The following is a 103,185-nucleotide window of genomic DNA, read 5'->3' on the forward strand; positions in this document are numbered from 1 at the left end:
CGATGTCGGCCAGCGCCTGGGAAAGAATCAGCCCCATGCCGGCACGTGTGCCGAGCTGGCGGTCGAGCGTGATCATGGCGGCCGATGCGGGCAACACGCTCAGGCGATCCCACTGAGTGGCATGCACGAGCGTACCCACCGGCAGCGGATTGCCGCCGACGCCGAACAGGTCGTAGACGCTGCCGTGCGCCCCGCCCTCCACGCCGATGTAGCCCGAAAGCGACGCGTGCGGATCCATGTCGATCAGCAGCGTGCGTTTGCCGGACGCGGCGAGCAGGCTCCCGAGCGCGACGGCCGTCGTCGTCTTGCCGACGCCGCCCTTCTGGTTGGAGATCGCCCAGATGCGCATCAGTGCGCTCCCTCGGCGACGCGGTCGGCGTCGCTGTAGAACCGGGCCGGCGCCGCCTTGTCGCTCATCACCACGATCAGCACACGGCGATTACGATTGCGCCCCTCGTCCGTGTCGTTGTTGGTGGTGGGACGGAACTCGCCCCAGCCGATGATGCCGACGCGGTGCGGATCCACGCCCGTCGTCGTGATCAGTCGCGCGACCGTGGCCGCACGCGCGGCCGACAACTCCCAGTTCGACGGGAACAGCGTCGTGGCGATCGGCGTGTTGTCCGTGTAGCCCTCGATACGCATCGCGTTCGGGAACGGCGCGAGAATCCCCGCGAGCTTGCGCAGCACGTCTTCCGCCGCGGGCTGGAGTTTCGCCACGCCTACGGGGAAGAGGATATCGGTGCGCACTTCGATCTCGAGCCAGTCCTGCGTCTGCCGCACACTGACCATGCTCTTGTCGATGAGCGGCTTCATCGCCCGCTTCACTTCGTCGGAGATCTGACTGAGGCTGGCACTTTCCGTCTTGCCTACCGTCGTGTTGGCGGCGGTGGCGGTGTTGATGCTGGCGGCTTCCTGGCGTTCCGTGGCCGCCCCTTCGTGGCCGGGCAGCGGCAGATTGCGCGGCGGGATCGGAACGTCGATCTTCGCGATCGGCGCGGCCGTCGGGGCGCGCGACTGGTTCGGAAGCGGCACCTGCGCCGCCGGCGTGGCGTCGCGGATTGGCTCGATCACCTTGCCCGTACCGTTGAAGGCCTCATTGATCGACTGGGCCATCACGCGGAACTTCGTTTCGTTCACGGCGGACACGGCGTACATCACCACGAACAGAGCGAGCAGCAACGTGATCAGATCGCCGTAGGGAATCGCCCAGCGCTCGTGATTGATGTGTTCTTCGTGGTGACGGCGCTTCACGAGAGGAACCCCTGGAGCTTGCTCTCGATGTGTCGCGGGTTGTCGCCCTGCGCGATGGAGACGAGTCCCTCGACGAGGATTTCGCGCATCTGCGAACGCCGGCGCGCGAGGCCCTTGAGGCGCGAGGCCATCGGTAGCGCGAGCAGATTCGCCAGCCCGATGCCGTAGATCGTGGCGACGAACGCCGCCGCGATGCCGTGGCCGAGCTTGCTCGGCTCGGCGAGGTTCTGCATGACGGACATCAGGCCCATGACGGCACCGATGATGCCCATCGTCGGCGAGTACGCGCCAGCGTTTTCGAAGACCTTGGCGGCCTCGATGTCCGTGTGCTCCCGCGCGAAAACTTCGACCTCGAGCACCGATCGCATCGCGTCGGGCTCCGTGCCGTCGACGAGCAGCTGCAGCCCTTTGCGGATGAAGGGATCGGCTTCGCGCTCGATGGCCGGTTCGAGACCGAGCAGGCCGGTACGCCGGGAAATTTCGCTCCAGCCGACGATGCGGCTGACGAGGTTCTCGGATTCGATGTCCGGTGGGCGATAGACCCACGGCAGCATGCTCCACGCGCGCTTGAGCACGGCGCCGGGCGTCTGCACGAGCAGGGCCGCGAACGTACCGAGGAAGACGATCACGAACGCGGCCGGGTTCCAGAGGGCATCGAGGCTCGAGCCCTTGAGGATGGTGCCGACGATGATGACCACGAAGGCCAGGATCGTCCCGACGACGCTCACGATATCCATATCAGACAGCCATCCTCAGTGTCGGCAGCACCTGGCCGCCGTCGTCGGCCAGGCCGGCGAGATCGAGTACGAGCGCGATGCGTCCGTCGCCCGTGATGGTGGCACCCGCGATGCCCGGCACGTCCTTGAGGAAAGGGCCGAGCGGCTTGGCCATGACGTCTTCGCGGCCGATCACCTCGTCGACGAGACAGCCGAGCGTCTGGTGCCCGATCTGCACCACCACGACGTGCCCGCCCCTGCCTGCCCCGCCCGCCCAGCGACCGAGGTCGGCGAGCGGCAGCGCACGCTGGCGATGGGCCGCGACGGTGCGTCCGTCGAGCTCCTGGATCTGGCCCGGCACGAGTTCGAACACTTCGGCCACGTTCGACATGGGCAGTGAAAGCAGACGCGAGCCGACGCGCACCATCAGCACGCGGAGGATCGCGAGGGTCAGCGGCACCGAGAGACGGACGGTGCTTCCATGTCCCACGCGCGAATCGATCGACAGTGTGCCGCCAAGCTCGACGATCTTGGTCTTGACCACGTCCATGCCGACGCCACGACCGGAAATGTCGGAGACCTGGCTGGCCGTGGAGAAGCCCGGACGGAACACGATCTCGTAGCACTCGCGCTCGTCGAGGCGAGCGGCCTGCTCTTCATCGAGCAAGCCCTTTTCCACGGCCTTGCGACGCAGGACCTCGGGGTCCATCCCCTTGCCGTCGTCGGTGACGGTAATGACGATGCGGTCGCCGAACTGTCCGGCCGCGAGGCGAACGGTGCCGTTACGCGATTTGCCTGCGCGCTCCCGCGCCTCGGGCATCTCGATGCCGTGGTCGACCGCGTTGCGCAGCAGGTGCACGAGCGGATCGGCCAGCGCCTCCACCACCGTGCGGTCGATGTCGGTGTCCTCGCCCTCGGTGACGAGCTCGATTTCCTTGCCCAGCTGCCGCGCGAGGTCGCGCACGATGCGCGGGAATCGCGAGAACAGCTTGCCGACGGGCTGCATGCGCATGCGCAGCACGGCGTTCTGGAGGTCTTCCGCCACGCGCTCGAGTTCGCCGATCGCGCGTTCCATCGGATCGTTGGTGCCGCGCGGCGCGAGGTTGGCGAGACGGTTACGGACGAGCACGAGCTCGCCCGCGGCGTCGACCAGTCCATCCAGGCGGTGGGTGTCGACGCGGACCGTGGTGTCGGCTGCGGCGGTGGCGCGCTTTTCGGTGGGTTTGGCGGGTTTCGGCGCAGACGCCGCTTCGGCGTGCGGGACCGGGACGACCGGCGTCGCAGCCAGGTCCCCTCCTGCGGGCGCGCCCGCAGCCGGCACGGCGGCCGCGATAGAAGCCGGTGCGACGGCGCCGGGGGCGGCCGTGCCGTGGAGGCTGTCGAGCAGCGCTTCGAATTCGTCGTCGCTGATCGCGTTCGGATCGGCGGGAGGCGGCGGCGCGCTCACTACCACTGCAGGCGCGATGTCCGCCGCTTCGGTGCCGGGCGCGCCGGTGCCGTAGAGCGAATCGAGAAGGGCTTCGAATTCGTCGTCGGAGATGGTGCCCGACGATGCGGGCGCCGGCGCGCGATCGCTGCGCGCCGCGTCGAGCATCGCTTCGAACTCGTCCTCGATCGGATCGTGCGGTGCCGCCGACGGCTGCGCGGGCGCGGTGACGGGGACCGCCAGCGCGACGGGCGCGGCGGAGGCCGCGCGACCCGGAATCAGCAGACGGTCGAGCAGCGAGCGCGGCGCCGGCTCGATCGGGACGGCGCCGTCCGCGGCGCGCATCATGTCGTTGAGCAGGTCGAGCGACTCCAGCAGCGCGTCCATGAAGCCGGCATCGAGCACGATCGCACCGTTGCGGGCCTCGTTGAGGAGGTCCTCGGCGCGATGGCACAGCTCGACCATCGGGTTCAGGCCAAGAAAGCCCGCCCCGCCCTTGACGGTATGGAACGCACGGAAGACCGCGTTCAGCAGCTCGACGTCGCCCGGCGACGACTCGAGGTCCACGAGCTGTTCGCCCAGGCTCTCGAGCAGTTCGCGCGCTTCGATCAGGAAGACGTTGAGAAGCTCGTTGTCCAGCTCGACGCTCACGGTGCTCAGAAGCCGAATTCGCTGAGCAGGCGATCCACTTCGTCCTGGCTCACCTTGTCGGCCGCCGGTGCCGCGCCGCCGGCGAGCGAGCCCGTCAGCCGCACCAGTTCGACCAGGGACGATTCCACCTTGGCCATGAACGCCTCCACCTGCGCGACGCGCTGGCCCGAGAGGTCCTGCCACGACTGCGCCTCGACCATTTCGCCGAAGCCGATGTCGCAGCTCTGCGCGAAGTCGCCGACGCGCACGGCGAGCGACGTCGCGTGGGTCGCGAACGCGGGGTCGGCATGATCGAGCACCAGCACCTCGTCGGCCTGGCGCGCGAGCGCCTGCGCCTGCGGGCGCAGCTTTTCGCTGAAATCGAGCGTGCGATGCGCGGCCTGCGAGCTCATTTCGAGCACGTCGCGGAGGTGCTTGCGCGCGTCGCTCATGTTGCCCGGCACGCCATCGGTGGAAATGTCGGCGGCCAGGCGGCGGGCGGACTCGTGCAGGTCGCGCGCGAGGTGGCCGAGCGCCATGAACAGGTGCTGTTCGCGCGTGCGCAGCAGGTTGTCGAGCGCCTTCTCGAAGGCGACGCTGTCGTCGGCGTCGAGCAACTCGCGCAGTTCGGGAGCCACGTCGTGGCCGCTGGAGAGCATCGTGTTCATCGTCATCCTTAGCCGGCAGCCGCGGCGAGCCGCTCGAAGATCTTGTCCAGTTTTTCCTTCAGCGTGACTGCCGTGAACGGCTTGACCACGTAGCCGTTCACGCCACTCTGCGCGGCGGCGATGATCTGGTCGCGGTTGTTCTCGGCCGTGACCATCAGCACCGGCATCGACTTCAGACCGGCGTCGGCGCGGATGGCGCGCAGCAGGTCGATGCCCGTCATGTTGGGCATGTTCCAGTCGGTGACCACGAGGTCGAAGGGTTGCGCACGCAGCATCGCGAGCGCCGCGTTGCCGTCTTCCGCCTCCTGGATCAGGGTGTTGGTGAAGCCGAGCTCCACCAGCAGGTTCCTGACGATGCGTCGCATGGTGGAGAAATCGTCCACCACGAGGATCTTCATGTTCTTGTCCAAAACTCGTCTCCGCCTTGCTGCAGCGTTTATTGCTTTTCTTTCCAACCCGACATGCGTGCGCGGAGGCGGATCAGGGCCTGGCCGTGGATCTGGCACACCCGCGATTCGCTCACACCCAGCACCGCACCGATTTCCTTCAGGTTGAGCTCTTCATCGTAGTACAGCGACATGACCAGCTTCTCGCGCTCGGGCAGTCCGTCGATGGACTGCGCCAGCGCGTCGCGCAGGCCCGCCTGTTCGAACAGGCCTTCCGGACCCGCGGCGTCCGGGTCGACCACGTCGATCGCCGAACCCTCGTCGCCTTCCGGCGCCGTCAGGCTCAGCAACCGCGCGCTCGCCGCGTCGGCCAGGATCTGGTTGTATTCCATCGCGTCGATACCGAGCCGCTTCATCACTTCCATGGCATCGGCGTCGCCGCCCGTTTCGTTCTCGATCTGCCTCGTTACCTCCGCCACCTCGCGCAACTTCCGGTGGACGGAGCGCGGGGTCCAGTCCGTCTTGCGCAGTTCGTCCAGCATGGCGCCACGAATGCGGATGCCCGCATAGGTCTCGAAGCTGGCCGCGCGAGTCGGCGAGTAATTTCTTGCGGCCTCCAGCAAGCCGATCATCCCGGCCTGCATGAGGTCGTTCGCATCCACGCTCGGCGGCAGCCTGCCCATCAGGTGATAGGCGATGCGGCGCACCAGCGGCGCGTGTGTTCGTACCAGTTGATCCGGAGGAATCCGTGTGATCTCAAGGTATTCGGTCGCGACGCTCACAGTGGCAGCCCTCCCCCCATGTGGGACCGCTCGGCGAAAAAGCCGATGCGGCCCTGTACCCGGGGCTCGGGTTCACCCCATGTATCGACCGACCTGGCCAGATTCTTGAATCCGACCGCGGATCGGCTGCTCGGCCACGCGTCGACCACCGCCGACTGGCGGCGAATGGCCTGGCGCAGGTATTCGTCGTGCGGGACCATGCCCATGAAATCGAGCGACACGTCGAGGAAGCGGTTGGTCACCCGCGACAGCTTCTCGAACAGCTGCCGGCCTTCCTGTGCGTGGCGCACCATGTTGGCGACGATGCGGAAGCGGTTGACCCCGAACTCGCGGCTCATCACCTTGATCAGCGCGTAGGCGTCCGTCAGCGAGGCCGGTTCGTCGCAGACCACCACGACGACTTCGTCGGACGCGGCGGCGAACATCGAGACGCTGTCCGAGATGCCGGCCGCGGTGTCGACGATGAGGTATTCCGGCGGCAGCGTGTATTCGTCGAACGCGCGGATGACCGCCGCGTGCTCGATGTTGGGCAGCTGCGCCATGCGGCGTGCACCCGAGGTGGCCGGGATGACCTTCAGGCCGTGAGCGGCCGAGAGGACCAGGTCTTCGATCGCGCACTCGCCCTCGAGCATGTGGCCGAGGTGGCGGGTGGGCTGGAGGCCGAGCAGTACGTCGATGTTCGCCATGGCGAGGTCGGCGTCGAGCAGCAGGACGTCGCGTCCGCCCATGGCGAGCGCCATGCCGAGATTCACCGCCACCGTGGTCTTGCCCACGCCGCCCTTGCCGCCCGCGATGGCGATGCTGCGGGTGGGCCGACGGTCGGCGAGCCAGTTGAGTCCGGCGGCCTGGGTGGTATCGACGTGTGTGCTCATGGAGGAAGTCACTGCCGTAAGAGGGGTCTGGTTCGTGTGGAGGGAAGGCGCGTTCACGCCAGGACCGGCGTGGCGATGCCGAAGCGCTCGGCGAGGATGGCGTCGTCGGGCTCCTCGGTGCGCTGCTTCAGCAGCTGCGCCGCGAGGCAGACCAGCTTGCGGGCGTCGGCCGAGGCGATGTCCTCGGGAACGCGCTGGCCGTCCGTGGTGTAGTCGAGCGGCAGGCCGTGGCGGATGACCGCCGAGAGCGCGCCGCCGATCAGCGGCGCCTCGTCCAGCTTGGTGAGGATCGCGCTCTGCGGCGCCAGGGGTGCGTAGGCGCGGATGGCGTTGTCGATCGCCTGCGACTGCGCGTTGGCGGCGAGCACAAGACAGACGCGGACGTCGGAGGTCGCGCGCAAGGTCTCGAACTGCTCCTGCAGTTTCGGGTCGTTGCCGGCCAGCCCCGCGGTGTCGACGAGCACCGTGTGGCGGCCGCGCAGCTGCAGCAGCACGTTGCGCAGGCTGACGGCGTCGTGCGCGTTGAACACGCGCACGCCGAGGAGGCGGCCGTAGTGCTCCAGCTGCGCGCCGGCGCCGATGCGGTACTGGTCGGCGCTGATCAGCGCGACGTTGGACGCCCCGTGCCGAAGGACCGCGCGCGCGGCGAGCTTGGCGATGGTGGTGGTCTTGCCCACGCCCGTCGTGCCGACGAGCGCGGTGACGCCGCCACCGACGGTGTCGAAGTTGCGACCGCTGGTGCGGATGTTGCGCGACAGGATGCCCAGCGGCAGGTAGCGCGCCTGTTCGGCCGTCATGCCGGGCGGCAGCTCGGCGCACAGCGCGCGGGCCACGTCGCCGTCGATGCCCAGACGGGTCATCTCGCGCAGCACGCGGGCGCGCAGCGGCTGGTCGCGGTCCATCTGGTTCCAGGCCAGTGTCGAGAGCTGCACTTCCAGCATCTCGCGCAGGTTGTTGATCTCGGCACGCACGCCGTTCACGGCGGCGTCGTTGTTCGGCGACACGGTCGCTGCGCGGACCACGTCGGCGACGCTCGCGGCGAGCGCGGCGCTGGACTGGCGCTGCGGCGCGGCGGTCGCCGGAGGGGCGGTCTTCGCCGCGCGCTCCACGGCGGCGGCCGTGGCGGCGCGGGCCTGATCGATGCGCGCGGCACGCTCGAGGTCGTCGCGCTGGGCACGGATCGGCGCGTCTTCGCGGCGGGCCGGCGCTTCGACGCCGAAGCCGGCTTCGCGCACCAGGGCTTCGTCGTAATCGAGGGCGGCGATGATTTCGATGCCGTCGTCCATGCGACGCGTCGACAGGATCACCGCGTCGGGACCCTGCTCGTCACGGACCTGGCGCATCGCCTGGCGCATGTCGGGAGCAACGAATCGTTTGATTTTCATGCCTTCGATCCTGTCTTCGTCCGGGCGCCCTCTTCCGGGACACCACCATGTTCGTCCGGTCCGACGCCCGATTCTCCGGGCGGCGTCTCACTCTTATCGTCCGAGGGCCGTCACCAGCTTGACGCGCCGGTTGTCCGGAACCTCGTTGTAGGCGAGTACATGCAGGTTCTGGGCCACATGGCGCACGAAGCGCGAAAGCCATGGGCGAAGCGCCGGGGAAACCAGCAGCACGGCCGGTTCGCCCGCCGCTTCCTGCCGCCGTGCGGCCTCGGCCACCGACTGTTGCAGCCGGTCGGCGAGACCCGGCTCCACGGCCGCGCCCGCCGGACCACCGCCCTGCAGCGACTGCAGGAGGATCTGCTCGAGATCCGGCGCCAAAGTAATGACAGGGACCTCGCTGCCGAGGCCCGCGATCTCCTGCACGATCTGGCGACCGAGCGTGACGCGCACGGCGGCGGCGAGGACGCCCGGGTCCTGGCTCTGGCCCGCGTGCTCCGCCAGCGATTCGACGATGCCGCGGAAATTGCGGATGGGCACGCGCTCGGCGAGCAGGTTCTGCAGCACCTTGACCACCGCGCCCAGCGACAGGCGCTTCGGCACGAGGTCTTCCACGAGCTTCGGCGTCTGCTGCGCGAGACGGTCCAGCAGCTGCTGCACGTCCTGATGGCCGATGAGTTCGTGCGCGTGGTTCTGCAGGATGTGGGAGAGGTGCGTGGCGATCACGGTCGCCGGATCGACGACGGTGTACCCGAGCGTCTGCGCATGCTCGCGCAGGCCGGGCTCGATCCAGACCGCGTCGAGCCCGAAGGCCGGGTCGCGCGTGGCGATGCCGTTGATCGTGCCGTGCACGCGGCCCGGGTCGATCGCGAGCATGCGCTCGGTATGGATTTCCGCCTCGCCCATCGGCACGCCCATCAGCGAGATGCGGTAGCCGTGCGGCACCAGATCGAGGTTGTCGCGGATGTGCACCGAGGGCACCAGGAAGCCGAGCTCCTGCGACAGCTTGCGGCGCACCGACTTGATGCGCGCCATCAGCTCGCCGCCCTGCGCCTTGTCCACGAGCGGGATCAGGCGGTAGCCGACTTCGAGGCCGATGGTGTCGACCTGCGCGACGTCTTCCCACGACAGCTCGAGGCGTTCGGCCGGCGGCGCCGACTCCAGCGCGAGCTCGGTGCCGGGCGCGCCCGCCCCCGCCCCGGTGGCGATGCCGGCGGCGTCGTCGAGCTGCTTGCGATGCAGCTTCCACGCGCCGAAGCCCGTGATGCCGGCGAGGATCAGGAACGGGAGGTTCGGCATGCCCGGGATGAGGCCCATGGTGCCGAGCACGGCCGCCGCGACGCCGAGCGCCTTGGGCTGGCCGAACAGCTGACCCATGACGTGCTTGCCCATCTCCTGCGACTTCGACACGCGCGTGACGATCACGGCGGTGGCGATGGAAAGCATCAGGCCCGGCACCTGGGCGACCAGGCCGTCGCCGATGGTCAACAGCGTGTAGGTGCGCGCGGCTTCGCCGGCCGACAGACCGTGCTGCAGCATGCCGATGAAGAAGCCGCCGATGATGTTGATCGCCAGGATCAGGATGCCGGCCGTGGCGTCGCCGCGGACGAACTTCGACGCACCGTCCATCGAGCCGTAGAAGTCGGCTTCCTCGCGGACTTCCTGGCGACGCTCACGCGCCTGCTCCTGTGTCAACAAACCGGCGTTGAGATCGGCGTCGATCGCCATCTGCTTGCCGGGCATGGCGTCGAGGGTGAACCGGGCCGTGACCTCCGAGACGCGCGTGGCGCCCTTGGTCACCACCACGAAGTTGATGATGGTGAGGATCGCGAAGACGACGAAGCCGACGGCGAAGTTGCCGCCGATGACGAACTCGCCGAACGCCTCGATCACCTTGCCGGCCGCGCCCGGGCCGTTGTGGCCGTGCAGCAGGACGACGCGGGTCGACGCGATGTTCAGCGCCAGGCGCAGCAACGTGGCGAACAGCACCACCGTCGGGAACGACGCCAGCTCAAGCGGCCGCATCACGTACATCGTGGCCAGCAGGATCACCAGCGACAGCGCGATGTTGAAGGTGAACAGCAGGTCGAGCATGAACGGCGGCAGGGGCAGCATCATCATGCCGAGCATGATCAGCATCGCCACCGGCGCCGCGACGCCGCGGCGGCCGATCTGGCGGAACGTGCCCATGAAGCTGGTGGAGGCTGCCATCGTCAGTTATCCATTCTGTAGGGACCCATGAGGTCCGGGTCGATCTCCTGCCGCGGCAGGTCGGGCGGCAGGTCGCCCATGGCGATCGCCTGCTTCAGCCGGAACACGTAGGCCAGGATCTGGGCCACCGCGACGTACAACGCCGAGGGGATTTCGCGTCCGATTTCCGTCGTGTGATACAAGGCGCGTGCCAACGGAGCCGATTCCACGACGGGAACCTTCGCGCCACCCGCCACATCGCGGATCTGCTGGGCGATCACGTCCATGCCCTTGGCCACCACGCGGGGCGCTCCCATGCGGTTCTCGTCGTATTTCAGGGCCACGGCGAAGTGGGTCGGATTGGTCACGATCACGTCGGCCGTCGGCACGTCTTCCATCATCCGGCGGCGGGCCATCTGGTGCTGCATCTGACGAATTTTTGACTTCAGCTCGGGACTGCCCTCGTTTTCCTTGTGCTCGTCCTTCACCTCCTGCTTCGACATCTTCATCTTCTTGGTGAAGCTGAATTTCTGCCACGGCGCGTCGACCAGGGCGATGGCCCCGAGGGCGCAGGCGAAGATCATCGAGGCATGGCCGAAGATGCCGAACGCCTTGGCGATACCGTCGCTGACCGGGCCGGTACCCACCGTGTACATCTCCCGGGTGGATCGCATCAGGAACCACGCGAGGGCGCCCCCGATCAACAGCAGCTTGAGCACCGACTTGCCGAGTTCGACGAGCCCGTTGACCGACACGAGGCGCGAGAAACCCTTGATGGGATCGAGCCGGTCGAACTTGGGAATCAGCGCCTGGCCGGAGAAGTTCAGGCCACCCATGAGCGCCGGCGCGGCGATGGCGGCCACCATGGTCGCGGCGAACACGGGGCCGAGCAGCTTCAGGCCTTCGAGCGCGGCCGTCATCAGCGCGCGATAGATGCCGTTCGCGGCGAACAGGTCGTCGCGCCCGTAGTGCAGGCCCACGCGCATGATGTTCGCCGCGTGCACGGCCATCTGGTCGCGCGACGCGATCAGGGCGAAGACGCCGGAGAGCACGACGATGGCGGTCGACAGATCGCGCGAGCGCGGAAGGTCGCCCTTCTCGCGCGCTTCGCGAAGGCGTTTTTCACTAGGGGCTTCGGTCTTGTCTTCCTTATCGGTCTCGCTCATGGCGGCTACCTCCCGATAAGCTGACGCATGGTGTTCCACGCGTCGGTCTGCAGCGAATCGAACGCGCCCGGGAGGGCGCGCAGCGCGAGCCAGACGGCCAGCAGGCCGAGGCAGATCGTGATGGGAAAGCCCACCGCGAACAGGTTCATGGAGGGTGCCGAGCGACTGATCGCGCCGAAGCCAAGGTTGACCACGAGCGTGGCCGTCAGTGCGGGCAGCGCCACGCGGACGGCACCGGCGAACAGGTGGCCGGCGAATTCGAGCACGCCCCATACGCCGTTGGCGCCGATGCCCTGCTGTCCCACCGGCAACGTCCGGAAGCTGTCGGCGAGCAGCGAAATCAGCTGCAGATGGCCGTTCATCACGAGGAACAGCAAGGTCACCAGCATCATGTAGAACTGGCTGAGCACGGACACCGTGCCGCCGATGCCCGGGTTGATCGTCTCGGCGAAACCGAGGCTCATCGCCTGCGACACGATCTGACCGCCGAACGACACCGCCTCGAACACCAGCTTGAGGACGAAGCCGAGGGCCGCGCCCACGAGCACCTGCTGCGCGAGCGTGCCGATACCCTGCGCCGACAGCGGGCGGATATCGAGGGGCGCCAGCGGCGCGAGCGCCATCGTCAGAAGCAGCGCCAGGCCCACGCGGATGCGTGCGGGGATCGTCGTCGCTCCCAGCACGGGCGCGACGAGAAGCAGGCCGGAGATGCGGGCCAGTGCCCAGCACGCGCCACCGACCCACCCTTCGAGCTGGGCGAGGTCGATCGGCATCAACGGACCGCCTGGGGCAGGTTCTCGATCAGCGTGCGGGTGAACTGCACCAGCGTGCGCAGCATCCACGGGCCGGCGATGATCATCACCAGCGCCATGGAGATGAGCTTCGGGATGAAGCTCAGCGTCTGCTCGTTGATCTGCGTCGCCGCCTGGATCATGCCGATGAGCAAGCCGACCGCGAGCGCGGTGAGCAGCAGCGGCGCGCCGATCAGCATCGCGATATGCAGTGCCTGCTGGCCGAAGCCGATGACCGACTCGGGCGTCACTGGAAGAAACTCCCCGCGAGCGTGCCCAGCAGGAGCGTCCACCCGTCCACGAGCACGAAGAGCATGATCTTGAACGGCAGCGAGATGATCATCGGCGAGACCATCATCATGCCCATCGACATCAGGACGGACGCGACGACGAGGTCGATGATGAGGAACGGGATGAAGAGCAGGAAGCCCATCTGGAACGCGGTCTTCAGCTCGCTCGTGACGAAGGCGGGCAAGGCCACGCGGTACGGCACGGCGTCCTTGTTGGCATAGGGCTGCTCGCCGGCCAGCTTCGTGAAGAGCTGCAGGTCCGGCTCGCGCGTCTGTTCCAGCATGAAATGGCGGAACGGGCCGGCGGCCAGCGGCAGGGCGTCCTGCACGCTCATCTGGCCGTCCATGTACGGCTTGATGCCGGCGTCGTACGCCTTGTTCATCACCGGCGTCATGACGAACAGCGTCAGGAAGAGCGAGAGGCCGAGGATCACCTGGTTGGGCGGCGTGCTGTTGGTGCCGAGCGCCTGGCGCAGGAAACCGAGCACGATGATGATGCGCGTGAACGAGGTCATCATCAGCAGGATGGCCGGCAGCGCGGTCAGCGCCGTCATCAGCGCCAGCATCTGGATCGACAGCGACCACGTCTGGCCGCCGTTGGCGGCCGGCTGCACATTGAGCAGCTGGATGCCCGGCGGATCGGCCGCGAAGGCCGGGAACGGCACGAGCAGGAGCATCAGGACGACGAGCCAGGGCCAGCGCTTCATGGGCGCTTCCACTGGGAGAGCACGTCGCGGAAGCCACGAGCGACGGGCGCGGTGGCCGAAGGCGCCGCGTCGTCCTGCACGGGCGTTTCCAGCACGTGCAGCGTACGCAGGCCGCCGGTCGGCGAGGCGCCGACGAGGATCTGCGTACCGCCGACTTCGAGCAGCATGACCTTTTCCTTGATGCCCACGGGCATCGATTCGACGACGCGGATCTTTCGGCCGCCCGGACGCACACGCGCCTGGGCACGGCGGCTGATCCAGCCGACGAAGAAGATAAGCGCCACGACACCGGCCAGGCTGATCGTGACGCGGAGGAGTTCCGCGCCCGAATCGACCGCCGGGGCGGCGGCCGGAGCCGCCATCAGGGCGCAGGGAAGGAAGCCGCCGGCGAGGGCGGCGACGGCACGACGCACGCGGCTCACCGCAGCTTGCGGACGCGCTCGGCCGGACTGATCACGTCGGTCAGCCGGATGCCGAACTTCTCGTTGATGACGACGACTTCGCCGTGGGCGACGAGCGTGCCGTTCACGAACACATCGAGCGGCTCGCCGGCCGCGCGGTCGAGTTCGACCACCGAACCCTGGTTGAGCTGGAGCAGGTTGCGGATGCTGATCTTCGTACGACCGACTTCCATCGCCATGGTGACCGGGACGTCGAGGATGACGTCGAGGTTCACTTCGTTGCCGAGGCCGATGGACGAGGCCAGCGAGGCATCGCTGGTGTCGATATCTTCGAGGGTGGTGGGTTCGTTCATGTCCGTTCCAGTGAGAGACGTTGCCGGGTGCAGGCTATGTGAAGCAAGCGGCGTGCCACGGGAACCGGGGGTCGAACGGAGGGCGAAAATGGCGTCGCGTCGGGCTTGCGGAACTGAGGAAGGCGTCGCATAAGGCATGTGACGCAGTGCGACAGTCAGAAACCTGACGCTCGACGGCAGTTAGTCACCAAGACGGGCAATTGACAGTCGAGCATTCCCACTGTCCGGTCAAAACAAAGGTGGGAGCCAGCCTGCTGGCGATGGGTGCTTGCGGCAAGCACCCATCGCCAGCAGGCTGGCTCCCACCAGAGCGAACTTCAGACCGGCTCGGCGAGCGGCTGGATGGCCGGGGCGGCCTGGCGCGGCGCACTGCGCCGGAGCAGCGAATCGAACTGAACGGCCTTGTTGCCGTTGAAGTTCGCCATGCGCCCGCGGAAGATGGGCACGTCTTCGGCAAAGATCGTCGCCGTCTCCGGCAGGCTGATCGGAATGACATCGCCCTTGCGCAGGTGCAGGAAGTCGCCGATGGTCAGGCGGGCTTCCGCGAGCATCGAGGTGATCTCGACCTCGGCGTCGAGGATTTCCTCGTGCAGGTTCTGGATCCAGCGATCGTCGCGCTCGGCGCGGTCGCTCTGCACGCCCGCGTCGAGCAGTTCGCGGATGGGCTCGACCATCGAGTACGGCAGGGTCAGGTGCACTTCGCCGCCACCGCCGTCCAGCTCGATGTGGAAGCGCGACACCACGACGGTTTCCGTCGGACTGACGATGTTCGCGAACTGCGGATTGATCTCCGAATTCATGAACTCGAACTGCATCCGGAGCACCGGGGCCCAGGCTTCGGCCATCGCCGTGAAGGCTTCCTGCAGCACGATCTGGATGACGCGGTTCTCGGTCGGCGTGAAGTCGCGGCCCTCGATACGCGCGTGGTACCGGCCGTCGCCCCCGAAGAAGTTGTCGATGACGGTGAAGACCAGACGCGGCTCGAACACCATCAGGGCGGTGCCGCGCAGCGGCTTGATGCGAATGAGGTTGAGGTTGCTCGGCACGGCCAGCGAGTGGACGTACTCGTTGAACTTGGTCATCTTCACGCCGAGGACCGACACCTCGCACGACTTGCGCAACACGTTGAACAGGTTGGCGCGGAAATAGCGCGCGAAACGGTCGTTGACCATTTCCAGCGTCGGCAGACGGCCGCGAACGATGCGGTCCTGCTGGGTGAAGTCGTAATCCTGGATGCCACCGGGCGGCGGCAGCTCGAGTTCGGTCTCGACCGCGCCACCTTCCACGCCGGCGAGCAGCGCGTCGATCTCTTCCTGGGTGAGGATGTCGCTCATGGCCGGAGGTGTCCCGTCACTGCATGATGAAGCTGGTGAAGTAGACCGCGTCGACACCGGGCCGACCGATCTTTTCCTTCAGCACGCGCTGGATCTCCGCCAGCGCGGCGGCCTGGAGCTTCTGCTTACCCTTGACGTCGGACAGGCTCTTCACGTCCTGCGCCGAGAACAGCATCAGCAGGGCGTTGCGGATTTCGGGATCGGCTTCCTTCGCCGCGACGATCGCTTCCGGATCGTGCGACATGACGTTCACGCCCACCTGGAGGAACCGCAGCGCGGTATCGTCCTGGAAGTTGACGACGAACGCCGGGTCCAGCTGGAGGTAGACGGCAGGCTTGGACTTCGTGGCCTCGGCGGCATTCTCGCCCGGCTTGTGGCCGCCTTTCATCATGAACCAGCCACCCGCGCCGCCTGCCGCGAGGACCACGAGCGCGCCGATCAGGAGCAGTTTGCCCTTCTTCTTTTTCGGTGCGCCTTCGACGGCTTCTTTCGGTGCTGCGGCCATGCGTGGAAAACCTCGTGATCTGATGCGTTGGGTACGTTGGCCGGAAGGCCTTGCACCATAGTGTGCAATCGGCGTGCCAGTCGCGCTAACGCTTTAAACGCCTGAATTCGTGGGTCTGAACGGGAATGCGACTAGTCGAAATATCGTCACCCGTCGAAACCTTGACGCCGTGAATCCCTTTGCAGGAGCGTCAGGCGACTTCGTCGACCAGACCGCGCGGCGAAACCCGCGTCGTCGCGACGACGTCTTGCGGGTCGCCCGGCGATCCACTGTCATGACTCCCCGCCGGCCCCTGCCCCGTACCACCCTGCCCGGCCTGGCCCTGTCCGACATCCGCCTGCCCGAGCGAAAGCCCGTGGTGGGCGAGCATCGTGTCCAGATGCGACAGCGTCTGCTGCACGGCGTGCACGGCCGCGGGATGCTGCGCGATGATCGCCACGTTCACCTTGCCGCCGTCGAGGTTCACGCGCACGTCCATGCTGCCGAGCTCCTCGGGATGCAGCTTGATGCGCGCTTCCTTGATCTGTCCGGCGCCCATCCACGCGATCTGGTCGCCCAGTTCCTGCGCGAACTGCGGCGACATGGCCGCCTGGGTCGCCTGCACCTGCACGAGGGTCTCGACGCCATGCGTCGGAGCCTGACCGTGGGCGAGCGGCATCGGACTCGTGCTTGCGGGATCCAGCGACGCGGTGGCGTCGTCCTTCGCCGGCGTGGCCTGACCGGCCTGCGCCGAAAGCAAGGCGCTGAAGGGAACGTTCGCCACGGCCATCGCCGGAGTGGCCGCAGCTGCCGGATCGCCCGACACCGCCGACGACGGCACGAGCGTCGCTTCCCCGGGCTTCGTGGCGCCACCCGGCAGCAGGCTCGCAAGTGCGGATCCCACGTTCGCCACACCGGCGAGGGGCGCCGTCGCAGCCTCCTTCGCCGCGCCCAGCACCCGGGTGGCGGCCTCGGTCACTTTCGGCGGCACGCCGATCAGCGAGAGCATCGTAGCGGCGATCAATGCGTCGTCGGCGTCCGTCGCGTCGTCCTTCTTCTCCGCGCCCTTCGCGTCGCCTGTCGCTTGCTTCGCCGCCGGCGCTTTCGCGGGCGCCGAAGACTTGTCCGCGGCGGCCGTGTTCGACGACGTCCGTTGGGGCTGGCGCGCGTCGGCATGCGCGGCATCCAGGGCCGCGTCGAAACGCTTCGCCGGTGAAGCGTCGTCCTGCGGGCGCGGGGACGCCTGCGTCGGCGATGCGGCGGCGCGGGCGGTCTGGAGAGCGAGCGTGGCGTTGTTCATGCGGGTGATCCGGTCGTTTCGTTCGGTGTCGGACGGAGGCTCGTCAGCCCTCGCCCCTCGGCGCGCGGCGATACTGCGAGCGCTCGTCGGCCTGTTCCTGTTCGCGGCGGTCCTGCGACTTGCGTTCCTGGTCGCGGTATTTCGTGGTGACGGAGTCGAGCGCCTTCGCGCGGCCGCGCGCGGCCGTCCAGTCCTGCCGGGCGCGCTCCAGCGCCTGTTCGCGACGCTGCACTTCGCTCATCTGCTGCACGATCGCCATGTCGATCTTCTGCAGGAACTGCTGGCGATTCAGCAACGCGGCGACGCCGATGCCATTCGGCATCGACGCGTATTCATTGCGATAGCGTCGCAGCTCGGACAACTGATGTTCGCCCTCCGCCAGTGCGCGCTGGTGATTCGCGAGGGCGAGAGTCGCCTTCTCGGCGCGCTCGGCGGCGAGGTCGACGACGGGCTGAAGCCGGTCGGCGCGCGACGACATCAGACGGCCTGCGCCGCTTCGACGAGCCCGGCTTCGGCATCGGCGAGGTTCACGGGCGTGTCGGTTTCCTGCTGGAGGAAGGCCGAGAGGCGCGGATAGAGCGCGATGGCCTCGTCGGTGCGCGGATCGCTGCCCTTCTGGTACGCGCCGACGGCGATCAGGTCGCGCTGCTGGCGATACGCGGAGTACACCTGGCGGAAACGCTGCGCCGAGCGCATGTGGTCTTTCGTCACCACCGCCGGCATGACGCGGCTGATGGACGCCTCGATGTCGATCGCCGGGTAGTGGCCCGCTTCGGCCATGTCGCGCGACAGCACGATGTGGCCGTCGAGAATCGCGCGCGCCGAGTCGGCGATCGGGTCATGACGGTAATCGTCGCCTTCGGTCAGCACGGTGTAGAACGCCGTGATCGAGCCACGGCCTTCGGCATCGTTGCCCGCGCGCTCGACCAGCGCGGGCAGCATCGCGAACACGGACGGTGGATAGCCCTTGGTCGCCGGGGGCTCGCCGATCGCGAGCGCGATCTCGCGCTGCGCCTGCGCGTAACGGGTGAGCGAATCCATGAGCAGCAGCACGCGCTTGCCCTGGTCGCGAAAATGTTCGGCGACGGCCGTCGCGACCTGCGCACCGCGCAGCCGCGACAGCGGCGGCGCATCGGCGGGCGCGGCGATGACAACCGCGCGACGACGGCCTTCCTCGCCCAGCGTATGGTCGACGAATTCCTTCACTTCGCGACCGCGCTCGCCGATCAGCCCGACCACGACGACGTCCGCGTCGGTGAACCGGGTCATCATGCCCATCAGCGTGGATTTGCCCACGCCGGAACCGGCGAACAGGCCGATACGCTGGCCGCGCCCGACGGTGAGCAGCGCATTGATCGCGCGCACGCCAGTGTCGAGCGGCGTGTCGATCGGCTGGCGCAGCATCGGGTTGATGGGATCGCGACGCAGCGGGACGCGTTCCCGCGCGAGCAGCGGTCCCTGACCGTCGAGCGGCGCGCCGTCGGGACCGATCACGCGGCCGAGCAGCGAATCGCCGACGGGAATGCCGGAGACCGCGGCGACGGGCGTGACGCGCGCATTGGGCAGCACGCCGTGCATTTCGCCGGTCGGCATCAGCAGCAGGCGTCCATCGGAAAATCCGACGACCTCGGTCTCCAACTGTTTGCCGTCCGCGCCGGCCACCATGCAGCGCGCGCCGACGGGCGCCTCGCAGCCAACGGCTTCGAGCGTCAGGCCGACGACGCGGCGGAGCTTGCCTTCCGCCTGCAGCGGGCGAACGTGCTCGGCGCCGGCGCGCTGCGCGGCGAGGGCCTCGCGCCAGCGCGCGTTGCGCTCGGCGACGTGCCGCTCGGCGCTCACGGTGTGCCGGCCTCGCCGGCGTCGGACTCGCCCTGACCCTGGAGCACGCTGTCGATCACGGCGTTCAGCCGTGTGCGCACGCGCGCGTCGAGACGGGAATGCTCGCTCTCCAGCCGCACGTCGCCACGCTCGAGCGCGGCGTCGTCGACGATGGTGCCTTCGTGATCGACCGACGACCGGTGCTCGCGAACGAGCGCAGCGTCGGCCGGATGCATGTGAATTTTCAGGTGACGGGAACCGGCAGGCAGCACGTCGACCGCCTGGCGCACCACTTCGACCATCATCTCGGGACGCGTCGCGATGTCGTAGCCAAGCACCCGCTCGGCGATCACGGTCGCCAGCTGTGCGAGGTCGCCCGCGACATCGTCGTCGAGTGCCGCGAACGGACGCTCGACGGCGGCGATCAGCGCATCGAGACGCGCGACCTGCGCCGCGAGTTCGCGCTTCGCCATCGCCCTGCCTTCGGCCAGCCCCGCGTTGAAGCCTTCTTCGCGCGCCTGTCGCTCGATGGCCTCGATCTCGGCCACCGTCGGCCGATGCGGACCCTCGTCCTGAGCGCCACCGACGTCCGGCGCGTCGACCGCGCCCACGACCGGCAGCTCCCAGCGTTCGAACTGCGCGACGCTTTCGCGGGAAAGGATCGAGGTGAGGCTCATCAGACGAATTCTTCCCCGCCACCGGCGAGATTGATCTGGCCCGCGTCAGCGAGACGACGCGCGGTCGCCAGGACTTCCTTCTGCGCCGCATCCACCTCGGAGAGACGGACGGGACCCTTGACCTCGAGGTCGTCGCGCAGCATGTCGGCCGCGCGCTTCGACATGTTCGAGAAGATCTTCTCGCGAATGGCGACCTCCGCACCCTTGAGCGCGGTGATGAGTCGTGCCGACGGCACCTCCCGCAGCAGCGTCTGCATGCTGCGGTCGTCGAGTTCGGCGAGATCGTCGAACACGAACATCAGTTCCTCGATGCGCTCGCCCAGACTCGAGTCGATGCCACGGATCGATGCCATGAGCTCGGCTTCGCGCGCCGTCTCCATCGCATTGAGGATGTCCGCGGCGGCCTTCAGGCCACCGACGCTCGCCGACTTCAGCTTGTTGGAATTGCCGGAGAACTGGCGCTCCATGATTTCGTCGAGCTCGTTGAGCGCGTGCGGCTGCACGCCGTCGAGCGTCGCGATGCGCATCACCACGTCGCTGCGCGTGCGCGCCGGCAGGTAGCCGATCACTTCCGCGGCCTGGTCGGATTCGAGGTGCGCCATCACCAGCGCGATGATCTGCGGATGTTCCTGCCCGATCATCTCGGCGATCGCGCGGCTCTCCATCCACTTCAGCGATTCCAGGCCCTTGCTGCTGCGGCCGAGGAGAATGCGGTCGATGAGACCACCGGCCTTGTTCTCGCCCAGCGCGTTGACCAGGATGCGGCGGATGTAGTCCTCGGTGCCGACGCCGATGGAGGTGTGCTGCCCCACGTCTTCCTGCAGGCGCGTCAGTACGACGTCGACCTGCTCCTTGGTGACGTTCTTCAGCGCGGCCATCGCCGTACCCACGGCCTGCACGTCGCGTGCGCCGAGGTGCTTCAGGATCGATGCCGCGTCTTCCTCACCGAGCGTGAGGAGAAGGATCGCGGCCCGCTGCGCGCCCGTCAGGGCCTCTTTCTGCTCAGCCGCCATCGTCGGACACCCAGCTCTTCACCACCTGCGCCACCTGCTTCGGGTTTTCGGCGGCCATGCGCTTGGCGAGGCCCACCTTCTGTTCGTAGGCCAGCAGCGCGGGCGAACCGAGCTGTGCCTGGGACGTGGTACTGACGCGATCGGGCGTCATGTCGTCGTCGTCGACCATCACCGACACGGTGGGCATCGGGCCGGCCAGCGCGACGTTGTTCATCGCCAGCGGCGCCGGCTTCAGCAAGCCCTTCAGGATGGGACGCAGCACGAAGAAGCCGACGATCAGCGCGATCATTACGCCGAGGCCCTGCTTGATCAGATCCAGCATGCCCGGGCGCTCCCAGAACGGCATGCTCTGCGGCGCCTCCTCGGCGACGTTGCCGTGGAACGGCTCGTTGATGACGCTGACGCTGTCGCCACGCTCGGCGCTGAAACCGACGGCGTTCTTGGTCAGTTCCGTCAGGCGCGTCAGTTCTTCCGGCGTGAACGGCACGCTCTTCGTCTTGCCGTCCTTGTCCGGCATCTGCTTGTTGTCGACGACCACGGCCACCGAGAGCCGCGCGACCTTGCCGGCCGGATCGGTCACGTGACTGACCGTGCGGTCGAGCTCGTAATTGCGCGTGGCGCTCTGGGTCTGCTGCGTCGGCGTCTGCGCGGTCTGCGTGCTCGCGGCCTGCGCGCCCGGCTTGGCCCCGGCGGCGGGATTCGCGGCAGTGGCGTTGGCGCCGGTGTTCGGCGGCTGGTTGCTCAGGGCTCCCGGCACGCCGCCGTTGGTCGCGGGTTCGGTGCGGGTGTCGCTGTTGGTCTGCTCGCTGCGAAGCGCAGGGTTGTCGTGGTTGAAGGTCTCGCTCGCCTTTTCGGTCTGCGAGAAGTCGAGATCGGCGAACACCTGGGCGCGCACCTTGCCGGCGCCGACGAGGGGAGTAAGAAGATCTTCGACGCGCTGCGTGTAGGTGGCTTCGATGCGATTCGAAAGGCGCAGGCGGCTGTCGCCGATCGCGGAGGCACTGTCGGGATCGCTCACGGTCAGGAGGTTGCCACCCTGGTCGATCACCGACACCTGACGCGTGTCGAGATCCGGCACGCTGGCCGCCACGAGATGCACGATCGCGGCGACCTGACCCTGATCGAGCTGGCGCCCCGGGTAGAGCGTGACGACGACCGACGCGCTCGCCGGCTTGTTGTCGCGGATGAAGGCCGACGGCTTGGGCAGTGCCAGATGCACACGCGCGGCGCGCACGGATTGCAGGCCCGCGATGGTGCCCGAAAGGTCGTTCTCGAGCATCGACTGATAGTGCGTACGCTCGGCCATGTCGCTCATGCCGAACGGCGAATCCGTCGCCGCGACGGCACTCGCGGCACTGCCCTGCGGCAGACCCTGCCCGGCGAGCTTCAGGCGGACGCCGGCGACGTCGGCGGCGGGCACGAAGATCGAGCTGCCGTCGGAGCTGAGCGTATAGGGGGTGTTGCCGGCCTGCAGCGCCTGCGTGACCGCGGCGGCGTCCTTCTGCTCGAGGCCGCCGTAGAGCAGACCGTAATTCGGCGCGCGCGACCAGAGCACGGCGGCGATACCGATCGCGACGGCGCCAGCGATGCCGGCCAGCATGAAGAGCTGCCGGGCGGCCGGCGTCTGCGCCAGCGACTTCAGCGAGTCCATGCGCTTAGCCGTGTTGCTATCCGTGGTGGCTACGCCGTTATCTGCCATGGTTCGGTTCGAATCCTGTCGTTGAGCGCGATGTCGATCAGATCGACATGTTCATGATTTCTTTGTACGCGTCGACCATCTTGTTGCGCACCTCGGTCATGGCGCGGAACGAGAGATCGGCCTTCTGGCCCTGGATCATCACCTGCGCCAGATCGATGCCCGGATCGCCGCGTTCGAATGCCATCGCCATGTCCTTGGCCTTGCCCTGTTGCTGCGCGACGCCTTCGATCGACTGCTTGAGGAGATCGCCGAACGCGCCCTTCTGCACTTGTCCCGCTTCGCCGACGCCGCGCATGGCGGGCATCTCGGTCTGCGCGCTGATGCGGCGCATCTGAAGCAGGAGGCTGTTGACGTCGATCGTGGTCATGACGGTTTTCCAACGCGGAATCGGGTTTGCGTCACCCGATGCACGACCTGTGCCAACCGCAGGCTCGTCAGCCCGCCTGCACCGTTTCCGACAGGCCGTACTTGCGCAGCTTCTCGACCAGCGTGGTGCGCTGGACGCGGAGCAGCTTGGCCGCGTGGGCCACCACGCCGTTGGCGGAGCCGAGGGCCTGGCGGATCAGGCCGATCTCGATGCCGGCGAGGTGGTCCTTCAGATCGAGTCCGCCCTGCGGCAGCACCGACGGATCGCCTTCGCCCACGAACGCGAACGACTCGGTGACCTCGGGCTCGGCTTCCATCATCGCGATCAGCGCCGCGCCGGAGACTTCTTCGACCGGCAGCGCGCCGCGGTATTTTTCCGGCAGGTCGGCGGCACGGACTTCGCCGTGCGGCATGAGGATCGCCATGCGCTCGACCAGGTTAGACAGCTCGCGCACGTTGCCCGGCCAGCCGTAGCGGCAGAGGGCACCGACCGCGCTCGGCGCGAAGCGCACCGACGACAGACCGCGCTGCACGAGGCGGTGATTGAATTCCGACACCAGCGCCGGCAGGTCTTCGAGGCGCTGGCGCAGGGGCGGCATTTCCAGCGGGAACACGCTGAGGCGGTAGAAGAGGTCTTCGCGGAAGCTGCCGCGTTCGATGGCGCCTTCCAGGTCGCGGTGCGTCGCCGCGATGATGCGCACGTCGCAACGCTGCGGACGATTGCCGCCGACACGTTCGAACACGCGCTCCTGCAGCACTCGCAGCAGCTTCACCTGCATCGGCAGGCTCATGTCGCCGATTTCGTCGAGGAACAGGGTGCCGCCCTCGGCCATCTCGAAGCGACCCTTGCGGGTGCTGATGGCGCCGGTGAAGGCCCCCTTTTCATGACCGAACAGCTCGCTTTCGAGCAGCTCGGCGGGGATCGCGCCGCAGTTGATGGCGACGAACGGCTTGTCGCGGCGCGGCGAGCAATCGTGGATGGTGCGGGCGACGAGCTCCTTGCCGCTGCCGGACTCGCCGAGCACGAGCACGCTCGAATCGAACGGCGCCACCTGGCGGATCAGGGCGTTCACCCGCTGCATCGGGCCGGACTGGCCGACGAAGCGGCGGCTCGACGGGACTGGCTCGACACGCGACTGGAGCGCCCGCAGGGCCTCGGAGAGGCGCTCGTAACGCAGCGGCATGTCGATCAGTTCGACATTGTTGCTGCGCGTATCGTCGGCGATCAGCGAGGTGGCCAGCGGCGAATCCGCGGCGACGAGCATCGGCAGGTTGCGACCGCCGCGACCCAGTGCCGAGAGGTGACCTTCCAGCTCGTTCTCGTCGTCGACCGTGCCGACGTAGACACCGCGCCAGCCTTCGACCTCGCCCATGGGGTTCCGGCCCGCGATGACCGGACGGTAGCCGAGGAAGGCCAGCGCCGAGACAACGCTTTCAGCGCGGGAGGCGTCGGATTCGACGACGAGAAAGTGGGAAGACTTCACCTTGGCATACCTCGCATCATGCGTTTATCGATGTGCCGTCCGGGATCCGCGATGGATTCCCGCCGGCTTCGTGCCAAGGTATCAATCAAGGAGCGTGCCAACGTCGGAATACCGGCGCGAAAAGGCGGAAATCTACGTCGCGCCGCGACGTAACGCAGGCGCGGGCGCGGCCCACACCGTGAGGGCGAGCGCGAAGGTGAAGGTTCAGGGCGTCAAGCGTGACGACAGGCGTCACGAATGTGACGCGGGACGCCACGCGACGTTCCTACGTCACGTGACGTAAAAGGTCACATGGTCTCGGACGCGCCTTCCGACGGCCGAAAATGCGCACGCGCCTCGGCGATCTGGCGACGATGCTGGCGGAAGACGAGACGCTCGATGCCGTCACGAACGGCCTCGGTCAGCCCCTCGAAGGCGATGAAGCCCTTGCCATCCGAGGGGCCTGCCGTGCGGACACCCGGCAATTCGAGCGGCAGGGCGCGGCAGACGTCGAAGTGGATCTTGAGCAGAACGGGCTGGCCCACGGCCGGCAGACCACTCCAGGGCAGGACGGCACCGGCCGCATTGAAACGGAGAGCGACGCGGGGTGGGAGGCCCGCCTGGGGCAGCAGCAGGCGATTCACGATCTCCATCAGGACGTTGAGCTTGGCGTCGAGCCGGGCCACTTCCTGGGTGAGGGCGTTGTCGTCCTCGGCGGTATCGCTGCGGCGGTCCATCAGGGCGGAGACCGCGACCAGCACACTGGCGTTACGGTCGTTGATCAGGGCGAGGGCCGAGGGGTCGGGGCGTGCAACAGTGTCGCAGGTCGCGTGGAATACCGCGTCCCAGGCCACCCTGTCGGAAAAAGCGGTCCAGCCCTCGTCGCTCATACGCCCTGCCCCCGCGAGATACCGTCAGAACGAACTATACGCGGCCACGGCGCGACGCACGCGACGCGACGCCTCCCAGGCGACCGCGGCTTCGTCGCGGGCCACGGAAACGAGATCCTTGATCAGCCCGTCGAGCAGCATGATGGACTTCAGCGACTCCAGGGTCTCCGGCGCCGGGCGCATCGTACCGGTGTGCAGCACCGGGTCGCGCTCGGCCTCGAGCTCCGCCAGGTCTTCCCAGCGGGAGTCGCTGGCCGCGGCGTGCATGGATTCCGTCAGGGCCAGCGCGCGCGGGAGGTCGCACCAGACGTCGGTCATGCGCCGGCTCCGGCCACCTGTCGTGCTTCGACCGGAATCGCCACCCAGCTCTCGCGCACCTGACCGAGCAGGCGGGTGACTTCGTCGAGGGCGTCGGCGTCGTTGTGCAGGTTGGCGTGCAGCAGGCGGCGGCTCATGTAATCGTAGAGGCCGTCGAGCTGGGCGACCAGGGGCGTGTCGACGTCGTGGTTCAGCCCCGACTGCAGGGCACCGACGATCTCGATGGCCCGGGAGATCGCCTCGCCCTTGGACGCGACGTTGCCGGTGGCGATGCACGCCTGCGCCAGGCGGATGCGCTCGAGCGCGCCGTCCATGAGCATGGTGACGAGACCATGCGGGTCGGCCGTTTCGAGGCCGCCCTGCGTGCGGATCTGCTGATAGGCGCCTGCGCCCTGGGAATATCCGAGTGCCATGTCTGTGTCCCGTTACTTGCTCGCCGTCAGGGCGTCGAACTGCTGCTGGAGGTAACTGCTGGTGCCGGCGAGCTTGGTCATCATCGCGTCGAGGGCCGCGTACTGCTTCGTCAGACGGTCGCCGTAGTCCTTCATCTTGACCTCGAAGGCATCCATGTCCTTCTGGATATCCTTGGTCTTCTGCTGCAGATTGGCCGACCGTTGCGTCAGGATCCCGTCCTTCGCCGTCCAGCCCGTGATCAGCTTGTCGAGCTTCGGCGCGAGGCCGTTGTCGCCACTGAGCAGGTTCTGCACGTCCTTCGGGCTGTTCGCCAGCACCTTGGTGAGCTTGGTGCTGTCGAGTTTCAGCGTGCCGTCGGTCTGGAAGGCCACGCCGAGGTCGCTCAGCGAGCGTGCGCCCACGGCGTTTCCGGTGGACTGCGAACCCAGCAGCGTACCGATCTGGCTCTTGATCGAGTTGACGGTGGCATCGCCGATGAGAGCACCGACCTGCTGGTTCTGTTCGTCGTACTTCGTGAGCTGCTTGTACGTGGAGATGAACGCGTTGTATGAGGTGACCAGCGAGTTCAGGGCGGTGTTGACCGCGCTTGGGTCGTTGACGATGGTCAGGACGGTGGGTGTGTCCGCCGGCGTGACGGTCGTCAGCGACAGCGTGACCCCGTCGATCGCGGAAGTCGCCGTGTTCGAGGCGCTGGTGGCCCTCACGTCGTCGACGTAGAACACCGCATCCTGAGCCGGCGTCTGCGCGGTATCCGTCGCCGGATCGAAGTCGAGCCGCGCCAGATTGCCGTCGCCGCCGCTGGTCTTCACCGTGAAGGCGTTGTCCTTGCCCGTCGAGACCGAGGTGAGGACGAGGTGCGCACCATCCGTACCCGTCACGATGCTGGCCGTGACGCCGGGATTGTCCTTCGCCTTGTTGATGGCGTCGCGTACGCTCTCGAGGGAGTTCGCGTCCGCCGTGACGTCGAGGCTCATCGACTTGTCGCCGATCGAGATCGTGACGTTGCCCGTGCCGATCGGCAGTTTGCTGCTCGCGAACGCCGTCGACGTGGTCTTCTGCGCGGCGGCGAGGGCCTCGACACGGATCTTGTACGTGTTGGGTTGCGCCGTGGCATCGACGGTGGCCGTCAACGCCTTGCTTTCGCCGACGCTGACTTTCTGCGTCTTGAACGCCGTGCCGTCGGTCAGCGCCTTGATCGCGCTCTGCAGGCTCGTCAGCGACGAGGTGAAATTGCCGACGGCCGAAATCTGGGTGGTGTTCGCCTGTTTGACGTCGGCGAACTTCTCGTCCTGCGCCTTGCGCTTGTTGGCGACGAGATTGGTAACGATCGACGCGACGTCGATCGAGCTGGATCCGATGCTAACTGGGCTGGTCGCCATGAAGCTCTCCTGGGGGACGCCTCACTGCCCTGGGCGCCAATTTGTCGACGGCTGGCCCCCTTGCGAGAGCCAGCCGTGACAATTAAGCAATTACCCTGCCAAGCCCCGGTCACCCGGGGCCGGGCCAAGCCCATCCTGTTACTGGAGGAGCTTCTGGACGATCTGCTGGCTCTGGTTCGCCTGGGCGAGGACCGAGACGCCGGCCTGCTGCAGGATCTGAGCCGAGGACATGTTCGCCGTTTCCTGAGCGAAGTCGGCGTCGGTGATGGCCGACTTCGACGAGGTCAGGTTCTGCGAGATGTTCTGCAGGTTCGAGATCGTGGACTCGAAGCGGTTCTGCACCGCGCCGAGGTCCGAGCGGAGGCTCGAGATCGACTGGAGGGCGGCGTCGACGCGGTTGATCGTCTCGTTGGCGCCATCGACCGACTTGATGCTGGAATCGGCGAGCGTGCTGGCGCTGACGCCCGTGGTGCCGGCGGTGAAGCCGAGCTTGGTGACGGCGGGGCTGGTGGCGCCGGCGGTCACGGTGAGCGACTGCGACGAGGTCATCTTCAGCGAGCCGTCGGTGGCGACGTACGCGCTGACGCCTTCACCGGTGTGCGCGTTGATCGCGTCGGCGACGTCCTGCGTGCTCTTGAACGTGCCCGTGATGTCGAACGACTTGCCACCGCCGACCGAGATCGACATGTCGCCAGCGGCGAGCGTGACAGGCTTGTAAGCATCGGCGACCTTCGTGGAGTCCGTACCGGCCGTCGGGGTACCCGCCGTGCCGACGGCGACGGTCTGGGCGAAGCCGAGTGCCGTGGCACCCGCGCCGCCGATCACGATGGCGTCGGTCGTCGACGCGTTCGAGAACTTCAGTTCGCCCGAGGTCGCGTCGACCGAGGCGAAGCCCGCGCCGGCCTTGTCATTGATGGCCTTGGCCAGGTCGGCGGCGGAGGTGTACGTGCCAGCGGCGACGTTGACGGCGGTAGCGGTGCCGACCTTGATCGTGATGTCGCCAGCAGCAACCTTGACGCCGCCCAGACCCGTCGGGGTGGCGCTGACCGAAGCGAGCTGGCCGACCTGGTTGGCCTTCATGCCCTTGTCGAGGCCGACGGTGATGACTTCACCGACGTTCGCGCCGACCTGGAAGCTGAGCTGCTTGGCCGAACCGTCGAGGACCTTCATGCCGTTGAAGTTGGTCTGCGTGGCGATACGCGTGACTTCCGACAGACGCTGCTGCACTTCGGCGTCCAGCGCTTCGCGGTCGCTCGGGGAGTTGGAAGCGTTGGTCGACTGCACGGCCAGCTCGCGGATGCGCTGCAGGTTGTTCGTGACTTCGTCGAGGGCCGACTCGGTGGTCTGCGAGAGCGAGATACCGTCGTTGGCGTTCTGCACGGCGCGGTTGAGGCCGTTGATCTGCGTGGTGAAGCGGGTCGAAATGGCGAGGCCGGCGGCGTCGTCCTTCGCGCTGTTGATGCGGTTACCCGACGAGAGACGGGCAATGGCCGACGACAGCTTCGTCTGCGACGTGCTCAGGTTACGCTGAGCATTCAGCGACATGATGTTGGTGTTGATGGTCAGAGCCATGGGATTGATCCTTGGTAAGCGGAACCGAAATGCCGGATTGATATGCGGCGTAGTCCGGCGGGGTTCCGTTAGGAAAGCCTTCCGCCTCAGAGAGGTTTACGGCACGCCGGGAAGAAACTTGAGGACTTTTTGCAACTGTCAACAACTTCCTGATCAGCGCGCCGTCCCGGAGCCCGTGCCGGCCGCTGTCAGGGATTCTTATCGGCACCATGCGCGCCGGGTTTAGCGCTTTTCCGTCGGAAAGATGGCGCGGTTTCGGAAATCTTTCTTGCAAACCGTCTGTGGGAGCGCGCTCGCGCGCGGTGGGTACTTGCCGCGAGCACCCATCGCGCGCGAGCGCGCTCCCACCCAAGAGCTGGCTTCTGGAAGCGGGCACAAAAAAAGGCGGCCCGGAGGCCGCCTTTGAACACGCGATGGATGTGCGTGGAGACTCGTCGTTATTTGAGATAGTTGAACAGCGTCAGGTTCTGCATCTTCACGAAGGCCTGCTGGGCGGCATTCAATGCGGCCGACTGCTGCGAGAACGTGCTCGCGGCGCTCGCGTAATCGAGTTCGGTGAGGTTCGACAGCGTCGACTGATACTGCAGTTTCACGTCGGCGCCGATCTCCGTCTGCTGATCGAGCGTGTTCATGCGGGCGCCGATCTTCGTACGTGTATTGAGGAAGCTCGTGGACGCCTGATCGAGATTCAGCAGCTGCGCGTTGACCTTGTTGTTCATCGGCGCACCACCGCCAGGCGCTTCGAACGCGTTGATGATTCCGGCGATGCTCGAGAAGACGTCCTGCGACGACGACGGGCCGACCGCGAACGTGTCCCCCAGGGCCGGCTTGCCGGTGATGTTGAGCTGCGCGCCCTTGAAGTTGATGGTGCCCGTCTCGCCGGTGTACGTGCCGGTGGAGATCGGCGGCGCCGTCGGGTTCGCCGCGTCGCGGATCTCGTAATCCGTGGGCGACGTGAACGTGATCGTATAGTTACCGCCATCCCATGCGGACGCGTCGGTCACCGACGTCGCACCCACGACGGCGGACCCGGTATTCGCCGCACCGGCCGACGTCACGAACGTGCCGTTGCCGCCGCGGATCGCCATGAAGACGTCCGCTCCGCTATCACCCGTCGCCACCTGGAGCCCAGCGGCGGCCGCGACCATCCGCTGTGTCTGGTCGCCGCCATAGGTGACGGTCATGCCGTCGATCGTGAACGGCTGCGTCGTGGTGCGGCTGCCGGCAAAAATGTACTCGCCCTGCCCGTCCTTCGCGTTGGCGAGCGCGACGAGCTGTTTCAGCGTCTGGCGTAGTTCGGTGGCGATGGACTGCCGCGACTCGTCGGTCTGCGTGCCGTTCATGCCCTCGAGCGTGATGGAGCGGATCCGGTCGAGGATATCGCCGGCGGACGAGAGCGCCTGCTCCTCGTTCGAAAGGCGTGTCGTCGCCGACTGGATGTTGCGCGTGTACTGGTCGTTCTGCGCGCTGGCCGAGCTGGTATCGACGGCGCGCGCCGCCGCGGCGGGGTTGTCCGACGGCGACTGGATCGCCTTGCCGTTGCCCAGTGCGAGCTGCGTCTGCGACAGCTGGTACTGCCGGTCGAGCATCGTGTTGACGGCCTGCTGCTGACCCCAGGACGTGGAAATACGCATGATCAGCCTCGCACCGCGCTCATGAGCGAATCGAAGATGGTGTTGGCGGCATTGATCACCTGCGCCGACGCCGCATAGGCCTGCTGGAACCGCAGCAGATTGGAGGCTTCTTCGTCCATGTTCACTCCCGAGAGACTCTGCTGCGAGGCCATGGCCTGGTTGAGGATGCTCTGCTGTGCGTCGAGCGCCGTGTTCGCCTGCGCGCCCGCCGTGCCGACCTGCGCGATCAGCTGGCTGTACGACTTGCCGACGGTCGTGATGCCGTTGTCGAGCACGCCCTTGTTGGCGACATCGGCCAGCGCGAGCGCGTTGCCGTTGTCGCCGCTGGCCGAACCCGCCGGCTTCACGGTAAACGTATCGTTAGCGGCGGGGATACCCGAAAGCTTTAGCGTCCACCCGTTGCCCGTGATCGTGTCCCCGTCGGCATAGGTCTGCGGCGGACCGCCATCCACGGTGTACGTGGTGGGTGAGGTAAAGACGATGTTGACCGGCTTGTTGAAGTCGGGATCCGCGGTATCCGTGATCTTCAGGTTGCCCAGCGTCGCCTTGCCCGTGTTGCCCGCGGCCTTGGTGGCGGCGAGCGGACCGGACGCGGCGATCTTGCTCGTGTCGCTGACCGCCACGCTGATCGTGGAGGCCGCATTCCGCGTGGGCTGGATCTGGAAACTGTCGCCCGTCTGCGGCGTGCCGGACGGCACGGTGATGGCGAGGCCGTCGATCAGGATCGGGTCGCCCGCGGCGCCCGTGCCGGTCGACGGCACGGTGACGCCGGCCGTCGTGGTCACGTTCCACTTGGTGCCGTCGAACCGCATGATGTAGTCGGCCGCGCCGAGCTTGCCGACATCGGTCACCTTGGCGGAGACCGCGGCGGTGCCCTTGTTCGACGAGCTGTTCAGCACCGCCGGATCGGCGATGTCGAAGAATTTGCCACCCGCGTCGCCATTGAGGTCGATGCCTTGCGCGTGCTGCTTGTTGAATGCGTCGGTCATCGCGATCGCGGCGCGGCCGAGCTGATTTCGTGCCGGGTCGAGCACGTTCGTGCGGAAGTCGAAGGTCGCGCCGAGCGAGCCGGAGCCGAGCTGCCCGCTGATCACCGAACCCGAGGGCCCGACCACTTCGAGACGCGACGAATCGTACTGGTTGAATGCCGTCGCGAGCTTCGTCGCGTCGGTACCGTTGACGAGCGGCTGGCCGTTGCCCACCGAGACGGTGACCATGTTTCCGCTGCCCTGGCTGACGTTGACGCCAACGATCTGCGACAGCTGGGAGATCGCCTGATCGCGTGCGTCGAGCAGGTCGTTGGGCACCGCGCCGCCGACCGACGCACGCTGGATCTCGCCGTTGAGGTCCGCGATGCTCTTCGCCAGGCTGTTGATCTTGTCGACGGAGTTGCTGATCTCCTGGTTGGTCTGGGTGTCGATCTGCTGGAACTGCGACGACAGCGACCGGAAAGTCGACACCAGCGTGCTGGCCTTGCCGATCAGCGCCTGGCGGCTCGCGGTATCCACCGGTGCGTTCGCGACGTCGCTGACCGCGCCGAAGAAGCCGTCGAGCGCGCTCTGCAGATTGGCCGAGCCACTGACCGCGTTGTTGGTCGCCGCCGTCAGGCCGGCGTACTGCAACGCACGGCTCTGCCCGGAGTTGGCCGACCACACCGTCTGCGTAAGGAACTGGCTGTAGGCGCGCTGGACGCTGACCGCGTCGGCGCCCTGCCCTACGTAGAAGCCGCCGTTGAACTGCGGCGAGCGGGCGTTGAACGTCGTCGTCTGCCGCGTGTAACCCGCGGTGTTGACGTTGCTGATGTTGTGCCCGACGGTCGAAAGACCTACTTGCGAGGCAAGCAGGCCCGAGATTCCGGTGGAGAGCAGGTCGGCCATCGTCGTTGTCCTTTCGTGTACCCGGCGGTCGTTGGTCAGAGCGCTTCGGCGAGTCGTTCGATCGCCGCGAGCGCCTGCTTCATGACCGGTCCATTGGCGATATCGGTGAGCTTCTTCGCATAGCTGGGATCGGTGGCGTAACCGCCCTTCACCAGCGCGTGCGCGAAGCCGGCCACGTCGTCGCCGCGCCCGACGGCGGCGGCGTAACGCGGGCTGCTGGAAACCATGTCGGCGTAATCCTGGAAGGACTCGGACGGCGAATCGTAGGCGCGGAAGCTGTCCTTCTTGCGTACCGCCACGCCACCTTCGTATTCGAGGGTCGGCACGTTGACGCGCTTGCCGTCCCAGCTGCTGCCGGCCTTGATACCGAACATGTTGAAGCTCGTGGTGCTGCCCTGCTGGGGCATGTGCTTGCCCCAGCCGGTTTCTAGCGCGGCCTGCGCCAGCAGCGCGCGCACGGACACGCCGAGCTTCTTCGCCGCTTCGATGGCGTGCGGCGCGAGCTTCTGCACGAATTCTTCCGGACTGGACACCGTGAGCTTGCCGACCGCGCCCGCCACGGCGTTGGCACCGTCGCCGACAGCGCGTCCGGCCCGGCCGAACATGCGCTCGAGCGAGTCCATGAGGCCGCTTTCCTGATCCGAGGGCGAAGACACCACGGCGGCCGTGCTTGCGTCGCCAGTGACGCCCGCGAAGAGGTCGGCGGACGCATCGCCTTTCGGCGTGCCGCCCCCCAGCTGGCGGATGAGCATGTCGGCGATGCCGATGCCCTTGCCCTGCGACAGGGTCAGCGACAGCTGGTGATCGAACATGTCGCGGTACGCCGTGCCGGCCTGCGAGCCCATGATGTCGTCGCCCATGGCGGCGCTGGCGTCGCGCATGGACTTCAGCATCATCTGGGTGAAGATCGATTCGAACTGCTTCGCGACGACCGGGAGCGCCGTCTTCGAGTCCTGCTGCGCGGCCGAACGCAGGCCGGCGAACGCGGACATGTCCGTGTAGGTGCCAAGACGCTGGTTGTCGACCGTGATCGCCATGTCAGATCACCACGAGTTCGGCATGCAGCGCGCCGGACTGCTTCAGCGCCTGCAGGATGGAGATGAGGTCGCTCGGCGACGCGCCGACCTGATTCACCGCGCGCACGATGGCGTCGAGGCTGGTGCCCGGGCCGAACTTGAACATGTGGCCGCCTTCCTCGCTCACGGCCACTTGGCTGCTCGGCACGACGGCCGTCTGGCCGCGACTGAACGGCGCCGGCTGGCTCACCTGTGGCTGCTCGCTGATGGTGACTTGGATGGCGCCGTGCGCGACAGCCGCGGCCCCCACCTTCACGTCGGAACCGATCACGACGGTGCCGGTGCGCGAATTCACGATGATGCGCGCGGGCGCGTCGCCCGGCGTCACTTCGATGGCCTGGATGGTCGACAGCCACGACACGCGCTGCGAGGGATCCATCGGTGCGCGGACGGCGACCGAGCCTGAATCGATCGCGTTGGCCGTACCCGCGCCGAAGCTCTGGTTCACGGCCTGCGCGATGCGCGCGGCGGTGGTGAAGTCGGCGGTGTTGAGGTTGAGCATGAGGTCGCCGCCCTTGTCGAACGACGTGGCGACGCTGCGCTCGATGCTCGCGCCGCCCGGAATGCGGCCGCTCGCGGAGATATTCACCTGCACGCTGGAGCCACTCTTGCCCTGCGCGCTCACGCCGCCGACCACGACGCTGCCCTGCGCGATCGCGTAGACCTGCCCGTCGGCGCCTTTGAGGGGCGACATGAGCAGCTCGCCGCCGCGGATGCTCTTGGCGTTGCCGATCGAAGCCACCGTCACGTCGATGCGCTGGCCCGGCTTGGCGAAAGGCGGCAGCTCGGCCGTGATCGTCACGGCGGCGGCGTTCTTCAGCTGCGGACGCACGTTCGCCGGCACGTTGACGCCGAACTGCTGGAGCATGTTTTCCAGGCTCTGCGTGGTGAAGGGCGCCTGGCTCGTCTGGTCGCCGCTACCGTCGAGACCGACGACGAGGCCGTAGCCGATGAGCTGGTTGCTGCGCACCCCGCCCACCTGCACGAGGTCGCGGATGCGGTCGGCGTGCGCGGGGACGATGGCGCCGAGCGCCAGCACGGCGGCGGCGGTGCGGACGATGCCGCGGAGGCGATGCATGGCGCTCATCAGAACGGCATCCATTTGGAGTCGAAGAAGCGCGAGAGCCAGCCACGCGTGTTCGCGTCGGCGAGCGTGCCCTTGCCCACGTATTCGATACGCGCGTCGGCGACGCGGCTCGACGCGACGATGTTGTCGTTGCCGATGTCCTGCGGGCGCACGATGCCGGAGATGCGCACCAGCTCTTCGCCCTGGTTGATCGTGAGCCACTTTTCGCCGCGCACCACCAGCGCGCCGTTGGACAGGCGCTGCGCGACGGTGACCGTGATCTCGCCGGTGAGCTGGTTGCTCTGGCTCGACGAGCCGTCGCCGTCGAACGCGTTGTTGCTGGCGAGCGAGCTGTTCGCCGTGTTGCCGCCGATGCGTAGGCCCTGGCCAAGGATCGTCGGTGACGTGATGTTGTTGCCGTTCTTCTTCGCCGTGCTCGTCGCGGCCTTCTTGCTGGCCTGCGTCGCCTCGACGAGCGTGATCGTCAGGATGTCGCCGACGCGATGCGCGCGCGGATCGGCGAACAGTTCCATCGACTGCTGGTCGGCGTAGATCGACCCCGTGGCCTGGGCCTGCGGCGCCATCTCGACGGGCAGCGTGGCCGCGTACATCGGCTTCGGCGTGGGCGGCACGATGGCGCAGCCGCCGAGGGTGGCGAGCGGCAGCATGGCGACGAGCAAACGGGCGAAGGAGCGATTCATGACGTGTCTCAGGTCTTGTTGGAGATGAACTGGAGCATCTGGTCGGCGGCGGAGATGGCTTTCGAGTTCATCTCGTAGGCGCGCTGCGTCTCGATCATGTTCACCATCTCCTCGACCACGTTGACGTTCGACGTTTCGAGGGAGTGCTGCTGGATGGTGCCGAGTCCGTTGAGGCCGGCGGTGCCCGTCTGCGGCGCGCCACTGGCGGCCGTTTCGAGGTAGAGGTTGTCGCCGCGCGGCTCGAGGCCGGCGGGATTGACGAAGTCGGCGAGCTGGATGGTGCCGATCTGCTGCGACGCCGCGCTTCCGGCGGTGGTGACGCTCACCGTGCCGTCCTTGCCGATGCTGATCGTGGAGGCGTTCGCCGGGATGGTGATCGCCGGCTCCAGCGGGTAACCGTCGTTGGTGACGATCTGGCCGTCCTGGTCGCGCTTCAGTCCGCCGTCGCGCGAGTAACCGACGGTACCGTCCGGCATCGTCACCTGCAGGAAGCCACGACCGTCGATGCGGATGTCGAGCGGGTTCTCCGACTGCTGCACGCCGCCCTGCTCGAACATCTTCTGTGTGCCGACCACGCGCACACCCGTTCCGATCATGAAGCCGGTGGGCGACTGCGTCTGCTCGGTCGTCTGCGCGCCGGCCTGTCCACGGTTCTGGTAGGCCAGGTCTTCGAACTCCGCGCGCGAACGCTTGAACGCGGTGGTGTTCGTGTTGGCCAGGTTGTTCGACACGACATCCATGCGCGTCTGCTGCGCGTCGAGGCCGGTCTTGGCGATCCAGAGGGACGTGAACATCGTTGACTCCTGCGCGTGAGCGCTTGACGTGGCGGCGACGGCTTTCCGTCACCGCGCGGTGGTTACCCCACCTGTAGCAATTTCGATGCCGACTGCGCGTTTTCGTCGGCGGTCTTGATCGAACGCACCTGCATTTCGAACTCGCGGGAGAGCGAAATCATCTTCACGAGCACGTCGGACGGGTTGACGTTGCTGGCCTCGATCGCGCCGGAGACGACCTTCACGTTCGCGTCGGCGGGCGCCTGCGTGCCGTCCTTCATGTGCATGAGGCCGTCGGAGGCCAGGCTCAGCTGATCGTTGCCGGGGTTGACGAGCTTGATGCGGTCGGTCGTGGCGATCGTGGCCGGCGACTCACCCAGAGGCACGACCGAAATCGTGCCGTCCGCGCCGATCTTCACGCTGGAAGCCTGCGGGATCGTGATCGGACCGCCGCCGCCCAGCACGGCGTTTCCGCGCGCGTCGGTCAGCAGACCCTCGGAGTCGATGCGCAGGTTGCCGGCGCGGGTGTATCCCTCCACGCCATCGGGCGTCTGCACGGCGATCCAGCCGTTGCCCTGCACCGACACGTCGAGATCGTTGCCGGTCTGCGTCTGGGTGCCCTGGGTGGTGTCCCAGCCCGTGCCCTGCGCGACGCCGTTGATGCGCGTCTGCAGGCCATCGCCCTGCACGGGCACGCTCTGGAACGCCGACAGCTCTGCCTTGAAGCCGGTGGTGTTGGCATTGGCCAGGTTGTGCGCCACCTCGGCCTGCGCGCGCATGATCTGCGAGGCGCCGGTCATGGCGACGTATACGGAGCGGTCCATGGCGGGATCCTTGTCGGCTGGCGGCGGGCGCGGCGAGGGCCGCGCCCGCCGTCACGCTTAGTTGCGGATGTTGATGATGGTCTGGGTCAGCTTGTCGTCGGTCGAGATGACCTGCGCGTTCGCCTGGTAGTTGCGCTGCGCCTTGATCATGTTGACCAGCTGGGCCGTGAGGTCGGCCGTGTTCGACGATTCCAGCGAACCGGCGACCACCGTGCCGACGTCGCCCGAGTTGGCGACGCCACGGATGGGCTGGCCCGACTCGGTCGACGGCACCCAGTTGGTGTCGTTGAGCTGACGCAGGCCCTGGTTGTTCGCGAACGTGGCGATGGCCAGCTGGCCCAGCGGCTTGGTCACGCCGTTGGAGAAGATCGCCGACACCGTGCCGTCCTTCGCGACGTCGATCTTCGAGAACTTGCCGGCCGGGTAACCGTCGGTCGGCGCCGCCGTGGTGGCGTAGTTGTCGCCGAACTGCGTGACCTTGTTGATGTCGACCGTGATGTCGAGCGGGGCAGCGCCCGGATTCGGCGACACCTGGCCGAAGTTGAGCTTGCCGCCCACCGGCGCGGTCAGCGCGCCGCCGGAGCTGAAGGCGATCGGCTGGGCCGCGCCCACCTGCTGGCCGTCCACCGTCATGTACGCGTTCCACGCGTTCGGGTTGGTCGCGTCCTTCACGTAGTACACGTTGGTGGTGTGCGTGGCGCCCAGCGAGTCGTACGCCTGGAACGTCGAGAGGTAGTTGTAGGTCTTGTCGTTCGTCGGATCGAACGCGCCGCCCGTCGGTGCCGTGGCGCTCGACGAGAGGTTCGCGGTCAGCGTCACGTTGGACACGGCCTTGGCCGGGCTGGTGCCGGTCGTGATCTTCAGATCGGACAGCGAGCTGATGTCGAAGCCGCCCGATGCGGTCGGCGGATAGGCCTGCACGTACTGGCCGGTGGCGGTGACGATGTTGCCCTGGTCGTCCGGATGGAAATTGCCGGCGCGCGTGTACGAATAGCCGGCACCGTCACGGATCGTGAAGAAGCCCGCGCCGCTCAGGGCGAAGTCGTACGAATTGCCCGTCTGCGTGTTGTTGCCGTCGCTGAACTGCTGGGCGATGTTGGTGAGACGGACGCCGCTGCCGGCCGCGTTGGCCGAAAGGTTCTGTCCGGCGACCGAGTAGACCTGCGAGAACTCGGCGCGCGAGCCCTTGAAGCCCACCGTGTTCACGTTGGCGATGTTGTTCGCGGTGACCTCGAGGTCGGCGGAGGCCGCGTTGATGCCGCTGAGGGCGATATCGAAAGGCATGGTGGATTTCCTCGCTGTACTTACAGGATTTGCGCGATCTGACTGAGCAGGGCGCCGCCGTAGCCGGCCACCTGCAGGTACGTGCCATCGGTGCCGGAAGCACCGACGCCTTCCACCTTGCCGCGAACGAACGTGTCGATCGCGGTTCCGCCGGAAGTAGCGGACATCTGGTAGACGCCGTCGCCCAGTTGGGTGCCGTCGTCGGATTTGCCGTCCCAGTCGAACTTGACCAGGCCGGCGTCGGGCTGCCCGAGCGACAACGTGCGCACCACGTTGCCCGCCTGATCCTTGATGGTGACATTCACGTAGGTGCCAGACGTACCGACGTTGACGGCGCCGCCGAGCTTGCCGTCGTCGAGCTTGCCGGCCTTCGAGGGCACCAGCACTTCGGTGCCGACGAGGCCCGCGGCGCGCACGAACTGGTCGCCGCTGAGATTCGTGGCGAGCGAGTCGAACGACTGCTGCAACTGCTGCGTGGCCGCCACCTGCGAGAACTGCGCCATCTGGGCCACCATCTGCGTGGAGTCCATCGGCTTGGTCGGATCCTGGTTGGTCATCTGCGTGACCATGAGCTTCAGGAAATCCGACTGACTCAGTGTCTGCTGCTGCAGCTGGCTGGACGACGACTGGTTCGTCGAGCTGCCGTTGACGGAATCGACTGCCATGGGATGTCCTTACTTGCCGAGTTCGAGCGTCTTCTGCATGAGCTGCTTGGCGCTGTTCATGACTTCGACGTTGTTCTGGTAGGAGCGCGACGCGGAGATCATGTTGACCAGCTCGTCGACCGGGTTGACGTTGCTCGAATAGACGTAGCCGGTGTCGTCGGCGAGCGGATTGGATGGCTCGTAGCGCGACTGCACCGGCGCCTGACTCTCGGTGATGCCCATCGTGCGCACGCCGGCGTTTTCCATCTGGCCGTTGACCTGCTGCTGCACGGCCGAGAACAGGGGCTGCTTCGCGTGGTACGCGGCGGCCTCGCTGCTGGCGACGCTGTCGGCGTTCGCCATGTTGCTCGCGGTGGTGTTCAGGCGCGCCGACTGCGCGGCCATGCCGGACCCGGCAACGTCGAAAATCTTGATCAGGCTCATCCGCCGCTCCCCGTGATCGCCAGACGCATGGTGTGGATCTGGCCGTTGATGAAGCCGAGCGAGGCCTGGTAGTGGATCGCGTTGGCCGCGAACTGGGCCTGCTCGACCTGCGTGTCGACCGTGTTGCCGTCCATCGTGGGCTGGGTCTCGACGCGGTATGCCATCCGGTCCGCGTCGGCGAGCGCCTGGGCCGCGTTACCGCCGATGTGGCCGGACGAGGTCGCGGTCATCGGCAATGTGCTGCCCTCGACGGCGCCCGTGGCGGCGGCCATCGCCTTGCGGAAATCGAGGTCGCGCGCCATGAATCCAGGCGTGTCGGCGTTGGCGAGGTTCGACGAAATCACCTCGGCACGGCGCTGCCACAGGCCCAGGGCCTGCGCGTGGACGCCGAACAGTGAATCGGGTTTGTCGAGCATGGGTGTCGCCCCTCGTGACCTTGGCGAAGGGGCTGGAGCAAGTCGCGTGCCATGCCAGGCATGCACACGAAAAATGGCGCCGCAGCGCCATTTTCGGGAGGTCGGAAACACATCCGGGGACGTGTGCGCCGGAATTCCGACGCGTCGCTGGCCGACCGGCGACGGCGCCCCGTCGCCGCGACTCAGGCGGGCAACAGCTCGAGAACGGCGGTCGCCAGGATGTCGGGCTGGAACTTGGCGATGAAGCGATCGGCGCCCACGCGATCCACCATGGCCTCGTTGAAAACGCCACTGAGGGAGCTGTGCAGCACGACCTTCAGGTGACGGAGACTGGCATCCTCGCGGATGGCGCGCGTGAGGGCGTAGCCGTCCATGAGAGGCATCTCGATGTCCGAGACCACCAGGGCCACGCGCTCGTCGACCGGACCCATCGTGAGCGTGCGAAGCACGTCCAGGCCCTCGCTGCCGTCCTTCGCCACGACGCATTCCAGGTCCATCTTGCGGAACAGATCCACCAGCTGGGTACGCGCCACGAGCGAATCGTCCACCACGAGCAGCCGCCGGTTACGCGCGTGCTGTACCTGGGCGGCGTGCTGGATGCGGTCGGAAAGCTCGACCGCCTGCGGGTCGACGCTCGCGAGCACCTGCTCGACATCGACCACCGCGAGGAGGTCGCCGTCGAGGCGCGTCACGGCGTTGACGCGGGCACCGTAGCCCAGCGCCGGCGGGGGCGCCGTCATGTTGGCGCCATCGATGTGCACGATGCGGTCGACGTCGGAGACGAGGAAGCCCTGCACCGACCGGTTGAACTCCGTGACGATCAGGTGCGCGGAGTCCACGCCCGCCAGCGGCGGGTAGCCCATGGCGGCGGCCAGGTCGACGACGGGGATGGTCTGGCCGCGGTAGTCGAAGCTGCCGGACACGAGCGCATGCATGCTCGGCATCCGCTCGAGGCGTGGGCGGCGCAGCACCTCCCGCACCTTGAAGACGTTGATGCCGAAGCCCTGGCGGTCGCCCAGGCGGAACAGCAGCATGGCGACACGGTTGTGCCCGGCCAGGCGGGTGAAGGTTTCGACGGTGTCGAGGAGCGGTCGGGCCATGGCTGCGCGTGAGTCTGCGGTAGGGGTCGCTGAGCGTATCGGCGCCGCCGGCGTTTCCTGTAGCCGCGCCATGGCATGTGGATTGCATGCACTCAAGATGTCACGTCCCCGACCGATCTACTGGGACGACCTTCCGAACAGCGAAAGCGAACTCATGACCCTCCTCTGGAGCCAGCACGTACGTCTCCTTGCCCACGCAGCCGCCAGCGGCGACGCCGCGCGTGTGCGTGCGCTCTCCGCCCAGTATCCGGCGGCCGCCAGCGCGCTGGGCCCGCTGCTGAAGCCCGCCGCGCCGCGCACCGTCGCGGCCACCACCATCCAGGCGATCGAACAGCAGGGCATGACGCTGACGAACGCCCAGGCCCTCGGCGCCACGCTGCAGGAGCTCGGCACCGCCGTCGAAGGCGCTCGCGACACCGCCGGTCGTTTGACGGAAGCGGGCGCCAGGATTTCGACGGCGCTCGATCAGGCCCACGCGGGCGTCGCCGGCATGGCCGAAGCAGGCAGCCAGGGCCAGGCCACTTCCGCCGAACTCGACGGCCAGCTGCGCCTGCTGCGCAGCGCCCTCTCGGGCATGAGCCGCAACCACGCGCAGTTCTCCGAATACTTCACGTCCATCCGCAAGCTGACGGCGAGCGTGCAGGACATCGCCCACCAGACGAACCTCGTCGCGCTCAACGCCGCGATCGAAGCCGCCCGTGCCGGCGAAGCCGGCCGCGGCTTCGCCGTGGTGGCCGACGAGGTGAAGCAGCTCGCCGAGAAGACCACGCAGGCCACGGCGGAGATCGATCAGGTCACGCAGGCGGTCGGCGAATTCTCCGGCCATCTCGACGACGCCGTGCAGACGAGCCTGCGTCGCCTCGACCAGTCCCAGACCGGCATCGCCGGCATGCAGGCATCGCTCGGTCGCGTCGACGACGCCGTCCGCGGCGCCCGGGGCAGCCTCGAAGCCGCGCGCGAAGGCATGGCCGCCATGACCGGCCGCGTCGCCGCCATCCAGGCCACGCAGGCGTCCCTCGGTCGCGTCACCAACGAAGCCCGCCGCCAGGCCGACGCCGCCGCGCGCGCCGCCGTCCTCGCGCATCGCCTCGGCCTCGCTCGCCTGGAGACCGAGGGCAACCTCGACGCCGCCAGCCTCAGCCAGATGATCCGCGAAGCCAGCCAGGGGCTGCGCTACGCGCTCGAACTGGCATCGCGCGACCCGTCGGGCCTCGATCGCCGCTGGCTGGATACCACGCCGCTGATGCGCTGCATCGATCAGCTGCGCGCGCTACGCCCCGATGGCACCGCCGACGCGGTTCGCAGCGCGGGCGAACGGTTCTCCGTGCTCGCCTCGCAATACGCCATCACGCTCGGCGAAGGCCGCCACGCGGATGCCGGCCACATGCTGCCGGGCCTCACGCGCGAACTCGACGCCATCGCCCAGGGCCTTTCGGTGTCGCTCGCGGAGCGCGCGGCGTGATCCAGCGCGTCCTCGCCACCGTGGGCGCGTTGTCGGCGCTGCTGATCTGTCCGCTTCCCGCGGCGGCCACGCAGTCGCTCGACGCCGTGCGCACGCTGGCGGTGGACTGGCTCCAGCAGCACCGCACGCTGCCGGGCGCGCGCATGACCACCGAAGCCGGCCAACTCGACAGCCGCCTGCACCTCGCCGACTGCGCGGCACCGCTGGAAGCCTCCCTGCCCGGCAATCGTCCGCTGGGCGCCCGTGTCAGCGTCACGGTCCGCTGCCCCGTCCCGGGCGGCTGGACGGTACGGGTGCCGGTGAAGGTGCAGATGTTCGCCAACGTGCTGGTCACGAGCCGGCCGCTGGCGCGCGGCGACGGTCCCGGCGCGTCCGACGTGCACACGGAGGAACGCGACGTGGCCAGCCTCGCCTACGGCTATGTCGCCAGCCTCGACCAGATCCGCGGCCGCGCGCTCGCCCGACCGCTCAACGCGGGCACCGTGCTCACGCCCGGGATGCTCGCCGGCCGCCAGGCCGTGCGCATCGGCGACGCCGTGAGCATGGAAGCCTCGGTCGACGGCGTCACCATCCGCGCCGAAGGCGTGGCGATGGGCGCCGGCGATACGGGCACCCGGCTGAAAGTACGCAACGCGTCCTCCGGCAAGGTGCTGGACGCCATCGTGAGCGGTCCCGGGACCGTGGCGGTGCTGCCATGAATGAAATCCCAACCCGGTCACACTCCCCGGCGCCGTGCCGGTTAAAGTTCGCCGACAGGCCGCCGATAAAGGGTCTGACGGAACACACGCTCCGAGGTAACCACGCATGACGACGACGATCAAACCCGGCATCCAGGCTCCCCAGCCCCAGGTGCAGCTGCGCACCCAGAACCCCGCGGCCGGTGCCGCCGGTTCCGCGCAGGGCACCGCCACGGTTCGTCCGAGCGACGACAGCATCAGCCTTACCGATTCGGCGAAAGCGCTCGACGCCGCCAGCCGCGGCGAAGGCATCGACACGAAGCGCGTGGACGAGATCCGCGCCCGCCTCGCCGACGGCACGTACAAGCCCGACGCACAGGCCATCGCCAGCAAGTTTCTGGCGATGGAAGGCGTCATGGGTGGCGGCAAGGCATGAGTGCCGCGCCGGGCGCCGACTTCGACGCCGCGCTGGTCGCCGTGATGGGCGACCTGGCGCGCGGCATCGACGCCCTGCACGCATGCCTGATTGAAGAACGCCTCGCGCTCGACAATCCCGATCCGCAACCGCTGGAAGACGTCGGCCGCGCCAAGGGCGACCTGATCGACCGCGTCGAGGCACTCGACGTCGAACTGCGCCAGCTCGGCGATGCCGCGCGCGTGGACGCCTTCGCCGACCCACGCTGGACGCACGTCTTCGATCGCCTTCGCGAATGCAGGCAACTCAATGAAACCAACGGCCGCATCGTCGGCCAGCGGATCAGCCACGTGCGCCACGCGCTGTCGCTGATCTCGGGCGATTCGCCCGGTGGCTCGACCTACGGCCGCAACGGGGTCGCGAAGATAAACCTCCGTTCCGCGACCCTTGCACAGGTTTGATCTTCACCGAACGACGACAATAGAGCTCACCCCAGACGGCGCAAGAAGGAAGCAATGGCAGTATCTCCCCAGCCGACCGCGGTGAACGACGACGGCATCCTTCCGATCGTCCGTGTCCCCATCCTCGACAAGAAGCAGTCGCTCTTCGCTTACGAGCTGCTCTTTCCGCGCCCCATCGGCACCGACATCGACGCCGCGTCGCTTGCGCATACGCAGGCCACGCTGAGCGCGATCGCGGACGGTAGCCTCAAGCGCCTCGTGCGCGACAACCGCGCGTTCCTGCACATGTCGACCGAGCTGCTCGTGCAGCACGCCGACATCCTTCGCCATAACGCGCGCCTCGGCGCCAGCATCAGTGCCGACGTCGGCACGAACGAGGATCTGCTCCTCAAGCTGCGCGAACTGAAGAGCCACGGCTGCCTGTTCATGCTGGAGGACTTCACGCTTCCCGCGGATCCCGAACAGCGCGCCGGCGTCGACGCCCTGCTACGCATCGTGCAGTTCGCCAAGATCGCCGTCGATCACCGCCACCCCGTGGCCGCGCGCGCACACATGGACTACGTCCACGCTTTCGGTGTCAAGGTGATCGTCACCGGCATCGACTCGCACGAAACCTTCGTCGACTATGCCGACCAGGACATCGACGGCTTCCAGGGCAAGTACCTGCTGCGGCCGGAACGCGTCGACATGCCGCGCCTTACCCCGAGCAAGCTCGGCGTGCTGCGCCTGATGGGCGCGTTGCAGGATCCCGAGAACGGCCCCGTCGAGCTCGGCAAGATCATCCGCGACGACGCCATCCTCAGTTACAAGCTGCTCGGCTGCGTCAACTCGGCGTATTTCGCCCTGCCTCGCCAGCTGAAGTCGGTGGAACAGGCCGCGGTGTTCTTCGGCGTCAACCGCATGCGCAACTGGATCTTCACCATGGCCGTGTCCGGCATGGACGAACGGCCGCCGGAGCTCCTGCGTCTGGCACTGATCCGGGCGCACATGTGCGAGAAGCTGGCGCGGGCGATCAAGCCCGAGCTGCAGGAGATGGCGTTCACCGCCGGCCTGTTCTCGCTGCTCGACACGCTCATGAACGTCTCGATGTCGTACGTGCTGGAGCACCTGCCCCTCGCGATCGAGATCCGCGAGGCGCTGCTCGACGGCACGGGTCCGTTCGCCACGATCCTCGATCAGGTCCGCCACTGGGAACAGGGCGAACTGGAGAGCGACAGCTCGTTGCGCGAGCAGCACGTGAACACGATGGCGACCATCTACGTGGAGGCCACCGACTGGGCCGATCACGTCTACGCGTTCGCCGACGGCACGGCGACGGCCACCGCGGAAGCCTGAGGGCTCAGACCAGCGACGGCGCGATCAGGTGGATCACCAGATACTGCCAGATGAGCATCAACGCCATCGCCGCGATGACGATCAGGCTGAGGGCCGCGCCGATGGCGCGGCCCGCCGAATAGGCGGGTGACCGCGACAAGCCGAACGCGTGCGCGAGGCGCGCCACGAGCAGAGCGATGCCGAACACATGCAGCAGAAGCGGCAGCGTCTGGTTGAGTTCGAGGATCAGCAGCAGTATCAGTGCGAGCGGTATGTACTCCGCCGCGTTGCCGTGGCTGCGCACGGCACATGCCACGTCGCGATCGCCGCCGTCGCCCAGACCGATACCGGTTCGCTTGCGCAACAACATCACGCGCACGGCCAGCGCCAGCGTGATCAAGGCCAGCAAGGCCGCGTAGAGTCCCGTGATGCGCATGCGCCATTCCTCCCTGTTGCGGGTTCAGATCGCCCTGGTCGCCGTGCGCTGCTGCACGCGCCAGATCGCCAGGCCGGCACCGAGCACGGCCACGAGTAACCATACGCTCGCCGCCATGGCGTCGCCAGCAAGCCACATCACACCCGCCACGGCCGACACCACGACCGCGCCGATGCCGATCGCGAACAGGAGATCGCGCTCCATGCGGCTCGTCAGTGCGAGCAGCGAAGAGCCGACGATCGCCAGCACGAACGCCAGTCCGCGCAACAGAAGTACGGCCTGCGGGGGCTCGGGCAACGCCGGAATGACCTCGAGCAGGCTGCGATCGCCCACCTGCACTTCGAACCCGGGATCGCCCGCCTTGGGCGGCGCGGGAACGAGCGTATCGCCGTCGATGCGGGCGACGACGGTCATCGACTGTATCGGCACGCCTTCCCAGCTCACGCGGAGATCGCCGAGCCGCGGGTGCGCCGACTTCGCGCTGGTGACCAGCGCGTCGTCGACGCGCTGGAACGTCGCGGCGAGGTTGGGCGGCATGCCCTTCTCGTTGGGCGCGACGCTGGTGCGCCCCGGAAAGGCGCGCAGGATGGCTTCGCCCAGCCTGAAGTTACCGAGCTTCACTTCGCCCGCTTCGAACTGACGGCCCTGGATCGGGAAGGCCCCCGGGTTCACATGGCCCGCCGGCTTCGCGAACGACGACGCGTCGATGGGCCGATCGACCCAGTCGAGTTCGTAATGCGTGGCGCCACCGACCGTGATCTCGCGCCACTGGAACATCTCCACGTGACGGATGAGGATCGGCGAGTTCGCGCGCACGTTGAACTCGGGATCCCTGGGCGCGTCGACGATCTGCGGGATGCCGCTGACACGGGTCACCGAGCCGTACTGGCCCGCCGCGGGCCGACCGGCGTCGCCGAGATCGAGCACGGGGGCGCCGTGACGCGTCATCGCCGCGCCGTAGTCCATCACCCTGCGCTCGTTCCACGCGATCAGACCCAGCCCCGCGAGCAACAGCACGGCACCCGCGATGCGCGAGCCCCAGCCCATGCCGCCCTGCTTCACCCTGTACGTCGACGTCATCCTGCCCCCATCATGCGCCGGCGAGGGGTTCTGCCCCCACCAGCATTTCCACCATATCGACCGCCACGTAGCGGCCTTTAGCATCCCGTTCGACCGCCGCCATCGCGCAGCCGTGGTCGTGGGTGAAGAACAGCTTCACCCCGCGAGCCATCTTGTCGTCAAGGAATGTCTTTTTCTCGTCGATGAGCTTCTCGGGCCAGCGGTCGTAGCCCATCGTCACCGGCAGGTGCACCCAGGCACGGCCCGGGATGAGGTCGGCGCAAAACGCTACCCCGCCTACCTCGGCCAGCATGAGACCGGGCGTGTGGCCTTCCGAAAAATCGAAACGCACCGCGTCGCCCAGCGACGAGGGCACGCCCGGCTCGACCTGCTCCAGCCGGCCGCTTTCGTCGAGCAGCCGCACGATCTCGGGAATGAAGGACGCCCGGTCGCGCGGGTGCGGGTCGCGTGCGCGAGCCCAGTGTTCCGCGCCGACGAGGAAACGGGCCTTCGGGAAGAGCAGTCGCGGTTCCGCGCCCTCCTCCCATGGCGCGAGCAGGCCGCCCGCGTGGTCGAAATGCAGGTGCGACAGCACGACCGCATCGATGTCCTCGTGCGTCAGCCCGACCTCGGCCAGTGAATCGAGCAGGACGTGGCGGTCTTCCACCACGCCGTAGCGCTCGCGCATCGACGGTTCGAAGAACGCGCCGATGCCCGTTTCGAACAGCACGTTGCGGCCGTCGAGGTCGGTGACGAGCAGGCAGCGGCATGCGAGGGGAATGCGGTTCTGCTCGTCGGGCGCGATCCAGCGCGACCACATCGCCCGCGGCGCGTTGCCGAACATCGCGCCGCCGTCGAGCTGCTGCGAGTTGCCGATAAGTGACCAGAGTTTCATGCGCGCGCCCTACTGCACCTTGCCAAGGCCCGACGGACGACGCGGGTCGCTCGCGGCGTCCAGCGTATTTGTCCGGTGGTCCCAGGTCACCACGTTCATGAAGCCCCAGGGCGAACGCTTGCGCAGCGTGTGACCCATGTCGGTCAGCGTTTTCGTCGTGGCGGCGTCGAACGCGCCGTCTTCCACGTCGACACGGTCGGGAAGGTACTGGTGGTGGTAGCGCTTCTGCGCGGTGATCTCCGACGCGCTCTTGCCATCGACGAAGGCGAGGATGCCCTCGAGTACCTGCGTGATGATGGTGGAACCACCCGGCGAACCGATGACCGCCGTGCGGTCGGCGCCGAACACGAAGCTCGGCGACATCGACGACAGCATGCGCTTGCCCGGCTCCGGCGCGTTGGCGAGCGCGCCGCGCAAACCGAAGGCATTCGGCTGGCCCGGCACGAGCGCGAAGTCGTCCATCTCGTCGTTGAGCACCACGCCGGTGCCCGCGGCGACGAAGGCCGAGCCGAATTCCAGGTTCACCGTGAGCGTCGAGGCGACCATGTTGCCGTCGGCGTCGATCACCGAAAAATGCGTCGTATGCATGCCGGGCTCGGGCGCCATGGCCGTGGGCAGCAGGTCGGACGGCGTGGCCTTGTCCGGCGAGATCGTCGCGCGGAGGCCATCGGCATAGAAACGCGACAGCAGCATGTCGAGCGGCATCGTGACGAAATCCGGGTCGCCCAGGTATTCGTTGTGGTCGCGGAACGCGCGACGCATCGACTCGATGGTGAGGTGGGTCGCATGTGCCACGTCGACCTTCGACAGGTCGAAGCCCGAGAGGATGTTGAGGATCTCGGCGATCGCCACGCCGCCCGACGAGGGCGGCGGCGCGAGGATGACCCGATAGCCCTTGTAATCGACGGACAGCGGCTCGCGCTCCTTCACCTTGTAGGCTTCGAGATCCGCGGCCGTCCAGTTGCCGCCCGCGCTACGCGACGCCGAGACCAGCAGCTTCGCCGTCTCGCCCTTGTAGAAGCCGTCGACGCCCTTCGCCGCGATGCGCTCGAGCGTCTTCGCGAGATCCGGCTGGCGCAGCGTCCAGCCCGGCGTCGGCACCTTGCCGCCGGGAAGGAAAATGGCAGCCGATGCCGGATAGCGCGCGAGCACGTCCTTGCGGTCGTCGATCGTGCCGAGGAAACGCTTGTCGGGCTGGAAGCCCTCCTTCGCGATGCGGATAGCCGGAGCGAGCGACACCGCGAGGGGCAGCTTGCCGTAATGCTCGGCCATCCACACCAGTCCGGCAGGCTCGCCGGGAATGCCGGCCGATAGCGGGCCGTTGGTGGACACGTCGCGGTCCGGTTTGCCGTCCTTGCCGACGTAGACCTTCATGTCGACCGCCTTCGGTGCGGTCTCGCGCGCGTCGATGAAGATGTTTTTCTTGTCGGACGCGCGGTGCAGCAGCGCGAGAAAGCCGCCGCCGATGCCGGAGCTCTGCTGCTCCACGACGGCGAGGGTGGACGATACGGCGACGGCGGCGTCGAACGCGTTGCCGCCCTTGCCGAGCACTTCGAAACCGGCGTTCGTGGCCAGGAAGTTCGCGCTGGCGATGGCGGCGTGGCCGGGGCCGCGCGACGCGGCGGGGGCCGTTTTTTCAGGAGCCTTTTCGGCGGCGGCCGAGCCGGCGCCGGCAACAAGAAACAGGCTCGCGGCGACGACGCGCCACGACGGTGCATGGACCATGGGGATGAGTCTCCGGGATATCTCTACCCCGGAGATTAACCGATGCCGGCTCAGGAAGCCGCGCGGGCCATCAGGTGCTCGTACTTGAGCATGAGCTGTTCATGCGATTCCACGTGGTCCGGGTCGTGCGGAATGCACTCCACCGGGCACACCTCGACGCACTGCGGGTTGTCGAAATGGCCGACGCACTCGGTGCAGAGGGCCGGATCGATCACGTAATACTGCTCGCCCAGCGAGATGGCCTTGTTGGGGCACACGGGCTCGCAGACGTCGCAGTTGACGCAGGTGTCGATGATCATGAGGGACATGACCGAATTTTAGCCCAATAGCTCATCGGGCGCTCGGTGCGCCGTAGGGGCCAGCCTGCTGGCGATGGGCGCTCGCGGCAAGCACCCATCGCCAGCAGGCTGGCTCCCACCGGAAAAAAAAGGGCGCCGCAAGCGGCGCCCTTCCACGGCGGGTTGCCCCGCCCGATTACATCGCGACGAAGCGGAAGGTCGCGCCGCTCGGTGCGACGGCATCGGCCACGCGCTGCTGGTCGGCCTGGTCGCCGATGAAGAGCACGATCACGTTCTTGAACGAGCCGGCGTTGGCGCCCTTGAACGCTTCGATCATGAGATCGGCGGTCTTGGCCGACTCCGGGCCACCGAACACGAGCATGTTGCCCGGGGTGACGCCGCGGGCGACGGTGCCCTGCACGTTCTCGAGCTGACGGGCGCGGCCGTCCTGACCGTTCTGGTCGTCGCCGGCCGGCACGAAGTACGGGAACGGACGGTCGGCGGTCATGCCCTGCATGTTCTTGCGCACGATCTGGCCGAAGTACTGGCTCCAGGCCTTCGTGTCGGTCGGGCTGGTCGGCTTCGCGACGGCGGCTTCCTGCTGCGTGGCAGCCTGATCGGTGTCTTCCGACTTGTTGCAGGCCGTGAGGGCCAGGGCGGCGGTCAGGGCCACGGACGCGGCGAGGACGAACTTACGCATGATGATCACCTTTGTTTTCAAGAGTTGCGCCAACGCTGACGCATGGCCTGCTGCACCGCCGGATGCACGAAGCCGGAAATATCGCCACCCAGGCGACCGATTTCACGCACGAGCGAGGAGGAGATGAAGCTGTACTGCTCCGCCGGCGTCAGGAACAGCGTCTCGGCCTGCGGAATCAGGTGACGGTTCATGCTCGCGAGCTGGAATTCGTATTCGAAGTCCGACACGGCGCGCAGGCCGCGAAGGATGACGCCCGCGCCGATCTCGGTGACGAAATCGGCCAGCAGGCAGTTGAAGCCCCGCACCTCGACGTTGGGCAGATCGGCGAGGGCCAGACGTGCCAGCGCGATGCGCTCGCCGAGGCTGAAGCCCGGGCCCTTGCTGCTGCTCTCCGCCACGGCGACCACGATCCGATCGAACAGCGGCGCGGCGCGCGACACGAGGTCGGCGTGGCCGTTCGTGATGGGATCGAACGTGCCGGGATACACGGCAAGTCGCGGATTGGCCGGCGAGAGGGTCATGACGGGACGGGTCGGGGGAAATCGCGGGCTAGCTTAGCGGATCGGCCGGTGTGCGGCGATAGAGGGCGTAAGCGACGTCCCCAGCCTGCCCCTGGCGATGCGGCAGCCACGTGTCGGGCAAGTCGAAGACGGCGCCACGCGGGGCTTCCACGTAGATCCATGCCCGCGGCGCCAGCCAGCCGCCGTCCTCAAGGCGGCGCGCCGTGTCGGCCCAGGCATCGAGCGCGAACGGCGGATCGAGGAAGACGAGATCGAACGGTCGCGCCGAGCCCTGCAACCAGCGCGCGGCGTCGTCGCGGGCGACGTCGCCCGCCGGCGCCTTGAGCCGGGCCAGATTCGCCTTGAGCGCGGCAGCCAGCCCAGGCTCGCGCTCGACGAACGTGACCGACGCGGCGCCGCGCGACAGCGCTTCGATACCCAGCGCGCCGGTGCCGGCGTAGAGATCGAGGCAGCGCGCGCCCTCCACCACCGGCTGCAGCCAGTTGAACAGGGTTTCGCGGACGCGATCGGTCGTGGGCCGGAGGCCCGGCAGGTCGGGCACCTCGATCCGCGAATTGCGCAGGGTGCCGCCGATGACGCGGATGCGGCCGACGCTCATCGCTCAGCGGCCAGTGAGGGCGGGGGTGATAGCATTCGCCCATTGTCTTTGAATCCTTCGCGCAATGCTCAAGTTCTGGAAGAAGAAGCCCGCGGAACCCACGCCGACGGAGTCCCCGGCAGCCGGGGAACTCGTCGACCGCTCCGCCGATCCCGCGCTCGCCGAACCCGGCGCGGCGACGTCCGAGTCGCTGGCCGAAGCCCCGGCGCCCGAGCCGCAGCCGCCCGAGGTCGAGGTCGAGGCGGAAGAAGCCGCCGTCGTGGAGGCCGCGCGCGAGACCGCGCCGACGGCCGAGCGGCCCGCCAAGCGCAGCTGGCGCGAGCGCCTGTCGGGCAGCGGGTTCGCGAAGAGCCTGACGTCGCTCTTCGTCCGCCACCCGAAGCTCGACGACGATCTGCTCGACGAACTGGAAACCGCGCTGATCACCGCCGACGTCGGCGTCGATGCCAGCACGCGTCTGGTGGAAGACCTGCGCAAGCGCATGCACAAGCGCGAATTCGCCGACGCGGGCGTGCTGCTCAAGGCCCTGCGCGAAGCGCTCGTCGCGATGCTGAAGCCCGTCGAGCGGCCGCTCGATGTCTCGTCGCCCTCGCCCTTCGTGATCCTCACCGTCGGCATCAACGGCGTGGGCAAGACCACCACCATCGGCAAACTCGCGCGCCGCTATTCCGACGAGGGACGCAGCGTGATGCTCGCCGCCGGCGACACGTTCCGCGCCGCCGCCGTCGAGCAGCTGAAGACGTGGGGCGAGCGCAACAAGGTGCCGGTGGTCTCGCAGGGTCAGGACGCCGACTCCGCGAGCGTGATCTTCGACGCCCTGCAGGCGGCGCGTTCGCGCGGCACGCAGGTGCTGATCGCCGACACCGCCGGCCGCCTGCACACGCAGGGTGGACTGATGGACGAGCTCGGCAAGATCGGCCGCGTGATGAAGAAACTCGACGCGAGCGCGCCGCACGAAGTGCTGATGGTGATCGACGGCACCACGGGCCAGAACGCGATCAGCCAGCTGCGTCAGTTCCGCGACACCGCCGGCGTGACGGGCCTGGTCGTCACCAAGCTCGATGGCACCGCCAAGGGCGGCGTCATGTTCGCGCTCGCGCGCGAATTCGGCCTGCCGATCCGCTACGTCGGCCTTGGCGAAACCGCCACCGACCTGCGCGAGTTCGATGCCGAAGCCTTCGTCGACGGCCTGCTCCCGACCACCATCGGCAGCTGATGAGGACGGCGAAGCAAGGGTCGCTGCGGTGAACCGGCGACTCCGGATCGCGTTGCTGGGGGTGGGCGGGCTCATCCTCATGGTGGTGCTCGCGGCGTTCGTCGCCACGTACGTGGTGCTGCAACCCGAGCGCTTCACGGCGCTGCTGCAATCGCGCGCCCGCGCCGCCGGACTCGAGCTCACGCTCGCCAGCCCGGCCAGTCCCACGCTGTGGCCGAAGCCCGCGCTCGAACTCGACGGATTGACGCTGCGCGCGCAGGAGGCGACGGCACCGTTGATCGTCGCGTCGCGCGGCAAGCTCGTGCTGCCCTGGAACACGCTGCTCGGCAGCGAGACACGCATTTCCCGGCTCGAGATCGAAGGCGCGCGCATCGACGTCGGCGCGATCTCCGATTACCTGGACACCCTGCCGTCGCGCCCGTCGACGGCCGGCGCCATCCTGCCCACGATCGACGCAGGCTTCCGCGTGACGCGGGGCACGTTGATCCGTGGAAACCAGTTGCTTCTTTCCGACGTCGACATCGACGCCGGCAGGCTCGCGAACGGGTTGCCCTTCACCCTCGCGTTCGCCGCGCACACCGCGGACGCCACGCCCTACTCGCTCGATCTCGAAACCACGCCGACGCTGAGCCGCGGCGTGCTGACGCTCGGCGATGCGAAGCTCAACGTCGCCAGCGCATCGCGCTTCGACGCGACGCTTCGCGGCGATGCCACATGGCGCGGCGCGGCCGACGTGGGCGCGTCGCTCGCCGGGCGCGTCACGCGCGAAGCGGGGCCGCCTTACGACATCGTGCTGACCGTCACGCCCGCGAACCAGCAGGATCCGCTGTACGTCGCGCTCAAGCTCGATGGCGAGAACGACCACACCGACCTCCGCATTCCCCCGCTCGCGATCGGCGAATGGTGGAGCGGCATCCGCGCCGGAGGCTCGCCCACGCTGCCGCCGTTGCTCGGCACCGTCGAGGCGAAGAACGTCGACCTGGGCAGCGTGCACGCCACGGGCCTGCGCATCCGCGCGACCCCGGACACCCCCGCGCCCGCTTCCACGGCAGCCGCACCGCCATGAAGCCCTTCGCGCGCGAGTTGCTGCGCTGGTTCGACCACCACGGCCGCAAGGACCTGCCCTGGCAGCATCCGCGCGACGCGTATCGCGTGTGGCTGTCGGAAATCATGCTGCAGCAGACCCAGGTCGTGACCGTCATCGGTTACTTCCAGCGTTTCGTCGAACGTCTGCCCACGCTGGCGTCGCTCGCCGAAGCGGACGAAGACACGGTGCTCGCGCTGTGGTCGGGCCTCGGCTACTACCGGCGGGCGCGATTCCTGCATCGCGCGGCACAGCTCTGCGTCGAACGACACGGCGGCGAACTCCCGCGCGATCTCGATGCATTGATCGCCCTGCCCGGCATCGGCCGCTCCACCGCCGGCGCGATCCTCGCCCAGGCCTACGGTCTCCGATTCCCGATCCTAGACGGCAACGTCAAACGCGTGCTGACGCGGTACCACGGCATCGCCGGCTTCCCGGGCGAGAGCGCCATCGAAAAGCGACTCTGGGCCCACGCCGACGACCACACGCCCGCGGAGCGCACCGCCGACTACACGCAGGCGATCATGGACCTCGGCGCCACGGTCTGTGTGCGCAGCAAGCCGCTGTGCCTGCTCTGCCCGCAGGCGGCGACATGCGTCGCCCATCGCGACGGCCTGACGGCGGTGCTGCCCACGGCGAAGCCCGGCAAGAAGATTCCCACGCGCGCGCTCGCCATGCTCCTGCTGCGCGACGCGCGCGGCCGCGTGCTACTCGAAAAGCGGGGGCCGCAAGGCGTCTGGTCCGGCCTGTGGAGCCTGCCGGAGGCGACGGACGCCCATGCCGCCTCCGGGGTGGCGGCGAGCTTCGCCCGCATCGGTGACGCGGATCCCCTGCCCGCCTTCACCCATGTGTTCAGCCACTACCGGCTGGACGTATCGCCCATCCTGTTCGACCATGCGGCCCCGCTCGCCGCCGTGGCGGGGCACGACGACCGCCGCTGGTGCGACCGCGACGAGATCGCCGCCCTTGGCCTCCCGGCGCCCGTCCGCACACTGTTAGCCAATCTTCCGGAGATCACCCCATGACGCGCATGGTCCATTGCGTGAAGCTCGGCCGCGAGGCCGAAGGCCTCGACTTCGCCCCCTGGCCCGGCGACCTCGGCAAGCGCATCTACGACAACGTGTCGAAGGAAGCCTGGGCCCAGTGGCTCAGCCACCAGACCATGCTCATCAACGAGATGCGCCTCTCCCCGCTCGACCCCAAGACGCGCACGTTCCTGAGCGGCGAAATGGAGAAATATTTCTTCGGCGGCGACGTCGTCCAGCCCGCCGGTTACGTCCCGCCCGAAAAGGACGCTTGACGCCGACGCCCACACCCGATTTAATACGCGGCTCCACTCGCCGCAACGCTCGTTGCAGGCACCCGTGGCTCGGTAGCTCAGTTGGTAGAGCAGGGGATTGAAAATCCCCGTGTCGGCGGTTCGATTCCGTCCCGAGCCACCATTTTTCTGACGGCTCGCAGCGATGCGGGCCGTTTCTTTTTTTCCGGCCCCGCGTCAGATCTGCGCCAATGTCGGCCAGGATTTCGTCCGACACTCGTCGGCGGGCAGCGGCCATGGCTCAAAACGCTGATCCCGATGCATCCTGCGTGATCATGGGAGCAGGTGGCGCCATGGAAAACGTTCCGGATCGAGACATCGTGCCGATCAAGGCAACTGACCTCGCAAGGTTCCATATCGCACTCGATGTAGAGACACGTTGCTGGCGTTGCGGCGACCCGAAGTGGAAGCTGGCGGGAGACACCGAGCTCTCCGGTCCGATGCTGGTCATGGGACGACAAGACCCGGATCCCAGCGAATACACCATCCCAGTGATTCTGCTTACCTGCGTTCGGTGCGGAACCATGTGGATGTCGGCTCGCGAAATCGTCACGAACTGGATGGAAACGAATCCGGCAAAGGAAGGGATGGATGGTCAGTGAGCGCCGATTCAAAATTACGGGCACCGACTACGTTGCTGGAGGCAACAACGGTGTCGCGCGCGGCGTTGACGGTGGTGGTGACGGACCTCATGATGGGCGCATGGAATCACGTGTTCGCGAGCTTGAGAAAAATGTCACCGATGTGCGCGAACGACTCGTACGCATCGAGACGACCCTCAGCCATATGGCTACGAGCCAGGCGCTCGAGAAACTGGGCGGCGAACTGAAACTCGCCATCGAGGCGCAAGGGAACAGGATCGAAGCCCAGGCGACAAAGATCGAGGCCGTCCGTTCGGACCTCATCAAATGGTTCGTGGCCACTGCCCTGATTCTGGCGACCTTCGCGTTCACAGCGGCCAGGTACACGAGCCACTGAGTGCTACATCGGCGCGATGCATCGGTACCAGCGCTGCGCCAACGTCGCGACAGATACACGGCTGACGCAACGCTTTCGGGTGCATCGCGAACTGCCGATTATTTTCTCGGCTCGACGAGCCGGTATTCGTTTTTCGCGCCGAAGCGCGCCCCGCTCTTGCTGATACGCGCACACAGCCGCCCGTTACCACACGGTGCGACGTCCGCCGCGTCGATCGCTTTCAGATACGCGACCTCCGAGATCAGTCGTGCGTACTCCTGCCTGTAGTGACCGAACAAGGCCTGATAGACGATCACGAGACTGACGACCGACAGTGCGAGCAGGCTTCCGACCCCGATGTAGAGGCCTCGGCGATAGCGGAAGAACATGTCGTGCGACATCTGGACCCGTCGCACCGCGGCCTTCATCTGGTCGAACACGATGTCCTGCTCGGCGCGCGCCGCCTTCAGGCATGCGGTGACCTGCACGTCGAACAATCGGCTGGCTGCTTCCGCTTCCTGCCGGATCGTCCGCTCCAGCCTGGCTGCCTGCGTGTCCGCCATTTTCTGCAACGCGATGAGTTGCATGGCCGGGGCATGCGCACCACGCTCATTTCGGTACCTGTCCATTGGATGTTCCTTTCCTTCGTCGACTGAAACTCAACCGCCGCCGTCGCCACCACCGCCGTCGCCGCCAGAACCACCGCCGATGTCCATCGCCGTCAGCGGTTGCAGGCCGAGCGTGAGCACCTTCACCGGTCCGTGCTGCTGCGCTTCGGCTTCCCGTTGGGCGCGGATCATTTCGTCGATCCGCCGCTGTTCGGCCAGCGCCGCCTGGCGCTGCGCCGCGAGTTCGATGCGCTCGCGCTCCAGGATGTCGGCGGCCTCGTCCAGCAGCTGTTGTACCTCGGGTCGCTGCGCCAGTTTGTCGAACGCCCTGTCGATGGCTTGCGTGTTGTTCGACTGAAGGGCCAGCCACATGTCGGCCATGTCCTTGTCTTCCTCGGGCATGCCGGGGAGATACGGGTTGTACGAAAACGGGTCGGCTGGATCGATGTTGGCGTAGGGGTCGGGCGCGCCGGGACTGGCGATGGGATCCACCGCATGCGGAAACGGGTCGTCGTACGCGACCGTACGCCCGTTGGCGTGGCTGTCGTCCCGCTGAAACAGGATGTGGTCGACGTCCCGGGCCTCGTCCCAGCGTGGCGTGTCGAGGTTCCTGAGCCAGATAGCGTCGATCGCCGACGGATCGGGTATCGGTTGGGGACGCTCTACTTCACGCATCGACCGTTCGTGCTCCGATTCCATCACCACGGGGGATTCCGGCACGCGTTCCCATGATCGATCCGCGAGTGGCCGGCTCCCGGGATCGCCGCCCTCCCCCTCGATACGCGACGCATGGCGCAACGCTTCCTGGCGGTGGCTTGCCGGCGCGTGGGTTTCTGCCAGCGCACGTCGCGCCGCTTCGGTCTTGGGCGACACGCGTTGGTCGTCGGACCGACTCCCAAGGATCGGCGTGTCGACGAATCGCCGCTCGCTATCGAGCGCCTCGTGGTGCTGCCTGTATCGATTTTCGTCGGCGTGATAGCGATACGCCCGTTCGTCCCACGTCCGGTCATCCGCAGCGCGATCGTCCGCTCGCCGCCTCTCATCGCGCGCATCCTGCTCACGTTGCAATGTCTCCGCTTGCTCTTCGCGCTGGCGACGCATGGCGTCGCGATACAAGCGATGCTGTTCCGCCGCGCCGAAGATCGGCGAATCCGCAGGCCGGCCCGGCGCGTCACGGGTGTCATGAGGTACCGCCGCTCGCCCGTCGGACCCGGACGTAGCGGCGCGCTCGTCGCTTCCGCGGCCAAAGCCCGGCCAGGCTAACCCGATGGTGCGAGGCGCGACGCCGAGCGGTACGGTGACATGCTCAGCCGGGGCATCGTGCTTCTGCACGAGCGCGCCGATCGCCGTCGTGTTGTCCGAATCCTCCGAGCCGGATGCCGTGGACTGATCATCTTCGCCACGACGATCCAGAGCAGGCAGGCCCGCAGCTCCAGACTCAGCCGCGTCGGCGGCAATCGGAATGTTCTTGAAACGGTTCGGCCCATCCGCCGTGTGATCGAACCGATGCAGCGCCGACGGCTGTGTACTGCTGTCCAAATAGGGAAGTGACTCCGCCGGCCGAAGATTAAGGCCCGCCCTCTCCATCATCTCTTCATCGAGGCCGGCCTGCCGCATATTGATCCGGATCTCTGGCCGGTCGCCTCCACGATGAAATTTCGACTCTTCATGAGCAATGGTCGCAACTGCCCACCCGGCGTAATAGTTTCGGTAATCTGACACTCCACCGGGGCCGAGATGCATGGGCTGCCGGGTATCCCCTGGCTCAGGGTAGACCGGCCGGTCGAAGTAGTTGTATCCCATGGCTTCTATGTTGGCCGGAGTGACATCTATCGAGAGGTCAGTGTTTGCGTCCAAGTTGTCCCGGAACGTGAACTTGTTCGGTTGAGGTAGCTCCACGAAATCGATCGCTCGGCCTCTCGCCACGCTAAAAACATTTGCAAGCGTTGCGGCACTACCATCGGACTGGACTCGGCTAATCAACGCGTTCCAACCAGCAATTTCAGCGATAGCTTCGTCGTTACGTGCGGAACGAATGCGCTGCTCGATCAATTGCGTATAGTCGTGGATCGGGCCGGGCGTCCTCGCGAGCTCACGCACTTCACGAATGAAGGCAGACCTCTCGTCCGCAACCTGCTTTGCATTGAAACCGTGCTGGATTTCGTGACCTATTACAAATGTAAGATCGTGCGCGTTGTACTTTATCCTGCTTCCCGGCGGAGACGTCGTCATCAACGACTCGGGCACGAAGTTCATCGTGCGCGCCGATGTGTCGAAGCTACCGCCCAAACCACCTGACTTTACAAAGTCGAATGACTCGATGACACGGTGATCTGAAGCCCTTGCATCATGTGTCATGGTGGCGCGCCCCATCTCCGCGACAAGAACAGGAGATTGGTTGATCGTGTTCTGGAGGTTGTCGAGCATATCCTGAGTGACGAACCACCCCTCACCCCGACCGTCAGCGACCTGCTTCGCCGAAAGCTCCACCATCATCGCTTGAACACGCAGGACAGCGTTCAAATCATAGTCGCTGATATCGGCGAAGACGGCCGGCGGAAGCGTGACGATGCCGCTAGCGCGGTCGTAATGCCCCATCGATCTACTCGGTGCACCATCAGCACCCAAAGAAAAGCCGCGCAATCGACCACCTTCCACTGCGCCGGTCAGCGTCCTCGCGACACCACTATCGGCTTCGAGCAAGGCTCTGAGTCGATCAACATTCTTCGCCGAAACGCCTTCGCATTGCGCGAAGTACCCTATGGCCGACTCAAGTCGCAAGGTCCGTTTTGACATGCATTTCTCCTGTTAACCGTCAGCGGTGGCTATGCCCCGGAGACAATGATCGCCGTTCGGTGCAGCGACCAGATCCTGCGCTATGACAATCAGGTCTATATCGCCGCGGACAAAATTGATCCAGGCGGCGCCACCAATCTCGGTTGGCGTAACGCTCTCTTCATAGCCCGCTGCCGCCAGGTCCCGGCGCAGATTCTTGAGGGTCAGCAGGCAGACCGGCGTTGGGTCGGCGCGTCGATCCTGATTGTAGAATCTGAACGAGAATCCTCGTTTGATGCTCTTGTTACCAAGCGTTATCGCGAGCGCATAGCTCCATCCGCCGGCGAGTGGTCGACTGATATAGAGCCAACCATCCATCTGATCAGTCATGGAGACGCCAAAGTAGCGCCCAACGAATTCAGGGCTCAGTTCATCGCGATCTTTCAGGGTCGATAGAAACGACATTAATTGCTTAACAGCGCGAACCGCTTCCTCGTGCCGTGATCGGGTAGCCGCTTGCCAAGCGCTGCCATCCGGCCTTGACGCGTTCGCAACACGCACTGAATGTTCACCCAGAGAGAACTGAGTTTTGGTGGTTGTCAACGAACGAAGCATCTGTTCGAAGAAAGTAAATTCGGCCTCCGCGTTCTCTGAAAAAGCGGTCGAGCGATCGCGGATTGCCCCTGCGGCCGGCGCGACCGTGAAGGCACTGTAGAATGCAAACACCAACGCAACCTTTGCGCGACACGAGAGGTCTCTCGACATCTCTCACTCCTTCCGTGGTCGGGATGACGGACGTTCTTCCTGGGACAGCAAGTTTGACCTATCACGGCAGCGTAGTGGCCGCCGGCGACGATTTTTCAGAAAACTTCCATGTCGTGGACAGGTGATCTCAGCTGAAGAGCTCGGCGAGCTCGATCGCTATGCGCGTACCCGTCGACACCGCGCACCGGACGCTCACTTGCTTCAGTTCTGCGAGAGCTTCCAGCGATCGCTCGATACGGTGGCGGTCGACCGCGTCGGGTTCGTTTACTCGCAACAGGGTCACCTGGTAGCGCCCAGCGATATCGTTCGACGTCCGTCTGATGGTTGATGCGATGGCGATCGATCCACGCCGCCAGCCTGTCCCCGGCGACAGCGCCTGCGATACCGCCAACGGCGCCGCCAAGCAACGCACCCGGCCCGGTCTCGGCAGTGAGCGCCGCGCCCGCGGACGCACCCAGCGCCGCACCGCCCCACCCACCGACGCTACGCGCCACCGAGCCGACGATATGCGACTGCGCACCCGTGTCGTTGCCCTGCTCGCTCAAGCGCATCGCCTGACGTACCGACGCGACGCCGTCGTAAGCGGTAGCGGCCGCGCCCAGCACCTTGGTCGCGACCTGCGCCACACGGAACGTCGCGGCCGGAGCACGGCGCACGCCGGCCACCGGCCCGGCGACGGGCGTCGACAGCAGGCCAGCGAGAGACGCTTCCCGCACATAGGCGGCTTGTACCTGCGGAAGCACACCTTCCACGCCCAGGGCCGCATACGTAGTGCGAAGCAACTCCACTCGCACGCCGCCGAGGCTCCGAACGTGGGGATTCTGCCATGCGGTGGGAATCTCCACCTGCGCGAAGACCCGCTGCGGGTTCGCGTTGACGGCGATGACTTTTACATCGCCGCGGAGCGACGAGGCGAAGTCACGCGAGGCTTCGCACCAGAGGCAGTTCTGAATGCTGGTGGGACTTTGCAACGGAGCGTTCGCGTTGCCGAAAAGGAAGTCGTCGCGAAGCCTCAGTGCATCCTCTGGAAGCTCGCCATTAGACCTGAAAATGCGATCCGCAGCGTCTTGTATTGCTGCCCAAACTTTTTCATCCGCCAGAAATCGGCCACGTGGCGTGCTGTCGATGATCGACGTGCGATTGGTCACAGCATCCTCGACGGCAATGTCGCCGGCGGATACCGAACCCACACGTCCGCTATAAAGCGCAGAGGAGTTTCCGAAGGCGAAGGCGGGATACTCGCGCGCAACGTTGCGAATCTCATCCAAGGTTGTTGCGACTTTTATGCGCTCGATAGCGCGCTCGAATACCTTCACGCACCACCCTCATCATCCCTGAGTAGCGCCCAGCCGTGCCTGAAGACGACTTCGTCTGCAAAGTGCGAGTCGGCATACTCGGTTAGGATCGAAGGCCTGTCCTCAAGCGCGAGCCATCGGGGTACGGCCTGACGGATCAGCCGCTGCACCTCCGCGATATCTTTGGAGCTAAATGCCGCGCAATACTGGGGATCTGGCGTGGTGCCAAACCAATCATGCTTCGGCCAGCCGAACGACACGACTTCAAGTTTGTAGTTGTGCCGATCAGGCAGAAATGCCTTCCGTATTTGGCCGTAATATTTCCGTCCATAGATTTCCGCAGCGAATGTCTCTATCGGCGATTCGTCCCGCCCACGCTTCCCCCCGGCGTAGCGAATCCTTCCTTGCGGGAAGTCGATCCATTCGAACGTTTCTTCGTAGCTAGCCACGAGTATGTCCCTTGTTGGCTGGTTCGATCCGGCACCGACGTTCCGGCTGCTGGAAGCTCACTTGGATCGCAGAGTCTGCCCCATCAAGACGACACAATGGACGACGATGGCGATTTTTCAGAAAAATTCTATGTCTCGACCGAGCGAGCTCGAACGGATCCGCCGGCGTTTTCCACCGTCATGCGCGCATGAGCCTGCGCTGCGCACTGCACACCCATCTGCGTCAGTGCCGCGACGGCCTCGAGCGATAGCGCCATGCGGCGGCAGTCGACGGTGTCGGATTCGTGTACGAGTTCCGCGAGCATTTCCGTCAGGCCGCGTGCGAACTGCAGCCACTCGGTGGCGTCGTTGAGCAGGTCGTGCGCGGTGGCGTCGGGGTTGACGTGATAGGTAGCGCGGCGAACGAGCCATCGGTCGTTGTGGGTCGGCATCTCGTTTCCTTGAGGTTTTCCGTATGCATTGGTCCGGGTGCGGCACACGCGCGATGACGCGTGCCGCGGATCATCGGACTCGCGGGTTCATCGGCGGTCCGTGGCCGGACGCCGGGTCGGTGTGTAGACGTGGCTTTGCGTTGCCCCCTATCGCGGGGATCGCCAGCAGGCTGGCTCCCACCGCGAAGGGCAACGTCGTGAGCGCAATGCTTCAGTCCGCTCTGCGGGTGGCGCAGCGGGCCCGTTGACCGATGGGTGTGTCGCCGGGGGGATTCGGCGGGCGTGCGGGTGCCGTATGATCGTGGGTAGCCACTAATCGACTCCAAGCTAGTTGGTTGTGGTCAGCGAGGCAGGGGTGTTGGTAGCACCTCTGTCTCGCGCTTCTCACCGCTCTGGCGATGGTTGTCCGCGATGCATGGGTATGCGTTGGCGCGGACAACGTGGCGAACGTAGCAAAACAACTCGCGGTTGTCTGTAGGCGCTCGCAAGTTCAACGCTGAGTACCGATGGTGTGATGCAGCGCGGCGCCGCATTCCTAAAGTCGCCGACGCTCCGTGCCGGGATGCTGCCTACACTTTTGAGAAAAATCGCCTCGACATAGCTTTGAGGGTGACGATAATCGCGCCTTAGTGATCGGATTTGTTCACACCGACGGCGGAGCACGCAATGGACATGATCGACGACAAGCACAGGAATATGCACGCGCACCCTCGCGAGCTGTCCGGTGCATCTGTCGCGTTCGGCGCAGGGGTCGGCCATGACATAGGCCAGAACATGCTCGTGGAAATATTCCGAGCGATCCCACGCATGCAGGCGCAGCTCGAGCACGTTGAAGCGTCGGTCGCTTCGACACGCAGGCATGTCGAGGCCGTGCCACGCATGCAGGCGCAGCTAGAGCACATCGAAGCGTCGGTCGAATCGACACGCAGGCATGTCGAGATTCTTGGGCGGAAGGTCGAGAATCTCACCAGCTGGAAGCATCGCATTCTTGGCGGTGTTGCCGTGCTGGCCTTTCTGTGGGCGGGGCTGAAGTTGCTTTCCGACTACGTGCACATCCGTGTCGGCCGAGATGCGGCCGGTTCCTCGGTCATCGCGCCGGTCGAATGACCGGCGTGACGCTGTGCGTCGCGGCGAGGATGCCGGCTGCCGCCAGTTCGCCGGCGAGCCAGCTCCCACAGAACTTCGGCCGGGTTGGCAGATCGCGCTCTGTCGTCAATGCTTCTTTGCCTTCTGCTCAGCGATCCACGCCAGCTCGCCTTTCGACTTCGGTTCATCCGGGATGATCTTCAGGCATTCGCCGTACGCCTTTGCCGCATCGTCGAAGCGACCGAGTTCGGCAAGGTCGTAGCCCTGCCCTCGATAGGCCTTGCAGAGGTATTCGTTTTTCAGCGAGTCCGGCCAGTCGTCCATGAGCGGGACCATACCGGGCACCTGTTCGTAGATGGCGAGCGAATCGGCGAACCGGTGTTGTGCCTGCAGCGCGTAGGCGAGCTCGTTCTGGTACTGCGCATCGCTCGGTGACAGGACGACCGCCTTGCGCAGCTCCCCTTCTGCTTCGGGATAGCGCGCCATCTCGGCGTATGCGTATCCGCGCGCCCAATAAGCCATGCCCCATGCCGGCCCGAGCGCGATGGCGGAGCGTTTCTCGGCGTTCGCCGCCCTGGCGAGGTAGAGCATCGACTGCATCGGGCCGCGTGCGGAATAGATGCGTTTGTCGCTGTGCGCGTATTTCGTCGTATAGCGATCGACGACGTCGGTGAGGGGGCCGTCGATGGCGGCCTGGATCTGACCGGACTGCACCATCCGCACGCCCTTCAGCACTTCCATCAGGTCCGGGTCGGCCTTAGCGTCGTCCGCCCGTGCAGGGCCCATCGCGCAACCCGTGGCAACGAGCGCGATGCAGGCAAGAAAGAAGTGGATCGCCCTGAGCGATGTCCGCATGACAACCGTTCCATGATCGACGTGGGATAACGTTAGCACGGTGTCGTGCACGCCGGCACGGGGACGCGGGCCCCGGCGAACGCCGGGGCGAAAGTCCTGAAACCGACAGCACAAAAAGCGCCGCCTGTAGGAGCAGGCGGCGATCTGGGGATAGCGGCCCCGTCCCTGGGGCTTGAGTTCTTGTATTAAGCGAAACGCGTTATCAGAAGTCGTACGTGGCCGTGAGGCGCGCGTAGCGAGGCGTCTGGTAGAACTGACCGAGGTCGTAGTTGTTGTTGACCGTGACCGGGCCGGCCTCGTAGGTCGAGAACGAGTTCAGCGGCTTACGCTCGTTGGTCACGTTGAACACGCTGAGACCGAAGGCGAGCTTGCCGTCGAAGTAGTTCGGACGGTACGTAACGGCGAGATCGAGCTGGCGGTACCACGGATTACGCTTGTCGCCCGGGTGCGACGGCATGCCGTTGCAGTTGTGGTACGACGAGCCGTAACCCAGCGGATCCGGATCCGCCTCGGCGTCTTCGAAACCAAGGCACGACTTCGGCGCGCCGGAGGCAAGACGGAGGTTGCCCGAGACCAGCCATTCCGGCGTCAGCTGATACGCGCCGTATGCCTTGATCTGGTGCGTACGGTCGTTGGACAGCAGGCCGTTCGCGTAGCGCATCAGTTCGGCCGAATCCCAGTCCTGCGTCTTCGAGATGTCGGTCTGGCCGATGTCGGACTTGGTCTGGCCTTCCGTGTTGCCGTAGCTGCGCGAGAAGGTGTAGTCGACGCGACCCTGCCACTTGCCGTTGAACGGATGGTCGAGGTACAGGTCGAGCGCGTAGTAGTTGCGCTTGGCCTTCTGCGTGAAGCCCCAGTCCTGCTGGTTCATCTTCACTTCGGTACGACCGTTGCCGTCGACGTTGGCGAGGCTGAACGTGTTGGTGCTGCCCGGGTTGAAGATCACGCAACCGGGGATGATCACCGAGTCGGGATCGCCGCCGTTGGCCGCGATCTTCTCGCCGAGCAGGCCCGTGTCGCACACGTCGTCGATGGCGCTGCGCAGCTTGCGCACCGTCACCTTCGCACCGGTCACCCAGCCGTCGCCCAGCGTCTTGTCGAAGCCGACGATGCCTTCGTCCTGGTACTGCGACTTCAGGTCGCGCGCGCTGACCGCGATCGGGTCGACGGGCTGGCCGTACTCGCCATCGGGGGACACCGCGCCCGGGCTGATTTCGGTGAGGCCCGTCGGGCGGCCCAGCGAATCGATACCGGTGTAGGTGTAGAACACGTCCGTATACGTCGAGGGCGACGCACCGCGCACGGCCACGTTGTTCGGCAGCGCGAGGTAGTAGCGCCCGAGGTTGGCGTAGATCTTGAGCGACGAGTCGCCGAACACGTCCCAGCTCGCACCGAGGCGCGGAGCCCACTGCGGGCCGCTGTTGACGTACGGACGGTTCTTGTCGTTGAAGTTCTTGAAGCTGTCGTTACGCACGCCGACGCTGAGCAGGAAGCGATCGGTCATCTGCCAGCGGTCTTCGAGGTACTGAGCCTTCTGGTCGAGCGACATGCTGGTGACGGTGGAGAAGATGCGCTGCGTGACGTAGTAGCCGTCGCCGCCCGGTGCACCCACGCCCTGCGACGGACGGATCGGCACGTTCTCGTTACCGGCCGAAGCCTTGCGATAACGCAGGTAGTAACCCGGACCGCTGGTGTCCTGGCCCTCGTTGTCGGCCGAGTAATGCATGTTGTCGATACCACCGGCCAGGTGGTGATCGCCGAGCTGCCACTCGAGGTCGAGGCGCAGACCGTGCGTGACGCTGCCGGCGTTCGGTGCCTGCGTGGTCGACGACGTGTTGAGGTTCGTGATCGGCGTGCCACCCGTGTAGGCCGGGTTCTGCAGGAACGGGCTGTCGATGTACGGCTGCTGGTCGAGACCCGGGGTCGGGTTGTGCAGGTAATCGGTCGTCCAGCCCTTGCCGTACGTGGCGGTGAAGGTCAGGTCGTCCGTGATGTAGCTGGTGTACTTCGCGATGGCGTACTTCGACGTGAGCTTCGACGTATCGGCGTTCGAGCCCAGCGGGCCACCGACGGTACGCGTGGCGTAGTCGTAATTGTAGTACGTGCCGCGCTGCTCGTCGGTCGAGTGAATGCCGGTCAGTTCGAGGATGTTGGAATCGTTGATGTTCCAGTCGATCTTCGCGTAGATCTTCGGCAGGTTGTACGTGTAATGGTTGTTCGCGACCGGGTTGGCCTCGACGGACGCCGTGCTGGTGCCTTCCGTCTTCTCGGCTTCCGCCGCGACGAAGAAGAACAGCTTGTCCTTGATCAGCGGGCCGCCGACGTACGCGCTATAGGTCGTGGTCCACTTGGTGTTGTCCTGGCGGTTGCGGTAGATCGAACCCGGCAGGGTGTCGTCCGCATAGCCGTAGCCCGGGGGCAGCGCCTTGTTGCCGTAGTAGATGCTGCCGGCGGTGGACGACAGGAACTTCGGCTCCCAGAGGACCTGTGCACCGAAGTGCCAGTCGTTGGTACCGCGCTTGCCGACCTGGCTGATCACGCCGCCGTCCGAGCGGCCGTACATGGCGCTGTAGCCGCCCGTATAGACTTCCTGCTGGTCGATGGCGCCGTACGGCAGGCCAACGCCACCCAGGTTGCGATACGGGTCGGACGTGTTGTAACCGTTGACGTAGTACGCGTTCTCGGACGCACCCGAACCACCGAACGACACCGTGCGGTAGCGGCCGTTGCCGAGGTTGCTGGAGCCCGGCACGGCGCCCGGGGCGAGCAGCGCGATCGCTTCGGCGTTGCGGCCGAGCGGGAGACGGGCAAGCGTCTGCGCGGTGACGATCGTGCGCGAGTCCACGGCCGACGTGTCGATGGGCGGCAGCGTGTTGGCGGTGACCGTCACCTGGTCCAGCGACTGCGCGCTGGCCGCCGTGGTGGCGGCCGCGGCGAACGAGACGTCGGTGGAGCCACCGACCTTCAGCTGCACGCCATTGCGGCTGTCGACGACGGCTCCGTCGCGCATCAGGCTGACGTTGTACGAACCGACGGGCAGGTTGCCGATGCGATAGCGGCCCTGTGCGTCGACGGGTACGGTACGGGTCAGGCCGGTGCTGCTGACGACCTGGACGCTTTCGCCGGCCGCGGCGGGCACCTGGCCGAAGATGTCGCCCGTGGTGGACTGCGCGAATACGGGTGCCGTGGCGCCGAAACCGACGGCCAGAGCGAGTGCCAGCATGGACGGCCGAAGGCCTCCGCGGTGGCGGACGGAATGAAGCTGCATGGATGTCTCCCCAGAATGACCCAGCACTAGGGCCAATGAATGGCCGTGGACGCTTTCGCCTCCACCGCGTGATCCGGGGACTTCTGCTGCGTGGCACCCACTCCCCCGAGCGGATGTGCCCCTCCCCGTACGACGACGGTGACGCTAAGCGGTCACGTGCCGCGAGACCTCATCAAATGACGGGGTATCACTCGCGGCCCATGGAAGTTAGGGCGACGACATATGTCATGTCAACGAAATTTTGAGGTTTTACTCAAAAAAGTTTCCTTGACACTTAATCGTAAGAAATGGTGGACGAATGAACGACCTAGGGCCAGCGATCCCCATGACTCCGGGCTGCTCCCTAGATGGTGACGTCCCTACCCCGATTCGCCTCGCACTCGCGAAGGGTCGTCGCCAGAACCCCGGCTTCGTCCGGCTCCCGGCGGGAACCGACCTCGCGAAGCAGCAACACCCGCACCTCCATGGCCTTGCGCAGGTTGTCGCGCGCTTCCTGCCCGCACGGAGTGCGCGGCTTCCACGACGCCAGGGCTTCGCCACGCCTGACGAGCGCGTCGAGCGCGGCCGGGCGATCCGCCGCCACGGTGTGCACCACGGCATCCACCTGGGCCTGCCATTCGCTGAGCACGCCGCGCAGGTCCGCCGTATCCGCCGCGAACTTCTGCGCGTCGGCCTCTCGGGCGCTGTGCGAGGCGGTGAAGGCGAGCATCGCCGTGGTCGCCGAGGCGAGAAACGCCACCACGACGACCGCAATCGCGGCCTTGCGCCCGTTGGTACCGCCGCCGGAGGAATCGTCGTGCCGTGTGGTCATGGCGGCCTCGGAATGGGAAAGAGCCCATTTTGCCCCATGAGCCGGCGGCCCGACGAACCCGTGCGACATCGTGGACACCGTGGAGCGCGGCTCCACGGTGTCCTGCCATCGACTACATCGACGGCGGCGCCGCCTTCTTGTCGGTGCCGCGAACGTAGACGCAGCCTGGCGGCATTCCATACGGTGCCATCGGCGAACCCGACCTCGTCGATGCTTGTACTTCGCGTATCGGACAGATCGTTGGGGCAGCAAAGGATATCGGTGGGCTATCGGCGAACCGGTTCGAACACAGGCATGCCCCCTGTAACGGTCGCGGCGATGACGCGGCAAATGCGTCCCACGGAAACAACAGCGGACGGCCGGGCTATAGTGAGTGTCCATTTCAATCGAGGAAAACCACCGCATGCGCCTGCTGACCCGGATCGCGTTCTTCGGCATCCTCGCCGCCGCCATTCCCGCTTCTGCCGACGACCTCAAGGTCATGTCTTTCAATGTCCGCACGATGACGGGCAACGATGGCCTGAACGGCTGGGACCATCGGCGCGACTTGTTCGCCGATACCATTCGCCAGCTGCACCCGGACGTCATCGGCACGCAGGAGCTCTACAAGCAGCAGGGCGACGACACGGTGCAGCGACTCCCGGAATACGTCTGGTTCGGGCGCGATCGCTTCGGCAAGCACACCGACGAGCACATGGGCATCTTCTACAGGAAGGACAGCCTCAAGCTGATCGAGTCGGGCGACTTCTGGCTTTCCGACACGCCGGACAAGGTGGCGAGCATCACCTGGGGCAATGTCTTTCCGCGCATGGTCAACTGGGCGCTGTTCGAGCGCCTCTCGGATCACAAGCGCTTCTATCTGCTCGATACGCACTATCCGTACCGCGATCAGGACGAAGACGCACGCTCGCGCAGCGCACGCGAAATGGCCGCCTGGGTGGCGAAGCTGCCGAAGGGCGTGCCGGTGATCATCACGGGCGATTTCAACACCGGCCCCGAGAGCGAGGCGCACAAGGCGCTTACCGCCACCTTCAAGGATGCCTGGGACACGGCGCCCAAGCGCGAAGGCCCGGCCGAGACGTTCCACAACTTCACCGGGAAGGCGGACAAGCGGATCGACTGGATCCTCTACCGCGGCGTGACCGCGGAGGCGGTGCAGACGGTGACAACGTCGAAGGATGGTCGTTACCCGTCGGATCACTTCCCCGTCATGGCCGACTTCGACCTCTGAGCCGCGCGCACCGCCATGGCTCTGGGCAACCGGCCACGGAGGGGCGACACTCCGCTTACCGTTCGCCAACCACGACCCAGGGGCCCCTCATGCGCCGATTGCTTACCTATCTCCTCGTCGCCTTCGCGGCGCTTCCGGCGCTGTGCTGGGCGCAAACGGTCACGACGAGCCCGGCCAGGGGCGGGTACTTCGACAGCACCGGCCGCGACGACGTCCTCTCCGGCGGCCAGAAGACGATCGTGATCGACACGCCGAAGGGCAAGTTCAAGGTCTGGACGAAGCGGGTCGGCAACAACCCGACGATCAAGGTGCTCCTGCTGCATGGCGGTCCGGGCGCCACGCACGAGTACTTTGAGGCGTTCGACAGCTATTTCCCCGGCGCGGGCATCGAGTATTACTACTATGACCAGCTCGGCTCGGGGTTCAGCGATAAGCCCACCGATCCGTCGCTCTGGGAGATCCCGCGCTTCGTCGACGAGGTGGAGCAGGTACGCCAGGCGCTCCATCTGGACAAGGACAACTTCTTCGTCCTCGGCCATTCGTGGGGCGGCGTGCTCGCGATCGAGTATGCACTGAAGTACCCGCAGCACCTCAAGGGCGTGATCATCTCGAACATGGTCGACAGCATCCCCGAGTACAACGAGTACGCGACCAAGGTGCTGATGCCCGCCATGGATCCGGCCAAGCTGGCCGAGGTCAAGAAGATGGAGGCCGAGCACAAGACGTCCGATCCGAAGTACATGGAGCTGCTGATGCCCATGCACTACGAGAAGCACGTGCTGCGCATGCCGGCCGCCCAATGGCCGGAGCCGGTCGAGCGCTCGTTCGCGCACCTCAACGAGCAGGTGTACGTGATGATGCAGGGTCCGAGCGAACTCGGTGCCAGCGGCAAGCTGCTTCACTGGGACCGCAGCAAGGACCTGAAGAACATCACCGTGCCCACGCTGGTCATCGGGGCGAAATACGACACGATGGACCCCGCGTACATGGAAGCCATGGCGAAGAAGCTGCCGAACGGGCGCTTCCTGCTGTGCCCCAAGGGATCCCACATGGCGATGTACGACGACCAACAGACGTATTTCACGGGGCTGGTGACGTTCCTGAAGGACGTGGACGCGGGTAAGTCGATGAAGTGAGTGCCCTTGTGGGAGCGGCCTTGGCCGCGATGGGTGCTCGCCGCAAGCACCCATCGCGGCCAAGCCGCTCCCACGGTTCCCGCCTGAGTCGGCAGTCTTCGCTCCTGAGACGGGTTTCTGGCAACATCGTCCGGTTATCGACGCGCCGTGGCGCGCCCGCCGGATGCTCAAACCCATGAATCTGCAAGCCAATTACGAACAGATCCCGCTCAAGGACTACGCCGAGCGGGCCTATCTCGATTACTCCATGTACGTGGTGCTGGACCGTGCCCTGCCCTTCGTGGGCGACGGCCTGAAGCCGGTCCAGCGCCGCATCGTGTACGCCATGAGCGAGCTGGCGCTGGGCGCCACCGCCAAGCCGAAGAAGTCGGCGCGCACCATCGGCGACGTGATCGGCAAGTTCCATCCGCACGGCGACTCGGCCTGTTACGAAGCCATGGTGCTGATGGCGCAGCCGTTCTCGTATCGCTACCCGCTGGTCGACGGCCACGGCAACTTCGGCTCGCCGGACGATCCGAAGAGCTTCGCGGCCATGCGTTACACCGAATCTCGCCTCACGCCGATCGCCGAAGTGCTCCTGTCCGAGCTCGGCCACGGCACGGTCGACTGGATCCCCAACTTCGACGGCACCCTCGAGGAACCGTCCTGGCTGCCCGCCCGCGTGCCGCACGTGCTGCTCAACGGCTCGATGGGCATCGCCGTCGGCATGGCCACGGACATCCCGCCGCACAACCTGCGCGAAGTCGCGAGCGCGTGCATCCGCCTGCTCGACGACCCCGAAGCCACGGTGGCCGACCTTTGCGAGCACGTGCAGGGTCCCGACTACCCGACCACGGCCGAGATCATCACGCCGCGCCGCGAGCTCGTGGCGATGTACCAGAACGGCACCGGCTCGGTACGCGCGCGCGCCATCTACGAGCGCGACGACAGCAACATCGTGATCACGGCCCTGCCCCACCAGGTGTCGCCGTCGAAGATCCTCGAGCAGATCGCCGCGCAGATGCGCGCGAAGAAGCTGCCGATGATCGAAGACCTGCGCGACGAGTCGGATCACGAGAACCCGATCCGCCTGGTGCTGGTGCCGCGCTCCAACCGCGTCGACGTCGAGGAGATGATGCAGCACCTCTTCGCCACGACCGATCTGGAGAAGAGCTTCCGCGTCAACATGAACATGATCGGCCTCGACGGCCGGCCGCAGGTGAAGGACCTGAAGATGGTCCTCGGCGAATGGCTGCGCTTCCGCACCGACACGGTGACGCGCCGCCTGAACCACCGCCTGGGTCGCGTCGAGCGTCGCCTGCACATGCTCGAGGCGCTGCGCATCGCGTACCTCAACCTCGACGAAGTCATCCGCATCGTCCGCACCGAGGACGAACCGAAGCCGGTGCTCATCTCGCGCTTCCGCCTCGACGACGAGCAGGCCGACTACATCCTCGAGACGAAGCTGCGCCAGCTCGCGCGCCTCGAAGAGATGAAGATCAACGAAGAGACCGACAAGCTCGAGGAAGAGCGCGCGCGCATCAACGTGCTGTTGAAGTCGCCGGCCAAGCTGAAGGGGCTGATCAAGGAAGAACTGCGCGGCGACGCCGAGAAGTACGGCGACGCCCGCCGCTCGCCGCTGATCGAGCGCAGCGCCGCGCAGGCGCTGGACGATAGCGCGCTGGTCGCGTCGGAGCCGGTCACCGTGGTGCTCTCGCAGAAGGGCTGGGTACGCGCCGGCAAGGGTCACGACGTCGACGGCGAGGCACTGTCGTACCGCGAGGGCGACAGCCTGCTTGGCGTGGCGCGTGCGCGCACCACGCAGCAGGTCGCGTTCATCGATTCCACCGGCCGTGCGTACACCACGCCGGCGCACACGCTACCGTCCGCCCGAGGCAACGGCGAGCCGCTCACCGGCCGTTTCAGCCCGCCCTCCGGCGCGCGCTTCGACGCCGTGGTGGCGGCGGACAACGATACGCGCCTGATCCTCGCCACCGACTTCGGTTACGGCTTCGTCACGCGTTTCGAAGCGCTCACCGGCCGCCAGAAGGCCGGCAAGCAGATCATCAGCCTCAGCGATGGCGCGCGCGTGCTGGCACCGGCGCTCACCGCCGATCCGTCGCGCGATCGCGTGGTGGTGGTGACGGGCGAAGGCCATCTGTTGATGTTCTCGGTGGCGGAGCTGCCGGAACTCGACAAGGGCAAGGGCAACAAGCTCATCGAAATCCCGAAGGCGAAGCTCGTTTCGGGCGAGGAGCGCGTCGTCGGCGTCGCGGTGGTGGCCGAAGGCAAGGGCGAAGTCACGCTCTACGCCGGCCAGCGCAAGCTCACGCTGAAGTGGGCCGACCTGGTGGAATACGGCGGCAGTCGCGCCACCCGCGGTGGCGTGTTGCCGCGCGGCCTGCGTCGCGTGGAGCGGATCGAGACGACCGGCTGACGCCTCCTTTGGGTGGGAGCCAGCCTGCTGGCGATGGGTGCTTGCCGCTAGCACCCATCGCCAGCAGGCTGGCTCCCACCAGTTAGAGGCGGGTGTAGCTCCACGACACCATCCGGCCGTCCTTGTACGGCATCACACCATGGAACGGCCGCGGGTCGGTGTCGAACACCAGTGGCAGGAAATGGCGGTCGCCTTCCCACATCGGTAACGTGCCCAGCGCATCGACGGGTACCCATTCGAGCGCGCCCTCGGGGTTCGACGACAGCGGCTCGCCCTCGTAGCGCGTCACCACGAAGATGAAACCCAGCCAGTCCTCGCCGTGCTTGCCGAAGCCCGGCCAGTTCAGTGTGCCGCGCAGGCGCATCTCATGGCATTCGATGCCGGCCTCCTCCTGGATCTCGCGGCGCATGCAGGCGGCGATGTCTTCGCCCGGCTCCATCTTGCCGCCCAGGCCGTTGTACTTACCCAGATGGTGGTCGTCCTGGCGGGCATTGCGATGGATCATGAGGACGCGCTTGCCGTCCGGCGACAACACGTAACCGAGCGTGGCGACGATGGGCGTATAGGGCATGGCGATGACGACGATGGGTAAAAACGCCGGAGTTTACGCTCTCCGCGCGAAAGCCGCGTCGCAAGCCCCTTGCGTCGCCCGCCTGCCCCGGCGAACATCGACGGATGCTGCACCCCCGACTCCCCCGCTTTCTCCGTCGTACCGCTCCCCGCCTCATCGCCGCCGCGGCCCTCGCCTCGATGGCGGGCGCCTGCGCCGATGCCGCCGACGCCCTCGAGGGCAACGACATCGTGTTCGACAGCCAGTCGTATTTCAGCGTCACCGTCGACCTGCGCCGCGAAGACCTCGAGCTGCACTGGCGCAACCCGGACAACGGGCAGCCCTTCGGCACGATCGAATCGCTGAAGACATGGGCCACGGCGAAAGGACGCCCGCTGGTCTTCGCGACCAATGCCGGCATCTACGATCGCGAGTTCAGGCCGCTGGGGCTCTACGTCGAGGACGGCAAGACGGTCGTGCCGCTCAACCTCGCGCACGGCAACCCGCGCTCGGGCAACTTCTCCCTGCTGCCCAACGGTGTCTTCGCCATCTACGACGACGGCACCGCGGACGTCCGCACCAGCGACGCGTTCAGGGCGGCCGCGCGCAAACCCCGCTGGGCCACGCAGTCGGGACCGATGCTCGTCATCGACGGCGCGATCAACGAGCAGTTCGATAACGGGTCCGACAGCATGAAATGGCGCAGCGGCGTCTGTGCGCGGACGCCGCGCGAAGTCGTGTTCGTCGTGAGCCGCACGCCCGTGAACTTCCACAGTTTCGCGCGGCTGTTCCGCGACGAGATCGGCTGCAAGGACGCCCTGTTCCTCGACGGCACGATCTCGCAGTTCTACACGCCGGACGACGGGTACGTGGGCGCTCCGGCCTTCATGACCAAGCCGTACGCCGGCATGATCGCCGTCTACCCGAAGCGTCGCTGAAGCGTCAGTCCGCCAGCATGCGCGCGCAGATGGCCTCGTAGAGGTCGGGCAGGCGTTCCAGGTCGGCGATGGCGACGCACTCGTCCACCTTGTGGATCGTGGCGTTCACCGGGCCGAGCTCGATCACTTCGGCGCCCATCGGCGCGATGAAGCGCCCGTCGGACGTGCCGCCGCCCGTGCTCTGCTCCGGCTCGATACCGCACAGGTCGCGACAGACTCCGACCACGACCTCGCGCAGGCGGCCGCCCGGCGTGGCGAGGAACGGGTGCCCCGAGAGGTGCCAGTCGATCGTGAAATCCACACCGTGGGCAGCGAGGATGGCCTCGGTCCGCTCGCGCAACTGGTCGGCCGTGCTGGCGGTGGCGTAGCGGAAGTTGATCAGCGCCACGAGTTCGCCGGGGATGACGTTGTTCGCGCCGGTACCGGCGTTGAGGTTGGACACCTGGAACGACGTGGGCGGGAAGTCGGCGTTGCCGTCGTCCCAGCGCTCCGCCGCCAGCGCGGCGAGCGCGGGCGCGAAACGGTGGATGGGGTTCTTCGCTTTTTCCGGGTAGGCCACGTGGCCCTGCACGCCCCGGACCGTCAGCGTGCCGGAGAGCGAACCGCGACGGCCAACCCGGATGAGGTCACCGAGCCGCTCTTTCGCCGACGGTTCGCCCACCACGCAGGCGTCGATACGCTGTCCCGTCGCGATGAAACGTTCGACGACCTCGCGCACGCCGTGCAGGGCCACGCCCTCCTCGTCGCTCGTGAGAAGCAGGCCGACCGTGCCAGGATGGGAAGGATTCGCGGCGACGAACCGCTCGAGCGCCACGACCATCGCGGCGACCGAGCCTTTCATGTCCGCGGCGCCGCGGCCATAAAGCATGCCTTCGTGCTCCGTCGGCTCGAAGGGCGGAAAGCGCCAGCGCTCCTCGGGGCCGGTCGGCACGACGTCGGTGTGGCCGAGGAAGGCGAGCACAGGGCCATCGCTCCCGTGCGTCGCCCAGAGATTGTCGACATCGCCGAAGCGCAGGTGTTCGATGCGGAAGCCGAGCGCTTCGAGGCGCGCGGCGATCAACGGCAGGCAGCCCGCGTCGTCCGGCGTCACCGAACGACGGGCGATGAGGTCTTTGGTCAGGGCGAGGACGGGGGTCATCTCGAGGGCTCTTCCATGCGGGCGATGGGGCGAAAACCGATCGCACCGACGTGGGCACCGGCGTACGCCGGTGCGACGGCTTGCGGAATCGTGCAGGCGCGCGCCGGTGCGACGCCTGGCAGGACGGCGGGAGCAGCGCGGTCGGCCGCGCGAGCCGGCGCGCCAGCGAGGCCCGTCATACCGGCGTACGCCGGTATCCACGGCGAGGCGTCCGGGCTTCGCGACTCATTTTCCGAACCGCTTCTTGAACGCGTTATCGGAGAAGCCGACCGACACGTCGTCGCCTTCGACCACCACGGGTCGCTTGATCAGCGCCGGGTATTCCTTCAGCAACAACGTCCACTCGGGATCGCTGCGCGGATCCTTGCGCTGCGGCAACAGCGTGCGCCACGTGGTGGACGCCTTGTTGACCAGCTTCTCCCAGCCGCCGACCTTCGCGGCCCACGCCTTGAGCGTTTCGGCCGGCACCGGGTTCGCACGGTAGTCGACGAAGTCGTACGGCACGTCGAAGCGTGCGAGCCAGTTGCGCGCCTTCTTGCATGTGTCGCAGTTCGGCAGACCGTAGAGCGTGATCGCCATGGTCAGTCGCCGCTGCGCAGGAGTTCGTTGATGCCCGTCTTGGAGCGCGTCTTCTCGTCCACCTGCTTCACGATCACCGCGGCGTAGAGGCTGTGGCTGCCGTCCTTCGACGGGAGGCTGCCCGACACCACGACGCTGCCCGCCGGCACGCGGCCATACGTGACCTCACCCGTGGCGCGGTTGTAGATACGCGTGGACTGGCCGAGGAACACGCCCATGCCGATGACGGAGCCCTTCTCGACGACCACGCCCTCCACCACTTCCGAGCGCGCGCCGATGAAGCAATTGTCTTCGATGATCGTCGGGTTGGCCTGCAGCGGTTCGAGCACGCCGCCGATGCCGACACCGCCGGACAGGTGCACGTTCGCGCCGATCTGGGCGCACGAACCCACGGTGGCCCAGGTGTCGACCATCGTGCCGGCACCGACGTAAGCGCCGATGTTGGTGTAGCTCGGCATCAGCACCGCGTCCTTCGCGATGTGGGCACCACGGCGCACGAGCGCGCCCGGCACCACGCGGGCGCCGAGGTTCGCGTATTCGGTGGCGTCGCCGTCGGTGAAGCGCAGCGGCACCTTGTCGAACGCGCTGGACGGGCCGCCGTCCATGACGCGGTTGCCGTTCATGCGGAAATACAGCAGCACGGCTTTCTTCAGCCACGCGTTGACCGTCCAGCCACCCTTGCCGTCCGGTTCGGCGACCCGGCGCTCGCCGGATTCGAGCAGGTTGAGCACCTGGTCGACAGCTTCGCGCAGGGTGCCCTCGATTTCGTTCTGGGTCAGGTCGGCGCGGCGTTCGAAGGCGTCGTCGATCAGCGATTCAAGGGTTTGCATCTGCATGTACGGGGGTCCTGGGGCTTTCGGAACCGATGTGGCGCAGCAGGCACGCCCGCAGGATCTCCCGGCGTTCCGGAGACAGCGGCGCGTTGTTGCGATCGGTGAGTTGGAAGAAATCTTCGACGCGTTCGCCGAACGTGGCAATACGCGCATCATGCACGCGCACTTCCGCTTCGGCCAGCGCCTGCGCGGCGGCGGCGAGCAACCCGGGGCGATCCGTGCACACGAGCGCCAGCTGCGTGCGCTCGCCGGCATCGACGAACTCGATGCGCGGCGCCATCTGGAAATGACGAAGGTGCCGCGAAATGCCGCGCTTCGCGGGTGCATGGCCGGACGACTGCTCGAGCGCATGCATCATGCGCGCGCGGAGTTCTTCCGCGCGCTGCAGCGACGCCGGGGCCTGCGAATCCGATTCAAGAAGGAGGAACGTGTCGAGCGCCTTGCCCGTGCTCGACACGAGCACGCGCGCTTCCACCACGGAAAAACGCAGCCGGTCTAGCACCGCCGTCACCGTCGCGAACAGGCCGTCGCGGTCCGGGGCGTAGATGAAGAGCTCGGTGCTGCCGCGCACGGAGAACGGGTGCACTTCCACCAGCGGCATCGCGCCGTGGGCGCGCACGATCGCCGCGGTCTGCCACGCGATCTGCTCGGGGCGATGGCGCAGGAAGCTGGTGTCGGGAAAGTCGGCCCAGACCGCCGCGACGTCGTCGGCGGAAAGCCTGTCGGCAGCCAGCATGCCGACGGCGCGCTCGCGGCATTCGCGCACGCGCGCCTCAGCGTGGCCTGCCGCCTTCAGGTCGCTGCGCAGGGCGTAGCGTGTGGACGTGTAGAGGTCCGCCAGCAGGCGATCCTTCCACGCGTTCCACAGCTTCGGACTGGTGCCGATGATGTCGGCGATCGTCAGCAGGTAGAGATGATCGAGGTGTTCCCAGTCGCCGACCGTCGCGCCGAAGCGGTGCACCACGTCGGGATCGGTGATGTCCTGACGCTGCGCCGTCGTGCTCATCAGCAGGTGCTGACGCACCAGCCACGCGACGAGCGCGATCTGGTCCTCCGGCAGACCAAGGCGCGTGCAGAACGCGCGCGCGTCTTCCTCGCCCAGCACGGAATGGTCGCCACCGCGGCCCTTGGCGATGTCGTGGAACAGCGCCGCGAGCAGCAGCAACTCCGGCTTCTCGAGGTGCGGCCAGATCTCGCAGGCGATGGGAAATTCGCGGCGCGCGCCTGGGTCGGCGAAGCGTGCCACGTTACGCAGGACGCGCAGCGTGTGCTCGTCGACCGTGTAGACGTGGAAGAGGTCGTACTGCATGCGCCCGACCACCTTGCCGAACGCCGGCAGGATCGCCGCGAGCAGGCCGTGCCGGTTCATGCGCCACAGCGCTTCCACCGCGGGCGCGCCGCGACGCAGCAGGGCGAGGAACGCGCCGAGCACCTGCGGGTCGTCGGCGAGCGACTCTCCATGCTGCGACACCGCGTGCTGGATGCGCCGCATCGTTTCCGCGGTGAAGCCCGCGATGCCCGGCTCGTCGAGGCGGGCGATGAAGATTTCCACCAGCGCGGAGGGGCGACGCACGAAGAGATGCGGGTTGCGCAGGGCGATGCGCGCGCCATAGCGCACGTAGTCGCTGCCGACCGCCTGTGGCTCCGTGGCGGGATCCAGCATTTCCTCGAAACGTTCGACGAGCTGCGTGCCGGAGCGCTCGATCTGCGTCGCGGCGCGGTAGTAGCCCTGCATGAACTGCTCGACGCCCAGATTCTTCGCGTGCTCGTCCTCGAAGCCGAGGCGCGTGGCGAGGGCGCGCTGATAGTCGAACAGCAGGCGTTCCTCGGCGCGGCCCGCTTCGAGGTGCAGCGCGTAACGGTACCGTCGCAGCGTTTCCTCGGCGCGTGTCAGGCGCGCCGCTTCCACGGGTTCGAGCAGGCCTTCGGCGACCATCGCGTCGAAGTCGGGCGCGGCGGCGAGGCGGCGGCCCAGCCAGCGCAGCGCGTCGAGCGTGCGCAGACCGCCCGGCCCGTCCTTGAGGTTCGGCTCGAGGTTCTGCGCCGTGTCGTCGTAGCGCGCATGGCGCGCGTCGCGTTCGGCCAGGCGCGCCGCGAGGTAGGCCCGCGGCGGCCAGAGCTCGGGGTCGTCGAGGATGCCGCGGAGTTCGTCCGCGAGGATCGGCCAGCCGGCGAGGCGCCGGGCGTCCAGCAGGCTGGTGAAGACGCTGACGTCGCGCGCCGCGAGCTCGCGGCACTGCGCGACGGTGCGAACCGCGTGGCCCGGCTTGAGGCCGATGTCCCACAGGCAGGCGAAGAAATGCTCGAGCGCGCGGCTCAGGGCGGGCGAGCTTTCGCCGACCAGCGCGAGCAGGTCGACGTCGGAGCGTGGAAACAGCATGCCGCGCCCGAAGCCACCGACGGCGAACAGGGCGCCGGCGGCGATGTCGCCCAGGCACGCGCCCCACACGTGCACGACGATGCGATCGACGATTTCCGCGCGGCGGCGCGCCAGCGCGGTAGCGTCGTCGCCTTCCTGGAAGGCGACGGTCAGCGAGCGGTCGATGTCACCCAGCAGCTGCCGGAGCGAACGCCGGGCCTCGGGCGACACACCCGAACGCGGCACCACGGCGGGCAGGCGAGGAAGCGGTGGCAGCGTCACGTCAAAAGCCCCTCGTCGGTATTCGTGAATGACTCTGGTGGGAGCCAGCCTGCTGGCGATGGGTGCTCGCGGCAAGCAGCCATCGCCAGCAGGCTGGCTCCCACCGGATAGCCGCCCACCGAAGCGCTTCAGGCCGCGTCGGGCCAGGGCGTCAGGATCTCGAAACCGTCGTCGGTGACCGCGATCGTGTGCTCCCACTGGGCGGACAGCGAGTGATCCTTGGTGACCACGGTCCAGCCGTCGGGCAGCGACTTCGTCTGCGGCTTGCCGGCGTTGATCATCGGCTCGATGGTGAAGGTCATGCCGGGCTTCAGTTCCAGGCCCGTGCCGCTGCGGCCGTAGTGCAGCACCTGCGGCTCGTCGTGGTAGACCTTGCCGATGCCGTGGCCACAGTACTCGCGCACCACGGAGAAGCCGGCGGCCTCGGCGTGCTTCTGGATCGCCGCGCCGACGTCGCCCAGCGTGGCGCCGGGCTTCACGGCCTCGATGCCCTTCATCATCGCTTCGTAGGTGGTGTCCACCAGGCGCTTCGCCAGCACGCTCGGCGTGCCCACGAAATACATGCGGCTCGTGTCGCCATGCCAGCCGTCCTTGATGACGGTGACGTCGATGTTGACGATGTCGCCGTCCTTCAGGACCTTGGTCGCGCTCGGAATGCCGTGGCAGATCACGTGGTTGACCGACGTGCAGGTGGTGGCCGGGTAGCCGCGGTAACCGACGTTGGCCGGGATCGCCTTCTGCACGTTGACGATGTGGTCGTGGGCGAGCTTGTCGAGGTACTCGGTGGTGACACCGGGTTTCACGTGAGGCACCAGCATCGCCAGCACCTCGGCGGCCAGGCGGCCGGCCTCGCGCATCGACTGGATCTCTTCGGGGGTCTTCGGTAGCACTGCCATGGCGGGTCTCTTTGGTTTTTCCTTTGCCCTCAGGGGATTGGGCTCGCCATTCCAGATGGCGGCACCCCTGTCGGAATTCCACCCCGGCTTGCGGCCGGGCGGTACCGAAGGCTACAATTAGCGAGTTTTGCTGACCGGCGAAGCCACTGTCATGTGGCCACGGCGGCGAATCGAAGCGCGATTGTAACCGCACGGCGCCAGCATTGGCCCGGCGGACGCCATCGCTTTTAACGCCACACACGCATCGGCACCGCCTTCGGGGTGCCTGCCCCACCGTCGTCGCGAAAGGCGCCGCGGCCGGGTCGGGTCGAAGCCGGGGATGCGTGGAGGTCCCAACCCCCATAGAACCGCCATAGCGGTTCGCCCAGGAGTTATTCCATGGCACAAGTCACCATGCGCGAGATGCTGGAAGCCGGCGTCCATTTCGGTCACCAGGCCCGTTACTGGAACCCCAAGATGGCTCCGTACATCTTCGGCGCCCGCGGCAAGATCCACATCATCAACCTCGAGAAGACCCTTCCGCTCTTCACCGACGCGATGAACTTCCTCTCGGGCCTGGCCCAGAAGGGCGGCACCATCCTGTTCGTCGGCACCAAGCGTTCGGCCCGTGAGGCCCTCGCCGAAGAAGCCGGCCGCGCTGGCCAGCCGTTCGTCACCGCCCGCTGGCTCGGCGGCATGCTGACCAACTTCCGCACCGTCAAGCAGTCGGTCGCGCGCCTGAAGGAACTCGAGGCCGCCGAAACCGACGGTTCGTTCGACCGCCTGGTCAAGCACGAAGTGCTGGCCCGTCGTCGCGAGCGCGACAAGCTGCAGAACTCGCTGGGCGGCATCAAGGACATGAACCGTCTGCCGGACGCCCTGTTCATCGTCGACATCGGCCACGAAGACATCGCCGTTCAGGAAGCCCGCAAGCTCGGCATCCCGGTCGTCGCCGTCGTCGATACCAACTACGACCCGGCCCTCGTCGACTACGCCATCCCGGGTAACGACGACGCCATCCGCGCCATCCAGCTGTACGCCCGCGCCGCCGCCGACTCCATCCTGGAAGGCAAGGCCGCCGCTCCGCACGCCGCCCGTGGCGACGCGAACGAGTTCGTCGAGCTGGACGAGGAAGGCAACCCGGTCGCCAAGGACGAAGCCCCGCGCGGCGATCGTCGCGGCGCCCCGGCCAAGAAGGGTGCTCCGCGTCGCGAAGGCGGCCGTGACGGTGGTCGTGGCCGCGCGTAAGCGCCCCACCCCGCATACCGCTCTTCCGTACTACCTGGCGCCGCGGCACACCGCCGCGGCGCTCTTCGAAACTTTGAGGAACTACCATGGCTGAGATCACCGCAAGCCTCGTCAAGGATCTGCGCGAGCGTTCCGGCGTCGGCATGATGGAGTGCAAGAAGGCACTCGTCGAAAACAACGGCGACATCGAAGCGGCAATGGAATGGCTGCGCAAGAACGGTCTGGCCAAGGCTGACAAGAAGGCCGACCGCGTCGCCGCCGAAGGCCTGATCGCCGTCGCCAGCAAGGCCGGCAAGGCCGTTCTGGTCGAAGTGAACAGCGAGACCGACTTCTCGTCGCGCAACGAGCAGTTCATCCAGTTCACCAAGGACGTCGCCAACGTCGCGCTCGAGTCGGGCGTCAACGACATCGACGCGCTGAAGGCCGCCAAGCTGGGCGACGCCACCGTCGAAGACAGCGCCAAGGCCCTCACGCTGACGATCGGCGAGAAGTTCGACGTGCGCCGCATGGCCGAAGTCGAGAACGACGGCCCGATCGGCGCCTACTCGCACAGCGGCCGCATCGGCGTGCTGGTGGCCCTCAAGGGCGGCTCGGAAGAACTGGCCAAGGGCATCGCGATGCACGTCGCCGCGATGAACCCGAAGTTCGTCAGCGAGAAGGACGTCCCGTCCGACTTCCTCGAGAAGGAAAAGGAAATCGAACTCTCGAAGATGTCCGACAAGGAAAAGGCCAAGCCGGCCGAGATCCTCGAGAAGATCGTGTCGGGCAAGGTCAACAAGATCCTGGCCGAAGTGACCCTCGTCGGTCAGCCGTACGTGCTCGACGGCGACGTTACCGTGGCCGAGGCCCTCAAGAAGGCTGGCGCCGAGATCGTGTCGGTGCAGCGTCTGGCCGTCGGCGAAGGCATCGAGAAGGTGGTGGACGATTTCGCCGCCGAAGTGATGAAGCAGGCTGGTCTGGCGTAAGCCGCGCCACCCCGTCGACGAAAGAGGCCGCGAGCGATCGCGGCCTTTTTTTTGGCCTCGGGGAAACGATCGGCACCGACCGGCCGAATGCGTCATTCGTGAAATGGATCGGCATTTCATCTGCCTGTAACAAACGCCGCGCGCTACACTACGGTCGTTTTGCCCCACACAATTCGGAGATCCCCCATGAGCAACCCGCTGAACCACCGCCGCATCCTGCTCAAGCTCTCCGGAGAGGCCCTGATGGGCAGCGAGGACTACGGCATCGATCCGAAAGTGATCGGCCGGCTTGCGAAGGAAATCCTCGAAGTGCGCGAGGCAGGTGTGCAGATCGGCGTCGTGATCGGCGGCGGCAACATCTTCCGTGGCGCCGGCCTCGCCGCCTCCGGCATGGATCGCGTTACTGGCGACCACATGGGCATGCTCGCGACCGTCATGAACGCCCTCGCCATGCAGGACGCCATCGAGAAGCTCGGCGGCGAAGCACGCACCATGAGCGCGATCAAGATCAACGAAGTCTGCGAAGACTTCATCCGCCGCCGCGCCATCCGCCACCTGGAAAAGGGCCGCGTCGCCCTGTTCGCAGCGGGCATCGGCAACCCGTTCTTCACGACCGACTCGGCCGCCGCGCTGCGCGCCGTGGAAGTGGGCGCCGACCTGCTGCTGAAGGCCACCAAGGTCGACGGCGTGTACTCGGCCGACCCGAAGCGCGACCCGACGGCCGAGCGCTATGAGCACCTCACGTACAACCAGGTCATCGAGCGCCGCCTCGAGGTCATGGACACGGCGGCCATCGCCCTGTGTCGCGAGAACAAGCTGCCGCTGCGCATCTACGACATGACCCAGCCCGGCAACCTCATGAAGATCATGAAGGGCGAGCCGGTCGGCACGCTGGTCGACGCGGGCTGACGCCCCCGGCGCTCCCCCGCGCCTTGGCGCGGTGCGGCACGGCCGCGCCGCGTGCGCTGCTATACTCGCCTGCTGACCCGTTCCACCGGAAACAAGCCCATGATCAACGACATCAAGAAAGATGCTGAGACCCGCATGGGCAAGAGCATCGACTCGCTCAAGCACGACCTGAAGACGATCCGCACCGGTCGCGCCAATCCGTCGATCCTCGACAACATCGTGGTCCCCTACTACGGGTCGCCCACGCCGCTCGCCCAGGTCGCCAACGTGACCACGCCGGACGCTCGCTCGCTGTCGGTGAAGCCGTTCGACAAGAGCATGGTCGGCCCGATCGAGAAGGCCATCATGGCCTCCGACCTCGGCATCACGCCCACCACCATGGGCATGGACATCCGCCTGAACTTCCCGCCGCCGACCGAGGAGCGCCGCAAGGAGCTCGCCAAGAGCGTGTCGAAGGAAGGCGAGGCCGCGAAGATCGCCATCCGCAACGTCCGCCGCGACGCCATCCAGCACATCGACAAGCTACTGAAGGACAAGACGGTCACCGAAGACGACAAGAAGCGCGCCGACGACGACATCCAGAAGCTGACCGACAAGTTCGTCAAGGAAGTCGACAACGTGGTCGCGGAAAAGGAAAAGGAGCTGATGGCGCTCTGACGCGCCATCGGTCGCCTCTCATGGCAGCGAAACCCGACGCACGGGTTCCCCGCCACCTCGCCATCGTGATGGATGGCAACGGTCGCTGGGCGAAGCAGCGCTTTCGCCCGCGCACGTTCGGTCACCACGCCGGGCAGAAAGCGGTACGCAACGCCGTGGAGTTCTGCCTGCGTCGCGGCATCGCGTCGCTCACGCTGTTCGCGTTCTCCAGCGAGAACTGGCAGAGGCCGCCGACCGAAGTGTCGGCATTGATGGAACTGTTCCTGAAAGCCATCGATCGCGAGGTCGACGAGCTGCACGGCAATGGCGTGCGCATCCGCTTCGTGGGCGACCTCGACGCCTTCGCACCCGAGCTGCGCGATCGCATGCACGGTGCCATGGACCGCACGTCGGGCAACACGGCGCTGAACATGAACGTCGCGGTGAATTACGGTGGGCGCTGGGACATCGCGCGCGCCGCGCGCCTCGCCGCCGAGGCCGCCGCTCGCGGGGAGTTCGGCGTCGACGAGATCGACGAGGAACGCCTCCATCGTTACACCTGCCTCGCCGACCAGCCGCCGCTCGACCTCTTCATCCGCACGGGTGGCGAACGCCGTGTGAGCAACTTCCTGCTCTGGCAGATCGCCTATGCCGAGCTCTATTTCACCGACACCCTCTGGCCCGACGTCGACCAGGAGAGCCTTGACGAGGCGCTGGACGACTATGCCCGCCGCGAGCGCCGTTACGGGCGCACCGGCGAGCAGGTCGCGGGCTGACGCCGGATACCCATGCTCAAGCAACGCATCACCACCGCCGCGATCCTGATCCCCCTCGTCCTGGCACTCATCCTCTTTCCCCCGACGGTGGTCTTCGCGTCGGTCGTCGCCATCGTCTTCGTCGGCGCCGCGTGGGAATGGAGCCTGCTCGCCGGCTGCCGCACCGTGGTGGGCAGGGGTATCGTGGCGGCGGGCGCCGCCGCGATCTTCGTCGCGCTGCTGCTCGTGCACACGCCGGGCCTGCTGACCGTGCTGACACTGGCGGGCGTGGCCTGGTGGATCGGCTGCTGCTTCTGGCTGCGGCATTTCACGTTCGCCGCCGCGCCGAACGCCGAAAACCGCATGCTCAAGATCGGTGCCGGCGCATTCGTCATCGTGCCCACGCTGGCCGCCGCGATCCTCCTTCATGAGAGCGTGCGCGGCCCCTGGTGGGTGCTGCTCGCGCTCGTGATCGTCTGGGCCGCCGATACCGGCGCCTACTTCAGCGGCCGTCATTTCGGCGGACGCAAGCTCGCGCCGCGCATCAGCCCGGGGAAGACCTGGGCGGGCGTCTATGGCGCAGTGCTCGCAGGCGGCTTCGTCGCCCTGCTCGGCGGCTTCCTTCTGGGCGTGCGCGACGGCGGACAGCTCGTCGGGCTGCTCGTGCTCGGCGTGGCGACCGTGGCGATCGCCGTGGTGGGCGACCTCTTCGAAAGCCTGATGAAGCGCCATGCGTCCGTGAAGGACTCCGGCAGCCTCTTCCCGGGGCACGGCGGCCTGCTCGACCGCCTCGACAGCGTGTTCGCCGCGGTACCGGTGTTCGTCGCCGGCAAGCTGCTGCTGGGACTGTAACGATATGGCTCCGCGCAACGTCGCCGTGATGGGTGCCACCGGCTCCATCGGTACCAGCACGCTCGACGTGATCGGTCGCCACCCCGAGCGCTTCCGCGCCGCGGTGCTGGTCGCCAACCGCGATACGGCCGGCCTCGCCGCGCTATGCGAACGGTTCCGGCCCGATCTCGCGATCGTCGCCGATCCCGCGATGGAAGCCGATCTGGCCCGCCGCCTGGCCGCCGCCGGCGTGCGTTGCGACGTCGCCTCCGGCGCCGATGCCGTCACCGCGGCCGCGGCCGGTCCGCTCTGCGACACCGTGGTCGCCGCCATCGTCGGCGCGGCCGGGCTGGATTCCACGCTCGCCGCCGCGCGCGCGGGCAAGCGACTGCTGCTCGCCAACAAGGAATCCATCGTGATGGCCGGCGAGCTGCTGCTCGAGGCCCTTCGGCTTGGCGGCGGCGACCTCATCCCGGTCGATTCCGAACACAACGCCATCTTCCAGTGCCTGCCCGGCGGCCGTCCGGAACTGCGCCGGGCCGGTGTGCGACGCCTGATCCTCACCGCGTCGGGTGGCCCGTTCCGTGGGCGTACCCGGGCCGATCTGGGCACGATCACGCCCGACCAGGCCTGCGCCCATCCCAAGTGGTCCATGGGCCGCAAGATCTCGGTGGACTCCGCCACGCTGATGAACAAGGGGCTGGAGGTCATCGAGGCCCACCACCTGTTCGCGGCCCCGGTCGACACCATCGAGGTCGTGGTGCACCCGCAGAGCCTCGTGCACTCGATGGTCGACTACGTCGACGGTTCGGTCCTCGCCCAGCTCGGCAACCCGGACATGCGTACCGCCATCGCCTGCGCCCTGGCGTATCCGGAGCGGATCGAGGCCGGCGTGGCCCCACTCGATCTCGCCACCCATGCGCGGCTCGATTTCGAGCGCCCCGACACCGACACCTTCCGGTGCCTCGCCCTGGCTTTCGCGGCCCTGCGCGAGGGCGGCGACGCGACGGCGGTGCTCAACGCCGCCAACGAGGTCGCCGTCGAGGCGTTCCTCGCCGGGTCGCTCCCCTTCCTCGGCATCGCCGAGGTCGTCGAACGCGTTCTTGAGGAACTGCCGGCCAAACCCGTGGTCGATGTCCAGACCCTCGTGGGGCGGGATGAGCAGGCGCGGCGGACGGCACGGGAAGTCCTGCACCGCGCTTACTGCTAAACTCGTTCCACTCCAACGTTTTTTCCGACCGAGACCCACCCTCCCCGATGAGCCCCGTCCTAGGTTCCGTGTTCTGGCTGCTGGTAACGCTCGGCGTGCTGGTGACCTTCCACGAATTCGGCCATTACTGGGTCGCGCGCCGCTGTGGCGTGCGCGTGCTGCGTTTCTCCGTCGGTTTCGGCCGCCCGCTGTGGCGCCGCGTGGCGAAGGACGGCACCGAATACCAGATCGCCGCGATTCCGCTGGGCGGCTACGTGAAGATGCTCGACGCCCGCGAGGGCGACGTGCCGGCGTCCGAGGCGAACGAGGAGTTCACCGGCAAGTCGGTGTGGAAGCGCATCGCCATCGTCGCCGCCGGCCCGGCGTTCAACCTGATCTTCACCGTCGCCGCCTTCTGGGCGATGTACATGGTCGGCAAGCCCGACGTCGCACCGATCGTCACCGCCTCGACCGGCAGCGTGGCCGCCGCCGCGGGCATCCGCCCCGGCGACCGCCTCGTCGCCATGAACGGCGACCCGGTGGCGACGTGGAGCGACGCGACCGAAGTGCTCGCCAACGGCCTGCTCGGCACCGAACCCCTGCCCGTGCGCGTCGCCGGCACCGACGGCGCCCAGCGCGACGTCGTTCTGCCGCTGCAGCGCCTCGACGCCGCCGGCGACATCGGCAAGCGGTTCACCCAGCTGGGCCTCGGCCTGCAGTCGCCGCCCGTCGTGGGCGAGGCGGTGGCCGGCGATCCCGCGGCGCTGGCCGGCATCCGTGCCGGCGACCGCATCGTCAGCGTCAATGGCAAGCCGGTCGACGACTTCAACGATTTCACCCGCCTCGTCCCGGAGCTGGCGGCGGTCTCGCCGAAGCTGACCGTCGCCGTCCTCCGCAACGGTCAGCCGATGACCTTCGACGTCACGGCACGGATGAAATCGGAACAGGGCCAGCCCACCCGCTGGCTGATCGGCGTCGCGCGCCAGCCCCTGGAGGAAGCCACCCTCCGTTACGGCCCGGCCCGCGCCTTCGGCGAGTCGCTGCGCGCGACCTGGGCGGGCACCACTTCCACGTTCAACCTGATCGGCAAGATGCTGTCGGGCGAGGCGTCCACGAAGAACCTCTCCGGCGTCATCGGCATCGCGCAGGTGGCCAACGATTCGGCCAACCGGGGCCTCGGCTGGTTCCTCAACTTCCTCGCCCTGGTGTCGCTCAGCCTCGCCATCCTCAACCTGCTGCCGATCCCGGTCTTGGACGGTGGACACCTGCTGTATTACCTTATCGAGTTGATCAAGGGCAGCCCGGTCAGCGAACGCACCATGATCGCCGGCCAGTACGTAGGCATCGTTCTCTTGTTCACGCTGATGGGGCTGGCGTTCTTCAACGACATCCAGCGAATGCTCGTTTCGTGACGAGCCTCGCACGTCGCAATCGCATCACCGAAGGCTACGGACGCAACCGCTTCCCGCGCCAGACGACGCCGGGCATGAGTCCGGCGCGTGCTCCTCTTTGGTCGCCGGCCTCGTCCGCCGTCGACTGGAATTAACCCAACGGAATCGACGATGAAGCGTATCGCCGCCCTGATCCTGCTCGCCTCCCTGTCCGCCAATGCGCTTGCCTTCGAGCCGTTCGTCGTTTCCGACATCCGCATCGATGGCCTGACCCGCATCGCGCAAGGCACGGTGCTGAGCTACCTGCCGATCGAGAAGGGCGAAACCCTGAGCGACGACAAGGCACAGGCCGCCATCCGCGCCCTGTACCAGACCAAGTTCTTCAGCGACATCGAACTCGACCGCCAGGGCGACATCCTCGTCATCAAGGTCGTCGAGCGTCCGGCCATCGCCAAGCTCACGCTGCGCGGCAACAAGGACATCAAGGAAGACGACCTCCGCAAGGGCCTCAAGGAGATCGGCCTCGCCGAGGGCGAGACCTTCGATCGCCTGTCGCTCGATCGCGTGCAGCAGGAGCTGATCCGCCAGTACTACAACCGCGGCAAGTACAACGTGTCGGTCGAGCCGCACGTGACGCGCCTCGACCGCAACCGCGTGTCGATCGACATCGAGATCCGCGAAGGCAAGGCCTCGAAGATCAAGGAGATCAACGTCATCGGCAACAAGGCGTTCTCCGACAAGCAGATCCGCGAGGGCTTCGAGTCGAACACGTCCAACTGGCTGTCCTGGTACTCCAAGGACGACCAGTACTCGCGCGAGAAGCTCTCGGGCGATCTCGAAAAGCTCAGCAATTACTACATGAACCGCGGCTACGCCGACTTCGGCATCGATTCCACGCAGGTGGCGATCAGCCCGGACAAGCGCGCCATGTACGTCGACGCCAGCGTCAAGGAAGGCGAGGTCTATACCGTCTCCGACGTGAAGCTGCTCGGTGAACTGATCCTGCCGGAAGAGACCCTGCGCAAGCTGGTCTATATCCACAAGGGCGACACGTTCAACCGCGCCGCCATCGAAGCGAGCACCGACGCGATCAAGGCCATCCTCGCGAACATCGGCTACGCCTTCGCGAAGGTCACGCCGATCCCGAAACTCGACAAGGACAAGCGCACCGCCGACCTCACGCTCTTCATCGAGCCGGGCAAGCGCGTGTACGTGCGCCGCGTGGTCTTCCAGGGCAACACCCGCACGGAAGACGAGGTGCTGCGCCGCGAAATGCGCCAGCTCGAAGGCGCGTGGTACTCGCAGGGCGCCATCGACCGTTCGAAGACGCGTCTGCAGCGCCTGGGCTACTTCAAGACCGTCGACATCGACAAGGCGCTCGTGCCCGGCACGGTCGACCAGGTCGACCTGACCGCGAAGGTCGAAGAACAGTCGGCGGGTTCGCTGATGTTCGGTGTCGGCTACTCGCAGTACTCGGGCATCATCCTGTCGGCCTCGGTGTCGCAGAACAACTTCCTGGGCACGGGCGACCGCTTCTCGATCGCCGCCGAAACCAGCACGTACTACAAGCGCATCAATGCCAGCTACACGAACCCGTACCTCACGGATTCGGGCATCGCGATCGGCTACAACCTGGGTTACAGCAAGCTCGACTACGGCGATACCGATCTCGCGAACTACACGTACAGCACCAAGTCGTTCGAGACCACGCTGTCGATCCCCATCAGCGACTTCGACTCGCTGTCGACCAGCCTGGGCGTCAGCTCCAACCTGATCAACACGTCGGTGCTCTCGCCGGGCCAGCTGATCGCCTACCAGAACGCCCTCGGTAACAAGACGATCCACTCGTGGACGTCCAGCCTCGGTTACACCCACGACACCCGCAACAGCTACTGGGCACCCACGCGCGGCGGCCAGCTGTCGGCGTCGGTCTCGGGCGCGCTGCCGGGTTCCACGGTGCAGTACTACAAGATCTTCGGCGAAGCCAATCACTACTGGCCCATCGGCAAGGGCTTCGTGCTCTACCTCGACGGTCAGGTCGGCTACGGCAAGACCTACGGCCAGACGTACGACAACGACGGCTACGCGTTCAACCCGGCGGATCCGGCGAATCCGATCAAGGTCTACAACAAGGGCGACAAGGTGCAGTTCCCCTTCTGGGAGAACTACTACGCCGGCGGCGTGCGCGACGTGCGCGGCTTCCAGGACAACACCCTCGGTCCCCGTCTGTGCGACGGCGGCAGCACCTCGTCGGTGCCGAACAGCAAGGGTCAGTGCGCGGGCGGCTACTACAGCTACGGCCAGCCGGTCGGTGGCGCGTTCAAGGTGCTCGGCACGGCGCAGGTCTTCCTGCCGCTGCCGTTCCTGAAGGACGTCAACACCGCCCGCGTGTCCTGGTTCGTCGACGTCGGTAACGTCTACAAGGACTACGGTTCGTTCGACGCCAGCGACCTGCGTGCCTCCACCGGTCTGTCGCTGCAGTGGCAGGCGCCGATCGGCCCGCTGATCATCAACTTCGCGGTGCCGTTCCGTAAGAAGGACGCCGACAACCGCTTCGTCGAGCGCATCCAGTTCACGTTCGGTAACCAGTTCTAAGCCATGCCTTAGCGGAGCCTCCCGGGCCTCCGCGAAAGCATGAGTACAATCACCGGGGTGGCCGGGCACGTGCCCCGCCGCCCCTTTCTTTTGGGAGCTTTCCGTGAGCGGAAACCCGCAGTTCACCCTTGCCGAGCTGGCCGAGCGATTCGGACTCGAAGCGCATGGCGATCCTGCCACCGTCGTCGACGGCGTGGGCACGCTGTCCGCCGCCACGAGCAGCCAGTTCACGTTCCTCTCGAATCCGAAATACACCTCGCAGCTGGCCGAATCCCAGGCCGGCATCGTGGTCCTCCACGCCGACGCCCTGCCCCTCCGCACGGGCGCGGCGCTGGTGGCGAAGGATCCGTACGTCGCCTACGCGAAGATCGCGGCACTCTTCGAGAAGCACGCCGCGGCGCCCCGCGGCATCCATGCCAGCGCCGTCGTGTCGGCATCCGCGCGCGTGCATCCCACGGCGAGCATCGGCCCGTGCTGCGTCGTGGAAGACGGCGCGGTAATCGAGGAAGGTGCGATTCTCGGCCCCCACTGCACGATCGGCCCGGGCTGCGTCGTCGGCGCCGACTGCCGGCTCGTAGCGCGCGTGACGCTGGTGATCCGCGTGACGCTGGGCCAGCGCGTGCTCGTCCACCCGGGCGCCGTCATCGGCTCCGACGGCTTCGGCATCGCGTTCGACCGCGATCACTGGGTGAAACTGCCCCAGCTGGGCGGCGTCCGCATCGGCGACGACTGCGAGATCGGCGCGAACACCACCATCGACCGCGGCGCGCTGGAAGACACCGTGCTCGAGGAAGACGTCCGCCTCGATAACCAGATCCAGATCGCCCACAACGTGCACATCGGCGCGCACACGGCCATGGCGGGCTGTTCGGCCGTCGCCGGCAGCGCGAAAATCGGCCGCTACTGCCTCATCGGCGGCAACGCGGGCATCCTCGGCCACCTCGAACTGGCCGACCGGGTTACCATCACGGCGAAAAGCCTCGTGACGGCATCGATCAGGGAGCCCGGCGAATACTCGTCCGGCTCCCCGCTGCAGGAAAACCGCCAGTGGCGGCGCAACGCGGCGCGCATGAAACATCTCGACGAGTACGCGCGCCGCCTGACGGCGCTGGAAAAGAAGGACAAAGGGCAATGACCGAACTGAAAGCCGCCGTGACGCTTCCCGTGGACGTGGAGCAGATCCAGCGACTCCTGCCGCACCGTTATCCGTTTCTGCTGGTCGACCGCGTCACCGCGATCGAGCCCGGCAAGACGATCACGGCGATCAAGAACGTGACGATCAACGAGCCGTTCTTCCAGGGTCATTTCCCCGGCCATCCGGTCATGCCGGGCGTGCTCATCGTCGAGGCCATGGCGCAGACGGCGGGCCTGCTCACGCAGATCACCAGCCAGGTCGACGGCCAGTCGGGCAGCCCGCTGTTCTATCTCGTTAAGGTCGACAACGCCCGCTTCTCGGCCGTGGTCGCCCCGGGAGACCAGCTGGTCATGCAGGTCTCGCTCAAGCGCCTGATCCGCGGCATGGGCCTGTTCGAGGCGCAGGCCTCGGTGGACGGCAAGGTCGTGGCGTGCTGCGAGCTGATGTGCGCCGCGAGGAGCGACAAATGATCCATCCCACCGCGCAGATCGATCCGTCCGCGCGCATCGCCGACAACGTCAGCATCGGCGCGTTCAGCGTCATCGGTGCCGACGTCGTCATCGGCGAGGGAACGACCGTGGGCCCGCACGTGGTGATCGAAGGTCCCACGGTGATCGGTCGCGACAACCGGATCTCCCAGTTCGCCTCGATCGGCGGGCCGCCGCAGGACAAGAAGTGGCAGGGCGAGCGCACCGAGGTCGTGATCGGCGATCGCAACCTCATCCGCGAATTCGTCACCATCAACCGCGGCACCGGCGACGGTGGCGGCATCACGCGCGTCGGCAACGACAACTGGCTGCTCGCCTACGTGCACATCGCGCACGATTGCCAGGTGGGCAACCACATCGTGTTCTCCAACTATTCGGCGCTCGCCGGACACGCGGAGATCGGCGACTGGACGATCATGTCGGGCTACTCCGGCGTCCACCAGTTCTGCAAGGTGGGCGCGCACGCGTTCATCGGCATGGGCTGCCTCGTGGGCTCGGACGTACCCCCGTTCGTGATGATGGCCAACGAAACCCGTGGCCGTCCGCGCGGCATCAACAGCGAAGGCCTGAAGCGTCGCGGTTTCGATACCCACCGCATCGCCGCCATCAAGCGCGCCTACCGCACGCTTTACATGGCGGGCCTGCCGCTGGCCGAGGCGCGCGAGCAGCTGCTCGCGCAGGCCGAGACCAGCGAAGACGTCCGTCAGATGCTCGAGTTCATCGATCGCAGCGAGCGTTCGCTCGCCCGGTAACAACCGCCGGCGCCGTCACGGCGCCGGTGTTTCGCAAGGCCGGGATGCCGGCTGCGGGAGACCCATCACCATGCAGCAGACCGTCCCCTCCGACGCCACCCCGCTGATCGCCCTCATCGCCGGCGAAGATTCCGGCGACCAGCTCGGCGCCGAGCTCATCGAAGCCCTCCGCGCGCGTTACCCGCACGCCCGATTCGTCGGCGTCGGCGGCGCGCGCATGCTCGCCCAAGGGTTCGAGTCGTGGTACGACATTCGCGAACTGTCCGTCATGGGCTTCGCCGAGGTCGTCAGCCATCTGCCGCGCCTGCTGAAACTGCGCAAGGCGCTGCTCGCGCGTCTCCTCGACGCGCGGCCGACGATCGTGATCGGCATCGACGCGCCGGACTTCAACCTGGGCGTGGAACGCAGGCTCAAGGAGGCCGGCCTGGCGACGGTGCATTACGTCAGCCCGTCCGTCTGGGCCTGGCGCGAGAAACGTGCCGAGAAGATCGGCCGCTCGGCCGAACGCGTGCTCTGCCTGTTTCCGATGGAACCGCCGATCTATCGCAAGCACGGCGTCGACGCGCGCTTCGTCGGACATCCCCTCGCCGATCGCTTTCCGATGGTCTCCGACCGCGAGGCGGCGCGCGACGCGCTCGGCCTGCCGCACGACAGCCCCGTGCTCGCCGTCTTGCCGGGCAGCCGCCCGAGCGAGATCGAGCGCGTCGGCGCCACCTTCATCGACGCCGCGCGGCGCGTGGCCGCGGCCATGCCGCAACTGCGCATCGTGGTGCCGGCCGCCAACGACCGCGTCCGTGCACGGCTGCACACGCTGCTCGCCGGTTTTCCGGGCACCCCGCCCCTGCTGACCGACGGGCATTCGCACGAAGCGATGGTCGCCGCCGACGCCGTGCTGCTCGCGTCGGGAACCGCGACGCTCGAGGCCATGCTGGCGAAGCGGCCGATGGTCGTCGGCTATCGCGTGTCGCCCACCAGCTACCGCATCGCGAAACTGCTACGCATGCTGAAGACCGACGTCTACAGCCTGCCGAACATCCTCGCCCGCGCCGCCGGTCTGACGGGCGAGCGGCTGGTACCGGAATACATGCAGGACGAGTGCACGCCGGACAACCTCGCCCGCGCCACGCTCGACCTGCTCGGCGACAGCGAGCGCCGCGGCCGCGTGGTCGCCGCCTTCGAACACCTGCATGAATCGCTGCGCGGCGGCCTGGACGGACGAGCGGCCGATCATGCGGCCGACGCGGTCGCCGATCTGATCGACGCACGCTTGCCTGCCGGCGCGGCGCACCGTTAGGCTCGCGACCATGCCCCGCAAGCGCAACGTCAGCTCACAGCTCGCCCGCGACCTCGTCGTCGCCGGCGTGGACGAGGCCGGACGCGGACCGCTCGCCGGGCCGGTGGTGGTCGCGGCCGTGATCCTGGACCCCGCCCGGCCCATTCGCGGCCTGAACGATTCCAAGCAGCTCGCCGAGGACGTCCGCGAAAAGCTCTACGGCCGCATCGTGGAACGCGCACTCGCGCATTGCGTGGTCTTCGTCGAGCGCGACGAAATCGACCGGATCAACATCTTCCAGGCCACGATGGTCGGGATGACGCGCTCGCTCATGGGCCTGTCGCTGGTGCCGCACCTCGCCCTGATCGACGGCAACCGCCTGCCGCGCACCCTGCCCTGCGAAGGCCGCGCCGTCATCGGCGGCGACGCCACGGAACCCGCGATCAGCGCCGCCTCCATCCTCGCCAAGGTCAGTCGCGACCGACACATGCAGGCGCTCGACGCGCTGCATCCGGGCTACGGCTTCGCCCGGCACAAGGGCTACGCCGTGCCGGAGCATCTCGAGGCCCTGGGACGCCTGGGCCCCTGCGACGCGCACCGCCGCAGCTTCGCGCCGGTCCGGCGGTGGTTCGAGCCCGAGGTCGAACCGATGGCCGATCTGTTCGCCGTCGCGGTCTGAAAAAATTTCTCAAGTCATCTTCGCCCTGGCCGATAGCTAGGCTGAACCCCCTCTCACGAGGGGGGACCGCTTCCCTATCCCACAGGTAACACCCATGAAGAAGATCGCTATCGCCGCCGCCCTGTTCATCGCCGCGCCGCTGTCGGCCCACGCGGCCTGCGCCGCCAAGGACTTCTCGGTCGACGGCTTCGCCGTGAAGCTGCAGCAGGGTTCGGGCCAGCCGCGCTTCAGCATGAAGGGCAACCTCGTCAACAAGTGCCCGGAAGCCGCCGCCGCGCAGATCCGCATCGATGCGAAGGACTCGACCGGCAAGGTGATCGCGAGCAAGCAGGGTTGGCCGGCCGGCACCTCGAACATCGAGCCGGGCAAGAGCGTCGATTTCGACCTCGGCCGTCTCTTCCGTTATTCCCCGGACATGCAGGATTACACGGTCGTCGTGACCGACGTCAAAGCCTGGTAAGTCATTCGGGGCAAACCCCGGTACGAACCTGTGTGGGAGCGCGCTTGCGCGCGATCGGGTGCTCGCGGCAAGCACCCGATCGCGCGCAAGCGCGCTCCCACATCGTTTTTTTCAGGGCTTGATCAAACGCGCCTTCCCGACGCCGATGGATCAGATCGCCAGCCAGCGCACCTTGTCGCCGGCGACGAACCCCGACGCACGGGACGGTAGCCACACCAGCGCATGGGCCGATGCGAGGTTGCTGAGCATGTGCGAATCCTGCTTCGGCAGCAGCGCGAGCGCCGCCGTGCCATCGGACATGTCCAGCCGCATGCGCACCAGGCGATCGCGTTCGCTGTCGGCTTCGACGTCGCCAGCCAGCACACCGAAGCGCCATGCGGGCTGCGCGCCGGTTTCACCCTCGAGCCTCGCGAGGATCGCGCGCGCGTGCACCGCGAGACACACCAGCACCGCCGCCGGGTTGCCGGGCATGCCGAGCAGGGCCTTGGCATCGCGCATGCCGAACCACAGCGGTTTGCCGGGTTTCTGCGCCACTTTCCAGAACACTTTGCGCACGCCGAGACGGTCGGCCACGACCGGCACGTAGTCGCGGTCGCCGACCGACACGCCACCGCTGGTGACGACCAGGTCGGCGCTGTCCAGCGCCGCGCTCATCGCTTCCTCCAGCGAGGCCTCGTCGTCGCGCACATAGGCGACGACGGGCTCCCCGAAGCCGTGCTCGACGAACCACGCGCGCAGCAACGGCCCGTTGGCGTCGTAGACCTGACCCGCCTCCAGCGACTCGCCGGCACGCACCACTTCGTCGCCCGTGACGAGCACCGCGATGCGCGGTCTGCGATACACCTCGACGGCGTCGATACCCGCCATCGCGAGCGCGGCGAGCAGACCGGCGCCGATGCGCTGTCCGGGCTCGGCGAGCGCGGCGCCCGCCGCGAGTTCCTCGCCTTCGTAACGAATGGCTTCGCCTTTGCCGATCGCTTCGCGAAGCACGATGCCTTCGCCCGTGCGTTCGACGATTTCCTGTCGCGCCACGGCGTCCGCGCCTTCGGGCAGCACGCCACCGGTCAGGATGCGGACCGCGTCGCCGGGGCCGACCGCGATCGACGCCGGCTGTCCCGCCGCCGCGGTGCCCACGAGGCGCCGCTGGGCGACGCCGTCGTCGGCGCGGACCGCGTAGCCGTCGACCGAACTCTGCGTGAAGCGCGGTAGGGCGATACGGGCACGGGGCGTCTCCGCCAGCACGGCCCCGAGCGAGAGTTCGAGCGGCACGCGGTGCGTCGGCAGGGGGCCGACCGCGGCGTAGCTCGCCAGCGCGTCGGCGATGGGCAGCAGGGCCACGTCAGTGACCCTCGCCGTAGCCGCCGGGGTGCCTGCCGCCGGCACGACCCGTTTCCAGAAGATGCACGAGGCCCGGCAGCGTCGCCGCCAGCGATTCGCCGGCACCGCCCCGGCTGCCCGGGAACGTGACGACCAGCGTGTCGCGCACGTAGCCTGCGACGCCGCGCGACAGCATCGCGAAGGGCATGCGCTTCTGGCCGAAGGCGCGCGCCGTTTCCATGATGCCGGGGATCTCGACGTCGAGCATCGGGCGGACGGTGTCCACCGTGATGTCGCGCGGTCCGAGCCCCGTGCCGCCGACGGTGATCGCGAGCGAGGTGCCGCCGTCGACCAGCGACGTGAGCAATTCCCCCAGCACCGCCGCGTCGTCCGCGATGACCGCGTATTCCACGGGGTCGAAGCCCGCCTCGATCAGGGCGTCGCGCACGAGCGCACCCGCCGTGTCCGGTTTCGCGCCGCTGGCAACCGTGTCGGACAGCACCACCACCGCCGCGCTGCGCGGCTTCGCGAGCGTGCGACGGTAATGCGACTTGCCGCCCGTCTTGCGTTCGAGGCGACAATCCTCGATGTGCAGTTCGTCGGGCTCGGCATACGGCTTCAGCATGTCGTAGATCGTGAGCGCCGCGAGGCTCGCCGCGGTGAGGGCTTCCATCTCGACGCCGGTCGGGCCGATGGTCTGCACCTCGGCGATAACGCGAACCGACGTGTCGGCCAGCTCATAGGCGACGTCCGCCCGATGGATCGGCAGCGGATGGCACAGGGGGATCAGTTCGTCCGTGCGTTTCGCGGCCAGGATGCCGGCGACGCGCGCGGTCTTCAGCGGGTCGCCCTTCTCGGTATCGCCGCTGCGCAGGAGGGCGATGCAGTGGGCGGGGGCATGCAGCGTGGCGGTAGCGCGTGCGACGCGGAGGGAGTCCGGCTTCTGGCTGACGTCTTTCATCCGTGGCTCGTGTGCGAGTGATGGCGATGCGCCGCCGGGGGTGCTTCGTCGAGATCGTCGCGAATGCAGCAACCTTCCACGAAGGCACTGCTTCCATCGGTGTAGAACTCTTCCTTCCAGATCGGCGCGCCGTGTTTCACGGCGTCGACGGCATAACGGCACGCATCGAACGCTTCCGCCCGGTGCGCTGCGCGCACGACGCAGACGATGGCGATGTCGCCGATCGAGAGGTCGCCCAGGCGATGCACGATGCGTACGTACGGTACCCCGTATCGCTCGCGCGTTGCGTGTTCGACGTCGCGGATCACCTTCGCCGCCAATGGCTCGTGCGCCGTGTACTTCAGGTGGCGGACGGACCGCCCCTCGTGGTGGTCGCGCACGGTGCCGACGAAGAGGGCCAGGCCGCCGCACTCCGGATGGGCGTCGAGCTCGAGCAGCGGTTCGACGGCGACGGTGTCGTGGGAAAGCACGTCGGTCATGACTCAGCCCCCCGCCACGGGTGGCAGCAGCGCGATGCGGCGATCCGCGGGCATCGCGTCGGCGCGGCGGACGATGGTGTCGCCGGACACGCAGGCACACCGTTCGATGGAGCTCGCGAGCTCCGGGCGCTCGCGCGCGAGCAGCGCGAGCGCGTCGCCCACCGTGGCGACGTCGCCAGCGGCGTCCACGCGGCATTCCCTGCCGCCGGCCAGCCGTTCGAGGTTGGCATAGAGTTCGAAGACGATTGCAGTCATGGATATCTCGGGGAAAAAAGGTTCATCCGCCCATCGCGTGCATGGTCAGCGGCCTGTCGACCGGCCCGGGCCGTGACGCGTAACCGGCGTCCTTCAGCCACACGGCGCGCGCGACGTGCACGGCCAGCGCCTCGTCGTCGACGCCTTCGCGCATGCGCGCGCCCAGGGGCGTGCCGATCGGCGAGAACAGACAGGTGAACAACTCGCCGGTGGCGGTGATGCGCAGCCGATCGCAGGTCGCACAGAACGGATGGGACACGGTGGAAATGATGCCGAGCGGGTAATGGCCATCCACGAGGAACGGGGTGGCCGGATCGTGGCCGCGCGGCACCTCGTCCACCCGGTGATTCACGCGGATGGCATCGAGGATCTCGGCCTCCGTGACCACCTGGCTGCGATTCCATTGGCCGGGGGCATCCAGGGGCATGTACTCGATGTAGCGCAGCGGCAGGCCGCGAGCCATGGCCCATTCGAGCAATGGCACGATGTCTTTCTCGTTGTCGCCGCGGATCACCACGGCGTTGAGCTTCATCGTCGCGCCTGCGTCCGCGAGCGCGTCGATGCCGTCGAGGACGGGTGCGATCTCGCGCCGGGTCAGCCGACGGAACGTCTCCGGATCGAAGGCGTCCAGGCTCACGTTGAAGTCGTCGATGCCGGCGGCGACGAGTTCGCGGGCCTTCGGCGCGATGCGCGACGCGTTGGTGGTCATCGACAGCCGCGCCAGACCGCGCTCGCGCAGGCCGTCGATCTCGCGCACGCATTCCAGCAGGTCGCGACGCAGCAGCGGCTCGCCGCCGGTCAGGCGGATCTGGTCGATCCCGTGGTCGACGAAGAGCCCCGCGAGGCGCAGGATTTCATGCCGCTCGAGCAGGCTCGCGCGCGGCAGCCAGTCCGGATGCTCGGGCATGCAGTACGTACAGCGGAAATTGCAGCGATCGGTCAACGATATCCGCAGTTTGCGCTTGGTACGTCCGTGGCGGTCGATGAGTGGGGACATAGTCGCCTTAGCAGAACACAGTGGGCGTGAGACGGGTGTTTTCCGGTCGTAGCAAGCCCTTTGCGCGCAATCGTGCCAGACTTCCGCCATGAGTGCCTTGGATGAGTCCGTCGCCCCCGCATGGCCCGCGTGGCCCGAATACGCGCTGGTCGAAGACCTGCTGCCCGTGCTGCGGGCGTACGCCCACGATGGCCGGGTGGCCCTTGCGACCCTCGTGACCATCGCCGGCCCCTCTCCGCGCCCGCTGGGCAGCGAGATGGCGATCGCGGCCGACGGTCGCGTGGCGGGCTATGTGTCCGGCGGTTGCGTCGAGGCCGCCGTCGCGCACGAGGCGGCGATGGTGCTGGCCGAGGGTCGGCCCCGGTTGCTGGATTACGGCGTCGGCAGTCCGGTCGTCGACATCCAGCTGACCTGCGGTGGCCGGATCGGCATCTTCGTCCGCGAACTCCGCGAGCCGTCCGCCTATGCGCAGGCCCTGGCCGTGGCCCGGCGCGAGCGGCGCACCGTCACCGTGCTGACCGACGCCGCGACCGGCGAGTGGCGCGTGGTCGACGGCGAGCAGCGCGCCGCTGAGGGCGAATACGCCACCGTGCATGCGCCACCCTTGCGGCTGGTCGTGGTGGGAGGCGATCCGGTCAGCCTTGCCGTGGCGAAGCTGGCGCCGGTCGTCGGCGTGGAGGTCGTGATGCTCCGCCCGCATGGTCCAATGCATCCGCCCGAGGGCGTGAAGCCCCTCGCCTACGATCCACGGAGCCTCGCCGTGTCGCTCTCGGCGCTGTCGCTCGACGACCGCACCGCCGTTTACTCGTTGAGTCACGACGCCGACGTGGACGACGCGGTGGCGACGCATGCTCTCGGTTCGGCCGCTTTCGCCGTCGGCATCCTGGGCAGCCGGAACAAGATCGGCGCACGGCTCCAGCGTCTGCGCGACCACGGGCTCGACGACGAGGATTTCGCCCGCCTGCACCTGCCGGCGGGCCTGCCGATCGGCGCGCAGACGCCGCACGGTATCGCGCTCTCCATCCTGGCGCAGGTCTGCCAGCGCGATCGCGCACGGCAAGCCTGACGCCGGTCCATACTGGCAACCCATCATCCGAGGATGCCGTCGTGACCGACACGCGTCTCGTCTACCGCCACCGCTGGCCCGTGCGCGTGATGCACTGGATCAACGTGGTCTGCCTCTGCGTCCTGCTGGGCAGCGGCCTGCAGATATTCAACGCGCACCCCTCGCTTTACTGGGGCCAGCGATCCGATCCGGGCAAGGCGGTCCTGTCGCTCGAAGCGAGCCAGGACACGGACGGCAAGCCGCGCGGCACCACGCGCATCGGCGCGCACACTTTCGATACCACCGGCGTGCTGGGCGCGTCGCGCGTCGACGGCCAATGGACGGCGCGCGGCTTTCCGACATGGGCGACCATCCCCGGGCCGGGCTGGCTGGCGATGGGGCGCCGCTGGCATTTCTTCTTCGCCTGGCTGTTCGTCGCGAACGGCATCGCCTACGTCGGCTGGTCGCTCGCCAGCCGCCACCTCGATCGCGACCTCGTGCCCGACCGCCGCGACTGGCGCGGTATCGGCCGTTCGATCATGGACCATCTGCGTTTCCGGCATACCGACGGCGAGGAGGCGCTGCGTTACAACGTGCTGCAGCGACTCGCCTACCTGTTCGCGATCTTCGTGCTGGGCGGCGGCATCGTGCTGATGGGCCTCGCCATGTCGCCCCGGATGGATGCGGTGTTGCACTGGCTGGTCGACCTCGTCGGTGGCCGCCAGTCGGCACGCACGATCCATTTCGTCATCGCGGCCGGCTTCGTCGCGTTCGTGCTGGTGCACGTGTTCGAGGTGATCGTCAGCGGCCCCTTCAATCAGCTCCGCGGCATGATCACGGGCTGGTACCGGATTCGTCTCGCACGTAAGGACGTCGACCATGACTGACCGTCGCGCATTCCTGCGTACCTCCCTCCTCGCCCTGGGCGGCGCCGCGCTGGCCGGCTGCGACAGCATTTCGCAGAGCGAAACGGGCACGAAGGTGCTCGAGTCCGCCGAAGGCGTCACGCGTCGCATGCAGCGCCTGCTCTCCCCGTCGACCGCGCTCGCGAAGGAATTCACGGAGGCCGACATCTCCGCCGTCTTCAAACCGAACGGCACGACGATGCCCGACACGGCGCTGTATCAGTCCCTTATGAAAGGGGGATTCGCCGATTACCGCCTCGCCGTCGACGGGCTCGTGGAGCGGCCGGCGCAACTCTCGCTCGACGCCCTGAAAGCCCTCGGCACACGCACGCAGATCACGCGTCACGATTGCGTGGAAGGGTGGAGCGTGATCGGGAAGTGGACGGGCACGCCGCTCGCGGCCCTGCTCGACCACGTGGCGCCGAAGCCTGACGCCCGTTTCGTGGTCTTCCATTGCTTCGATGACATGGAAGAAGACACGCCCTACTACGAGAGCATCGACATCACGGAGGCGCGACATCCGCAAACGCTGCTCGCCTGGATGCTCAACGACGCGGTGCTGCCCGTCGCCAACGGCGCGCCACTGCGCCTGCGCGTGGAGCGCCAGCTCGGTTACAAGCACGCGAAATACCTGCGCCGGATCGAGCTCGTCTCCACGTTCGACGGCATCGGCGACGGTAACGGTGGGTACTGGGAAGACAACGGTTACGAGTGGTACGCGGGCATCTGAACGGCGCCTTTTCCGCAGCGCATCACGAGGGGCCTGAAAAAAAGGGTTCGAAATGCGAAAAAAATTCGCGGACCCTATTTTCAGCGGACGAAAGCAACGCTAGAGTGAGTCGCCCGCTGGGCACCGGCCGGAACGGCCGCCTCTTTCGAACAAAGTGACAAGGATAACCATGGCCAAGACCACCAAAACGGCGGCGAAGAAGGCTGCCGCCAAGGCTCCCGCAAAGGCTGCCGCCAAGGCTGCGAAGGCGCCGGCCGCCCTCAAGCCCATCAAGGATCCGCTTTCGAAGTCCTCGCTCGTCTCGCACATCGTCGAGCAGAGCGGCGTCGACAGCAAGAGCGTGAAGGCCGTTCTGGCCTCGCTCGAAGGCGCGATCTCCGCGTCGGTGCACAAGAAGGGCGTCGGCACGTTCACGCTGCCGGGCCTGCTGAAGATCACCTCGGTCGCCGTTGCCGCGAAGCCGAAGCGCAAGGGCAAGGATCCGTTCACCGGTGAAGAGCGCTGGTTCGCCGCCAAGCCGGCATCGGTCAAGGTCAAGGTCCGTCCGCTCAAGAAGCTGAAGGACGCGGCTGCCTGATCCTTCGCGACGGTTTACCCGTCGCGATACATCGGCACCGTAAAAACCCCCGCCCATGGCGGGGGTTTTTTTTCGCCCTGCGTCGCAGCCGGCTCCGTCATCCCGGTGAAAACCGGGATCCACCGCGATGCGATCGGTTGTCGCGTCGCGGCCATATCGGCTCTTCGCCGACAGACCGCAGCGCACATCGATGCGATGCCATCGCCCTACCGGAAACCGGGGCGGTGGGCCCCGGCGTGC

The 103,185-nt window shown here is 66.9% G+C and carries 106 protein-coding genes and 1 tRNA gene (1 of these 107 cut by a window edge); 36 read left to right on the forward strand and 71 right to left on the reverse strand.

All coding sequences use genetic code 11. The features are described from left to right. The 43 genes from BMX32_RS02205 to BMX32_RS02415 form a co-directional block, all read right to left on the reverse strand. Positions 1–349, reverse strand: the 5' portion of a protein-coding gene (locus BMX32_RS02205) for a ParA family protein (protein WP_089974161.1). 440 nt of this gene lie to the left of the window's left edge; 349 of the gene's 789 nt are visible here — the first part of the coding sequence; it begins with the start codon at positions 347–349; its stop codon lies beyond the left edge, outside the window. After that, the gene (gene motD, locus BMX32_RS02210; protein WP_089974162.1) at positions 349–1,251 is read right to left on the reverse strand and encodes a flagellar motor protein MotD; all 903 of its coding nucleotides are present in this window, start codon (positions 1,249–1,251) and stop codon (positions 349–351) included. Before motD ends, BMX32_RS02205 begins: the two co-directional genes overlap by 1 nt. After that, the gene (locus tag BMX32_RS02215; protein WP_089974163.1) at positions 1,248–1,988 is read right to left on the reverse strand and encodes a flagellar motor protein; all 741 of its coding nucleotides are present in this window, start codon (positions 1,986–1,988) and stop codon (positions 1,248–1,250) included. The genes motD and BMX32_RS02215 overlap by 4 nt, the downstream gene beginning before the upstream one ends. A 1-nt stretch (position 1,989) precedes the next feature. Then, positions 1,990–4,044, reverse strand: a complete 2,055-nt coding sequence (locus tag BMX32_RS02220) for a chemotaxis protein CheA (RefSeq protein ID WP_089974164.1) — start codon at positions 4,042–4,044, stop codon at positions 1,990–1,992. A gap of 5 nt (positions 4,045–4,049) precedes the next feature. Further along, the gene (locus BMX32_RS02225) at positions 4,050–4,691 is read right to left on the reverse strand and encodes a protein phosphatase CheZ (protein WP_244511379.1); all 642 of its coding nucleotides are present in this window, start codon (positions 4,689–4,691) and stop codon (positions 4,050–4,052) included. An 8-nt stretch (positions 4,692–4,699) separates the two neighbouring features. Next, a complete protein-coding gene (cheY, locus tag BMX32_RS02230) occupies positions 4,700–5,101 on the reverse strand; it encodes a chemotaxis response regulator CheY (RefSeq protein ID WP_089974166.1) in 402 nt (133 codons plus the stop codon). 26 nt (positions 5,102–5,127) lie between these two features. After that, positions 5,128–5,859: an RNA polymerase sigma factor FliA gene (locus BMX32_RS02235; protein WP_089974167.1), complete on the reverse strand. Its 732-nt coding sequence runs from the start codon at positions 5,857–5,859 to the stop codon at positions 5,128–5,130. Beyond that, positions 5,856–6,731: a P-loop NTPase gene (locus BMX32_RS02240; RefSeq protein WP_089974168.1), complete on the reverse strand. Its 876-nt coding sequence runs from the start codon at positions 6,729–6,731 to the stop codon at positions 5,856–5,858. The genes BMX32_RS02235 and BMX32_RS02240 overlap by 4 nt, the downstream gene beginning before the upstream one ends. Before the next feature lie 53 nt (positions 6,732–6,784). Then, the gene (gene flhF, locus BMX32_RS02245; RefSeq protein ID WP_089974169.1) at positions 6,785–8,116 is read right to left on the reverse strand and encodes a flagellar biosynthesis protein FlhF; all 1,332 of its coding nucleotides are present in this window, start codon (positions 8,114–8,116) and stop codon (positions 6,785–6,787) included. Between the two features lie 93 nt (positions 8,117–8,209). Further along, positions 8,210–10,324: a flagellar biosynthesis protein FlhA gene (gene flhA / locus BMX32_RS02250; protein WP_170843541.1), complete on the reverse strand. Its 2,115-nt coding sequence runs from the start codon at positions 10,322–10,324 to the stop codon at positions 8,210–8,212. A gap of 2 nt (positions 10,325–10,326) precedes the next feature. Continuing rightward, the gene (gene flhB / locus BMX32_RS02255; protein ID WP_089974170.1) at positions 10,327–11,469 is read right to left on the reverse strand and encodes a flagellar biosynthesis protein FlhB; all 1,143 of its coding nucleotides are present in this window, start codon (positions 11,467–11,469) and stop codon (positions 10,327–10,329) included. A gap of 5 nt (positions 11,470–11,474) precedes the next feature. Further along, complete coding sequence (gene fliR / locus BMX32_RS02260) at positions 11,475–12,242, reverse strand: flagellar biosynthetic protein FliR (protein WP_244511380.1); 768 nt, start codon at positions 12,240–12,242, stop codon at positions 11,475–11,477. After that, entirely contained in the window at positions 12,242–12,511 is a 270-nt protein-coding gene (gene fliQ / locus BMX32_RS02265) for a flagellar biosynthesis protein FliQ (protein WP_089974172.1), read from the reverse strand. Before fliQ ends, fliR begins: the two co-directional genes overlap by 1 nt. Next, on the reverse strand, positions 12,508–13,257 hold the full coding sequence (fliP, locus tag BMX32_RS02270; protein WP_089974173.1) for a flagellar type III secretion system pore protein FliP: 750 nt from the start codon (positions 13,255–13,257) through the stop codon (positions 12,508–12,510). The genes fliQ and fliP overlap by 4 nt, the downstream gene beginning before the upstream one ends. Then, positions 13,254–13,670, reverse strand: coding sequence for a flagellar biosynthetic protein FliO (fliO, locus tag BMX32_RS02275; protein WP_244511382.1), 417 nt, complete (start codon positions 13,668–13,670; stop codon positions 13,254–13,256). The genes fliP and fliO overlap by 4 nt, the downstream gene beginning before the upstream one ends. Before the next feature lie 5 nt (positions 13,671–13,675). Further along, positions 13,676–14,011: a flagellar motor switch protein FliN gene (fliN, locus tag BMX32_RS02280; protein WP_089974174.1), complete on the reverse strand. Its 336-nt coding sequence runs from the start codon at positions 14,009–14,011 to the stop codon at positions 13,676–13,678. Positions 14,012–14,328: 317 nt separating this feature from the next. Then, the gene (fliM, locus tag BMX32_RS02285) at positions 14,329–15,345 is read right to left on the reverse strand and encodes a flagellar motor switch protein FliM (protein WP_089974175.1); all 1,017 of its coding nucleotides are present in this window, start codon (positions 15,343–15,345) and stop codon (positions 14,329–14,331) included. Between the two features lie 16 nt (positions 15,346–15,361). After that, complete coding sequence (locus BMX32_RS02290; RefSeq protein WP_089974176.1) at positions 15,362–15,850, reverse strand: flagellar basal body-associated FliL family protein; 489 nt, start codon at positions 15,848–15,850, stop codon at positions 15,362–15,364. A gap of 190 nt (positions 15,851–16,040) precedes the next feature. Further along, positions 16,041–17,129 carry a flagellar hook-length control protein FliK gene (locus BMX32_RS02295; RefSeq protein ID WP_089974177.1) on the reverse strand — a complete coding sequence of 363 codons (1,089 nt, stop codon included), beginning with the start codon at positions 17,127–17,129 and terminating at the stop codon, positions 16,041–16,043. 43 nt (positions 17,130–17,172) lie between these two features. Further along, complete coding sequence (gene fliJ / locus BMX32_RS02300; protein ID WP_089974178.1) at positions 17,173–17,607, reverse strand: flagellar export protein FliJ; 435 nt, start codon at positions 17,605–17,607, stop codon at positions 17,173–17,175. Further along, positions 17,607–18,968, reverse strand: a complete 1,362-nt coding sequence (gene fliI, locus BMX32_RS02305) for a flagellar protein export ATPase FliI (protein WP_089974179.1) — start codon at positions 18,966–18,968, stop codon at positions 17,607–17,609. The genes fliJ and fliI overlap by 1 nt, the downstream gene beginning before the upstream one ends. Further along, a complete protein-coding gene (locus tag BMX32_RS02310; RefSeq protein WP_089974180.1) occupies positions 18,965–19,624 on the reverse strand; it encodes a flagellar assembly protein FliH in 660 nt (219 codons plus the stop codon). The genes fliI and BMX32_RS02310 overlap by 4 nt, the downstream gene beginning before the upstream one ends. Further along, positions 19,624–20,613 carry a flagellar motor switch protein FliG gene (gene fliG, locus BMX32_RS02315; RefSeq protein WP_244511466.1) on the reverse strand — a complete coding sequence of 330 codons (990 nt, stop codon included), beginning with the start codon at positions 20,611–20,613 and terminating at the stop codon, positions 19,624–19,626. Before fliG ends, BMX32_RS02310 begins: the two co-directional genes overlap by 1 nt. 13 nt (positions 20,614–20,626) lie before the next feature. After that, positions 20,627–22,336 carry a flagellar basal-body MS-ring/collar protein FliF gene (gene fliF / locus BMX32_RS02320; RefSeq protein WP_089974182.1) on the reverse strand — a complete coding sequence of 570 codons (1,710 nt, stop codon included), beginning with the start codon at positions 22,334–22,336 and terminating at the stop codon, positions 20,627–20,629. A 37-nt stretch (positions 22,337–22,373) separates the two neighbouring features. Continuing rightward, on the reverse strand, positions 22,374–22,703 hold the full coding sequence (fliE, locus tag BMX32_RS02325) for a flagellar hook-basal body complex protein FliE (protein ID WP_089974183.1): 330 nt from the start codon (positions 22,701–22,703) through the stop codon (positions 22,374–22,376). Positions 22,704–22,770: 67 nt separating this feature from the next. Continuing rightward, positions 22,771–24,186: a sigma-54 dependent transcriptional regulator gene (locus BMX32_RS02330; protein WP_089974184.1), complete on the reverse strand. Its 1,416-nt coding sequence runs from the start codon at positions 24,184–24,186 to the stop codon at positions 22,771–22,773. A 287-nt stretch (positions 24,187–24,473) separates the two neighbouring features. Continuing rightward, a complete protein-coding gene (locus BMX32_RS02335) occupies positions 24,474–25,055 on the reverse strand; it encodes a PilZ domain-containing protein (RefSeq protein WP_089974185.1) in 582 nt (193 codons plus the stop codon). Positions 25,056–25,079: 24 nt separating this feature from the next. Continuing rightward, the gene (locus BMX32_RS02340; RefSeq protein ID WP_089974186.1) at positions 25,080–25,373 is read right to left on the reverse strand and encodes a flagellar protein FliT; all 294 of its coding nucleotides are present in this window, start codon (positions 25,371–25,373) and stop codon (positions 25,080–25,082) included. Next, positions 25,370–25,786, reverse strand: coding sequence for a flagellar export chaperone FliS (fliS, locus tag BMX32_RS02345; RefSeq protein WP_089974187.1), 417 nt, complete (start codon positions 25,784–25,786; stop codon positions 25,370–25,372). Before fliS ends, BMX32_RS02340 begins: the two co-directional genes overlap by 4 nt. Before the next feature lie 12 nt (positions 25,787–25,798). Beyond that, a complete protein-coding gene (gene fliD, locus BMX32_RS02350) occupies positions 25,799–27,166 on the reverse strand; it encodes a flagellar filament capping protein FliD (RefSeq protein ID WP_089974188.1) in 1,368 nt (455 codons plus the stop codon). 138 nt (positions 27,167–27,304) lie between these two features. Continuing rightward, positions 27,305–28,738 carry a flagellin N-terminal helical domain-containing protein gene (locus tag BMX32_RS02355; RefSeq protein WP_089974189.1) on the reverse strand — a complete coding sequence of 478 codons (1,434 nt, stop codon included), beginning with the start codon at positions 28,736–28,738 and terminating at the stop codon, positions 27,305–27,307. 437 nt (positions 28,739–29,175) lie between these two features. Beyond that, a complete protein-coding gene (flgL, locus tag BMX32_RS02360; protein WP_089974190.1) occupies positions 29,176–30,372 on the reverse strand; it encodes a flagellar hook-associated protein FlgL in 1,197 nt (398 codons plus the stop codon). A 2-nt stretch (positions 30,373–30,374) separates the two neighbouring features. After that, positions 30,375–32,249, reverse strand: a complete 1,875-nt coding sequence (flgK, locus tag BMX32_RS02365; protein WP_089974191.1) for a flagellar hook-associated protein FlgK — start codon at positions 32,247–32,249, stop codon at positions 30,375–30,377. Positions 32,250–32,284: 35 nt separating this feature from the next. Next, entirely contained in the window at positions 32,285–33,286 is a 1,002-nt protein-coding gene (gene flgJ / locus BMX32_RS02370; RefSeq protein ID WP_089974192.1) for a flagellar assembly peptidoglycan hydrolase FlgJ, read from the reverse strand. Between the two features lies 1 nt (position 33,287). Further along, the gene (locus BMX32_RS02375) at positions 33,288–34,403 is read right to left on the reverse strand and encodes a flagellar basal body P-ring protein FlgI (protein WP_089976842.1); all 1,116 of its coding nucleotides are present in this window, start codon (positions 34,401–34,403) and stop codon (positions 33,288–33,290) included. Positions 34,404–34,411: 8 nt separating this feature from the next. Next, positions 34,412–35,092, reverse strand: a complete 681-nt coding sequence (gene flgH, locus BMX32_RS02380; RefSeq protein ID WP_089974193.1) for a flagellar basal body L-ring protein FlgH — start codon at positions 35,090–35,092, stop codon at positions 34,412–34,414. A gap of 8 nt (positions 35,093–35,100) precedes the next feature. Next, complete coding sequence (flgG, locus tag BMX32_RS02385; RefSeq protein ID WP_089974194.1) at positions 35,101–35,886, reverse strand: flagellar basal-body rod protein FlgG; 786 nt, start codon at positions 35,884–35,886, stop codon at positions 35,101–35,103. Positions 35,887–35,948: 62 nt separating this feature from the next. Then, on the reverse strand, positions 35,949–36,689 hold the full coding sequence (gene flgF / locus BMX32_RS02390; RefSeq protein WP_089974195.1) for a flagellar basal-body rod protein FlgF: 741 nt from the start codon (positions 36,687–36,689) through the stop codon (positions 35,949–35,951). A gap of 57 nt (positions 36,690–36,746) precedes the next feature. Continuing rightward, positions 36,747–37,973 (reverse strand): flagellar hook protein FlgE, encoded by a 1,227-nt coding sequence (flgE, locus tag BMX32_RS02395; RefSeq protein WP_089974196.1) that lies wholly within the window; start codon positions 37,971–37,973, stop codon positions 36,747–36,749. A 20-nt stretch (positions 37,974–37,993) separates the two neighbouring features. Further along, positions 37,994–38,638: a flagellar hook assembly protein FlgD gene (locus BMX32_RS02400; protein ID WP_089974197.1), complete on the reverse strand. Its 645-nt coding sequence runs from the start codon at positions 38,636–38,638 to the stop codon at positions 37,994–37,996. Between the two features lie 9 nt (positions 38,639–38,647). Further along, positions 38,648–39,061 (reverse strand): flagellar basal body rod protein FlgC, encoded by a 414-nt coding sequence (gene flgC / locus BMX32_RS02405; RefSeq protein ID WP_089974198.1) that lies wholly within the window; start codon positions 39,059–39,061, stop codon positions 38,648–38,650. Beyond that, entirely contained in the window at positions 39,058–39,477 is a 420-nt protein-coding gene (flgB, locus tag BMX32_RS02410; protein ID WP_089974199.1) for a flagellar basal body rod protein FlgB, read from the reverse strand. Before flgB ends, flgC begins: the two co-directional genes overlap by 4 nt. 182 nt (positions 39,478–39,659) lie before the next feature. Beyond that, on the reverse strand, positions 39,660–40,577 hold the full coding sequence (locus BMX32_RS02415; protein WP_089974200.1) for a chemotaxis protein: 918 nt from the start codon (positions 40,575–40,577) through the stop codon (positions 39,660–39,662). 97 nt (positions 40,578–40,674) lie between these two features. Here BMX32_RS02415 and BMX32_RS02420 point away from each other — a divergent pair, with 97 nt between their 5' ends. The 5 genes from BMX32_RS02420 to BMX32_RS02440 all read left to right on the forward strand — a co-directional run bounded on the left by BMX32_RS02420 (position 40,675) and on the right by BMX32_RS02440 (position 44,927). Continuing rightward, a complete protein-coding gene (locus tag BMX32_RS02420) occupies positions 40,675–42,039 on the forward strand; it encodes a methyl-accepting chemotaxis protein (protein ID WP_211664166.1) in 1,365 nt (454 codons plus the stop codon). Then, complete coding sequence (gene flgA / locus BMX32_RS02425) at positions 42,036–42,737, forward strand: flagellar basal body P-ring formation chaperone FlgA (RefSeq protein WP_089974202.1); 702 nt, start codon at positions 42,036–42,038, stop codon at positions 42,735–42,737. The genes BMX32_RS02420 and flgA overlap by 4 nt, the downstream gene beginning before the upstream one ends. Positions 42,738–42,843: 106 nt before the next feature. Further along, entirely contained in the window at positions 42,844–43,152 is a 309-nt protein-coding gene (gene flgM / locus BMX32_RS02430; protein ID WP_089974203.1) for a flagellar biosynthesis anti-sigma factor FlgM, read from the forward strand. After that, a complete protein-coding gene (locus tag BMX32_RS02435) occupies positions 43,149–43,592 on the forward strand; it encodes a flagella synthesis protein FlgN (RefSeq protein ID WP_089974204.1) in 444 nt (147 codons plus the stop codon). The genes flgM and BMX32_RS02435 overlap by 4 nt, the downstream gene beginning before the upstream one ends. A gap of 54 nt (positions 43,593–43,646) precedes the next feature. Next, positions 43,647–44,927: an EAL and HDOD domain-containing protein gene (locus tag BMX32_RS02440; protein ID WP_089974205.1), complete on the forward strand. Its 1,281-nt coding sequence runs from the start codon at positions 43,647–43,649 to the stop codon at positions 44,925–44,927. Between the two features lie 4 nt (positions 44,928–44,931). Here BMX32_RS02440 and BMX32_RS02445 read toward each other — a convergent pair whose 3' ends face one another. The 8 genes from BMX32_RS02445 to rsmD all read right to left on the reverse strand — a co-directional run bounded on the left by BMX32_RS02445 (position 44,932) and on the right by rsmD (position 51,118). After that, positions 44,932–45,342, reverse strand: a complete 411-nt coding sequence (locus BMX32_RS02445; RefSeq protein ID WP_029214034.1) for an MAPEG family protein — start codon at positions 45,340–45,342, stop codon at positions 44,932–44,934. 24 nt (positions 45,343–45,366) lie between these two features. Continuing rightward, positions 45,367–46,422 (reverse strand): TMEM43 family protein, encoded by a 1,056-nt coding sequence (locus tag BMX32_RS02450; RefSeq protein ID WP_244511383.1) that lies wholly within the window; start codon positions 46,420–46,422, stop codon positions 45,367–45,369. 10 nt (positions 46,423–46,432) lie between these two features. Beyond that, entirely contained in the window at positions 46,433–47,296 is an 864-nt protein-coding gene (locus BMX32_RS02455) for an MBL fold metallo-hydrolase (protein ID WP_089974206.1), read from the reverse strand. Between the two features lie 9 nt (positions 47,297–47,305). Next, positions 47,306–49,021 carry a gamma-glutamyltransferase gene (gene ggt / locus BMX32_RS02460; RefSeq protein WP_089974207.1) on the reverse strand — a complete coding sequence of 572 codons (1,716 nt, stop codon included), beginning with the start codon at positions 49,019–49,021 and terminating at the stop codon, positions 47,306–47,308. Between the two features lie 50 nt (positions 49,022–49,071). After that, complete coding sequence (locus BMX32_RS02465; RefSeq protein ID WP_029213823.1) at positions 49,072–49,329, reverse strand: YfhL family 4Fe-4S dicluster ferredoxin; 258 nt, start codon at positions 49,327–49,329, stop codon at positions 49,072–49,074. A gap of 166 nt (positions 49,330–49,495) precedes the next feature. Then, positions 49,496–49,999, reverse strand: coding sequence for a hypothetical protein (locus BMX32_RS02470; RefSeq protein ID WP_029213822.1), 504 nt, complete (start codon positions 49,997–49,999; stop codon positions 49,496–49,498). A gap of 17 nt (positions 50,000–50,016) precedes the next feature. Continuing rightward, on the reverse strand, positions 50,017–50,520 hold the full coding sequence (coaD, locus tag BMX32_RS02475; protein ID WP_029213821.1) for a pantetheine-phosphate adenylyltransferase: 504 nt from the start codon (positions 50,518–50,520) through the stop codon (positions 50,017–50,019). Between the two features lie 28 nt (positions 50,521–50,548). Further along, positions 50,549–51,118 (reverse strand): 16S rRNA (guanine(966)-N(2))-methyltransferase RsmD, encoded by a 570-nt coding sequence (gene rsmD / locus BMX32_RS02480; RefSeq protein ID WP_089974208.1) that lies wholly within the window; start codon positions 51,116–51,118, stop codon positions 50,549–50,551. Between the two features lie 64 nt (positions 51,119–51,182). Here rsmD and ftsY point away from each other — a divergent pair, with 64 nt between their 5' ends. The 7 genes from ftsY (at position 51,183) to BMX32_RS02515 (ending at position 55,714) form a co-directional block, all read left to right on the forward strand. Further along, a complete protein-coding gene (gene ftsY, locus BMX32_RS02485) occupies positions 51,183–52,334 on the forward strand; it encodes a signal recognition particle-docking protein FtsY (RefSeq protein ID WP_089974209.1) in 1,152 nt (383 codons plus the stop codon). 28 nt (positions 52,335–52,362) lie between these two features. Then, a complete protein-coding gene (locus tag BMX32_RS02490; RefSeq protein ID WP_029213818.1) occupies positions 52,363–53,400 on the forward strand; it encodes an AsmA family protein in 1,038 nt (345 codons plus the stop codon). Further along, complete coding sequence (mutY, locus tag BMX32_RS02495) at positions 53,397–54,443, forward strand: A/G-specific adenine glycosylase (RefSeq protein ID WP_089974211.1); 1,047 nt, start codon at positions 53,397–53,399, stop codon at positions 54,441–54,443. Before BMX32_RS02490 ends, mutY begins: the two co-directional genes overlap by 4 nt. Then, entirely contained in the window at positions 54,440–54,718 is a 279-nt protein-coding gene (locus BMX32_RS02500) for an oxidative damage protection protein (RefSeq protein WP_029213816.1), read from the forward strand. The genes mutY and BMX32_RS02500 overlap by 4 nt, the downstream gene beginning before the upstream one ends. A 66-nt stretch (positions 54,719–54,784) precedes the next feature. Beyond that, positions 54,785–54,860: transfer RNA gene (locus BMX32_RS02505), tRNA-Phe, on the forward strand. Between the two features lie 112 nt (positions 54,861–54,972). Continuing rightward, positions 54,973–55,338 carry a hypothetical protein gene (locus BMX32_RS02510; RefSeq protein WP_029213943.1) on the forward strand — a complete coding sequence of 122 codons (366 nt, stop codon included), beginning with the start codon at positions 54,973–54,975 and terminating at the stop codon, positions 55,336–55,338. Beyond that, entirely contained in the window at positions 55,328–55,714 is a 387-nt protein-coding gene (locus tag BMX32_RS02515) for a hypothetical protein (RefSeq protein WP_089974212.1), read from the forward strand. The genes BMX32_RS02510 and BMX32_RS02515 overlap by 11 nt, the downstream gene beginning before the upstream one ends. 98 nt (positions 55,715–55,812) lie before the next feature. On the opposite strand, the gene BMX32_RS02520 is transcribed toward BMX32_RS02515, so the two are convergent. The 6 genes from BMX32_RS02520 to BMX32_RS02545 form a co-directional block, all read right to left on the reverse strand. Beyond that, positions 55,813–56,280 carry a hypothetical protein gene (locus BMX32_RS02520; RefSeq protein WP_139206656.1) on the reverse strand — a complete coding sequence of 156 codons (468 nt, stop codon included), beginning with the start codon at positions 56,278–56,280 and terminating at the stop codon, positions 55,813–55,815. Positions 56,281–56,352: 72 nt separating this feature from the next. Beyond that, entirely contained in the window at positions 56,353–59,097 is a 2,745-nt protein-coding gene (locus tag BMX32_RS02525; RefSeq protein WP_139206657.1) for a hypothetical protein, read from the reverse strand. A 12-nt stretch (positions 59,098–59,109) separates the two neighbouring features. Next, positions 59,110–59,802: a hypothetical protein gene (locus BMX32_RS02530; protein WP_139206658.1), complete on the reverse strand. Its 693-nt coding sequence runs from the start codon at positions 59,800–59,802 to the stop codon at positions 59,110–59,112. Positions 59,803–59,936: 134 nt separating this feature from the next. Further along, positions 59,937–61,157, reverse strand: coding sequence for a hypothetical protein (locus BMX32_RS02535; protein WP_089974216.1), 1,221 nt, complete (start codon positions 61,155–61,157; stop codon positions 59,937–59,939). After that, positions 61,154–61,585, reverse strand: a complete 432-nt coding sequence (locus BMX32_RS02540; RefSeq protein WP_089974217.1) for a hypothetical protein — start codon at positions 61,583–61,585, stop codon at positions 61,154–61,156. The genes BMX32_RS02535 and BMX32_RS02540 overlap by 4 nt, the downstream gene beginning before the upstream one ends. A 128-nt stretch (positions 61,586–61,713) precedes the next feature. Then, positions 61,714–62,016 (reverse strand): hypothetical protein, encoded by a 303-nt coding sequence (locus BMX32_RS02545; protein WP_089974218.1) that lies wholly within the window; start codon positions 62,014–62,016, stop codon positions 61,714–61,716. Positions 62,017–62,682: 666 nt separating this feature from the next. On the opposite strand from BMX32_RS02545, the gene BMX32_RS02550 reads away from it, so the two are divergent. Next, on the forward strand, positions 62,683–63,123 hold the full coding sequence (locus BMX32_RS02550) for a hypothetical protein (protein WP_089974219.1): 441 nt from the start codon (positions 62,683–62,685) through the stop codon (positions 63,121–63,123). A 105-nt stretch (positions 63,124–63,228) separates the two neighbouring features. Here BMX32_RS02550 and BMX32_RS02555 read toward each other — a convergent pair whose 3' ends face one another. The 3 genes from BMX32_RS02555 to BMX32_RS02565 form a co-directional block, all read right to left on the reverse strand. Continuing rightward, positions 63,229–64,008 carry a hypothetical protein gene (locus BMX32_RS02555; RefSeq protein WP_139206659.1) on the reverse strand — a complete coding sequence of 260 codons (780 nt, stop codon included), beginning with the start codon at positions 64,006–64,008 and terminating at the stop codon, positions 63,229–63,231. Positions 64,009–64,159: 151 nt separating this feature from the next. Continuing rightward, positions 64,160–67,180 carry a TonB-dependent receptor gene (locus tag BMX32_RS02560; protein ID WP_089974221.1) on the reverse strand — a complete coding sequence of 1,007 codons (3,021 nt, stop codon included), beginning with the start codon at positions 67,178–67,180 and terminating at the stop codon, positions 64,160–64,162. Between the two features lie 388 nt (positions 67,181–67,568). Further along, the gene (locus BMX32_RS02565; protein WP_089974222.1) at positions 67,569–68,036 is read right to left on the reverse strand and encodes a hypothetical protein; all 468 of its coding nucleotides are present in this window, start codon (positions 68,034–68,036) and stop codon (positions 67,569–67,571) included. A gap of 403 nt (positions 68,037–68,439) precedes the next feature. On the opposite strand from BMX32_RS02565, the gene BMX32_RS02570 reads away from it, so the two are divergent. From BMX32_RS02570 to parC, 3 genes are all read left to right on the forward strand, one after another. Further along, on the forward strand, positions 68,440–69,267 hold the full coding sequence (locus BMX32_RS02570) for an endonuclease/exonuclease/phosphatase family protein (RefSeq protein ID WP_089974223.1): 828 nt from the start codon (positions 68,440–68,442) through the stop codon (positions 69,265–69,267). A gap of 89 nt (positions 69,268–69,356) precedes the next feature. After that, positions 69,357–70,403, forward strand: coding sequence for a proline iminopeptidase-family hydrolase (locus tag BMX32_RS02575; RefSeq protein ID WP_089974224.1), 1,047 nt, complete (start codon positions 69,357–69,359; stop codon positions 70,401–70,403). 175 nt (positions 70,404–70,578) lie between these two features. Further along, on the forward strand, positions 70,579–72,819 hold the full coding sequence (parC, locus tag BMX32_RS02580; RefSeq protein WP_089974225.1) for a DNA topoisomerase IV subunit A: 2,241 nt from the start codon (positions 70,579–70,581) through the stop codon (positions 72,817–72,819). 82 nt (positions 72,820–72,901) lie between these two features. Here parC and BMX32_RS02585 read toward each other — a convergent pair whose 3' ends face one another. Continuing rightward, entirely contained in the window at positions 72,902–73,390 is a 489-nt protein-coding gene (locus BMX32_RS02585) for an NUDIX hydrolase (RefSeq protein WP_089974226.1), read from the reverse strand. 104 nt (positions 73,391–73,494) lie between these two features. Between BMX32_RS02585 and BMX32_RS02590 the strand changes: the two genes are divergently transcribed. Continuing rightward, positions 73,495–74,307: a phosphodiester glycosidase family protein gene (locus BMX32_RS02590; RefSeq protein WP_049808769.1), complete on the forward strand. Its 813-nt coding sequence runs from the start codon at positions 73,495–73,497 to the stop codon at positions 74,305–74,307. 4 nt (positions 74,308–74,311) lie between these two features. Here BMX32_RS02590 and dapE read toward each other — a convergent pair whose 3' ends face one another. From dapE to map, 5 genes are all read right to left on the reverse strand, one after another. Continuing rightward, on the reverse strand, positions 74,312–75,445 hold the full coding sequence (gene dapE / locus BMX32_RS02595) for a succinyl-diaminopimelate desuccinylase (protein ID WP_029214042.1): 1,134 nt from the start codon (positions 75,443–75,445) through the stop codon (positions 74,312–74,314). Positions 75,446–75,670: 225 nt separating this feature from the next. Then, positions 75,671–76,024, reverse strand: coding sequence for an arsenate reductase (locus tag BMX32_RS02600; protein WP_029214040.1), 354 nt, complete (start codon positions 76,022–76,024; stop codon positions 75,671–75,673). Between the two features lie 2 nt (positions 76,025–76,026). After that, entirely contained in the window at positions 76,027–76,854 is an 828-nt protein-coding gene (dapD, locus tag BMX32_RS02605; RefSeq protein ID WP_089976847.1) for a 2,3,4,5-tetrahydropyridine-2,6-dicarboxylate N-succinyltransferase, read from the reverse strand. Beyond that, a complete protein-coding gene (gene glnD, locus BMX32_RS02610) occupies positions 76,841–79,498 on the reverse strand; it encodes a [protein-PII] uridylyltransferase (protein ID WP_244511384.1) in 2,658 nt (885 codons plus the stop codon). Before glnD ends, dapD begins: the two co-directional genes overlap by 14 nt. Positions 79,499–79,626: 128 nt before the next feature. Next, positions 79,627–80,394 (reverse strand): type I methionyl aminopeptidase, encoded by a 768-nt coding sequence (map, locus tag BMX32_RS02615; protein WP_029213949.1) that lies wholly within the window; start codon positions 80,392–80,394, stop codon positions 79,627–79,629. Positions 80,395–80,772: 378 nt separating this feature from the next. On the opposite strand from map, the gene rpsB reads away from it, so the two are divergent. From rpsB to BMX32_RS02690, 15 genes are all read left to right on the forward strand, one after another. Beyond that, positions 80,773–81,621 carry a 30S ribosomal protein S2 gene (gene rpsB, locus BMX32_RS02620; protein WP_089974227.1) on the forward strand — a complete coding sequence of 283 codons (849 nt, stop codon included), beginning with the start codon at positions 80,773–80,775 and terminating at the stop codon, positions 81,619–81,621. A gap of 86 nt (positions 81,622–81,707) precedes the next feature. Continuing rightward, on the forward strand, positions 81,708–82,586 hold the full coding sequence (tsf, locus tag BMX32_RS02625; protein WP_029213947.1) for a translation elongation factor Ts: 879 nt from the start codon (positions 81,708–81,710) through the stop codon (positions 82,584–82,586). 186 nt (positions 82,587–82,772) lie between these two features. Then, a complete protein-coding gene (gene pyrH / locus BMX32_RS02630; RefSeq protein WP_029213946.1) occupies positions 82,773–83,495 on the forward strand; it encodes a UMP kinase in 723 nt (240 codons plus the stop codon). A 99-nt stretch (positions 83,496–83,594) separates the two neighbouring features. Further along, positions 83,595–84,152, forward strand: a complete 558-nt coding sequence (gene frr / locus BMX32_RS02635) for a ribosome recycling factor (protein ID WP_029213945.1) — start codon at positions 83,595–83,597, stop codon at positions 84,150–84,152. Positions 84,153–84,172: 20 nt separating this feature from the next. After that, entirely contained in the window at positions 84,173–84,907 is a 735-nt protein-coding gene (uppS, locus tag BMX32_RS02640; protein WP_029213944.1) for a polyprenyl diphosphate synthase, read from the forward strand. Between the two features lie 12 nt (positions 84,908–84,919). Further along, on the forward strand, positions 84,920–85,738 hold the full coding sequence (locus tag BMX32_RS02645; RefSeq protein ID WP_089974228.1) for a phosphatidate cytidylyltransferase: 819 nt from the start codon (positions 84,920–84,922) through the stop codon (positions 85,736–85,738). Between the two features lie 4 nt (positions 85,739–85,742). Further along, positions 85,743–86,927, forward strand: a complete 1,185-nt coding sequence (locus BMX32_RS02650; protein ID WP_089974229.1) for a 1-deoxy-D-xylulose-5-phosphate reductoisomerase — start codon at positions 85,743–85,745, stop codon at positions 86,925–86,927. Positions 86,928–86,974: 47 nt separating this feature from the next. Beyond that, the gene (rseP, locus tag BMX32_RS02655) at positions 86,975–88,318 is read left to right on the forward strand and encodes an RIP metalloprotease RseP (RefSeq protein WP_089974230.1); all 1,344 of its coding nucleotides are present in this window, start codon (positions 86,975–86,977) and stop codon (positions 88,316–88,318) included. A gap of 150 nt (positions 88,319–88,468) precedes the next feature. Then, on the forward strand, positions 88,469–90,892 hold the full coding sequence (gene bamA / locus BMX32_RS02660) for an outer membrane protein assembly factor BamA (protein WP_089974231.1): 2,424 nt from the start codon (positions 88,469–88,471) through the stop codon (positions 90,890–90,892). Positions 90,893–90,995: 103 nt separating this feature from the next. Continuing rightward, positions 90,996–92,027: a UDP-3-O-(3-hydroxymyristoyl)glucosamine N-acyltransferase gene (gene lpxD, locus BMX32_RS02665; RefSeq protein ID WP_089974232.1), complete on the forward strand. Its 1,032-nt coding sequence runs from the start codon at positions 90,996–90,998 to the stop codon at positions 92,025–92,027. After that, positions 92,024–92,497, forward strand: a complete 474-nt coding sequence (gene fabZ / locus BMX32_RS02670) for a 3-hydroxyacyl-ACP dehydratase FabZ (protein WP_089974233.1) — start codon at positions 92,024–92,026, stop codon at positions 92,495–92,497. The genes lpxD and fabZ overlap by 4 nt, the downstream gene beginning before the upstream one ends. Beyond that, entirely contained in the window at positions 92,494–93,267 is a 774-nt protein-coding gene (lpxA, locus tag BMX32_RS02675; protein WP_089974234.1) for an acyl-ACP--UDP-N-acetylglucosamine O-acyltransferase, read from the forward strand. Before fabZ ends, lpxA begins: the two co-directional genes overlap by 4 nt. A 70-nt stretch (positions 93,268–93,337) precedes the next feature. Then, the gene (gene lpxB / locus BMX32_RS02680; RefSeq protein ID WP_089974235.1) at positions 93,338–94,561 is read left to right on the forward strand and encodes a lipid-A-disaccharide synthase; all 1,224 of its coding nucleotides are present in this window, start codon (positions 93,338–93,340) and stop codon (positions 94,559–94,561) included. Positions 94,562–94,571: 10 nt separating this feature from the next. Beyond that, positions 94,572–95,219 (forward strand): ribonuclease HII, encoded by a 648-nt coding sequence (gene rnhB, locus BMX32_RS02685; protein ID WP_089974236.1) that lies wholly within the window; start codon positions 94,572–94,574, stop codon positions 95,217–95,219. A 94-nt stretch (positions 95,220–95,313) separates the two neighbouring features. Continuing rightward, positions 95,314–95,679, forward strand: coding sequence for a hypothetical protein (locus tag BMX32_RS02690; protein WP_089974237.1), 366 nt, complete (start codon positions 95,314–95,316; stop codon positions 95,677–95,679). 150 nt (positions 95,680–95,829) lie between these two features. Here the strand turns inward: BMX32_RS02690 and BMX32_RS02695 are convergent, their stop codons facing one another. Genes BMX32_RS02695 through moaA form a run of 5 tightly spaced genes read right to left on the reverse strand, consistent with a single transcriptional unit; the run spans position 95,830 to position 99,688 of the window. Continuing rightward, the gene (locus tag BMX32_RS02695) at positions 95,830–97,017 is read right to left on the reverse strand and encodes a molybdopterin molybdotransferase MoeA (RefSeq protein WP_170843542.1); all 1,188 of its coding nucleotides are present in this window, start codon (positions 97,015–97,017) and stop codon (positions 95,830–95,832) included. A 1-nt stretch (position 97,018) separates the two neighbouring features. Beyond that, positions 97,019–97,957 carry a bifunctional molybdenum cofactor biosynthesis protein MoaC/MoaB gene (gene moaCB, locus BMX32_RS02700; protein WP_089974239.1) on the reverse strand — a complete coding sequence of 313 codons (939 nt, stop codon included), beginning with the start codon at positions 97,955–97,957 and terminating at the stop codon, positions 97,019–97,021. Continuing rightward, complete coding sequence (locus BMX32_RS02705) at positions 97,954–98,436, reverse strand: molybdenum cofactor biosynthesis protein MoaE (RefSeq protein ID WP_089974240.1); 483 nt, start codon at positions 98,434–98,436, stop codon at positions 97,954–97,956. The genes moaCB and BMX32_RS02705 overlap by 4 nt, the downstream gene beginning before the upstream one ends. A gap of 3 nt (positions 98,437–98,439) precedes the next feature. Continuing rightward, the gene (locus BMX32_RS02710; RefSeq protein ID WP_089974241.1) at positions 98,440–98,691 is read right to left on the reverse strand and encodes a MoaD/ThiS family protein; all 252 of its coding nucleotides are present in this window, start codon (positions 98,689–98,691) and stop codon (positions 98,440–98,442) included. Between the two features lie 22 nt (positions 98,692–98,713). Continuing rightward, complete coding sequence (gene moaA / locus BMX32_RS02715; RefSeq protein ID WP_089974242.1) at positions 98,714–99,688, reverse strand: GTP 3',8-cyclase MoaA; 975 nt, start codon at positions 99,686–99,688, stop codon at positions 98,714–98,716. Between the two features lie 88 nt (positions 99,689–99,776). On the opposite strand from moaA, the gene BMX32_RS02720 reads away from it, so the two are divergent. The 4 genes from BMX32_RS02720 (at position 99,777) to BMX32_RS02735 (ending at position 102,945) form a co-directional block, all read left to right on the forward strand. Beyond that, entirely contained in the window at positions 99,777–100,754 is a 978-nt protein-coding gene (locus BMX32_RS02720; protein ID WP_089974243.1) for an XdhC family protein, read from the forward strand. A gap of 41 nt (positions 100,755–100,795) precedes the next feature. Then, complete coding sequence (locus tag BMX32_RS02725) at positions 100,796–101,620, forward strand: cytochrome b/b6 domain-containing protein (protein ID WP_244511385.1); 825 nt, start codon at positions 100,796–100,798, stop codon at positions 101,618–101,620. Then, positions 101,613–102,368: a molybdopterin-binding protein gene (locus tag BMX32_RS02730; RefSeq protein WP_089974245.1), complete on the forward strand. Its 756-nt coding sequence runs from the start codon at positions 101,613–101,615 to the stop codon at positions 102,366–102,368. Before BMX32_RS02725 ends, BMX32_RS02730 begins: the two co-directional genes overlap by 8 nt. Before the next feature lie 169 nt (positions 102,369–102,537). After that, entirely contained in the window at positions 102,538–102,945 is a 408-nt protein-coding gene (locus BMX32_RS02735; protein WP_089974247.1) for an HU family DNA-binding protein, read from the forward strand. The last annotated feature ends 240 nt before the right edge of the window (positions 102,946–103,185 follow it).

The sequence above is a fragment of the Luteibacter sp. UNCMF331Sha3.1 genome (assembly GCF_900109915.1).
In the GTDB taxonomy this organism is placed as follows: domain Bacteria; phylum Pseudomonadota; class Gammaproteobacteria; order Xanthomonadales; family Rhodanobacteraceae; genus Luteibacter.

What these genes read in the sequence shown, in the direction of transcription:
- BMX32_RS02215 (WP_089974163.1), bottom strand. Translation starts at nt 1,988, where the DNA reads ATGGATATCGTGAGCGTCGTCGGGACGATCCTGGCCTTCGTGGTCATC.
- BMX32_RS02225 (WP_244511379.1), bottom strand. Translation starts at nt 4,691, where the DNA reads ATGAACACGATGCTCTCCAGCGGCCACGACGTGGCTCCCGAACTGCGC.
- BMX32_RS02240 (WP_089974168.1), bottom strand. Translation starts at nt 6,731, where the DNA reads ATGAGCACACACGTCGATACCACCCAGGCCGCCGGACTCAACTGGCTC.
- flhF (WP_089974169.1), bottom strand. Translation starts at nt 8,116, where the DNA reads ATGAAAATCAAACGATTCGTTGCTCCCGACATGCGCCAGGCGATGCGC.
- flhA (WP_170843541.1), bottom strand. Translation starts at nt 10,324, where the DNA reads ATGGCAGCCTCCACCAGCTTCATGGGCACGTTCCGCCAGATCGGCCGC.
- flhB (WP_089974170.1), bottom strand. Translation starts at nt 11,469, where the DNA reads ATGAGCGAGACCGATAAGGAAGACAAGACCGAAGCCCCTAGTGAAAAA.
- fliR (WP_244511380.1), bottom strand. Translation starts at nt 12,242, where the DNA reads ATGCCGATCGACCTCGCCCAGCTCGAAGGGTGGGTCGGTGGCGCGTGC.
- fliP (WP_089974173.1), bottom strand. Translation starts at nt 13,257, where the DNA reads ATGAAGCGCTGGCCCTGGCTCGTCGTCCTGATGCTCCTGCTCGTGCCG.
- fliN (WP_089974174.1), bottom strand. Translation starts at nt 14,011, where the DNA reads ATGAACGAACCCACCACCCTCGAAGATATCGACACCAGCGATGCCTCG.
- fliM (WP_089974175.1), bottom strand. Translation starts at nt 15,345, where the DNA reads ATGAGCGACATCCTCACCCAGGAAGAGATCGACGCGCTGCTCGCCGGC.
- BMX32_RS02290 (WP_089974176.1), bottom strand. Translation starts at nt 15,850, where the DNA reads ATGGCCGCAGCACCGAAAGAAGCCGTCGAAGGCGCACCGAAAAAGAAG.
- BMX32_RS02295 (WP_089974177.1), bottom strand. Translation starts at nt 17,129, where the DNA reads ATGAACAACGCCACGCTCGCTCTCCAGACCGCCCGCGCCGCCGCATCG.
- fliJ (WP_089974178.1), bottom strand. Translation starts at nt 17,607, where the DNA reads ATGTCGTCGCGCGCCGACCGGCTTCAGCCCGTCGTCGACCTCGCCGCC.
- BMX32_RS02310 (WP_089974180.1), bottom strand. Translation starts at nt 19,624, where the DNA reads ATGAGCCTCACCTCGATCCTTTCCCGCGAAAGCGTCGCGCAGTTCGAA.
- fliF (WP_089974182.1), bottom strand. Translation starts at nt 22,336, where the DNA reads ATGGCAGATAACGGCGTAGCCACCACGGATAGCAACACGGCTAAGCGC.
- fliE (WP_089974183.1), bottom strand. Translation starts at nt 22,703, where the DNA reads ATGACCACGATCGACGTCAACAGCCTCCTGCTTCAGATGCGCCGCATC.
- BMX32_RS02335 (WP_089974185.1), bottom strand. Translation starts at nt 25,055, where the DNA reads ATGAGCGACGAGGGCTGGACCGCTTTTTCCGACAGGGTGGCCTGGGAC.
- BMX32_RS02340 (WP_089974186.1), bottom strand. Translation starts at nt 25,373, where the DNA reads ATGACCGACGTCTGGTGCGACCTCCCGCGCGCGCTGGCCCTGACGGAA.
- fliS (WP_089974187.1), bottom strand. Translation starts at nt 25,786, where the DNA reads ATGGCACTCGGATATTCCCAGGGCGCAGGCGCCTATCAGCAGATCCGC.
- fliD (WP_089974188.1), bottom strand. Translation starts at nt 27,166, where the DNA reads ATGGCGACCAGCCCAGTTAGCATCGGATCCAGCTCGATCGACGTCGCG.
- BMX32_RS02355 (WP_089974189.1), bottom strand. Translation starts at nt 28,738, where the DNA reads ATGGCTCTGACCATCAACACCAACATCATGTCGCTGAATGCTCAGCGT.
- flgL (WP_089974190.1), bottom strand. Translation starts at nt 30,372, where the DNA reads ATGCGTATTTCCACGTCCTGGGGTCAGCAGCAGGCCGTCAACACGATG.
- flgK (WP_089974191.1), bottom strand. Translation starts at nt 32,249, where the DNA reads ATGGCCGACCTGCTCTCCACCGGAATCTCGGGCCTGCTTGCCTCGCAA.
- flgJ (WP_089974192.1), bottom strand. Translation starts at nt 33,286, where the DNA reads ATGGCGATCACGGTCGACAACCAGCGTCTTGGCACCTACACGGACATG.
- BMX32_RS02375 (WP_089976842.1), bottom strand. Translation starts at nt 34,403, where the DNA reads ATGCATCGCCTCCGCGGCATCGTCCGCACCGCCGCCGCCGTGCTGGCG.
- flgH (WP_089974193.1), bottom strand. Translation starts at nt 35,092, where the DNA reads ATGAATCGCTCCTTCGCCCGTTTGCTCGTCGCCATGCTGCCGCTCGCC.
- flgG (WP_089974194.1), bottom strand. Translation starts at nt 35,886, where the DNA reads ATGTTCACGTCCCTCTGGATCGCCAAGACCGGCCTCGACGCGCAGCAG.
- flgF (WP_089974195.1), bottom strand. Translation starts at nt 36,689, where the DNA reads ATGGACCGCTCCGTATACGTCGCCATGACCGGCGCCTCGCAGATCATG.
- flgE (WP_089974196.1), bottom strand. Translation starts at nt 37,973, where the DNA reads ATGCCTTTCGATATCGCCCTCAGCGGCATCAACGCGGCCTCCGCCGAC.
- BMX32_RS02400 (WP_089974197.1), bottom strand. Translation starts at nt 38,638, where the DNA reads ATGGCAGTCGATTCCGTCAACGGCAGCTCGACGAACCAGTCGTCGTCC.
- flgC (WP_089974198.1), bottom strand. Translation starts at nt 39,061, where the DNA reads ATGAGCCTGATCAAGATTTTCGACGTTGCCGGGTCCGGCATGGCCGCG.
- flgB (WP_089974199.1), bottom strand. Translation starts at nt 39,477, where the DNA reads ATGCTCGACAAACCCGATTCACTGTTCGGCGTCCACGCGCAGGCCCTG.
- BMX32_RS02415 (WP_089974200.1), bottom strand. Translation starts at nt 40,577, where the DNA reads ATGGCCCGACCGCTCCTCGACACCGTCGAAACCTTCACCCGCCTGGCC.
- BMX32_RS02420 (WP_211664166.1), top strand. Translation starts at nt 40,675, where the DNA reads ATGTCACGTCCCCGACCGATCTACTGGGACGACCTTCCGAACAGCGAA.
- flgM (WP_089974203.1), top strand. Translation starts at nt 42,844, where the DNA reads ATGACGACGACGATCAAACCCGGCATCCAGGCTCCCCAGCCCCAGGTG.
- BMX32_RS02435 (WP_089974204.1), top strand. Translation starts at nt 43,149, where the DNA reads ATGAGTGCCGCGCCGGGCGCCGACTTCGACGCCGCGCTGGTCGCCGTG.
- BMX32_RS02440 (WP_089974205.1), top strand. Translation starts at nt 43,647, where the DNA reads ATGGCAGTATCTCCCCAGCCGACCGCGGTGAACGACGACGGCATCCTT.
- BMX32_RS02445 (WP_029214034.1), bottom strand. Translation starts at nt 45,342, where the DNA reads ATGCGCATCACGGGACTCTACGCGGCCTTGCTGGCCTTGATCACGCTG.
- BMX32_RS02450 (WP_244511383.1), bottom strand. Translation starts at nt 46,422, where the DNA reads ATGACGTCGACGTACAGGGTGAAGCAGGGCGGCATGGGCTGGGGCTCG.
- BMX32_RS02455 (WP_089974206.1), bottom strand. Translation starts at nt 47,296, where the DNA reads ATGAAACTCTGGTCACTTATCGGCAACTCGCAGCAGCTCGACGGCGGC.
- ggt (WP_089974207.1), bottom strand. Translation starts at nt 49,021, where the DNA reads ATGGTCCATGCACCGTCGTGGCGCGTCGTCGCCGCGAGCCTGTTTCTT.
- BMX32_RS02465 (WP_029213823.1), bottom strand. Translation starts at nt 49,329, where the DNA reads ATGTCCCTCATGATCATCGACACCTGCGTCAACTGCGACGTCTGCGAG.
- BMX32_RS02470 (WP_029213822.1), bottom strand. Translation starts at nt 49,999, where the DNA reads ATGCGTAAGTTCGTCCTCGCCGCGTCCGTGGCCCTGACCGCCGCCCTG.
- coaD (WP_029213821.1), bottom strand. Translation starts at nt 50,520, where the DNA reads ATGACCCTCTCGCCGGCCAATCCGCGACTTGCCGTGTATCCCGGCACG.
- rsmD (WP_089974208.1), bottom strand. Translation starts at nt 51,118, where the DNA reads ATGAGCGTCGGCCGCATCCGCGTCATCGGCGGCACCCTGCGCAATTCG.
- ftsY (WP_089974209.1), top strand. Translation starts at nt 51,183, where the DNA reads ATGCTCAAGTTCTGGAAGAAGAAGCCCGCGGAACCCACGCCGACGGAG.
- mutY (WP_089974211.1), top strand. Translation starts at nt 53,397, where the DNA reads ATGAAGCCCTTCGCGCGCGAGTTGCTGCGCTGGTTCGACCACCACGGC.
- BMX32_RS02500 (WP_029213816.1), top strand. Translation starts at nt 54,440, where the DNA reads ATGACGCGCATGGTCCATTGCGTGAAGCTCGGCCGCGAGGCCGAAGGC.
- BMX32_RS02510 (WP_029213943.1), top strand. Translation starts at nt 54,973, where the DNA reads ATGGCTCAAAACGCTGATCCCGATGCATCCTGCGTGATCATGGGAGCA.
- BMX32_RS02515 (WP_089974212.1), top strand. Translation starts at nt 55,328, where the DNA reads ATGGTCAGTGAGCGCCGATTCAAAATTACGGGCACCGACTACGTTGCT.
- BMX32_RS02520 (WP_139206656.1), bottom strand. Translation starts at nt 56,280, where the DNA reads ATGCAACTCATCGCGTTGCAGAAAATGGCGGACACGCAGGCAGCCAGG.
- BMX32_RS02525 (WP_139206657.1), bottom strand. Translation starts at nt 59,097, where the DNA reads ATGTCAAAACGGACCTTGCGACTTGAGTCGGCCATAGGGTACTTCGCG.
- BMX32_RS02545 (WP_089974218.1), bottom strand. Translation starts at nt 62,016, where the DNA reads ATGCCGACCCACAACGACCGATGGCTCGTTCGCCGCGCTACCTATCAC.
- BMX32_RS02550 (WP_089974219.1), top strand. Translation starts at nt 62,683, where the DNA reads ATGGACATGATCGACGACAAGCACAGGAATATGCACGCGCACCCTCGC.
- BMX32_RS02560 (WP_089974221.1), bottom strand. Translation starts at nt 67,180, where the DNA reads ATGCTGGCACTCGCTCTGGCCGTCGGTTTCGGCGCCACGGCACCCGTA.
- BMX32_RS02565 (WP_089974222.1), bottom strand. Translation starts at nt 68,036, where the DNA reads ATGACCACACGGCACGACGATTCCTCCGGCGGCGGTACCAACGGGCGC.
- BMX32_RS02570 (WP_089974223.1), top strand. Translation starts at nt 68,440, where the DNA reads ATGCGCCTGCTGACCCGGATCGCGTTCTTCGGCATCCTCGCCGCCGCC.
- BMX32_RS02575 (WP_089974224.1), top strand. Translation starts at nt 69,357, where the DNA reads ATGCGCCGATTGCTTACCTATCTCCTCGTCGCCTTCGCGGCGCTTCCG.
- parC (WP_089974225.1), top strand. Translation starts at nt 70,579, where the DNA reads ATGAATCTGCAAGCCAATTACGAACAGATCCCGCTCAAGGACTACGCC.
- BMX32_RS02585 (WP_089974226.1), bottom strand. Translation starts at nt 73,390, where the DNA reads ATGCCCTATACGCCCATCGTCGCCACGCTCGGTTACGTGTTGTCGCCG.
- BMX32_RS02590 (WP_049808769.1), top strand. Translation starts at nt 73,495, where the DNA reads ATGCTGCACCCCCGACTCCCCCGCTTTCTCCGTCGTACCGCTCCCCGC.
- dapE (WP_029214042.1), bottom strand. Translation starts at nt 75,445, where the DNA reads ATGACCCCCGTCCTCGCCCTGACCAAAGACCTCATCGCCCGTCGTTCG.
- BMX32_RS02600 (WP_029214040.1), bottom strand. Translation starts at nt 76,024, where the DNA reads ATGGCGATCACGCTCTACGGTCTGCCGAACTGCGACACATGCAAGAAG.
- dapD (WP_089976847.1), bottom strand. Translation starts at nt 76,854, where the DNA reads ATGCAAACCCTTGAATCGCTGATCGACGACGCCTTCGAACGCCGCGCC.
- map (WP_029213949.1), bottom strand. Translation starts at nt 80,394, where the DNA reads ATGGCAGTGCTACCGAAGACCCCCGAAGAGATCCAGTCGATGCGCGAG.
- rpsB (WP_089974227.1), top strand. Translation starts at nt 80,773, where the DNA reads ATGGCACAAGTCACCATGCGCGAGATGCTGGAAGCCGGCGTCCATTTC.
- tsf (WP_029213947.1), top strand. Translation starts at nt 81,708, where the DNA reads ATGGCTGAGATCACCGCAAGCCTCGTCAAGGATCTGCGCGAGCGTTCC.
- pyrH (WP_029213946.1), top strand. Translation starts at nt 82,773, where the DNA reads ATGAGCAACCCGCTGAACCACCGCCGCATCCTGCTCAAGCTCTCCGGA.
- frr (WP_029213945.1), top strand. Translation starts at nt 83,595, where the DNA reads ATGATCAACGACATCAAGAAAGATGCTGAGACCCGCATGGGCAAGAGC.
- uppS (WP_029213944.1), top strand. Translation starts at nt 84,173, where the DNA reads ATGGCAGCGAAACCCGACGCACGGGTTCCCCGCCACCTCGCCATCGTG.
- BMX32_RS02645 (WP_089974228.1), top strand. Translation starts at nt 84,920, where the DNA reads ATGCTCAAGCAACGCATCACCACCGCCGCGATCCTGATCCCCCTCGTC.
- BMX32_RS02650 (WP_089974229.1), top strand. Translation starts at nt 85,743, where the DNA reads ATGGCTCCGCGCAACGTCGCCGTGATGGGTGCCACCGGCTCCATCGGT.
- rseP (WP_089974230.1), top strand. Translation starts at nt 86,975, where the DNA reads ATGAGCCCCGTCCTAGGTTCCGTGTTCTGGCTGCTGGTAACGCTCGGC.
- bamA (WP_089974231.1), top strand. Translation starts at nt 88,469, where the DNA reads ATGAAGCGTATCGCCGCCCTGATCCTGCTCGCCTCCCTGTCCGCCAAT.
- fabZ (WP_089974233.1), top strand. Translation starts at nt 92,024, where the DNA reads ATGACCGAACTGAAAGCCGCCGTGACGCTTCCCGTGGACGTGGAGCAG.
- lpxA (WP_089974234.1), top strand. Translation starts at nt 92,494, where the DNA reads ATGATCCATCCCACCGCGCAGATCGATCCGTCCGCGCGCATCGCCGAC.
- lpxB (WP_089974235.1), top strand. Translation starts at nt 93,338, where the DNA reads ATGCAGCAGACCGTCCCCTCCGACGCCACCCCGCTGATCGCCCTCATC.
- rnhB (WP_089974236.1), top strand. Translation starts at nt 94,572, where the DNA reads ATGCCCCGCAAGCGCAACGTCAGCTCACAGCTCGCCCGCGACCTCGTC.
- BMX32_RS02690 (WP_089974237.1), top strand. Translation starts at nt 95,314, where the DNA reads ATGAAGAAGATCGCTATCGCCGCCGCCCTGTTCATCGCCGCGCCGCTG.
- moaCB (WP_089974239.1), bottom strand. Translation starts at nt 97,957, where the DNA reads ATGAAAGACGTCAGCCAGAAGCCGGACTCCCTCCGCGTCGCACGCGCT.
- BMX32_RS02705 (WP_089974240.1), bottom strand. Translation starts at nt 98,436, where the DNA reads ATGACCGACGTGCTTTCCCACGACACCGTCGCCGTCGAACCGCTGCTC.
- BMX32_RS02710 (WP_089974241.1), bottom strand. Translation starts at nt 98,691, where the DNA reads ATGACTGCAATCGTCTTCGAACTCTATGCCAACCTCGAACGGCTGGCC.
- moaA (WP_089974242.1), bottom strand. Translation starts at nt 99,688, where the DNA reads ATGTCCCCACTCATCGACCGCCACGGACGTACCAAGCGCAAACTGCGG.
- BMX32_RS02720 (WP_089974243.1), top strand. Translation starts at nt 99,777, where the DNA reads ATGAGTGCCTTGGATGAGTCCGTCGCCCCCGCATGGCCCGCGTGGCCC.
- BMX32_RS02730 (WP_089974245.1), top strand. Translation starts at nt 101,613, where the DNA reads ATGACTGACCGTCGCGCATTCCTGCGTACCTCCCTCCTCGCCCTGGGC.
- BMX32_RS02735 (WP_089974247.1), top strand. Translation starts at nt 102,538, where the DNA reads ATGGCCAAGACCACCAAAACGGCGGCGAAGAAGGCTGCCGCCAAGGCT.